Raw genomic sequence first — 115,343 nt, 5'->3', positions numbered from 1 at the left:
GCCGCCGAATCCAAGGCGATGCTTGCGGCGGACAGTCGCGGTGTGCCGTTTGTCATCATGCAAGGCCGGCTCGGCGGTAGCGCCATGGCCGCCGCCGCCGTCAACGCCCTCGCCACGGAGATCGAATGATGCAGCAACCTGGACGCTTGATCGGCCTGGGCGTCGGCCCCGGTGATCCGGAACTGATTACCGTCAAAGCCCTGCGCTTGCTGCGCGAATCGCCGGTGGTGGCGTACTTCGTTGCCAAGGGCAAAAAGGGCAATGCGTTCGGCATCATCGAAGCGCACCTTCAAGAAGCGCAAAACCTGTTGCCGCTGGTGTACCCGGTGACCACCGAAGCGCTGCCGGCGCCGCTGTCTTATGAACAAGTAATCAGCGACTTCTACGACACCGCTGCCGAGCAGCTTGCCGAGCATCTGGATGCCGGCCGCGATGTGGCGGTGATTTGCGAGGGTGACCCGTTCTTCTACGGTTCCTACATGTACCTGCACGATCGCCTGGCCGAGCGTTACATCGCCGAAGTGGTGCCGGGCGTCTGCTCGATGCTCGGCGGCGCTTCGGTGCTGGGTTCGCCGCTGGTGTATCGCAATCAGAGCCTGTCGGTGTTGTCCGGCGTGTTGCCTCATGAAGAACTGAAACGACGTCTGGCCGATGCCGATGCGGCGGTGATCATGAAGCTGGGGCGCAACTTCCCCAAGGTTCGTCAGGTGTTGGAAGAACTCGGTATGGCCGGGCGCGCGCTGTACGTCGAACGCGCAACCATGGCCAATCAGAAAATCGTCCCGCTGGATGAAGTCGAGCCGATGTCCTCGCCGTACTTCTCGCTGATCATCGTACCCGGCGAACGGTGGCAAGGTTGAAGGGCCGTCCAGCTCCGGCGATTGTCATTCTGGGCAATGGTAGCCTCGCCACGGCGCAGCGGATTCAGCAGCGCTACCCGGACGCGTTGATCCACGGTTTGGCCGAGCGGGTTGAAGGCGCTGACCGTACCTATCAAGAGTTCGGCGTGACCCTGCGCGAGCTCTATCAACAGGACACGCCGATCATCGCCCTGTGCGCGGCCGGCATTGTCATTCGCACCCTGGCGCCGTTGTTGCTGGAAAAAGGCGCCGAGCCGCCGGTGCTGGCCGTCGCCGAAGACGGCAGCGCCGTGGTGCCGCTGCTCGGTGGCCTGGGCGGAGTGAATGTGTTGGCGCGAGAGATCGCCGCAGCGCTGGACGTCGCAGCAGCCATTACCACCAGTGGTGAATTGCGTTTCGGCACTTGCCTGCTCAATCCACCGAGCGGCTATGCCCTCGGCGATCTGGAACTGGGCAAACGCTTCGTTTCGGATTTGCTCTCGGGTGAGTCGGTGCGCATCGAAGGTCTGGCCCCGTGGTTGGCCGAGGCGCAATTGCCGGAAGATCAACAGGCGCGATTGGCGATTCATGTCGGTCATGCCGAGCGTCAGCCGAGTGCCAATGAACTGCTGATTTATCCGCGCAATGTGCTGGTGGCGGTGACGGCGGGAACGGCTGATCTCGCTGGCGTCATTCGCGCGGCGTTGCATGAAGCGAACATCGCGTTGCAGTCGCTTGCTTGCCTGTTGGCGGATGAAAGCGACATGGCCAACGGCGCATTGCGCGAGGCCGCGCTTGAACTGGCCGTGCCGCTGCGTTTTGGCGCTCGGTCCGGCAGTGTGTTTGAACAGGCCCGGAGTGCCGCACCATCGCTGCTCACAACGATCGAGGTCAATGACTCGATGACCATCGCGGTCGCTGCCGAACCGCTTGATCCGCTGCTGATCGGCCGTCCTCGCGGACGGCTGGCGGTGATCGGTCTAGGCCCCGGCGCGGCTGAATTGATGGTGCCTGCGGTGAAGGCCGAACTGGCTCGAGCCAACGACGTGTTGGGTTATGAAACCTACGTGCGCATGGCCGGCCCGTTCCGCGCCGATCAGGTGATGCACTGCACCGACAACCGCGAAGAGATGCAGCGTGCCCGCCACGCTTTCGAACTCGCGGCCCAGGGGCGTTCGGTGGTGGTGGTGTCGTCCGGTGATCCGGGCGTGTTTGCCATGGCCGCTGCGGTGCTCGAAGCCCTGCACGAATCGAGCGATGCGAACTGGCACAACGTCGACCTGGAAATTCTCCCCGGCGTTTCCGCATCGCTGGCCACGGCTGCTCAGGCCGGAGCGCCGTTGGGCCATGACTTCTGCGTGATGTCGCTCTCGGACAATCTCAAGCCGTGGTCGATTATCGAGAAGCGTCTTGATCTGGCCGCCCAGGCGGATTTGGCCCTGGCCTTCTACAACCCGATCTCCCGTTCTCGGCCATGGCAATTGGGTCGCGCGCTGGAGATCGTCGCGCAGCACCGTACCGCCGAAACGCCTGTGGTGTTGGGACGTGACATTGGCCGCCCGGGTCAGACTCTGCGCGTGACCACGTTGGGGCAGTTGACCCCGGATCAGGTCGACATGCGCACGATGGTCCTGGTCGGTTCGTCAACCACTTGTGTGTTCCCTCGTGCCGAGGGAGGCGAGTGGGTGTATACGCCGCGGTGGTATGGCGACAAGCCTGTTGGTTAATTAAAAAAACGCCTCTTTTGAGGCGTTATTTATTTGTCTGTCGTTATATCTGGCATTGATTGTTCAATGCCAGATCGTCCCTGCTTGAGTTTCAAGTTGTGTAGACATTAATTGAATATCTTTGCGATTTGATAAGTTCGGTGTGAGTCGTTAGTTTGACTTCAAATAACGTCTGTTGCTGCCTGATGGGGCGGCTGTAAGTGTCGTCTTGTCGAAGCGCTGTCTGTTTGTTCGGTTTCGCTTGATTAATATGTTTCGTTAAATATGGATGTTTAACTATGAGTCAACAGGAAGTTGTCAGTGGTCATGCGTATGTCGGTATTGCCGATCTCTTAAAGCGTTCCGATCTGGAACGCCTGCTTGAACCCTACAAGAAGGCTGATCAGTACGAAGCCATTCTCCGCTATTACCAGGGTTGTATCGATGCGCAGGATGATCAGAGCCTGCTTCGCCCGCTGACATTGCTGGATGAAGCATTGGGGTCACTGGTCCCACCGGTACGCCGACGGCGAGACACGGACGAGCCGTTGTCCCCCGGCAACGGTGTGGAGGCGATATCTGAGCTCCAACAGAAGGTCAGCGACTACGGCAGTCGTGTGGCCCAGAGTGTCGAAACCCTGAAAAGCGCGCTACCGGAAGTTCCGAAGAAACTGCACTTTGTCTGGCTGGGCGGTGGCATTGGGGATATCCAGCGCGACTACATCAATGTCTGGAAGCAAGTCATGGTCAAGGACGGCCATAAACTGATGCTGTGGTATGACGCCGATGCGCTGCTGGCGCATGAGACCAACCGGATCATTGTCCAGGCGGCGAAGGCCAGCGCGATGGCGGCTGGTGGCGAAAGCCTTGCTGTCGCCATCGACCTCAACAACGTGTATGTAGAACGGTTGATACCGCTCAAAGAGCAACTTTATGCCCATATCCTCAGGGCTGGGGAGCAAGGTAAAAGTGCCGATGAGGCGCGTATCGACCTGCTGGTTCGCGGCTATGGACAAGACGAAAAAGCACTTAGGGTATTACGGGAGAAACACCTTCTCAGTATTGAAGCCTTGAAAAGTGAAGACCTGCTGTTATGCGATCTTCAACTGTTGAAAGAGCCGCTGCGCGTAGAGGATATCTATCAGCAGGAAATAAACTTGCGCGGTAACTTTGCCAGCGCTTCCGATGTCGTGCGTACAGAAGTTATGTTTATTGAGGGCGGATTGTATTCCGACGTGGACAATCTTCCACCTCTGATGGAAACATTAGGCGAGGTGGACATCAGCAAGTTTGATGAAACTAGGCGCCTGGGCGTTTTGCAGTTACTGCTGGATCACAACCTCGATTGGATGCCGGGCCGGCAAAACGTAGCGAGTCGGTATAAAAAGTATGTCGACTCCATTGCGCACGATCAACGTGCCGCTCTGGAGACGTTCGCCAGAAGCCGACCGGCGTTGAATGATGTGTTTCATGTTCCGGAAAATCGTCAAGTCCGGCTCGATGGTGTGCGCGCCGTGGCAGTGGGCGCTGCGGTCAATAACTCCTTTCTGATGGGGCATCCTGGCTCGGCAACGGTCAATGCGGTCATCAATCGCTTCCTGATCAATTACGAGGTGGTCAATACCACGGCACGCAAGGCTGTCGAGCAAAACGTCAGGTATTCCGATTTCCCGGTAATGGACAGGCTGGCACTGGAGACCGTCGTTGAACAGTTCGGGCCGCTGGACGAGCTGTCCGACATGGAGGCGTTTACCATCCAAAAATTGGCACAGGGGGCTGCCGACTACTACAGCGATGGCATCTACCCGGGTAGCGAGAACACCATTTTTTTAACCGGGCCGATTGCGATGCTCGAAGGTATAAGCGATTACGAGAAAAGTAACCTGACGCCGAGGACGGCCGAAAAGTTGCGTCAACTCGTCGGGATCAGGGGTAATGGCACGGTCAATCGGCAAACCGAAGAGGAACAGGATCATTCCTGGAAGGAGCAGACCGATTCGAAAGACCAATGGCTGATCGATGAGAAAAAACGCTGGCTGGAGGGCCGGTTCCAGGCGCGCTACCAAGGCGATATTACGCAACTGCTCGAACGCAATGCCATCGAGTTCGAAGCAGGCTGGCCGCTGATCGAAGGGCGGCATGTGTTGTCGACCGGCGTCCTCCAGCGTCTGCTGGATCACTTGGGCGAGCCATTCCTGAGGGCGATGAGTCAGGGAGGTGATACCCGCGTGACATTCGACAAACTGTTGCCGCTGAGTTTTGATGATCGTCAGGCCATCATCGCTCAGGACATCAGTGCTTTCCCGCCCGCCATGCCAGGTGATGTCACAACCCAAGGCCTTTCCATCATTGAAGTACTTGAACGCCTGGCCAGCGGTTCGCTGCTGACGGAACAGTTGAGCGCCGCGCAACGCCTGTCGCTCGGTCAATTGTTGGGGCTTGAGTCGCTGGACAACCGCAGCTTCGAAGCGGTGGCCGACGAACTCGAGAACCTGGCGAAAAGGGTTAGCGATAAAGGCGTCGCGGGGCGCTACGGAGTTATCGAGGAGCAGTTGTTCAAGTGCAAGGCCTCTGAATTCATCGCCGGACTTAAAAGCCCGGTTGAGGGCCTGCTGTCTCACTCCGAGACGGTGCTGGCCCTTAAGCAAAATGCCATGCAAACACCTATGAGCCTGCGTCAGTGGGGGCGCCAGGTGGCCACGATCCAGCTGGCGGCAAAAGCCGAATTCCGTGATCACCTTGCCGAGCGTTCCAGTGAACTGCTGGACAGTTTCACCGAGCCTTGCAAGTTGGTGCCCCAGGATCTGTTGTTCGATGGCTTCGGCGACACCATCGGCCGTCGGTGTTATCCCCTGTCACTGGCGATGGCGGCTGCGATTGCCAAGGGCGAGGCTGCGGTCACTCAACTGCGTGAGCGTTTTTTTGTGAGCGTGCTTTCACCTGATGACAGTGATTCGCGAACTTTTGTACAGGCCATCGAAACACTGCACAACGTGCAGGAGAGTGATGTCGGCACTGTCCTGGCTCGTTCCAGCCTTGAGCAAGTGGTGCAAATGCTGAAGTCCAGGACTACGACCAGCACGCTGATGCTTAACTCTGACAACCACTCCATGCTAATCGCCAAGACCGTTGTCGAGGATCGCAGTCGCTATCACTTCTACGATCCGAACCTGGGTGTTTTTCAGTTCAATCAACTCACGGAGATGCACCGCTCTCTCGAAGTTTTTTTCGAGGAGAAGGGCATGGCTACCTTTTATGGCGCCTATGTTGAGGGCAATCGAAGGACCTTCGACCTGATCGAACTGCAAGGCACGCAGATCGAGAAGGTGGAACTGTCTTCGGGCGTGCGGATTGCAGACGTACTGTTGCCTGGCGAATTGAAAGGTGCGGACATTGCCCGCGTGCGACAACGACTGGCCAGTGCCCGGGGCCAGTCTCTGGTGAACAACTCGCGACTGGGCAAAAGCCTGATGGAGCTGGACAGTCATTGGTGGAGCCAGCAAATCACCCAGGCGAGCAATGACTTGCTGAGCAAAAACAAACTGACCTCCGACTTTATTCCGTTGTTTGAAACCCTGGAAATAAATCCCCAAGGCGAATATCTGCTGAGTCTGATCAAACCTGAAAAACCCGGCATCCCCGAGCAATTGGTACGCGTCACCACCGACGATGCGCGGTTCTTGCGCATCAAGAATCATCTCACCGAACTCTTCGACAAATTGACCACGCGCCGGGTCAGCCCGCTTGATCCAACCAGCGTTGGCGCCGTACACACCCTCAACGCCGGTTTCGCGATTCAGGCCTTGATGAATGCATTGCGCAGCCGCGAGGGGGAGGACCGGAGCCTGACCCTGGCGGTGCGTCTTCACGCCTATGTGAACTACGCACAACTGGTCCATGGTCTGGTGATTGATATCGTCGGCGTTGTAAGTCTGGTACGTCAGGGGCTGGCTCAGGAACGGTTGATCGCGCAGGCCAGTTCCACGGTCGTGGGCGAAGCGCTCGGTCATGTGGCCGGCGAAGGCGTAGGCACCGTGCTGGGGATGGCCAATGTCGGTTTCGACGTCTACCAGTTGAGTCAGGCGGACAACGATGTGGACGTCGCCCGATTCAGCACCCAACTGGCCTTCGACTCGGCCAGTGTCGTGCTGGGTGCCGCGGGCATGGGCGCGGGCCTGGCCTCGGCAGCCACGGCGGCAGCGTTCCTGGGCGGAGCGTCAGTGATCGTGGGTGGGCTGGCCGTCGGTGTCGGTGCATTGGCCCAGGGTTTCGCCATGGTGGCCGAACGATCCAAGCAGGTCGGGGCGTTTTTCTATGAGCTGGATCAAGCGTATCGGGGTGCGCCCTTCAGTTGGAACACGCAGCAGAACGTTTGGCAGGCGCATCCGAAACTGGTGATCCAGAGCCTGAATTTGCGCGACGGCGTGGTGATGTATGACAGTCAGCGCCTGTTTGCGCTGCGAGATCATTTAGGCGTCCCGGATTTCGACGTGGACTACGATCGGGCGATCAATCTGCGTCAAAGCCTCGGGCTGCCTGGCTCAAGCAGGTTCCTCCCGGCGCCTGGCGAGGTGATTATCCTGCCGTGCACACCTCAAGCGTTTTACGGTTACGACTACCATTCGCTGCCCTTCGCTTCGACGCGACATGACAAGGGGTTCGATATTGCCCGCCGCCTGGAGAAGAAAAACGAGAAGGGGCAGTGGCGGTTTCTCTTCACGTTCTACTCGTTCCCGGGCGAATACATCGTCCAGGGCATTCACCCGGCTTACCGCCCCCACACCAGGACGGTCATCCGGGTAACACTCGACGACAAACCTCGTACGCTAGTCGTGCCGGAGTTGCTCGATAGCTGGCATGGCAAGATCGCCTATGAGATCGAGGCGGGCACTGAACCTTGCACGCTGGTGCTCAACCAGGGCGTAAATGTTGAGCTCAAGTCTTCGGCTCTCAAGACCTTGCAGTGGGCACTGCTGGCGACCTGGGCACAAGAGAGCGACATACAGTTCGTGCGCGGTGAAGGCCTCAAAATCGGTGAGGTCAGCATCAAGTACAGCGGCCACGCCGGTTTCGATGTCACGCTGCAGCTGGCGGGTAACAATCGCTATCGGATCGACCATCACCAACAGGTGTTGATTCTGGATGAGGTGGATGCGGTGCCGGGTACAGATGCGCAGACATTGCGCGCGCACTTCAAGGCACTGGCCCGCGAGCACCGACTGGAACAGCCCTACACGCCGGTGCACAAGTTTCTGATCCCGTTCGACAACCCCGAGGAGCAGCGCTACACCACTGCTTACTACGATTCGGCCGCTGACCGTTTCCTCTACATCCAGGACGATGACATCCCTGTGCCCGTCAATCCGCTATTGGGCGCCGTGGTCGATGGCTGCGCGTATTTCTATCATCCGCAGAGTGTTGAGGTACTCAAGACCGACGTGGCGAGCGGCCTGATCAGTCATCGCTATCGGCTGATGCTCAAGAGTGGAGAGTTCGCCGTCACGCAATGTACGGCGGTGCCCGGCGGCGGGGTCAAGGTTGTCCAGGAAGTCGTCCAGGGTAATCAGGGCTTCACCCTGGAATATTTGCTCACTGATGAGGGCGTATTTCTCAGTTCGCTGACCCGCGGCGTTGATACCTTCCTGGATGAGGTTTTGGACCAGTCGCCGATACTGGCCGACTGGAAACCGTTGCTCGGCGACTATATCGCCTGGCCCGCAGTGCCCTCGCCGGAGCGCTTCAAAACATCGACCTGGCAGCTGGCCGCTTTTGTTTCCGTTCATTGGAAACCGGAGGAAGGCCGATCTGACATGAGCTGGGTACGCAGCAGTGATGGCTTGATTATTCGACCGATACCGCAGCGACATCACGCCCGGGGCTGGAACGACTCGGACAAGGACAAGAACCAACTGAGCCTGCTGGCACCGGCGGGTCCTGAGGGGGATGTGTTTGTCGTGTACAAACGCAACAGTTCGCGTCTATACGTGCAACGACGTTCCCTCGTGGGTGAACAGGTAGAGCTGTCGGTCGAGACGAAGACGCTTAAGGGACTCAAGAGCGTTGTGGCGACGCAAGAAGGCTGCTTGGCCGTGACCGAGGAAGGGCTGTTCTATGAGGTGACGCCTCAGGGCGAGTTGCAGTTGGGCGGGCTGACCGAATTCTGGTTCAAGGACCGGCCGCAATGGTGGTCGCAGTTGCCAACCTTGGTTGCCGATGTCCCTTTCACCACGCTGGGGCTGATCGGATTGAGTAATGCTCGCGGTGACGCGCGTTTGTCTGCCTGGTACCTCGACGGTCGTCTGGTGCTGGCTGACCTGGGGCATGGCAAGGAAGTGCGGCTGCTAGGGGCGACTCCGGATAACGCGGCGGCGTGGCTGTTTGATGTAGCCACTGGCGAGATCTACCGCCAACCCTTTATCGACGGCAATCAACTGTCGAAGGCCTTTGGCGATGGTGCTCGGTTGCTGGCACCTGAAGCATTGCCAACGCCACAACCGCTATGGAACCCATGGACCTTCATCGACGTGACGCGCCGTGGCGCCGGCCTGCTGGCCACGACCGTGGAAGGCATACAGATGGAACTGAACCACCAAGAGCCTGCGTTGATCACCGGCGTCGACAGCCAATGGGTGCGGGAACACGACGATGCTCTGAGCGAACACCTGCGCGTGTTGGTGGATAACACGCAGCGTTGCGCCCCGTTACTCAACGTGGCTCACCCTTGGCGCCAACAATGGTTTGTCAGCAGCAGCGGGCGTTTGATCGACGCGGCCACTGTGCCTCGTCCTGACTCATCTGTTGCGGTGGGCACCCAACGGCACACCAACGTCTTGTTGTTCGATGCCGCCGACGGATTTCTACGCCGCTACCCGGTCACTGACAGCGTAGGCCCGTTGGCCTACGTGCGACGCAACGTCGATACGCTGACAGTCGAAAGCAACCAGCAACTCGATGACGTGTTGCCACTAATTCCCGACGACGTAAGTACCTTGATCCTGCGTCTGGGCCATACCGGCGCGACGTGCCGATTGTCACAGGCGGCCTGGCGTCGGCTGGAATCGGTGATCGTCGATTGCAGGCCGCCCCTGGGAAACCAAGTGTCTGTACCGGTCAAACTGGACTGGGCACTGGACTCGCCGGAGCAATTGATCGTCAGCCTCGTGGATGAGCACTTGGTGATGCTCGATCCAGTCACGTGTCATAGCCTGATCTTCCGTGAAGCCTATGCGAAGGATGTCACGCTGCGCGCTCGCGTGATCGTTGCCATCGGCGGTTATCGTTCTACGTCAGTATCGGATCTGGTCAGCGCTCTGATGGCTAAACCGTTGCCGGCGGGCAGTGTCCTGTTCAAGGATGTTATGCAGGATGACCCCGTCATGAGCTGATTGCGGCGAACCATGGCGGTTGCGCCACCTCAAGAACCACAAACAACAGGGCCGCGGGTTTTTCAACCCGCGGCCCTGTGCATTCCGGTGGTATCAGGGCACCAGGTAGCCCTTGACCCCGGTAAAGATGATTTGCGCCGCCAAGGCACACACGAACAAACCCATCAACCGGCTGACAATCTGCAACCCCTGATCGCCCAGAATCCGCTCGATGCGGTTGGACAGATAAAGCACCACCCCCACCGTGAAACTGGCCAGGGCAATGCTGAGGATGGCGGTGAGCTTGTCGTCCCAGTGTGGCTGGCTCACGCCCATCACCAGTAGCGCACCGATGGTGCCGGGGCCGACCGTCAGGGGGATGGTCAGCGGCACGATCGTCACGTCTTGCTGCACGTTGTCGGTCTGTACCGCGGACTTGCCTTGGGCCATGCCCAGCGCCGAGATGAACAGCACACTGCCGGCGCCAATGCGGAACGCATCCACTGTGATCCCGAACACACTGAAAATCACTCGCCCGAACAGGTACAGCAAAACGCTGGACACCAGCGTCGCGACGGCCACTTTCCAGGCCAGACGGCGTTGTTCCTTGCGCGAGTAGCCACGGGTCAGGCTGATGAAACAGGACAACACGAAGAACGGGCTGTAGAGCACCAGCATCTTCAGGTAAACGCTGAACAACACGTGGAGCATGGTCGGAGCCCGCAGCGATGGAAGTGGCTGGGAGTCTATCAGGCGCCGGGTCGTCTGTCGGCTTGGCAAGCCCGATTGGATTTCCATCATGCAACCTCGCTTGTTGATTAACGTTAACGGGTATTTCTAATGATTGGTGAGGTTGTTAGTTGTTATTTTTGGGGTTTTTATTAGTTGTTTGTTTTAAATAAAATGAAGTTACAGGTGCGAGCTTGTTAAGTGTTTGTTGGTTGGGTAGTTTGTTTCGTGAGTCCGGGATGGACTCTAATTTAAATAAGGGAATATTATGAATATCGAATCCAATGCCGTTGTAACCCTGGTTGATCGTCTTGAGCGACTGAGCGCTTATGATGTCGCTGTTGATGAGGTTTTTATTGCGCCACGTGGTCTTTCAGTTAATGCACCTCGACTGGTGGCGGAAGTGCAAGCACCTACACGTGCTTCTATTGTAGGTGATGCGATTCTGGCTTTTGTTTCGGGCATGAGTCCGCAGAATCAGGCCGATGTTCAACACGCTTATCTGTTTGCTTCGCTAGTGGCGAACAAAAAATATCCGCGTGATGAGCAGAGTAAAGAGTGGTATCAGCAGTTTCTTCAAGTGATGCAGGATTGCGGCTGGAACATCCTGAGCCGGTACTACGACAGCGTTTCGGCTTCTGGCAAGAGCCTCAAGGTAGACCAACTGGCGCTGAAAATTTTGGGTTCGGCCGTGGCCGCAGCCGCGGTTCCGGGACCTACCTCGGTGCTGATGCTCAAAGTGGCGGGCGATGCCATCGCGGCTCTGCAAACCAGTGACAAGCCGCTTCAAGTCTTTGACCGAAACACCGCCGAGTCTGGCACCGGTGGTGTGGGCGTTGCGTCTTGCCTTGAAACGCCACAGGGTGAAGTGATCATGGCGCTGGGCGTGGTGCGCTTTATCAAGCGTGCCAATCAAACCAGGGTTCTGTTTATAGATTGGGACGCCAGCAAGGTTGACCTGTATCGAGGCGAATGCCAGATGGTGATGGTTCCTTCGATTACAGCGCGCACTCGAAACATGATCCTCGATAAATTGGGTGATCGTGCGCAGAGCAAAATCGAAGAATACGAGATCTAATACCGTGTCCTGTATGGCGGCTACTGTGTAGTCGCCATTTATGAAAGTTATAGGAAAGTCATATGAGTGAAAGTTATTCGGCTTTTGTAAGCGCCGGGGCGGTTGTTTTGCTGTCGCCTGATATGACCGTGCAAGAGCGTCAGGATGTTTTAAATTCAACACTGTTTGCGCAGTTGGTGGCTGACAAAAAGTACCCCGGTTCGCGCAATGCAAATGGGTGGTATGAACGTTATCAGGAGGTCTTGAAGGATAGTTGGTTGCAGCGAACAGCGGCCTGGCACGACTGGTCGCTTAAGGCAGATTCAAACCTCACAGTGGCGGACTGGGTTAACAATCAATTGGCGCAGTCAGTTCCTCAAACCGTGTCGTCCCCGGCCGTGCAAGCCTTGAACATCATGGCAGAGCTGCCTGACGCACACCCGGCTATTGAGCTACTGCAAAAAAACGTCCTGAAAAATAGTGAAGAGCACCCTTCGAAAATAACGTTCGGCTGCCAGGTTAGCGTGCTCGTCATTCTGGCGCAGCGAGGCCCGACCCTGAATAGCGTCTACTTGGCGTTTGAAAGTGCAGCGTCAGTTGCGTCGAATCCGCTGAAGCAGGTCCTTTCCCTGGATAACGTGAAAGGCAATATTGTGCTGAAGCGCTTGCAGGCTGACTTGTCAGATGCACTCTACCGGCCCGTTCGCGAGCGGATCGTCAAAAAACTGGGCGATAAGGCGTCGCAAAATATTCTTGAGGTTTTAGAACCTGCAAAGAATGAGTCGCCTCCGAGTTCTGAGGCGCATTGATGAATCACGACAAGTTTCAAAGCAGCCAACAAGCATTCAGTGGCGGCAATATCCCGGATGCTGCCGTCGTGGGTGGGAGTGTCGTGTCATTCAGTGCCGGTATGTCTTCCCAGGATCGAGAGGACATTTATCTGAGCAACCTGTTTGCGCAAATGGCTACCCGTTCGGCTTATCGGGACGGACTGGTCGGCAATTGGTTTGATTACTACAGGAACAAACTCCGGTTCCTGGGATGGGATTCGGCGAGCCCTGTCCGCCCGGTGCCGGTGACCGCAGCGTTTATGGCTGACAACGTTTGCCAGCAGATATCGCATTCGTTCGGCGAGCGTTTTTCGAGCCCGGCCAGTCATGCCTTTGAGTCCCTCAGACGCAACCCCATTGCGCTGGATGGTTTTGAAGGGGCCAGCTTGTCACGGGACAGTGGTCTCTTTCAGATCATTCCCTGCGTCCAAAGTCGCCCTGGGAAAATCGAAATAGCCCTTTATCACAAGCAGTTCAGCACTCGCAGGAGTGGGTCACGGTTTTTGTACTGGCCGATGGACGACATCGTGAAAACCAGTGAGGAACAAATGGCGCTGGTTACTTTCAGTACGCTGCATTACGCCACGTTCAGGGAGAAAGTTGCGGCGGCCGTTCTCAGTGAGTCCATGCGCAATTTGCACGCCCTGGAGATTTGAGCCGCGTCGCCGAGTACGCAAAGGGCTAGAAAGGGCTCAGGACGTTTGCGTCGTGACACGGTTTTGCTGATCACGCTGAGCCACCCAGTGCTCGATCAACTCGCGCAACTGCGACAGCTCGACCGGTTTGGCCATGTGTCCGTCCATACCAGCCTGTCGCGCGCGCTCTTTATGCTCGGCGAGAATATGTGCGGTCAGCGCTACCACCGGCGTGCGAATCCGCTGATTGCCAACTTCCCACGCGCGCAATTGCTGGGTGGCGGAGAAACCGTCGAGAATCGGCATTTCGCAGTCCATCAACACCAGGTCGTAGCGCTGGGCCTTCATCGCCTGCAAGGCTTCTTCGCCGTTGCTGGCGGTGTCCGGTTGCAGGTTGAGCTTGCCCAGCATGCCGCGAATGACCTTGGTCGAGATGCTGTTGTCTTCGGCCACCAGGATGCGGAAATCGCTGGGCACCTTGACCGGCAGGGGCGGGCCGGAGGGCAGGTGATGCGACACGGCCAGGCCTTTGTTGCGCTGGTTCAGCTCGTCCGCCAATGTGGTCTTGAGGGTGTAGCCGGCCACCGGTTTGGCGAGGATGCGCTTGATCCCCGAGTTGCGTGCAATGATCTTGCTCGGCGCATTACTGATGCCGGTGAGCATGATCAACAGAATGTCGTGGTTGAGGCTCGGGTCTTCCTTGATCTTGGCCGCCAGTTGCATGCCGGTCATGCCGGGCATGTTCTGGTCCAGCAGGACCACGTCGAAGTAGTCACGCAAATGAGCCTTGGTGCGCAATAGCGCCAAGGCTTCCTTGCCGGAAGGCACCGCGCTGACATTCAAGCCCCAGGCGCTGCACTGTTGTACCAGCACTTTGCGGCAGGTGTCGTTGTCGTCCACCACCAGTACGCGCGCGCCTTGCAACGGGCTGTCGAGGTCGGAAGTCGGGTGTTCGAGACGGTCGGGGTCCAGCGGCAAGGTCAGCCACAGGGTGCTGCCCTGATTGGCGCCGCTTTTGATCCCGAACTCACCTTGCATCAGGCGGATCAGTTGGCGAGCGATCACCAGCCCCAGATTACCGCCCAGGCGAGTGGCCGACAGGAAGTGTTTGCTGTGCAGTTCGGCGTGCATCAGCGCATCGCGCTCTTCGGGTTCCATCGGCACGCCGCTGTCCTGCACGGCGATGCGCAGGCGTGGTTTGGCGCTGCGTTCGTCGAGGGCGACGACAATCAGGATCTCGCCTTCGTCGGTTTTTTTCAGGGCGTTTTCCAGCAGGCTCAGCAGGGTCTGACGCAAACGGGTTGGGTCACCGCTGATCACCCGTGGCACTTGCGGCTGGATAAAACTGATCAGCTCGACGTTTTGCTGTTCGGCCTTGGCGCGGAAAATACTCAGGCAATCTTCGATCAGGGCATTGAGGTCGAATTGCACGTCGTCCAGTTCAATCTGCCCGGACTCGAGCTTGGAGATGTCGAGAATCTCGTTGATCAGGGTCAGCAGTTCGTTGCCAGCGCTGTGGATGGTCTGCACGTAATCACGTTGCTTGACCGACAATGGCGTGCCCAGCAGCAGTTCGGTCATGCCCAGTACGCCATTCATCGGCGTGCGGATTTCATGGCTGATCTTCGCCAGGAATTCAGCCTTGGCGTTGATCTCGGCATTGCTGGCCGCCAGGTCGCGGCTGACGCTGAAACGGTCTTCGGTGATGCTGCGCTGGCGCTCGCCCAGAGCGATGCTCATCAACAGGCCGCTGATGCAGATGAACGCCAGCAGGGTGATGATCAGGCCTTGCGGTGCCACCAGGGTCAGCCCCAGCAGTGCCGGCAGGATGATCAGCGCGCCGATGTTGAACACCACCATGGCGGCGACGAACAGCCGGGCCGGACGATAGCCTTTTTGCCAGTGGTAACCGCTGACGAACAACATGCTCAGGCCCGCGAGTGCGACCAGGACGTAGGTGATGATGTTCAGCGGCAGGGTGTTGACGAACAACAGCAGCAGCCCGGCGACCACCGTGAACAGGATGTCGCCAAGCAGCAGCTTGTTCAGTGGGTGCGGGCCCAGCGGGGCAAAAAAGCGGTAGGCGAACATCAGGCCGCACGGTGCCGTCAGCAACAGGGCGAGGTAGGCACCGGGAGTCTGGATGGCGTGCCAGTTCGGCAGCCATGGCCCGGCCAGGTTCAGCAGCAGAACCAGACTGAGCAGCAGCAGAAACTCGCAGGCCGCCAGCCAGAGGCTGCTGCGCGAACGGGTGTAGGCGTAACGAACGACGTTGTGCAGGATCAGCATGCCGATGCAGCCGAACAGTAGGCCGTAGATCAGCGTGAGGTTCTGATTGGCCGCCGTCATCACCGCCGATTGCAGGGTGATGTAAGGCCGCAGCTGGTGCTCGGAAACCAGTCGCAAGTAAACGTCGAGGGTTTTATCGCTTTGGGGCAGCGGCAACATGAAGTCGCTGCTGGGCAGTGGCCGCTCAGCCTGAGGCTGCTGGGTGCCGGTGTTCAGTTGCTCGATCAGCTTTTCGCCGTCCAGCACATACAGATTGAGGTGCGACAGGTCGGGGGCGAACACGCGCAGCACTTGTTCGTGCTTGCCGGGGGCCAGCCTGAAGCGCAGCCATAACGCGCCGTCGGGCTCGGCGGCCGTGAGGCGGTCGAGTTCGATGGGGCTGAATTGATTGGTGAAGCGCGTGGAGCGGATATCGCTCAGTTGCAGGTCGCCCTGTTCGTCGAGCAAAACCGACCAGCCACTGCCTTGCGCGGCTTGGGCCGGGAGCATGCAGAGCAAGGTCAACAGAGTGACGGTAAGACCTATGGCAATCCTGAGCCAGCGCACGGCGAAATCCCTTCGTAGGTTGATGCCAGAATATAACTATGCGCGGCGCCGGAATAGTCCGGCAAGGGCATCACGCCCTTGCCTGGCCGAATGGAGGGCTTATTCCTGATTTTCGCCACGCTCGCGGGCAATGGCGCGGTAGCCGATGTCCTTGCGATAGAAGCAACCTTCCCAATCGATCTTGGCTGCCAGCTTGTAAGCTTGCTGCTGGGCAGCATCAACACTGGTACCCATCGCCGTAGCGCACAGCACCCGACCACCGGCCGTTACAACCTGACTGTCCTTGAGCGCAGTGCCAGCGTGGAAGACTTTGCCTTCCAGACCGGCGGCTGCGTCCAGACCGTTGATCGCCACGCCTTTGGCGTAGTCACCAGGATAGCCGCCGGCGGCCAGCACGATGCCGACGCTTGGACGTGGATCCCATTGTGCTTCGACTTTGTCCAGGGCTTGCGCCAGGGCCGCTTCGACCAGCAATACCAGGCTCGACTGCAAACGCAGCATCACCGGTTGGGTCTCAGGGTCGCCGAAACGGCAGTTGAACTCGATAACTTTTGGGTTACCGGCTTTGTCGATCATCAGGCCGGCATACAGGAAACCGGTGTAGACGTTGCCTTCGTCAGCCATGCCACGCACGGTTGGCCAGATCACCAGGTCCATGACACGTTTATGGACTTCGGCTGTTACGACCGGGGCAGGGGAATAGGCACCCATACCGCCGGTGTTCGGGCCGGTGTCGCCGTCGCCGACGCGTTTGTGGTCCTGGCTGGTGGCCATCGGCAGTACGTTCTTGCCGTCGACCATGACGATGAAGCTGGCTTCTTCGCCGTCCAGGAACTCTTCGATCACGACGCGCGAACCGGCTTCGCCGAAAGCGTTGCCCGCCAGCATGTCGCGCACGGCGTCTTCGGCTTCAGCCAAAGTCATCGCGACGATCACGCCTTTACCGGCGGCCAGGCCATCGGCCTTAATCACGATCGGTGCGCCTTTCTCACGCAAGTAAGCCAGGGCCGGCTCGATCTCGGTAAAGTTCTGGTAGTCGGCAGTCGGGATCTTGTGGCGAGCCAGGAAGTCCTTGGTGAACGCTTTCGAACCTTCCAGCTGAGCAGCGCCAGCGGTCGGACCGAAGCAATCGAGGCCGCGCGCGCGGAACAGATCGACGACGCCGGCAACCAATGGCACTTCCGGACCGACGATGGTCAGGGAAACGTTTTTCTCGGCGAAATCCGCAAGTTGCTCGAGGGCGAGCACGTCGATGGCGACGTTCTCGCACTTGGCTTCAATGGCGGTGCCGGCGTTGCCCGGAGCAACGAAAACCTTCTGCACGCGCGGATCCTGAGCCACTTTCCAGGCCAGGGCGTGTTCACGGCCACCGCTGCCAATGATCAAAACATTCATTTCAAAAACCTCGGATGACGCTAATTCTGGAGGCAGCACTGAAGCTGCTTTTCTGTGGGAGCGGGCTTGCTCGCGAAGACGACGGCACATCCAGCATCAATGTGACTGAAAGACCGCTTTCGTGAGCAAGCCCGCTCCCACAGTTGATCGAGTTAATCAGTGACGGAAGTGGCGCATGCCGGTGAATACCATGGCGATGCCGGCTTCATCAGCTGCAGCAATCACTTCGTTATCACGCATCGAGCCGCCTGGCTGGATCACCGCAGTGATGCCGACCTTGGCCGCGTTGTCCAAGCCGTCGCGGAACGGGAAGAACGCGTCGGAGGCCATTACCGAGCCTGCCACCTGCAAACCGGCGTGTTCAGCCTTGATCGCAGCGATGCGGGCGGAGTTCACGCGGCTCATCTGGCCTGCGCCGACACCGATGGTCTGACGGTTCTTGGCGTAGACGATGGCGTTGGACTTAACGTACTTGGCGACTTTCCAGGCGAAAATCAGGTCGTGGATTTCCTGTTCGGTCGGGGCACGCTTGGTCACGACTTTCAGGTCATCAGCGCTGATCATGCCGATGTCGCGGCTCTGTACCAGTAAACCGCCGTTGACGCGTTTGTAGTCCCAGGCAGCGGCGCGGTCAGTCGACCACTCGCCGCAGGTCAGCAGGCGCACGTTGGCTTTGGCTGCCACGATGGCGCGGGCTTCTGCGCTGACGGATGGGGCGATGATCACCTCGACGAACTGACGCTCGACGATGGCCTTGGCGGTTTCAGCATCCAGTTCGCGGTTGAAGGCGATGATGCCGCCGAACGCGGATTCGGTGTCAGTGGCGTAAGCCAGTTCGTAGGCCTGACGGATGCCGCCTTCGGCGTCCGGGCTTACGGCGACGCCGCATGGGTTGGCGTGCTTGACGATCACGCAGGCCGGCTTGACGAAGCTCTTCACGCATTCCAGCGCGGCGTCGGTGTCGGCCACGTTGTTGTACGACAGCTCTTTGCCTTGCAGTTGGGTTGCGGTGGCAATACCGACTTCGGCAGGTTTGGCTTCCACGTAGAACGCCGCGCTCTGGTGCGGGTTCTCGCCGTAGCGCATTTCCTGAGCCTTGACGAACTGGCTGTTGAAGGTGCGCGGGAACTCGCTGCGACCTTCGGTGCTGAGAGTCTCAGCAGCCTGGTTCACGGTGCCCATGTAGTTGGCGATCATGCCGTCGTAGGCAGCGGTGTGTTCGAAGGCCTTGAGCATCAGGTCGAAACGCTGAGCGTAGGTCAGGCCGCCGGCCTTGAGGCCGTCCAGCACGTTGGCGTAGTCGCTGGCGTTCACCACGATGGCCACGTCTTTGTGGTTTTTTGCTGCCGAGCGGACCATGGTCGGGCCGCCGATGTCGATGTTCTCGATCGCGGTCGGCAGGTCGCAGCCTGGCTTGTTGATGGTGGCTTCGAACGGGTACAGGTTGACCGCAACCAGGTCGATCGGCTTGATGCCGTGCTCGTTCATGATCGCGTCGTCGATACCGCGACGACCGAGGATCCCGCCATGGATTTTCGGGTGCAGGGTCTTGACCCGACCGTCCATCATTTCAGCGAAACCGGTGTAATCCGCGACTTCCACTGCGGCAACACCGTTGTCGCGCAGCAGCTTGAACGTCCCGCCGGTGGAGAGGATCTCGACGCCCAGGGCTTCGAGCTCCTTGGCGAATTCGAGGATCCCGGTCTTGTCAGAGACGCTGATCAAGGCGCGGCGGATCGGCAGGCGGGTAGTCTGGTCGGTCATTTCAATTTCCATCAAAAGCAAAGGAGTCAGCAAAAAAGGCGACCGGTTTTACGCGGGCGCCTTTCTGGTTTGATTGAATGCTTACAGCAAATCGTACTGCTTGAGTTTCTTGCGCAGCGTGCCCCGGTTCAGCCCGAGCAGCTCGCTGGCCTTGGTCTGGTTGCCCTTGACGTAGTTCATCACGCACTCGAGCAGGGGAGCCTCGACTTCGGAGAGCACCAGGTTGTACACATCCGTGACGGCAGCGCCCTCAAGGTGGGCGAAATAATTGTGCAGCGCCTTCTCGACACTCCCGCGAAGGGTCTGACCTTCTTCGCTCGGCGTATTGAGGTGCTGTTTCAAATTCACGTTGTCGCTCACGGGTGTTGTTCCACTCACTAAAGTCTCGGTCATCATCGTCATGCGGCCACCCCTTCTCCGTCCCCTGTCAGGCTCTTGTAACGCTCGGCGAAGAACTCCCGAACGTTGGCGCATTGTGTTTCCGTACCATCCAAACGATTGAAGTGGGCGCGGAACTCCCTGGCGCCCGGCAGGGTTGCGAGATACCAGCCCACATGCTTGCGAGCAATGCGTACGCCCATCACGTCTCCATAGAAGGCGTGCAGCGCGGCCAGATGCTCAAGCAGAATACGTTCCACCTCGATCAGCTCCGGCGCCGGCAATTTTTCGCCAGTACGCAGGAAATGGTCGATCTCACGAAAAATCCATGGCCGCCCTTGGGCTGCCCGGCCTACCAATAGGCCATCGGCACCGGTCGCGTCGAGCACGTACCGGGCCTTCTCGGGTGAATCGATATCGCCATTGGCGAAAACCGGGATCGACACCGCCTGCTTGATCGCGGCAATGGTGTCGTACTCGGCCTCGCCGGTGTACAGGTCGGCACGGGTGCGGCCATGGACCGCCAACGCCGTAATACCTGCCTGTTCGGCAATCTTCGCCACGGTCAGGCCGTTCTTGTTGTCCCGGTCCCAGCCTGTGCGGATCTTCAGGGTGACCGGCACATCAACCGCAGCCACCACGGCCTGCAGGATCTCGGTCACCAATGCTTCATCTTTCAACAGCGCCGAACCGGCGGCCTTGTTGCAGACCTTCTTCGCCGGACAGCCCATGTTGATATCAATAATCTGTGCGCCCAGTTCCACGTTGGCCCGGGCCGCATCCGCCAGCATCTGCGCATCACCGCCGGCGATCTGTACCGAGCGTGGCTCGGGATCACCTTCGTGGATCATGCGCATCCGCGATTTGCGGGTGTTCCACAAGCTCATGTCGCTGGTGACCATTTCCGAGACTACAAGCCCTGCGCCCAGTCGCTTGCACAGCTGACGAAAGGGCTGGTCGGTGACACCCGCCATGGGGGCGAGAATCAAGCCGTTGTGCAATGTATATGGACCGATGCGTACCGCCGACATAGGACTTCCCTGTTGTGGGGCCGGATCATGAGAGTTCGAAAAAGGGTTGGCATGATACCCGCTCTCGATGACTGGATAAAGGCTGAATTGAACAAAATCTGAACAGTTATTCTGTTATCGCCAGCGGTTTGGTCCGTACAGGCAAAGTCAGAAAACCGCCGTCAATCCCTGAGCACTGAAGCGTTTCACTCGGGCGAATGGAAGCTCAGGCTGTAGTTCACCGCTTTAGGGCCTGGATCGAGGATATCCAGCGCGATGTGGATCGGCGTTTGCGGGGGCATTTCCGCCAGGCCTTCGAGGTCGCCGTTGAGGTACTCGCCGGGCTTGAAGCGACGGCTGGCAATCAGGTGGCCGTTGAGGTCGGCAAAGCGCAACTCCAGCAGCGGAAAGGGCTGGGAGAAGGCCGCGCGGTTATAGATGATCGCATCCACCACCAGTGCCCCGCTGAAATCAGGATGGCTGCGCACCACCAGGTTGCTGCTTTTGATTTTGGCGATGTCAACTTTGGACGGCACCGTGCAGCCGAGTTGCGGGCACAACTCCTGGAACCACGGACGGTATTGATCCTGACGGGCCAACTCGTCGAAATGGTAAGCGACGTATTGCCCGACGAGGGCGCCGGCGCCCAGCAGGATCAGCAACAGCCAGAAAAACCGGCGGCCCCAGGGCGAGCGGCGTTTCTGCCAGTCCAGTTGCAGCGGGTCGTCAGTCAGGTCTTGCAAGGCTTCGTCACGTTCGGTCGCCTCGCTGCGTTCGTGTCGCTTGCGCAAGGGGGCAATCGGGGGCAGGTCGTCGTCAGTTGTATCGGTGGCTGACAGATGATCATGGCGTAGGGGCATGTCGAGTGGATCATTCAGGCGCAGTTGCGGCACCTGGGGCTCGTCGTCCAGATCAACCGGTTCCAGTGAGAACGAAGGTTCAGTGCGCGAGTGCTTGCCCGGGTCTGTCTGCGATTCCCGTTGGTCGGCTTCGACGGCCTGGGCGCGATCAGCCGCCGATTCGCTGAAGAGGCTGTCGGACCAGGGTTCATCCTCGTGCTCGACAGAGTCGCGGCGAGCACTGAGGCCGTTTTCACGGTGCCGGCCAAACTCCGTGGTCGGCTGTATTTCCCGATGTTCGAGCCGGGCGAGCTCCTGGTCCAGGTCAAGGCTGTCCAGATCCATCTCGGCGGCGGACCACTGCTTTTGGCTGATCGCCCGCTGTGCCGGCGGCTCGACGATGGCCGGGGCGACCGGTTTGACCGATTCCTGGCCGGCCCGTTGCTCAAGCAGTTGCTTGGCGGCGTTGAACACCTGCAAGCAGGAGCCACAGCGAACCACTCCACGGGCCACGCTCAATTGAGCGTGGCTGACGCGGAAGCTGGTTTGGCAATGCGGGCACTGGGTGACGAAGCTGTCGGTCATGCGGCGATCCGGATTATGCAGGTGCTCATTCTAGCGCCGACGGCCAGTGATGCGCACCCAGCCATCGCGATTGGCAATCGGGTCCAGATCGAAGTCTTGAGCGTAGGCCTTGGCGACGTCTTCACCTTGCTCGGCGAGGATGCCCGACAGCGCCAGACGGCCGCCCGGCTTGACCAGGCTGGACAGTTGTGGGGCCAGGGACACCAGCGGGCCGGCCAAAATGTTGGCGACCAGCACGTCGGCCTGAACCTGCGGCAGGTCTTCTGGCAGATACAGCGGGAACAGCGCTTCGGCAATGTTGTTGCGCCCGGCGTTGTCGCGGGAGGCTTCCAGCGCTTGCACGTCGATGTCGGTGCCGACGGCTTCCTTGGCGCCCAGCAGCAGGGCGGCAATTGCCAGAATCCCCGAGCCGCAGCCGAAATCCAGCACGTTGCAGTCCTTCAGGTCCTGGCCATCGAGCCATTCCAGGCACAGCGCGGTGGTCGGGTGGGTGCCGGTGCCGAACGCCAGGCCCGGGTCCAGCAGCAGGTTCACGGCGTCAGGTTCGGGCGCGGCGTGCCAGCTCGGGACAATCCACAGGCGCTCACCGAAACGCATTGGCTGGAAACCGTCCATCCAACTGCGTTCCCAGTCCTGGTCTTCGATGATTTCGCTGTGATGCTCGGGCAGTGGACCGCCGGTCAGCAATTCCATGTGGGCCAGCACGCTGGCGGCTTCGGTGCCGTCCTCGAACAGGGCCAGCAGATGGGTGTGGGACCACAGCGGCGTGGTGTTGAGTTCCGGTTCGAAGATCGGCTGATCTTCAGCGTCCATGAAAGTCACCGATACGGCGCCGACTTCAAGGAAAGCGTCTTCGTAGGTTTCGGCTTGTTCTGGGCTGATGGCGAGACGGACTTGCAGCCAAGGCATGGCGGGCACCTTTGAAAAATATTGATTGCAGCCTAGCGGGCTGCGAGAAGCGCGCAAGTTTACGCGAGCGCGCGGCAGAAGACGACCAACTCGACAGGGTTCGCAGGTGAACGAATAACCTGTGGCGAGGGAGCTTGCTCCCGCTGGAGCGCGAAGCGGTCCCGAAATGGCAGATGCGGTTCTGCCTGGCACAGCCGCGTTGAATGGTTTTGCGGTTGCTGCGCAACCGAGCGGGAGCAAGCTCCCTCGCCACAGTGGAGAGGTGTGCGGCAATCTCCAGAAACAACAAAGCCGCTTGAAAGCGGCTTTGTTGGTCTGGATCACATCTTAATGCTGACTCATCGCATTATTGCCTTTACGCCATTGCAGGCCTTTGCTGGTCAGGCGATAGCGTTGCAGGCGGCTGTTAGGTTGTCCTGGTAATGTCATTTCAAGGACTTCGGCAGCGATGGCCGGCAATATGTAAGCCTTGCGGAAGTGGTCAGCGTTTTTCAGAGTCATAGCGGTTTGTAGTTCTTGCCTGCTCATTTCACCTTCCACGACTTTCAGCAGTGCAGCGACTTCCATGGTGACTTCCATGGTGACTTCCATGGTGACTTTTCCTGTCCTTGTTTCTGTACTTCGTGTCAGTGGGTGCGCTGGCAACCGTACGACGTATGAAATCCGTTCATCGTCCGTTTCAAATAGTGGAGCGGGTGAACCATTGACGGCCATGACCTTGAGGATTTTGGGAATGCCTGTCGAGCGGCCTTCAGTCAGGTCCAGTTCTTTCAGGAACTCGCCAATTCGCCGGTTACGGTAGCGACGGCTCACGGCGCGGCCTGTTCGCAGGTCCTCCATTCGAATCGAGCGGTCTGGTCCCGGAAAGCTCAATATCACCAATTCTTCCTGACTGATGCGGACCTCGATAGGCTCGCGCTCCTCATAGGATCGATGGTAGACCGCGTTGACCAATGCCTCTTCAATCGCCGTGAAAGGGAAGTTCCAGGCTCGCGTGGCCTGCGCGCGGTCTGGGTGTTTGATCACCGTTTCATGTAGAAAATTGCGCTGGATATAGGCCAAGGCCTCGCGGGTAATGGTGGCCAAAGGGCCCTTGAAGATTTTTTCGTCAAAGCGATCTCCATCAGCACCTTCGGGAAACCACAGCACATCAATTTGTGTCCCGGGAAAGAACCGCTCAGGGGCGCTACTGAAGAACATCAAGCCTACGTTCTTGGGCCATGGCGATTCGGTCGGGCCGCCCACGATGTTCATTTGGCGGCCCAGCGCCTCAATAGGCAGGTTGTCAGCATCTTTTGCGAGGGCGCTGCCAATCTCTTGCAGAAAGCTTTGCATTAACGGTTTGGACAGATCGCTGACGCGAGCGCTCAGGTTGAAGCGATCATCGAATGGAACCTTGGCAGCAAGGCTCAAGAGTTCCTGCTCGACTTCGCCCTTGGCCTCGACTGTGCTGCTGTAGCGACGGATGTAGTAGTGCAGGCTTCTGTGTTTGGCTGTCACTGCGGTCGGGGCTTTATAGGGGCGATTTTGCCCGCCCGGTGCCCACAGTACGATTAGCTTGCGGCCTTCGACCTCTTCCACACTCAATACTGGAAAATAGGCGGGCTGAATTGATTGGCAAGCCGCCAGTAGTTCGAGTTGGATCTTGTCGAGTTGCTGATCGGCAAGGCCTCTCGGAGGAAAGATCGGCTGACCGTTGTCGTCACACTCCTGCCCAATCACCACATAACCACCGCCCAGGTTTTCAAAGTCATTGGCAAAGGCGCAGAGCGTACGAATGATCGGGTCGGGGTTCCAGCCGGTTTTGTATTCGATTCGTTCACCCTCGACTGTCCGCTGGCGCAGCAGATCATTGAGGTTGATGGGTAACTTTTGAGGCATGGGCAGGCTCTGGTTCGTCAGCGTTGCGCTGATCAGAGGGCGATTATAGTCAGCCCGGACAGGCCAGTGCCTGCCAGTTAAGCGCCATAGGGAGCAGATGAAACCTTCAGAAACAACAAAGCCGCTCGAAAGCGGCTTTGTTGGTTCGGATCACATCTTAATGCTGAGCAGCCAGCTTGTGTTCCAGGTAGTGGATGTTGACTCCGCCTTTGCAGAATTCTTCATCACGGACCAGATCGCGGTGCAGCGGGATGTTGGTCTTGATCCCGTCGACAACGATTTCGTCCAGCGCATTGCGCATGCGCGCCATGGCTTCGTCACGGGTTGCGCCGTAGGTGATCAGCTTGCCGATCAACGAATCGTAGTTCGGCGGAACAGCATAGCCACTGTACAGGTGCGAATCGACGCGAACGCCGTTGCCGCCTGGAGCGTGGAAATGCTTGACCGTGCCTGGGCTTGGCATGAAGGTTTTCGGGTCTTCGGCGTTGATCCGGCATTCCAGCGCGTGACCGCGGATGACGACGTCATCCTGGGTGAACGACAGCTTGTTGCCAGCGGCGATGCTGAGCATCTCCTTGACGATGTCGATGCCGGTAACCATTTCCGAAACCGGGTGCTCAACCTGAACGCGGGTGTTCATTTCGATGAAATAGAACGCGCCGTTCTCGTACAGGAACTCGAAAGTGCCCGCGCCACGGTAGTTGATGTCGATGCATGCCTTGACGCAGCGTGCGAGGACTTCAGCCCGTGCCTTCTCGTCGATGCCCGGTGCTGGCGCTTCTTCGAGAACCTTCTGGTGACGACGTTGCAGCGAGCAATCGCGGTCGCCCAGATGGATGGCGTGGCCCTGGCCGTCGGAAAGAACCTGGACTTCCACGTGACGTGGGTTGGTCAGGAATTTTTCCAGATAGACCATCGGGTTGCCGAACGCCGCGCCTGCTTCGGTGCGGGTCAGTTTTGCGAAAGAAATCAGGTCTTCTTCTTTATGCACAACGCGCATGCCGCGACCACCACCGCCGCCAGCGGCTTTGATGATCACCGGGTAACCGACTTCGCGACCAATGCGCAGAGCGGTTTCTTCGTCTTCCGGCAGTGGACCGTCAGAGCCCGGAACGGTTGGAACACCAGCAGCGATCATGGCGTGCTTGGCCGATACCTTGTCGCCCATCAGGCGAATGGTGTCGGCTTTCGGGCCGATGAAGGCGAAGCCGGAATTCTCGACCTGTTCGGCGAAATCGGCGTTTTCCGCGAGGAAACCGTAGCCTGGGTGAATGGCGGTAGCGCCAGTCACTTCAGCAGCGGCGATAATCGCAGGGATGTGCAGGTAAGACTTTGCAGCCGATGCCGGACCGATGCAGACGGATTCGTCCGCCAGACCCAGGTGCATCAGCTCTTTGTCAGCCGTGGAATAAACGGCGACGGTCTTGATGCCCATCTCTTTGCAGGCACGCAGGATCCGCAGGGCGATCTCACCGCGGTTGGCGATCAGAACTTTTTCCAACTTCGCAGTCATCAAAGTCTCTCCGCGGTTCAAACGATGGTGAACAGCGGTTGGTCGTACTCAACCGGCTGGCCGTCTTCGACGAGGATGGATTCGATCACACCGCTGGTTTCAGCTTCGATGTGGTTCATCATCTTCATGGCTTCGACGATACACAGGGTGTCGCCTTTCTTCACGGTCTGGCCAACTTCAACGAAGGACGGCGAGGACGGGGAAGATTTGCGATAGAAGGTGCCGACCATAGGCGAACGGGCAACGGTGCCGTTCAGAACAGGTGCGGCTGGAGCTGCAGGAGCGGCAGCAACGGGAGCTGCAGCAACTGGCGCAGGCGCCGGAGCGTGCATCGGAGCCGGAGCGTAGTACTGCTGAGCCGGGGTCTTGCTGTGACGGCTGATGCGTACGGACTCTTCGCCTTCCTTGATCTCGAGCTCGTCGATGCCGGACTCTTCCAGCAATTCGATTAGTTTCTTAACTTTACGGATATCCATGAATCATCAACTCCCAAGGGTCGGTCAGGGGCGTATAGCTTGTTGTTCAAGCTGTTCCAGGGCAGCCTCCAGGGCCAGTCGATAACCGCTGGCGCCAAGGCCGCAGATCACTCCCACCGCTACATCGGAGAAGTAAGAGTGATGGCGGAAAGGTTCGCGTTTGTGCACGTTAGACAAATGCACTTCGATGAATGGGATGCTCACCGCCAGCAGCGCGTCACGTAATGCGACACTTGTGTGCGTAAAAGCTGCTGGGTTGATCAAAATGAAGTCCACACCTTCGCCACGTGCGGCGTGGATGCGGTCGATCAATTCATACTCGGCGTTGCTTTGCAGGTGCAGCAAATGATGACCGGCTTCACGGGCACGGCGTTCCAGGTCCTGGTTGATCTGCGCCAGTGTCGTAGCGCCATAGGTGCCCGGCTCGCGGGTGCCGAGCAAGTTCAGGTTGGGTCCGTGCAGAACCAGTAGCGTCGCCATCTGCTGTTCCTTGTTATCTGTGTGCAATTGTCAGAACCCGGCGACTATGCCGCAAAGCCTTTGTGACTGTCCAGTTCTATGCAATAGCCAGCACGATGGCCGATGTTTGCGCGAAATATGTGACCGAGTGATTAAATCCGGTCATTTGCTTTCGCAACACGTTCGGCGAAGTCCGTGGCATTGATCTCGCCAATCACCCGCACATCGGCGCGTTCGACGCCGTCCGGGCCGAAAAACATCAGCGCCGGTGGACCGAAAAGCGTGTACCGGTCGAGCAGGGTGCGCTGTTCTGCATTGCTGGCGGTGATGTCGAAGCGAATCAACCGATAACCCTTGAGGCGTTCGACGACTTTCGCGTCGTTGAGCACTTCGTGTTCGATGACTTTGCAACTGATGCACCAGTCGGCGTACCAGTCCAACAGCAGCGGGGTGCCCGAGGCTTTGGCTTCGGCGAGGACGCGGTCCAGGTCGGCCGGGGTACTGACGGTTTGCCAGGCGCTGTTGCTTTGCGGCTGATTGCCGGTGGCAACGACGGCGGTTCTGCCGAGTGGATTCAGCAGGTCGCTCTGGCCGCTGAAAGCGCCGTACCAGCACGCCATGGCATAAAACAGCAGAAACAGGCCGAGCAATTGGCCAAGACGTTTTCTCGGCGGTTTATAAACAAACTCCAGCGCGCCGAGAAACAAGCCGACGCCGCCCAACAGCAAACCGACCAGCAACAACGTCACCTGGCCCGGCAACACGCGGCTCAGAAGAGCGATCGCCAATGCGAGCAGCAGCACCCCAATGGCGTTTTTTACATAAACCAGCCACGGGCCACTTTTCGGTAACCATGCCGCGCCACCAGTCGCCACCAGCAACAGTGGCGTGCCCATGCCCAGACCGAGCAAGAACAGTTTCAACCCGCCGCCAAAGGCATCGCCGCTTGCGCTGATATACAGCAATGCACCGGCCAGTGGCGCCGAAACGCAAGGTGAAACCAGCAGGCTGGAAACCACGCCGAGCACCGCTGCGCCCCACAGTGAGCCACCTTCGGTGCGACCGGCGATGTGGTGCAGTCGATGGCTGATGGCGTGGGGCAACTTGAGCTCGAACACGCCAAACATCGCCAGCGCAAACACCGCAAAAAACGTCGCGAACGGCACCAGAACCCAAGCCGATTGCAGGCGCGCCTGAAGATTGAGCTGCGCGCCGAACATTCCCATCAGTGCGCCGAGCAGGGCGAAGCAGGCCGCCATCGACAGCACGTAAGCCAGGGACAAGTTGAAACCACGCACCCCGCCAACCTGGCCGCGCAACACGACGCCGGAGAGGATCGGCAGCATCGGCAATACGCAAGGGGTAAACGTCAGGCCGATACCGGCGAGGAAGAACAGCGCCAGTTCGCGCCAGCTCCAGTTCGCTGTCGTGGTGGCGACCTTGTCGGCGACAACCTTGTCGTTGCCTTCAATGCTCAACCGCTCGGTTTCGGGCGGGTAGCACAGGCCTTTATCCGCGCAGCCTTGATAGGTCACTGCCAGGGTAAATGGGCGTTGATTGGTGCGCGGCAACTCTACATCGAGAATCCCGTGGTAAACCTCGACATCGCCGAAGTACTCATCGTGCTTTTTTTCACCGTCGGGCAGTTGCGCTGCGCCCAGGCCGACATCGGCCGGATCGGCGCGAAACTGAAAGCGGTGGCGGTAGAGGTAGTAACCCTCGGTGGCGACGAAGCGCAGCTTGATCGACTGCGGCGTGCTTTCTACCAGGCTTAATTGAAAGGCTTCGCGCACCGGCAGGAAATCGGCGCTGTTGTTGATCGAACCCAGCGTGGAGCTGGGCCGATTGTCCAGCAACCCGGTGGCAGAGGCCGGCAGGGCGAGCACTAAAAGCAGCAGGCAGAGCAAACGGCGCATGACAATCTCGCGAATCGGAAGTGGGGGCATGATAGCGGACAGTCGGAGGGAGTGCAGGCCTGGGGTTTTGTGGTGTTTGTTCTGGCGCCTTCGCGAGCAAGCCCGCTCCCACAGGAGGACGCATTCCTAATGTGGGAGCGGGCTTGCTCGCGAAGGCGATCTATCAGACGCGGAAGGCTTGAACGGCTGTGTGCAGTCGCCCACCCAACACCAACAAATTCTCCCCTTGCTCACGCCCTTCACCGATACGAAGCAAGTTATCCCCACCCAACTGGTGAATCCGCTCACTGTGATCACGGATCTCGCTGACGGCGCCGCTTTGCTGGGCCGTGACATCGGCAATGCGCACCGCCGTGTCGGCAATGGTCTGGATCGCCCCGACGATTTTATCCAGCGCTCCATCAGCGTCTTGAGCCTGATTGGCAGTGGCTTCGGCGTGCTCGACCTGGGCGCGCATGCCTTCCACCGATTGCCGTGCCGCGGTTTGCAGGCCGGCGATCAAGGTCTGGATCTCTGCCGTGGCGCCAGCGGTGCGTTGCGCCAGCGAACGCACTTCTTCGGCCACCACCGCAAAACCTCGACCCATTTCCCCGGCCCGGGCCGCTTCGATGGCGGCGTTCAGGGCCAGCAGGTTGGTCTGGTCGGCAATCGAACGGATCACTGTCAGCACGCCGCCGATGGTCGCGGACTCTTCAGCGAGGTGTTCAATCATCTGCGCGTTGCTTTGTACTTCGCCCACCAGCGCATGCAGCCCGGTGAGGCTCAGGCCGATGACTTTCTGGCCATGCTCGACCGCCAATCCTGCGTTGCGACTGGCATCTGCAGCCTGGCTGGCGTCGCCGGCCACTTGTTGAATGGTGGCTTCCAGCTCACCGAGGGAATCGCGGATCAACGCCGTGTCGCCGGCCTGATGTTCAGCGCCAGTGTGCAAGTCGTTGCTAAGCTCGGCCAATGTCCGACTGCTGCCGGCCACTTGTTCGGCATTGAGGCGAATGGTCCCCACCAAATCCACCAGATAGGCGCGCAATCGGTTGAGCGAAGCCTGGATGTCATGCAACTCGCGGTTGGTCTTGCCCAACTGAATGTCCTGGCTGAAGTCGCCCTCGGCCCAGGTCGACAGCGCCGGCGCCAGGTTGGTCAGGGTTCGGGCCAGGCGTCGTTGCAAGGTGTCGATCAACAGCGCGATCAGCAGAATCAGGCCGATCATCAGCCCTTGCATCAATCGCACTTCGCCCTGGATCTGCCCGTGCTGGGCGCGCACCACCGGTTCCAGCCCGGCGATGGCCTGCTGCACGGCGGTGATTTTCAGGTGTGTCGCGGCGCTCAGGTCGGCGCGCTTCTGGATTTGATCGCGGGTGCGCGCAAGCTCAGCCGGGTAGCGCGTGAGCAGGCTGTTGAGTTCGCGCTTGAGGCCGACCCCGGCATCTTCGGTCGCGGCTTTTTCGGTGTTTTCCAGGCCCATCATCGAGGCGAAATCGTCGGTGCTCGACTCCGTGCTGGCGGCCACGCCGAGCAGCGGCAAGGCATCCAGTTGCGTCGCTTGGGCGCGGATGCTGGCGACTTCTCGCTCGACATCGGCAGCCAGTTCGCTGCGACCGCTGCTGACCAGTTTGTCCCGGGCCAGGGACAGTTTGCCCAAGTGCTGGGAGGCGGCGAGCAGCGGCGTCAGATAGGTTGCATTGGTGCTGGCGTATTGGCTGAGCTGGTCGAGGCTGGCGCCCAACTCCCGTTCGGCCTGGAGCAACAGCGCCTGCGGATCCCCCGCGAGTTTGCCGGCGGCCAGCAGGTCGGACTTGCTGAATTCTTCAAGGCTGGACAGGCTCGGGCGCAACGTGTCGGCCAATGCCGGGGGCAGTTCGGTGAGTTCTTTTTGTAAGCCGTCGATGGCCTGGCTGGCACTGCTCAGGCGCAGGGCATCGCCGCTGGACAGATAATCCTCGACGTTACGCGCCACTTCATTTTGAAATTGCTGGGACAGTCCCAGGTAGCGCTCCATCAACAGATAGGGCCGCTCCAGGGCTTTTTGCGACCACCATAGCGTGGCACCGAGGGCGACGCACACGGCGACCAGCAGGAGGGTATTGAGGTTGGTCAGCAGCTTCAGGCGCATAACGGGTCTACCAACGGCAGAATGGTAAGCGCCTGAATTTATTGCGTTTGTATTACAGCGTTATGACCGAATCGGTGGATTCCGATGAAAAAGTGGCACTTTGCTTTGACTCCCGCGCTGCTTGCACGCGATTGCGTCCGGCGTCCTTGGCGCGGTACAGCGCCTCGTCCGCCTGGCTGGCCATCATCAGGCTGTCGGAATCTTCGCGCAGCTCGACCACGCCAGCGCTGAACGTGCACCAAAGGTCTTGCGGCTGGGCCGGATAGTGAATCTCGGCAAAGCGCTGACGGATTTCGTCGAGCACCTTGTGCGCTGATTCGACATCAGTGTCCGGCATGACAATCGCGAACTCTTCGCCGCCGTAACGGCCAATGAAATCGGTCTTGCGAAGTCGCTGCTTGAGGAACAGCGCCAGGCTCTTGATCACCCGGTCGCCCATGGGGTGGCCGTGGCTGTCGTTGACCCGTTTGAAGTGGTCGATGTCGAGCATCGCAAAGCTCAGCGGCTTGCTCTCGCGGCGGGCGCGGAACGAGCAGTCTTCGAGCAATTGCAGAATGTGGGTGTGGTTGTACAAACCGGTGAGGCTGTCGCGGACCATCCGCGCTTTCAGGTTGCGTGCCCGGGCCGCGCGGTTGCGCACGGTGGTGATCAGGTGCCGCGGCTTGATCGGTTTGGTCAGAAAGTCGTCGCCACCCTCGCTCATGGCGTCGAGTTGCTTGTCCAGGTCGTCTTCGGCCGACAGGTAAATGATCGGCACGCTGACGTAACGGTCGTTATGGCGGATCACTTTGGCCAGTTCGGTACCGGTGCAGGCCGGCATGTACATGTCGAGGATGATCAGGTCGGGCTGGAAGTCCGCCAGTTCAGCCATGGCCTGGATCGGCTCGATCAGCGTGCGCGTGACAATGCCGGCGCTGTTGAGCAGACGCTCGGTGTGCAAGGCCTGGGCGCGGGAGTCGTCGATGATCAGCACTTTATACGGTTCGTACTGGGCAACGCAGGTCAGGACTTCGATCTTCTCCAGCAGGCTCGAGGCTTCGAGGGTGCCGGTGAGGAATTCCTGGCCACCGGCGCGCACGGCGGCGAGGCGGGTAGGGGTGTCGGTTTCGTGCAGGCTGAAGAACAGCAGCGGCAACGGTTCATCGAGACCAACCTGGGCTTCGGCGGCCAGTTTCAAGCCGATGCCCGGGCCGCTGAAGTCCACGTCCATGACAATCGCCGCCGGCAGTCGCTCGACCATCGAGGAGCGAAACGCCGACACACTGTCCAGCGACTGGGCGCTGAGCCCGAAGAATTCCAGTTGCTTGGCCAAGCGTTCGGCACGATCGTGATCTTGCAGCATCACGTAGATTGGCTTGCGCAGTGGCGGCAGGAAGGTTTGGTCCAGTTGGTCGCCGTGACGCAGGCCGGTGCGGGACAGGCGCTGCATCAAACGGTTGAGGTCAGTGATCAGGCCGCTGCTCAGGCGTCCGCGATTAGCATCGACCGCCTCCAGCGACTGGCCGATGTGGCGCGCCAATTGCGAGTGTTCCGGTTGTTCAAAGCGTTCGGCAAAGCGCAGCAGGCGCAGGTTGGCCTCGCTCAGCTCGGACAAATCGGTAGTGGACCACTCGCTGCGTTGCAGGCGCTGCCATATCTCAAGAATTTGACGTGCCTGATGAATTACCCGCTGGGCAAAGTGGTGCTTGAGGCGCTCACGGCTGGGGTCTTCTGGCTCGGTCATATCCTGACTACTAGTTAGGGTGCATGCTGAGATCGACTGGTGGCTCTATGCTAGCACCTCTTTTCAGTCACATCAGTGTCGTATGTCAATAATCTGCAAAGCGACATCATTCAGTTTCTGACCGACTGGTCGCATAGGCTCGAAGGCTATGCTTCATTTATAGTGTCGCCTCGACCGATGCGATTGCATGGCTCGTTGTTTCGCGCAGATTAATGCGCGGCAAATTGAGGCACGATGGCGTAGGGTTGTGGTCGAACCGATGAACTCAAGTGATTGAAAGGATATCGCCATGCTGGACTGGAAGAACCGCGCGGGCAGCGCACCCGAACGTGCCGCTGAACCGAAATCGGCCACCCGCAGTTATTTCGGCGGCCTGCTGTTCAGCCGGGCGCTGGCCACTTTGATCGGCCTGTACCTGTTGGTGACCATCGGCCTGGGCTGGTACTGGAGTGAAGAGCCTGACTTGTTCCCGGTTCAACAAAACGCCCAGGTCGCTGCCGAGAAAGAAGGCAAGCAGATGGTCGTCGGCTACACCATGGTGGAAACCCTCAAGACCGTCGCCGGCACCTTGCTGAACAAGCCGGGCGGCTACATTTCCAACGACCGCTTCCCGCCGGGCCTGTGGATGGACAACATGCCGAGCTGGGAATATGGCGTGCTGGTCCAGGTCCGCGACATGACCCGCGCCCTGCGTAAAGACTTTGCGCGCTCGCAGTCACAATCGGCCGAAGACTCGGATCTGGCCAAGGCCGAGCCGCGTTTCAACTTCGATAACAAGAGCTGGGTCCTGCCATCCAGCGAATCGGAGTACCAAGAAGGCATCAATTCCCTGAGCCGTTACCAGGCCCGTCTGTCTGATCCGGCGCAGAAGAATGCGTTGTTCTATGCCCGCGCCGACAACCTGAACAACTGGCTGGGCGATGTCGGCACCCGTCTGGGTTCGTTGTCGCAACGCCTGTCGGCCAGCGTTGGCCGGGTCAAGCTCAACACCTCGCTGAAAACCGAAGTGGTGATGCCGGGCCAGGTGCCGCAGGTTGACGAAGAAATCGTCGAAACTCCGTGGATGCAGATCGACAACGTATTCTACGAAGCCCGCGGTCAGGCCTGGGCGTTGTCCCATCTGCTGCGCGCCGTCGAAGTCGACTTCGCCGATGTGCTGGCCAAGAAAAACGCCACCGTCAGCGTGCGCCAGATCATTCGTGAGCTGGAAGCTTCGCAAGCACCGGTCTGGAGCCCGATGATCCTCAATGGCAGCGGCTTCGGGATTTTGGCCAACCACTCGCTGGTCATGGCTAACTACATCTCCCGGGCCAACGCTGCAGTGATCGATCTGCGTCAACTGCTCAATCAGGGCTGAGTCATGGTCGATAGCGCCAAAGAGGCCGCCCACCGCGCGGCCTCGGATGCCGAACGCATCGCCTGGGTCGACGAGCAGGACAACCTGCTCGGCGCCCTGGTCCGCAGCGACCTGCGTGAGCGCGGGCTGATCGGGCGCGGCACCTACATCATGCTGTTCAACTCGGCCGGTGAGCTCTGCGTGCACCGCCGCACCCTCAGCAAAGCCATTTATCCCGGTTATTGGGACGTGGCGGCGGGGGGCATGGTGCAGGCTGATGAGAGTTACGCCGAGTCGGCCGCCCGTGAGCTGGAAGAAGAATTGGGCGTGAGTGGTGTGGAACTGAGCGCTCATGATCACTTTTTCTTCGAGGACACCGGCAACCGGCTGTGGTGTTCGGCGTTTTCGGCCGTGTGGGACGGTCCGTTGATCCTGCAGCCGGAAGAAGTGCTTGAAGCGCGCTTTATTCCGATTGATCAGGTGATGCAGGAAATCACCCAAAAGCCTTACTGCCCGGACTCTTTGGCCGCGTTGAAGCGTTATCTGAAGGCTCAGCAAACCGACGTCGCAAAGAAGGCATAAATTGGCGCCGATTGGCTCTTAGCAAGTCGGCTTTTTGCCGTTACACTGCGCGACCTTTTGTAGGAGCGAAGCTTGCTCGCGAAGGATGCATGGACGACTCGTTCTGTCTGATGCCGCGCGTTATCGTTGACGTCCTTTCGCGAGCAAGCTTCGCTCCTACAGGTCTGTACTGTTTCAGTAGCGCTGCCCCTGCCTGAGTGGGGCTTCGCGGTCGATAGCCTTGCCTAAGTGCTGCGACCAGTCTTTGTCCTCCCAAGAGGATTGCCGGTGGCCAAAAAAGCCGCATCCTTCGCCGCCCTTGGTGGCCTGGTATTTTCCACCGACGCAGGTCGTCATTGCCCGGATTGCAGCAAACCGGTGGATGCCTGTATCTGCAAACAAACCGTGATCCCTGCCGGCGACGGCATTGCTCGCGTGCGTCGCGAAAGCAAGGGCCGTGGCGGCAAGACGGTGACCACCATCACCGGCGTGCCGCTGGCCCTTGATGCGCTCGCGGCCCTGGCCACCACGTTGAAGAAACGTTGCGGCACCGGCGGGGCGTTGAAAGACGGAATCATTGAAATCCAGGGCGATCATGTCGAGCTACTCTTGGCCGAGCTGATCAAACTTGGTTTCAAGGCGAAGAAGTCCGGCGGCTAGCAGCCTCTGTGAAAACCACCCTCGGCTTGATCCAGTCCTGATTTCATTCTGGCCTGGCGTCGCCAACATGGTTTTCACAGAGCCTGTTCTGACCGGTTTCTAAACTCACTGCGGTCAGCGAGGTCTATCCCCTCGTTGACGAACCGTCATTTTCATTCTTTAGACTGCGCCGGCCTGAACCCAGGCGACGCTCTATGACTTCTTTATAGGGGACTTCAATGTCCGTAAGACGCACACGCAAAGACGATGGCAGCCAATGGACAGTTGCGGACAGCCGCAGTGTTTACGGGATTCGCCATTGGGGGGCCGGATATTTCGCGATCAATGACGCCGGTCGCGTCGAAGTTCGTCCGAACGGTCCGACCAGTTCGCCTATCGACCTGTTCGAGCAAGTCGACCAACTGCGCAAAAGCGGTTTGTCCTTGCCATTGCTGGTGCGGTTCCCCGATATCCTGCAAGACCGCGTGCGTCAGTTGACCGGCGCCTTCGATGCCAACATTGAACGCCTGGAATACCAGAGCAAGTACACCGCGCTGTACCCGATCAAGGTTAACCAGCAAGAAGCGGTGATCGAGAACATCATCGCCACCCAGGACGTGTCCATCGGCCTGGAAGCCGGCTCCAAGCCTGAGCTGCTCGCCGTTTTGGCCCTGGCACCGAAGGGCGGCACCATCGTCTGCAACGGTTACAAGGACCGCGAGTTCATCCGTCTGGCGCTGATGGGCCAGAAGCTCGGTCACAACGTGTTCATCGTGATCGAGAAAGAATCCGAAGTTGGCCTGGTGATCGAAGAGGCCGCCTCGCTGAAGGTCAAGCCTCAGGTTGGCCTGCGCGTGCGTCTGTCGTCCCTGGCCTCAAGCAAGTGGGCTGACACCGGTGGCGAAAAATCCAAGTTCGGTCTGTCGGCGGCGCAACTGCTGTCGGTGGTCGAGCGTTTCCGCGCAGCGGGCCTGGATCAAGGCATTCGCCTGTTGCACTTCCACATGGGTTCGCAGATCGCCAACCTGGCGGACTACCAGCATGGCTTCAAGGAAGCGATTCGTTACTACGGCGAACTGCGCAACCTCGGCCTGCCGGTGGATCACATCGACGTCGGCGGCGGTTTGGGCGTGGACTACGACGGTACGCACTCGCGTAACGCCAGTTCGATCAACTACGACATGGACGATTACGCCGGTGTCGTGGTCGGGATGCTCAAGGAATTCTGCGACGCGCAGAACCTGCCGCACCCGAACATCTTCTCCGAGAGCGGCCGCTCCCTGACCGCTCACCACGCGATGCTCGTGGTGCAGGTGACCGACGTCGAAAAGCATAACGACGACGTGCCGCAGATCGACAACAAGGAAGAACTGCCGGAAACCGTGCAGTGGCTGGTTGACCTGCTGGGCCCGACCGACATAGAGATGGTCACCGAGACCTACTGGCGCGCCACGCACTACATGAGCGACATCGCTAGCCAATACGCCGATGGCAAGCTGACCCTGGCAGAAAAAGCCCTGGCCGAGCAATGCTACTTCGCCGTCTGCCGTCGCCTGCACAACTCGTTGAAAGCCCGTCAGCGTTCCCACCGCCAGGTGCTCGACGAACTCAACGACAAGCTCGCCGACAAGTACATCTGCAACTTCTCGGTGTTCCAGAGCCTGCCGGACACTTGGGCCATCGGCCAGGTACTGCCGATCCTGCCGCTGCACCGTCTCGACGAAGAGCCGATGCGCCGTGCGGTGCTGCAAGACCTGACCTGCGACTCCGACGGCAAGATCAAGCAATACGTCGACGAGCAGAGCATCGAAACCAGTCTGCCGGTACACGGGTTGAATGACGGTGAAGACTACCTGCTGGGGATCTTCCTGGTCGGCGCTTACCAGGAAATTCTCGGCGACATGCACAACCTGTTCGGTGACACCGATTCGGTGAACATCTACCAGAACGCTGACGGCACCGTGTACCACGCCGGTATCGAAACCCACGACACCATCGAAGACATGCTGCGCTACGTGCACTTGTCGCCGGAAGAACTGATGACCCACTACCGCGACAAGTGCGCGAGTGCGCGCATCACTGCCGCCGAGCGTACCCAGTTCCTCGACGCGTTGCGCCTGGGTCTGACCCGTTCGTCTTACCTGTCGTCTTGAGGTAAGTCACTGCTCCCATCAGGTTGTCTGAAAATGTTCCGCACCCTCGCGGAAGTTTCAGATGACCTGGTGCGACACCTCTCTTTTTTTATCTGAAATGACTGACATCACGGCTATTAAAGTGATGTGGTCTTCTTTTCTCGTAGGTCATTTCCTAAGTTGTACTTCGGCACTCTACTCGGCCATGTCTCTCAGCGAGAATCCCCGGCCGCCCCTCCTGTAGAGAATCGCCGATGTTCGATCCAGTCAACGAGCCGTCATTTCGTCTGGACGTAGCGGGCCTGCCCGACGCCTTTGAGGTCCTGGCCTTTACCGGTAATGAAGCCATTAGCGAACCGTTTGTGTTCGAAGTGGACCTGCTGATCAATGATCCGACGCTGGACCTTGCGAGCCTGCTTTATCGTGCGGCGTTCTTGCAGTTTGAAGCTGCTGGTAACGGTATCCACGGGCAATTGCATGAACTCGTCCAACGTGAGCACGGCAGCTCATCCCGGCTTTGTCGTGTGCGTCTTGGGCCGAAACTGGCGTGCCTGGCCCAGCGCTTCAGCCAACGCATTTTCAGCGGGCAGTCGGTGCCGCGGATTCTCGGCCAGGTACTCAAGGAACACGGCATTGCCGGTAAGGACTGGCGTCTGGCGTTGAGTGGTGAATATCCACCGCGTGATTTCTGCACGCAGTACAGCGAATCGGACCTGCAATTTTTCCAGCGTCTGTGCGCCGAAGAGCGTCTTCATTACCATTTCGAGCACTCCAGTCGTGGGCACTGCTTGATCGTCGGTGACGGTCAGGGGCCATCGTGCCGCGCGCAAACGCTGGTGTTTCAGGACGACAGCGGGCCGCCAGCGTTGTGTCGGTTCGAGGTTCAGGTCAGCGCGCAGACGGCGCCAGTCGCCAGGGGCCGCACGGACCTGACGACGTTGCGCAGTGGTCAGTTGATGCCGCTGTCCGGTCATCCGGTCCGCGAGTGGAATCATCTGTGGCGGTTGATCCGGGTCGAGCACCAGGGCTGCCAGGATCCGTTGTTGCCCTATTCCAACACGATCCGCGCCGTGCCGTGGGAGGCGCCGTGGGTGGCGAGCCCAGCGGTGGTGAAACCGAAGATGCTCAGTTTGCAACGGGCCTGGGTGGTTGAAGTTGCACAGGCACAACCCGATCCGTCCCGCCCGGTTGCGGTGCAGTTCGACTGGCTCTATCAGGGCGAAGGGGCGAAGCCTGGACACTGTTGGCTACCATTGGCCCCTGAGCTGAAAGGCGCGGCCGTTTCGCAATGGCGGGCGGGGGCCGAGGTGGTGGTCAGTTTCATCGAGGGCGATCCGGATCAACCGCTGATCACCGGTCTGCTTCGGAACCAATCGGCTGTCGATGTGGTTGAAATGCCGCAACCGCATCCCACTCACGTGCCGCCGGCGATGGACGGTTTGCTGGCCTTGCTGCAATCCAGCGAGCCGTTGGTGTTGCTGTGCCTGCTGCCCGGTGGCGGAAGTTTCAGTCATTGTCGGGAGACGATTTGCACCTGCCGGGCGGCGACGCTATTGGGTCAGAGCGGTGCAGCATGAGCGACGTTCAGGCGCCTGATCCGACCTCACAATGGCTGTTGCTGGATGTGCCGGGTGCACCTAGGGCGGCGGCGACCTTGCAGCAGCGGTTTGCCGATGTTCGCCGGTTCTGGTTGTTCGAAGGGACGGAGTTGCACCCGTTGCGCGAGCAAGGCCCCGCCCTGGTCGAGTTGCAGGACTGCCCGGCGTTGATCGAACTTTGCTACAGCGAGCCGCATACCTGGCAAGGTTTACTGGTGGTCAGTGAGGCGTCGGCGCCGCCGTTGCTGGCGCATTTACGTCGCATGCTCACGGTCACGCTCGGCCTGCATCACCGGGCGCTACTGAGTTATTACAACCCGTACTGCGCCAGCTACTTTTTCGATGCCTGTGATGCCGAGGAACTGAGCCGCTGGCTCGGGCCCATCGCTCAGTTACGCTGGTTCGGCGGAACCTGGGCCGACCGGGCGATTGGCAGTCAGGGCTGGCAGCAGTTGCTCAATCCGGGGCTGGCGGTCCGCCCGTTGGCGGTCGAAGAAACCCTCAGCCCTCGTCAGCGGGAAAAACTGCAAACCTGCCTGCTGGAGCAACATGCCTGGTACTGGAGCCGATCCACCGGCACCGAATACAACCGCCTGTGGTCCCATGTGCAGGAGGGCCTGGCGCTGGGCTTCAGCGAACGCCCGGTTCTGGATGGCTGGTTATGGCTACGCTTGCAGTACCCCGGTGCTTTGCCTGCCCAACCTTTGCCGGGGCTGACCCAGCAGGAGCGGCTCGATAACCTGCGCAACCGGTGGCAGAGCGATCAACCCTGAACACGAGGTTTCACCAATATGGCGAGCACAACCCTGCGACTGTTCAAGGTGTTGATCGGCGGCTTTTTACTGGCTGTGATGACCGCGTGCTCGCCACTGAAAATGCTCAACGCGTTGACCCCCGACGGCACCTTCGACAAGACCGAAGGCATTGCTTATGGAAGTGATGCACGGCAGAAGCTCGATGTGTATGTGCCCCGGCACGCGGTGGAAAACGCTCCGGTGGTGGTGTTTTTCTATGGTGGCAGTTGGAACAGCGGTTCTCGCAGCGATTACAGCTTTGTCGGCGAAGCGCTGGCGTGCCGTGGGATTGTCGCGGTGCTGGCGGACTATCGGTTGTATCCGCAGGTGCGCTATCCGTCATTCCTTGAGGATGGCGCCAAGGCTGTGGCCTGGACCCACGAACACATTCGCCAGTTTTCCGGTGACCCTAAACGGTTGTACCTGATGGGCCACAGTTCCGGGGCCTACAACGTCGCGATGTTGGCGCTGGAGCCGCAGTTGCTGGGGGCCGTGGGGATGTCGCCACATGATCTGAGTGGCTGGATCGGTCTCGCCGGGCCGTATGACTTCCTGCCGATCAAGAATCCCGAGGTGCGCCCGGTGTTTTTCTGGCCGGACTCACCGCCACAATCCCAACCGATCAATCACGTCAGTCGCGGCGCGCCGCCAGCCTTGTTGATGGCGTCGAGGGACGATGACGTGGTCAACCCAACCCGCAACACTGGCGGTCTGGCGAGCAAACTGCGCGCCGCCGGGGTGCCGGTTCAGGACCTGTACTATTCGCGCACCAGCCACGCCACGCTGGTGGCGACGCTGTCCCGGCCCATGCGCGGATTGGCGCCTGTGCTCGATGAGGTGACGTCCTTCGTCAATGCCACGCCAACTCAGTGAGCGCGACCGGCAAACCAGCCGTCGTTCTGGCGCAAGTACCAGGCAAAGGCGCCGAGGGTCAGGCTGCGCAGTACCATAAACAACAGGAATGTTATCCACAGCCCGTGGTTGCCCAGACCTTGTAGCGCCCAGGCGAACGGCAGCAACAGCAGCACCGTCAACAACATGCCATTGCGCATTTCCCGGGCCCGGGTGGCGCCGATAAACAGCCCGTCCAGCAAGTAGCTCCAGACCGCGAGCAGCGGCAGGGCGGCGAGGTAGGGTAGGTAGATGAATGCGGTGTCACGCACGCTCTGGATGTTGGTCTGCATCTCGATGAACAAATGCCCGGCAAACAGAAACAGTGCGGCAAAGCCCAGACTTGCCAACAACGACCAACCGGTGGCTACCACCAATGAACGGCGCAGAGATTGTCGATCGCCAGCGCCGATGGCGTGGCCGCACAGGGCTTCCACCGCATGGGCGAGGCCATCGAGGGCGTGGGCGGTCAGCAGCAAACCATTGAGCAGCAGCGCATTGGCGGCGACCGTGGCATCACCCAGCCGCGCACCTTGCACGGTAATCAGGAAAAACACCGATTGCAGCGCCAGGCTACGGATGAAAATATCGCGGTTGACCGCCAGCAGCGGGCGCCAGCTCTGCCATAGCGCGAGGGCGGCCCAGGCGATGTGGCCCGGATAGGCGCGCAGGGCTTTGCGGGTCATGAACAGGCCGATCAGGGCGCCGGTCCATTCGGCGATCACCGACGCTCGGGCCGCGCCGACCACGCCCCAATCGAGCCCGAGGACGAACCACAGGTTCAGCGCGATGTTCACCAGGTTGGTGCTCAGCAGAATCGCCAGCGGTGCCCGGGCGTTCTGGGTACCGAGGAACCAGCCCACCAGCGCATAACTGGCCAGCGCCGCGGGCAGACCGAACAGTCGGGTGTGGAAAAATTCGCGGGTCAGTTGATCCAGTTCTGCCGAGGGTTGCATGAAGTGCAGCGCCACGCCGCTCAACGGAACCCCCGCCGCCCCCAGCACAATCGACAACCCCATCGCCAACAACAGCCCCTGCAACAAAATCTGCCGCAACGCCGCGCCATCCCCACGGCCGGTCGCTTGGGCGGCGAAACCGGTCGTGCCCATGCGCAGGAAACCCATGCCCCAGGCCAGAAAGGTGTACAGGCTGGCGCCCACAGCGACGGCACCCAACTGATGGGCATGGGGCAAGTGCCCGATGACGGTACTGTCGACCAGCGCCACCAGCGGTACGGAAATGTTCGAGAGGATCATGGGCGCGGCGAGTGCCCAGACCTTGCGATGGGTCGGGCGGTCGCGCCAGTCGGCGATCAGGTTGGACATGCGGGCTCCTTGGGGAGCGGGCATTGTAGCGGTACATCTGAATGTGCTGCGATCCAATATGGGAGCGGGCTTGCTCGCGAAGACGGACTGACATTCAACATTTACGTCGCCTGACACACCGCTTTCGCGAGCAAGCCCGCTCCCACAGGGTTATGGGCTGTCTTAATGAATAATCCAGCTCAACAACCAAAGCCCCAGCAGCAACCAGATAATCCCGGCGATGATCGACGCATTCATGAACGCCCGAATCGCCGACCACAACAGCATCAACCCGATGATTAGCGCGATGATGCTGATGATCGACGTGTCCATGCCCAGCGCCCGGGACAGCCCTTCGACAAAATTACCGCCCGCATGGCTCAAAATATTGAACAGGCCACTGAGGCCGTCGACGATAAAACGGATGACAGAACCGAGTGCCTGGCCGAGCCATTCGAAAAAACTTTCTACCTGCATGTGGGTGTCCTGATGAAAGAGGTGGCAGGGTTGCCGTGCCTGAGCCTTGGGCCATTGATCGCGGCGCCGAGTTCCCTACAAGCATAGAGGGTTTGCATTGCCCCGGTGGGAGTGAGCTTGTGTGGCGAGTGAGCTTGCTCCCGCTTGAGTGCGCAGCACTCACAAAAGGGGCCGCTACGCAGCCCGGCGCGAGCAAGCTCGCTCGCCACATAAGCTCGGCGCCCCCAGAAAGTGTCGTCAATCTCTGGCGCTTGCCTTCATCCGCCATCCCCCCGAAGCTATACGCCTTCAGGAGAGCCCGATGAACCTTGTTGAACTGACCGAACGCCTGCACGCCATCCGTGACCGCAATGACTGGCGGCAATTTCACAGCCCGAAAAACCTGGCCATGGCCGCGAGCGTGGAAATGTCCGAGCTGGTGGAGATCTTCCAGTGGCTGACCGAAGACCAGTCGCGGCAATTGCCGGCAGACAAACTCGCCCACGCCGGGCAGGAAGTCGGTGACATCGTGCTCTATCTATTATTGCTGTGCAGCGAGTTGGGATTGGACATGAACGAAGTAGTGCGCAGCAAACTTGCGGACAGCGAACGGCGGTTCAGCTGATGAGCGACCGTCATTTCGATCAGTTGGCGACCCGGTTTGCCGAAAAAATCTACGGCGGGGCCAAAGGCGCGATTCGTCTGGCGGTGCTGCAAGCCGACCTGGCCGAAACCCTGCCGGACCGGCCGCTGCGCGTCCTGGACATCGGTGCCGGGCTTGGCCACATGTCGTTGTGGCTGGCCCAGCGCGGCCACGACGTCACCCTCGCCGAACCGGCCGCACCGATGCTCGAAGGCGCTCGCCAACGCTTCGCTGACGCAGGTCAGACGGCGACCTTCATTCAAGCGCCATGGCAGGAATTGCTCGGTCAACTCACCGAACCCTACGACCTGGTGCTGTGTCACGCCGTGCTGGAATGGCTGGCCGAACCCCACGCGATCCTGCCGGTATTGCATCAACTCACCACCAAGGACGGCTGGTTGTCCCTGGCGTTCTATAACCGCGATGCGTTGATCTACCGCAATCTGCTCAAGGGCCACTTCCGCAAAATGCGCAAGAACGACATGGCCGGCGAGAAGCAGAGCCTGACCCCACAGCAGCCCCTTGATCCCCGGGAACTGGCGGCGCAACTTGAGGGTATGTGGCAGGTCGAAACCCAGAGTGGGGTGCGGGTTTTTCACGACTACATGCCGGTGGAGTTCCAGGCCCGCGCCGAACTGGTGGACTTGCTGGAAATGGAACTGGCCCACCGTCGTCACCCAAGCTTTGCCGGGCTTGGGCGTTACTTGCACTGGATCTGTCGGCCGGTCTGATCGGAGAACGAAATGAAAGCGCGTTCAGGATTACTGCTGATGTGCCTGGGTTTGGCGGCTTGCCAGGGCAGCAACCCTTATGTGGCGACGTCCAACCCCTTGCCGCCGGCGCCGCCACAAGCGGCGAATACCTTCGACCGCAGCGCCTACCCGGCAGCGCCTCGGGACTACGGGCGCTACCGCAGTTGGGCCTGGCTCAACGGGCAATTGCCACCGGGCTCGGCCTGGGCGGATTCGGCGCAAGTGGCCGAAGCGGTCAGCAACGCCCTCGACCAGCGCGGCTTGCGCCCGTTGCACGAAAACCGCCCGCCTGACTTGTTGGTCAGCGCCAACCTGCACCTGGAAACCCGTTTGCGTCAGGTTCAGGACGACGCCGGTTACTACGGCGGCGGTTATGGCGGTTACAACCGATATGGCGGTGGTTACGGCATGTACGAAACCGTGCCGGTGGTTCGCACTTACCAGGAACAGGTTGTGGTGGTGCGCGTCGACCTGTTCGACGCCGGCACCGGTCAACCGGTCTGGAGCGCGAGCGCCGAAACCGCTAACCAGGGCAATCAAAGTCAGCGCGCCGATGCGATACGGGAAGCTGTAGAAAAAGCGATGTCGGCGTATCCTCCTGGTTGAGAACAATTCCCATAGGTTCATCTCTTCAACCGGAGAACACTCATGTTCCGCCGCCTCGCATTACTGGCCATGGCCGTGTTGCTCAGTGCCTGCGCCGCCCACCAGGTCAATCATGACTTCGATGCCAGCCGCGACTTCGCCGCTTATCGCAGTTGGAGCTGGAAAGAACCCGCCCTGCAATACCGCCCTGATGATCCACGGATCAAGAGCGACCTGACCGAACAGCGCATTCGCCAGGCCGTTGCCGATCAGTTGGATCAGCGCGGCTTGCGTCCGGTCGCCGCGGGCAGCAAAGGTGATGTGAACGTGCAGGCCTACCTGATCATCGAAGACCGTCAGCAACAGGTGACCACCAACTACGGCGGCGGTTGGGGTAGCCCATGGAACGGCTACTGGGCCGCGCCGATGTACAACGAAACCCGCAACATCACCTACAAAGTGGCAACCATCCAGATCGACCTGCTCGATGGCAAAGACGGCAAACTGGTGTGGCGCGGCAGTGACGAGCAAATGCTCAGCAGCACGCCCAACCCGGCCGATCGCAGCAAAGCCGTGAACGAAACCGTGGGCCGGATCCTGGCCAACTACCCACCCAGATAAACACTCAGCTCTCTAACCCTGCACATCCCCTGTGGGAGCGAGCCTGCTCGCGAAGATGGCGGCACATACAAAATGGATGTGACTGACAAACCGCATTCGCGAGCAAGCCCGCTCCCTCATTGGTTTTGTGTCGTCGGAACTGGCGAGTTGCCAGCAGCCTTGTCAACCCTTGTCTACACTGCACTTCACCATTGGAGGCCGCACTCGGTAGTGCGCCGGCGAAGGAGTGCGCGATGCCGCAGTTTCGCAGTCCTGCCCGGCAACGGGGGGCTATCGGGTTGATGGCTGCCGCGACCCTCAGCCTGGCAATTGTGTTGATGTTGCTGGTGGTCGATACCGGCCGTCTCTACATGGAACAGCGCAAGTTGCAGCGCGTGGTGGACACCGCCGCCCTTGAGGCCGTCAGTCGCGGTGGCAATTGCCTGCCAGGTCTGACGGCGGCCAGTTACGCCGGCCAAAGTGCCACCCGCAATGGCTACACCGTCGATGCCACCGACACCCTTGTCACTACGTGCGGCAGCTTACTCACCGCCAACACCGGGCTGCGCACGTTCACCGTTGATGCCACGCAATCGGCTGCTATCAAAGTAGTCGCCAGCCGCACCGTCACCACCAGTTTTGCCGGCGGCGTGCAGGCGCTGTTTTCCGGGACGCCGGTCAGCCTCAACACCACGCTCAATGCCTCGGCCGTAGCGGCTCAGCCGCAACCGCCCATTGCGCAACTGAACATTCGCAGCAACCTGGTCAGCATCAGCACCTCCCAGTCGAACATCCTCAACCCGCTGTTTTCCGGACTGCTGGGCGGCAACGTCAGCGTGACGGCGCTGGGCTGGACCGGGCTGCTCAACACCAACATCAACCTGCTCAGCTACCTGAATCAGTTGGCGATCAACCTCAATGTGGCGGCGGGCAATTACACTCAGTTGCTCAATACCCAAGTCACCGCGACTCAACTGATTCAGGCTGCAGCGACGGTGGTCCAGCTCAATGGCGCGACGGCGGATGTAATGACCGCGCTGGGCAATCTGCAACTGGCGGCGAACAACAGCGTCCCGCTCACGCTGGGGCAGATTTTGCAGCTGCAAACCGGCACCACAGCGGCGGGCCTGGATGCCAATCTGCAATTGCTGCAATTGATTCAGGGCGTGGTGCAACTGGCCAATAGCAAAAGCGCAGTGGCCGCGACCTTGCCGATCAGCGTATTGGGGCTGGCCAACTTCACGGTGCGGGTCAAGGTGATTGAGCCACCGCAGTTCTCCGCCATCGGGAACCCGGCGCTGGCGGTTCTCAACCCGACGGGGCCGAACAGGATTTATGTGCGTACCGCCCAGGTGCGCACGATGTTGTCGGTGAATCTACCGGTGCTGTCCGGCGTGACGGGGCTGAGCAACGCAGTGCTGGGGCTGGTGGGCACCCTGACCCCAACCCTCAACGCGCTGTTGAGTCTGAATCTGGCGGCCACCATCAACTCGGTGGCCTGTTTGCTCGGCGCTGGTTGTCAGACGTTGGACCCCGAGCTATTGCCATCGCCTGAAATTGACATCAGCCTGGATGCTGGCGGGGCCATCAGTTATGTCACCGCGTACAGTTGCCCGGTCGGTGGCACCACCGGCACTAAAAGCCTGACGGCCCATACCATCACTTCGATAGCCGACCTAAAGCTTGGCAAGATCGATCCTACGGCAGCGTTCTCATCCACCGCCGAGCCGACGGTCACGCCGCTGCCGCTGATCGATAACGGCATCTGGATCTGCCACAAAGTTCTTGGATTGGGTAATTGCGGCCCGGCGCGTACCGCATTTGCCGCTGGCGGCATCGCGATCATGCTCAATACCAGCGTCGGGCAAAACACCCAGGACCTGGTGTTTTCCAGCACAACGCCCTTCGCAACACCGCCGAACCTTCTGCTGCCGCCGAGCATCATTTCAGCCGCCCCTACCACCAACATCGTCAACAGCCTCGCCAACACCCTGGCGGGCGTCAACCTGATCGTTTATCAACCGGTAGGCAGCAATCCGTTGGGTAGCATTATTGCGAATGTGGCCAGCGCCATCAGCGGTGTCACCACGCTACTGGTGCCGGTGATCACCAACCTGCTGAGCCCGCTGCTGGATCCGCTGCTCAACAACCTGCTGAGCGCCCTGGGCATCAACCTGATGGATGTAGACGTCGGCGCCAACATGACCTGCGGCCAGACCGGCGTGGCCTATCTGGTGATTTAGACGTCGAGCACAATCGGCAACTCGATACAGAACCGTGCGCCTTCCACCGAGTTGGAAACACTCAGGTGTCCGCCCATGTTCTCGACAATGCCGTAACTCACCGACAAGCCGAGCCCGGTGCCGACGCCCACCGGTTTGGTGGTGAAGAACGGCTCGAAAATCCGCTCCAGCAAGCGCGGGTCAATCCCGCCGCCGTTGTCCTCGACCCACAGTCGCACCGAACATTCGTCGCGTTCGGCGTATACCGAAATCCACGGTTTGAACTCACGGCCGGCGTCGCGCTTGCTCAGCAGCGCATCCCGGGCGTTGACCATCAGGTTGATCAACACTTGTTCAAGCTGATCGACATAGCCACGCACCTGGACCTCGAATCCGGTCTCGCTGACACGCAGTTCCACGCCTTTACCGCGCATGCCTTCGGCCAGCAGCGACAGCGTGCCTTCAATGGCCGTGGCTGGATTGAACGGCTGCTGCTCGACCTCTGAGCGCCGGCCGAACACCCGCATATGGTCAACCACCCGCGCCGCGCGCTGGACCTGCGTGTCGATGCGGTTGAGCTTGTCGGTCAGGTAATCAATCTGCACGTCGCCACTACTCAGGCGTTTGAGCACATTGACGATGGCCATGCGCATCACGTTCAGCGGCTGGTTGATTTCATGGGCCAGGCCGGTGGCCATTTCGCCGAGGGTGGCCATTTTTGCGCTTTGCGTGAGTTGCTGCTGCGTGCGGCGCACTTCGGTGTTGTCGCGGCCCACCGCTTGTACTTCGATCAGTTGCCCCAACTCATCGAACACCCCGCGATCCGACCAGACCCACCAGGCGTGCTCGCGCCCCGGTAATTGCAGGTTGATTTCGGCGGTGCTGACTGGCTGTTCCGGGGTCAACGAACTCAGCCGCTGCACGAACGTCTCGCGTTGTTCGTCGGACATCCATTCGCCCAGATTAATCCCCGGCAACTGCTCCGGGGCGCACTCCAGGTACATCGCCAACGGCCGATTGCCGAATGTCAGGGTCAGGTCCGGGCGATAACGGCAGATCATCGCCGGCGAGTCTTCCACCAGAATCCGGTAGCGCTCTTCGCTTTGCCTGACCTGCTCGGCGGCCAGGGTCGCCTCGGTGACATCCAGCCACAGCCCGACGGCTTCTACCGGCAGGCCGAGGTCATCGCGCAATAGTTTTGCTTCGTCGAGCAGCCAGTGGTAATCGCCCCGGCTGTCGCGCAGTCGGTAGCGGGCACGTACCGAACCCTCGCGCAGCAGCTGTCGGGTGCGTTCGAAGTACAGGTCGCGATCGTCGGGATGGACCCGCTCCACCAACGCGGTAGTGGTGCAGTCGTCCAGACTCCAGCCCAGTAAAGGTTGCAGGCTGGCACTGAAAAATGCCGGTTGCAGCGCGCCTTCGACGTAGTGCTGCACATAGATCACTGCTGGCGAACTGGCGATCAGGTTATCGAGACGGGCGTGAGCGGCAGCGGCGATTTGTTGCTGGTTCTTGATGTCACTGATATCGAGCATGAAACCCACCAGCCGCCGGTGCTCGCCGGTGCCCGTGACCTGGCCTTGAAGGCGATACCACAGGGGATGTTTCCAGTCATCAGGGCTGTGCAAACGCACACACAAGGTCAAGGCTTCGCCCTGCTGTTGCAGGGCTTGCAGGCGACTGTGCAATTCATCTCGATCAGCGCGATGAAACCGCGCCAGCCACTGTTCCCGCGTCAGTGACGCAGCGTCCAGTTGCAAGGCTGCGGCCAGGGATGGCGCCAGATGGACGTCATTGCCGACGATTTCCCACCAGCCGGTACCCAGCAGCGTTTGCAATGATTCCAGACGCTCCAGTTGCTGGTGATGCTGCTGTTCACGCAAGCGACCGAGCAACGGACCTGCCAGCGCACTGACCAACAGTAACCAGTCACGATCGGACAGGTACGGCGCGCCATTATTGATCGGGTAAAACCCGCACAGCAACCAGGCAACCACGCCCCGGTCATCGGCATAGGGCACGACGAAACCTTCGCTGTTGCCGAACGTGGCCTGCACTCGGGAGTGTTCGTCGAGGCCGTGATGAATGCCGACGTGTTGCGGCGCGGTGCCGTTCAAACTGTCGAGGGCCGTGCCAAGGTACTGGCCGTCATGCCACAGCGCCGGTGCATCGTGGGCGTGATGTTGGCGATGGATTTTCCAGCCTTGTGCCTGTTCGTCGAGCACCGCCAGGGCGAGACAGGGGATGTGCCAGCGCTGGGCGATGGTCTGTAATTGCTCGTCGACGATCACCGGCAGCCGCGCCAGGCTACAGGCGCGCAACTGTTCGCTGATCTGCCCGGCGAGCGTTTGGCAGGCCTCACGACTGCGTGATTGCTGGCGCTCGAGCAACAGGTCGGCGATGTCTATCAGTTGCATCCGCCAGCCATTGCCCAAGGGCTGAACCCAGCCCCGCAGGTGCAGTGTCTGGTCGCCGAGGCCGGGGAAGTCGAGGTCAAGGCTTTGGCCCTGCCATTCCACCGGTCGGCCCTCTATCGCCAGGGTGCTATGGGGCTGCACATAGCGGTGGAGCGGGAGAGGCTGGTCATGGGGTGGTTGTTGCGCCAGCAAATTGCGCAGTGGGCCGGCGACTTGCAAGACGCCGCCGTCGGCATCCAGGTGCAAATGCAAACCCAGGGGCGGCGAGCCAAGGTGATCGGGCAGGTCGGTGGCGGCGGTTGGCGCGCGTTTGAGCAAACGCCCGAAGAGTTTGTCCCCCGAATTCAAAATTGAAGGCTCGATGACGCCGTGAGATAGGGCGGCAAATTGGGCACCGCCCCCACCCCCGGCAACACCAGAAACGGAATCACTTGGTTGAGCTTGCTCACGGGGTATTTGACGGTGACGGTCAGCGTGCCATTGGTGCCTTTGGTGGGATCGTAAACGGCGCTGGTGTCGACACCGACCACCAGGTTCAACGGGGGGGGCACCCATGACAACTGCTGAGTCAGCGTGGCGTTCGCGGTAGTTACCAGCACGGTGGCATAGCTGGGCGTGGTGGGGTCTATCGCAACACTGCGGCGCACCGCTTCAGAGGTGGCTTCGTTGAACGACTGCATCAGCACAAACGGCAGGCTGTAACTGACCAGGCCATAAAACACGGCAAAAAAAACCACGAACACCAAGGCGAATTCAATCGCCACGGCGCCTTTCTGCGATTTAGGGAGGCCTGCTTTCATGACTGCGTCTACCCTGACTGGCACTGCGTAGTATCAGCATAGAATCATTCAGCAAAAACGGACGGTTTTTACCGGATGCAGAGTTTTGTCCTATTGATATGGCTGGCGTTGTGCGCTACGCAGGATGCACGGGAGCGGCGCATCGCCAATTCCTTGACCCTTGGGGTCGGTGCGCTGGCGCTGGTGTACCTGCTTTGGACCGGCAACACTTGGATGGGCGCCGAGGCGCGGCAGGGTGGCTGGGCCTTTTTGCTGGCGTTGGCATTCACTTTGCCGGGCTACGTCATGGGCAGGATGGGGGCCGGGGATGTGAAACTTATGACAGCTCTGGGCCTTGCGACGGACGGCATTTTCGTCCTCTACGTATTTATTGGCGCCGCCGTGGCCAGCGTGGTCTGGTTGCTACTGGCGCCAAGAGTCTGGTTGCATATGAGTCAAGGACTTAAAGAACGTCTTCGATATATGGCGCCTGGAGCGTCAAAAAAGCCGCCATTTGCGCCGTTCGTGTTCGCGGGTGCTCTGGCAGCACTGTGCTGGATCCATTAGTCGTGAAGCGCCACTAGTCCTATGTACATAGTCGGAAAGTGCGTCTACTTTCAAATGACTGGTTATACAGCCAAAGGCTGGCGGTACAGGAATGGTCAGCTTGACCTTGGCATGGAGTGGCACGTGAACAAAGTGACGTCTGCGGTAAAAGTCCTTGTGGTCGACGATCAGCCGTTGATTGTCGAAGAACTGTGTGAATTCCTTGAGAGCTGCGGTTATCGCTGTGTTCCGTGCGAATCCAGTCAGCAGGCGGTCGAGCGCTTCAGTGAAGACGCCGAGATCGGTCTGGTGCTGTGTGATTTGCACATGCCGGGCATGGACGGCATTCAACTGGTGCTGGAACTGCAGCGGCTGGCCGGCAAGGAGCGGGCGTTCGAGGCGATCATGCTGACCGGTCGGGCCGACAAGCAGGACGTGATCAAGGCGTTGCGCGCCGGGATCGCTGATTACTATCAAAAGCCGATTGATCTGAATGAGTTGCTCGAGGGTTTGCAGCGCCAGGAAGTTGTCCTGCAAGAACGGCAGAAGAGTGTGCAACTGGGGCATTTGAATCAGAAGCTGCAGTTTCTTTCCGAATCCATTGATGATCTTTACCAGGACCTGGACAAGGTGCGGCGTAGTCCTGCTGCGTCTTCTCGTGGTGTTTCGGGTGAAGAGGTCGGCGAGACGGACCGGTTGGAGATCCCGGCGATTTTCAATCAGTTGTCGCCTCGGCAGTTGGATGTGGCGCGGTTGGTGGGCAAGGGGCAGACCAATTATCAGATTGCCTGTGAGTTGGGGATTACCGAGAACACGGTGAAGCTGTATGTGTCGCAGGTTTTGCGGTTGACGCATATGCATAATCGGACGCAATTGGCTTTGGCGCTTTCTCCCAGTAGTTCTTTGGTTCGGCAGCGGGTTATTGCGCATTGAGCCTTTGGTCTTGGCGGCCTTTGGGCCGACCATGTTCTTGGTGGTTGAGTACATATCCGTTGCTGCGGTAGCGGCTACTTAGGGTTTCGCCCTTACGGCGAGGCACTTTTTTCAAACGCCAAAAAAGTACCCAAAAAGGCTCGCCCCGGCGTCCGGCCCCTCGCCTAGGCTCGGCGTGCCTTCGTTCCGGTATTCATCTGGGGGCATCGCCTACGGTCTGCTTCGCGACGACCTCCTCTCGATGTGTGCGGCTTCGCCGCACGGCGCTACGCGCCCACCCCCCAGATGAACACCTCCACTCAGCCTCCCGAAGGGGCGGGTAGAGCAAGATCAAGAGCAGGCGAGCTAACGCTCGGCCTAATGAGTGGTGAGGAGCGGTGCGGTGTATGCCGCTCTGCTTTTGATTCTGCTTTTGTAGGAGCGAGGCTTGCCCGCGAAGGCGGCCTGCCAGCCAACCCATCTCTTTCGGATGCACTCGGTCCAATTGTGGGAGCTGGCTTGCCTGCGAAGGCGGCCTGCCAGCCGACCCATATCTTTCGGATGCACTCAGTCCAATTGTGGGAGCGAGCTTGCTCGCGAAGGCGGCCTGCCAGCCAGCCAACCCATCTCTATTGGATGCACTCAGTCCAATTGTGGGAGCGAGGCTTGCCCGCGAAGGCGGCCTGCTAGCCGACCAATCTCTCCCGGATGCACTCGGTCCAATTGTGGGAGCGAGCCTGCTCGCGATGACGCCCTCACTAACGACGATGTTTAACGGTCAGTAAAATTTTCAGAACCGTCCCACAAGGTTTTCAGGTTGTCTGTCGGACGCGGTATCTCTAGTCTTTTGTCTGTCGCTGACACATTCAGTGATCGGGCTTCGCGGCCTCAATCAGATTCACTTGGTGCATAATCCGCCGGTTCAAACTGGGGTGCCTTGGCGCACGTCGTTTGATGTCATGGCGGCTGTGCGCGGGATACCTTCGGGTATGCCGAGTTGCCAAGTGTTCGGTCCGCGAACCTGCGCACGGCTGCCACCCTTAATTGCTTCGCGGCAATAGTCAGTGGCGGCTCCATTTCTCACTTGGAGTCTCACCATGTTCAAACCTACCCCCAATCCCCCTGCCTCCCGCAAACCCAGCACGATGTTCATGATCGTCCCCGAAGTGGACACAGAAAGCCTGCTAGCCCACACCTGTGAGTCCCTGGCCTCGGCGAGTGTCATGGCCAGTGATTTTGCCGCGCGCTTGCAAGGTCCCGACCGGCATACGGCGATGGCGCTTCAGCAGATTGTCATGCTGGCTGAGTTGGCGGTGAATCGGGCGCTGGATAACGTCGATCCTGCATAGACCGCGTTATCGCTGACCCCTGTAGGTGCTGCCGAAGGCTGCGCCTACAGGGGATTATCGACTTAGTTAGTTTTAATCTTGCCCCCTGTATCCGGGTCATACAGGTCCGGGATCTCATACTTGTATTTCTTTAACCAGCGCTGCATCGCCAGTTCCCGTTCCGCCGCGGTCGCTGTTTGCGGAGTAGGGGAGGCGGCTTTGTTGCTACTTTGCAGTACCAGCCAGCCTTCGGTTTCCTGTTGTTGCGGCGAGGATGGGCCGGCGTCGATGGCCTGAGCACTTAGTGGCAGGCTCAACAGGCTCAGGCAACACAATCGTTTCAAAGTGTTCATGGCGGCCTCACTTGATCGTTAACGGCAGCGGATCGGCCACTACGGCCACCTGGCTGCCGGTAGCGGGTTTGGCATGGACCGACGGGGTCTTGAGTTTTTCCGCACGCTCCTGGGCGTCGGTGAATTGTTCCGGGCTCAGGTGTGAGCGGCTGACGATTTCGGCGGCTTGTTGCCATTTGTCCTGATACAGCAGCAAGGTCACCAGGTTCAGCGAGGCCAGTTGATCGTTTTGCTTGAGTTCGATGGCGGTGAGGAATTCGAAGCGGGCATCTTCCGTGCGCAATTGGTTGAGGTAGACCACGCCCAAGTCGTTGCGGATTTTTTCGTCGGTCGGCGCCAGTCGCGCTGCCCGTTGCAGGTGCGCCTGAGCCTGGCCGTTGTCGCCACGAGCCGCGTAGAGCTGACCCAAACCGTGTTCGGCCTCAGCCGTCAGGCAACTGCCGAGCAGGCTGCGGTATAGCGGTTCGGCTTCGCTGCGGCCCAGCAGGCGATACACCTTGGCTTTGCGCAAGCGCACTTCGCCGAGGTCGTCCGGCAGGTTTTGCAGATTGGCCAGGCTGGCGTGCAGTTTGCCGTCGTTGACCAGGTCGTCTGCCAGGTTAAGGGCCAGTTCCTGTTCGGAGCTCAACTTGCTGCAACTGGTGGGACCGGTCAACGCCGCCCACGGTGTCTGGCCGTCAGTGGCGCAACCGCCCAGCATTAACAAACTTGCCGCGACAATCAGTGCTTTCATCAAACTCTCTCCGTGAGCCAACGTCAGGACGCGAATGCTCGGGATATGGCGGTAAAACCAGGGCCGGCCAGTACGATCAGTAAAGCCGGAAACAGAAACAGCATCATCACCACGGACATCTTGGCCGACATCTTTGAAATGTATTCCTGCAAGCGTGTCAGGCGCCTGTCGTCGAGCAGTTGCTTGAGCGACAGCAGCGACTTCATGGCGCCGCCGCCTTGATGAATCAGTTGCTGCAAGATGACGCAGGTGTCGGTGAATTCATCCACCGCGAGCATCGCCGCGGCCTTGTTCAGTTCCTGGCCCAGCTCAAGGCCGGAGTCGACACGGTTCAGGATCAGGCGCAGTTCGCTGGTCAGTTCCGGCAACAGCTTTTGCCCCTCGGTGCTGAGCACGCGCAACGCCTGTTCGATGGCCATGCCCGATTCGAAAAGGATGCGCAACAGCGGAATAAAGGTCGAAATCTCGATTGAAATGATTTGCTGCCGGCGAGCGGCGGCATACGCCAACAAGCGCTTGGGCAGCAGATAACCCGCGCCCGTGGCGAGCATCGGCAGCAGCCAGCCGTTGTCGGAGTGCGCAAAGAACACCTCTTGCAGGAACAGCCCCAGGCCGAGGGCCAGCAGCGGGGTGCCGATCTGGCAGGCCGCGTACAACGAGCGCTCGCTGGCGCGGCGCCAGCCCAGGCGGGCGAGCAGGATCTGGGTTTCGCTGTCGATGCTGACCGAGCGCTGGCCAAACTTACTGCCGCCCAGAACCCGCAGCCAATTGCCGAACCGGTTTCCCCGCACCAGTTGTCCCTGCAAACGTTGGGTTACCTGACGCACGCGGCGGCGTTCTTGCAGCAAGTGATTGGTCACCAGCAACAGGGCGCCGAGGAACAGCATGAGGCTTGCCAGAAGGATCATTTCAAACGCTCCTCAACATGCGCCACAGCGCCAGGCTGCCGAGGACCTGCAACACCAGCGCGACAATCAGCATGGTCTGGCCACCCGAGTCATGCCACATGCCGAGCATGTAACCGGGGTTGGTCAGCATGAAGTAACTCACCAGAATCACTGGCAGCAAACCCAGCACCCATGCCGTCATGCGGGTTTCCCCGGTCAGGGCACTCAGTTGGCGGGCGCCCTGGTCCCGCTCACGGATCAGTTTGATGAGGTTCTCCAGCAGCTCGCTGGCGTTGCCGCCGTAGCGATGGTTGACCTTCAGGCCCAGCGCAAACATGCGCAATTCGTCCTGTTCATAGAGTTCGGCGAAATCGCTTACGGCGTCCGGCAAATTAACGCCAAGCTGCACGTTACGCTGCACCCGCCCCATGGCTTTTTTCAGCGGGTCTTCACTGGCCTCGATGCCGCCGATGATGGCATCGGTCAAGGTCCGGCCGGACTTGAGGCTGCGCACGCTGTGATCGAGCAATTGCGGCAGTTGTTCGATCATGCGTTTGAGGCGGCGCCGATACAGCCAGGAAATGTACAGGCGCAGCAGCAGCGGCGGCGCCAGCACTGCGACCAGCAATCCGACCCAGTTCGCCAGCAGGTAACCGAGCAGCATTGCCACCGTCCACAGCATCAACCACAGGCCCAGACGCTCGGTCGGGCGCCCTAAGCCGGCGCGTAGAAACATGCGCTCAAGACCCACCCACGAGGTCTTGCTCGCGGCTTGTATCGGTTGACCCTTGGCCAGGCGATTGAGCACCCGTTCGTTGGCCTTCTTGTGCACGCCGTGCAGGAACAGGCGAATCGACAGCCCCAGCAAGATAAGGCAGACGAGGATAAGAATGATCGGTCCGATCATATTGAGTGTCCCATGCCGTCAGTCCAGGCTCGACTCGTGCCGCAACTTGTCGCCGGCCGGGTTGATCGCTTCGCGCAGGAAGCCGAAACCCGTCTTCCGATTGAGGCGGAACAACGTGTTGGTGACGTAGATGCCTTCACGCACGCCGACCACTTCCACCACCTCGCTGACGCAGCGGCGGCCGTCGGGCAAACGCGTCAGTTGGATGATCACGTCCAGCGCTGCGCAAATCATCTGCCGCAGGGTGCGTTCGGCCACGGTGCGACCTGTCAGGCCGACCAGGGTTTCCAGGCGTAACAACGCGTCCTGGGCATTGTTGGCGTGCACGGTGCTCATGGAACCGTCGTGGCCGGTGTTCATGGCGGTGAGTACGTCGAGCACTTCGACCCCGCGAATCTCGCCGAGGATGATCCGGTCGGGGCGCATCCGCAGGGCGTTGCGGATCAGGTCGCTGGCTTTGACTTCGCCGTGGCCCTCGGCATTGGGCGGTCGGGTTTCCAGGCGCACGACGTGGGGGTGGCCCAACTGCAATTCGGCGACGTCTTCGATGGTCACCAGTCGTTCATGGGGGTTGATCAATTGGCTGAGGATGTTCAGTAAGGTGGTTTTGCCGGTGCCGGTGCCGCCGCTGATGAGGATGTTGCAGCGCTTGCCGACCGCTTCCTGAAAAAACTCGAAGATCGACTGATCGATGGTTTGCATGGCCATCAGGTCGGTGCTTTTGAGCATGTCCTTGCGAAATTTACGAATCGACAGACACGGCCCGTCCAGTGCAATTGGCGGGATGATCGCATTGACCCGACTGCCATCAGGCATGCGCGCATCGACCATCGGCGAAGACTCATCTAGCCGTCGCCCCAGCGGTGCAAGAATGCGTTGCATGACTCGCTCAACGTGATGCGCATCGATAAAACGCAAGTCACTTTGATGCAGCACGCCGTCCCGTTCGATGAACACCCGGTGCGGGCCGTTGACCAGGATTTCGGTCACGGACGGATCGCGCAGCAACACTTCGAGCGGCCCGAAACCGGTCAGTTCATCGACGATTTCTTCGGCCAGGCGCTCCATTTCATAGCGGGAAATCGCCAGGTGCAGGCGAGCAATGTATTCGGCGACCTTGTCGGTGACGAACTGCGCCAACAACTGCCGAGAACCCTCCAGCAGGTTTTTTCCGGATTCTTCGATGGCATCGATGATGTAGCGGTGCAGCACCAGTTTCAGGCCTTCGTGGTCGGTGTTGCCGACGGGGCCGCGCTGGGGTGAGCCGAACAGTTTTTCTACGGTCATGGCGTGCCTCGCAACCGGTTGAACCAGTTGACCTTCGGCTTGGCCAGGCTTTCAGAACGTTTGGCCAGACGCTCGCCGAGGGCGCGCAGGCTTTGTGTGAGTTTTTCCCTGGGGCCCAGTTCGAATAGGCTCAGGCCCTGGTTTTTCGCGTTCAGGCGCAGTTCCGGACTGTAGGCCAGCACCGCGATCACTTCCAGATTGAAGGTTTTGCCGAGGGTGTCCGAGTCTGGCGCAACGTTGTTCAAGTAGCGGTCGACCAGCAAGCGCCCGTGTTCGAGCTTCATGCCTTTTTCCCGCCACGAGTTGAGCACCGCCAGATTGCGGCGGCAATCGAGGACGTTCTGGTCGGTGTACCACAGCAGTTTGTCGCAGTGGCTGACAAAGGTGCGCAGCGCTTCGCTGTCCGGCTGGCCGGTGAGGTTCACCACGATGTGCTGGAAGTGTTGGCGCAAGGCGCTGAGCAACATGTACAGTTCGGCGGCGCTGGTGCCTTCCAGCGGTGCATCATCGCCGGCATACGCCAGAATCCGCAGGCCTGCCTCGGCGCTGGTGAAGGCGCTGTCGATCAGCGTGGCGTCGAGGCGGCGCAAGTGGCGCAGGGCATCGCCGAAATGAAACGAACTTTCCAGCCCCAGCAACTCCAGGCTGTCACCGCGCGGCAGGCCGAGGTCCAGCAACAGGGTTTGCTGCCCGCTCTTTTGCACCACCAGCGCCATGTGATTGGCCAGCAGCGCGCCGTCGGCGTTGCTCTGCACGCCATACAGCACGGTCAGGCCGCCCAGTTGCGTGTTCGGCGCCACCGGTGGCAGGCGTTTACTCAAGCGCCGCACCAGCCCGGCGACTTCACTGGATCGCGAGCCATAGGCGACGAAATCTCGCGCTCCGGCGCGCATCGCATTCAGTACCAGTTGATTGTCCATGCCGTCGCCGAGCGCGACGATGGCAAGCATCGGCTTGGCCTCCAGTGCGCCTTCGATCAACGCGCTCTGGGCCACCACATGCTCACGGTCGAGGCCGACGAACACCAGGCTGGCGAAGGTCACGTCGACCAGCGCCAGCAATTCGTCGAGGCTGCCTCCCCCTGCGCTCACCACCTGACCCAGCGGCGTGAGGGCACCTTGCAGCCATTCCAGATCAGTGCTGTTGCGGGTGATGGCGAGAAACGTCTGGCTCAGGTTCTGGCTCATTGCGAGAGCCCGCTGCGTTTGTCGAAGTTGCCGTTTTCGAGGAAGAACATGCGGTAGAAATTCGGGTCATAGTTGCGCAGTTTTTCGCCCGGCAGCGACGGCAGTTGTGCATCCGCCGCCAGCGGTTGTACCAGGTGCGGGGTGACGATCATCAGCAGCTCACGCTCCTGGCGGTTGATTGATGAACTGCGGAAAAACGCCCCGAGGATCGGAATGTCGCCCAGCCCCGGAAACTTGTTCACTTGCGAGGTATTGGTGGTGCTGATCAAGCCACTGATGACGAAGCTTTCGCCGTCAGCCAGGGAGACGCTGGTGTCGGTGCGGCGGATGGTCAGGGCTGGCACCTGGGCGCCGGCGATGGTGATCGCGTTGCTGTAATCGAGCTCACTGACTTCCGGTGCGACCTTCAGCGCGATACGATTTTTACCGATGATGGTCGGGGTCAGGGTCAGGCGGATGCCGAATTCCTTGTACTCGATGGTCACGGTATCGCTGCCGGCGCTGGGCACGGGAATCGGGATTTCGCCACCGGCCAGGAAACTCGCGCTTTGTCCGCTCAGCGCCACCAGGCTTGGCCGCGCCAGCGTGTAGGCAAAGCCGCTGCCTTCCAGGGCGTTGATGATCGCCATGGTCTTGCCGCCAATCCATGAGAAGTTGAACTGCCCGTTATCCACCGGCAGTTTCGGCGTCGGTACGCCGCCGACGGTCGGCAGCGTGCCGGGGGAGCCGAGCAGGAAGTTGCCACGCGTACCAATCAGCGACGCCGTGGCTTCCTTGAGTTTGGTGCGGCTGACTTCGACGAAGCGGATGTCGGTCTGCACCTGTGATGGCAACAACGCGTCATCCGACGGCAGCACGCTGGCGTTGGTCAGGGCGGCGGTGGCTTTGCCCTGGACAAACACCATGCTCTGGCGCGGCTCGCTGGCGCAGGCGGTCCAGACCATCAGACTGGTGGCGCCGGGGGCCATGCCGGTGAGTAAAAAGGATGAGCTGCCATTGGCCTGCACATCGGCGATTTTCGGATCACCAATGGCCAGGCGAGTGATCGCCACCGGCGACTGCACATCCTGTTGCAGCCCTTCGCCGATTTCGATGACTGGCGGTAAGCGGCCCAGTGCAGTGCAATTGCCGGTCACCGCGAAGGCAGTGTTTATAGACAGTCCCATCAGCATCAAGGCCCCGAAAACAGGTTTGAACTTCGGCCAGGAACGACTTTGCATGCACTTGGATCCTTACTCAGTCATTGGGTTTGTTGGGTGAGTTGATTGCCGCGAATGATCTCCACTGCTGGCCGCGTCGCGCCAACGTGGCCGCCACTGGACGGAGCTTTCGGCGCGCCACCCAGGGCCAGTTGGGTGAACTGGAAAAGTTGACTGTTGGCGCTGTCGAGCTTGGCCGGTGACTCGCTTTCGCCGGCCCAGTATTTGGCCAGGCGCTGCTCTTCACTGCTGCGCACGGCCAGGCGCAACGTGCCGACCTGAGTGGCGAGCATCAGCCGGCTCAAGAGTTGTTCGGGGACAGCCAGCACCACGGTGCGTGCGGTGATGCGGCGTTGGTCCTGTTTGAGTTTGTCGTCGCTGCTCAGGGCCGGTGTGGCGGGTTGACCGTCGTTGGTCAGGCCGAACTGCTCACCCACCCCGAGCACGCGCATCGCGGGGACAACGATCTGCGTCGACTGTTGCAGGTTGCTGGCGTCCTGGCGCAGGTACAACAACACATCGACATAGTCGCCGGGGGTCAGTTGCCCGGCGGCACCGATCACTTCGTCCACGGCGACGGCGAGGGCACGTTCATCGCTGTGAATCATGCGCGCCAGGGCGCCGCCCGCAGCAAAGCTCTCATCGTTGAGCCAGGTGCCGGCGCTCAGGCGTCGCCACGGCGCGCGCCCCACGGCTTGCTCGACTTTGCTCAGGCTGCCGGCGGGGGCGCTGCGCAGTTTTTCCACGGTAAGGTCCGCGGCAGTGAGCGGGGTGAAGGGCGGGACGTCATGGACCAGCACAACCACCGGTTGACGGGTCTGGTCTTCGGCGACGGCAACGGTTTTTTCAACGGTGGCCACCGGGGCCGTGGAGGCCACCGGTGCGGTGACGGGCGCGGGTTGCCGACTGAGGACCAGGCCCCAATAACCGACAAAAATTGCCCCCAGTAAAAGGACTGCTGCAAGGCCCATGGTGACGCGACTGTTCATGACGGCTCCCTATCCTGCTGCACTACCAGCCGCACTTTCCAACAAGAGACCTCGCAATCAGGCAGCTATGAACTTCCAACTATTTCGCTATTTCCAAGCTAGCTGATCTATGACAAAACGCCATCATCGGCCCGAAAATAACTCACTAAAGTATGAGTTTTGGCCTATTAACTGTCGGAATCATGGCGTCAACATTCCGGTTAATCCTTTGTGATTAATCCGTTCTTACAGTTGTTGCCTAGGGGTTTGTTGACAATGCTCTGATGGCACGGTGGAACCTGCCGCTATACCGTCACATCGGCGCCAGAGGCGCAAAGGAGTAGAGGTATGTCTCGTATGATTTTCGATTATCTAGTGGCCAGGGCTCAGTTGTTCTTCAACAGTGAAGACGGGGCATCGGCCATCGAATACGCGATTGTGGTGGCGATGGTTGCAGTGGTGGTCGTGGCGTTTGTGACGCCGCTTGGTAACCGGGTCCTGCAGTACTTCAACGATATTCTGGTGGGCCTCGGTGGTGTGGCGCAGGTCAGAACAGCGCCGTGATCAAGACTTCAACAACGACTCGTTTGTCTTCTGAACCAGATCTGCGAAAGGTGCATTCAGGCATTGCCGGGATCATTGGATCTCTCTTTGTCTGGGTGACCCTAGACGCGTAAGGAGAACTTCGATGCTCTTTGAATACCTGATGTTGCGTGCTAGGCAGTTTCTGTCGAGTACCGAAGCGGCGTCGGCCATTGAGTACGCAATTGTTGTAGCAATGGTCGCGGTGGTGGTCGTGGTCTTCGTGACGCCCGTGGGCGCAAGGGTGCTGGTGATGTTCAACAATATGCTGGTAGCGTTGGGCGGGACTGCGGTGACGGCGCCCACGCCGTGACCTGAACACAAGTCGCGCATGGCTGATGGCAGGCTACACTCGGTCCTACCCTTCCGTTTTCAGGTATTGCCCATGAACGCTTCCTCATTTCCCCGCCAACAGTTACTGCTGGTTGACGACGAAGAGGATGCGTTGCTGGAGTTGGCGGAATTGCTGGAGGGCGAGGGCTTCAGTTGCTTTACGGCCACTTCGGTCAAACTTGCCCTGCATCATTTGACGTGCCATCCAGACATTGCCTTGGTGATTACTGATCTGCGCATGCCGGAGGAGAGCGGCATGTCGCTGATCAAGCGATTGCGTGAGCACACCTCGCGTCAGCATTTGCCAGTGATCGTGACGTCCGGGCATGCAGATATGGAAGACGTCAGTGACATGCTACGCTTGCAAGTGCTCGACCTGTTTCGCAAACCCATCTATCACGTGCGGTTGCTGGAAACGTTGAACAACCTGTTCCCGCAGGTTCATTCAAAATCACTGTGACTGACCTGCCGCTATCGCGAGCAAGCTCGCTCCCACACGTGTCTCGGTCGTACACAACATCTGTGAACGACACTGAACCCCTGTGGGAGCGGGCTTGCTCGCGAAGGCGATCTTAATGACACCAAAAGCCCCTGCCAAAACTCAGGCGACAGGCCGCCAATGCCCCACCATATGTTCCAGTTCCCCGGCACCCAACAACTGCAAATCACCACTGGACGCCGCCGCACTGGCCAGCAACGTCACCTCGCTGGGCAAGCGCACCGGTTTGCGAAACTGCACCGCAATCTCGATATTCGCCGTCGGCAAATGATCCGCCAGTGCCGCGAGGGTGCGTGCCTTGTTCCACAGCCCATGAGCAATGGCCGTAGGAAAACCGAACAACTTGGCACTGACCGCACTCAGGTGTATCGGGTTGTAGTCCCCGGACACCTTGGCGTATTGCCGGCCAATGTCCGCCGGGGCTTTCCAGCGAGCCACCTCGGTCAGCGCCAGCGTCGATGCCAGCACCTCTTCAACCGGTTCGCCTTCGAGTTTGACCCCGCGACAGAGCATCTGGCTTTCAGCCTCCCAAAGCGTGCCCAACTGATCATCCAGGGTCGTGACCAGGTCGAACGTCGCGCCCTTGGCGTGGGGTTGCAGGTTCTGCAGCTGCACGCTGACCCGCACACGATTCACCCCGCCCATGGGGCGCAGCACCCGAATGCGATTGCTCAGGTGAATCAGCCCCAACAGCGGAAATGGAAACTCCTTGGCCGTGAGCAATCGCATCTGCAGGGCAAACGCCAGGACGTGTGGATAAGTCGGCGGTAACAGACCGTTGTCGGCAAAACCACAAACCTTGCGATAGTCCGCCAGGCGTTTCGGATCGACAGTGAGCCAGCAGCGTAAACCCGAGTCGGGCAGGGTGGTGCCGGTGATTTTTCGGCGCAGGGCCGCCCGCAGGTACAACTCGGGCAGGCTCGGTTCTCGGTTGAGTGTGTGCCAGTCGATGATCATCGCTACGCCCCCAGGACACTTTGTCCGCAGACCCGCAACGCTTGCCCGGTGAACGCACCGGTGCCTGGTTGCGCGAGCCAGGCCACCGCTTCGGCGACGTCCTGCGGCAAGCCGCCCTGGCCCAGTGAACTCATGCGGCGCCCGGCCTCACGCAGGGCAAACGGAATGTGCGCGGTCATCTGGGTTTCGATAAACCCCGGCGCCACCGCGTTGATGCTGATGCCGCGCTCATGCAGCAGCGGCGCCCAGGCTTGGGCGAGGCCGATCAGCCCGGCCTTGCTCGCGGCGTAGTTGGTTTGCCCGCGATTACCGGCGATGCCGCTGATCGAGGCCAGCAAAATCACCCGGCCGTTGTCGCGCAGGGTGCCGGCGTCGAGCAGCGCTTTGGTCAGCACTTGCGGCGCATTGAGGTTGACCGCCAGCACCGCGTCCCAGAATTCCGGGGTCATGTTGGCCAGGGTTTTGTCGCGGGTGATGCCGGCGTTGTGGACCACGATGTCGATGCCGTCGGGCAAGTGTTCGATCAACTGCGCCGCGGCATCCTCGGCGCAAATATCCAGGGTGATGGCGCGCCCGCCGAGGCGTGCGGCGAGGGCTTCAAGATCGGTCTTGGCCGGTGGCACGTCGAGCAGAATCACATCTGCGCCATCACGGGCCAAGGTTTCGGCGATGGAGGCCCCGATCCCGCGAGCGGCGCCCGTCACCAGCGCTTTGCGGCCCGACAGTGGGCGAGTCCAGTCCTGCACCGGCGTGTCGCAAGCGGTCAGGCGAATCGCTTGCCCGGACACGAAAGCACTTTTGGGTGAGAGGAAAAACCGCAGCGGACCTTCCAGTTGATCCTCGGCCCCATCGCCGACGTAGATCAGTTGCAGGGTGCCGCCACTGCGCAGCTCTTTGGCGAGCGAACGGCTGAAACCTTCCAGGGCTCGCTGGGCGCTGGCGGCGAATGGGTCGGTCAAGGTTTCCGGCGCACGGCCCAAGATCACCAGGTGCGCGCTGTTATCGAGGTTTTTCATCAGCGGTTGAAAAAACTCGCGCAGCTGTTTGAGCTGATCGGTTTGCACCAGGTGACTGGCGTCGAACACCACGGCTTTGAGTTTCGGGCCATGGCCGGGAATCCATGCGGTAGCCAGGGACGGCTCGGTGCCGTAGCTGTAAATCGCGTCGGTCAGGCGGTTGGCGAAAACGCTGACATTTTCTGCCAGCGGGCCGCCGCCGATCAGCAGCGCCCCTTCGACAGGTCGCAGGCGTCCGGCCTGCCAGCGTTCCAGGCGAACCGGCGACGGCAGACCCAAAGCCCCGACCAGGCGGTGGCCGATGGACGAATTGGCGAAGTCGATATAACGGTCTGACATGGAACGCTCTCCGGCAGCTGGGGTTCAAAGTGTGGACCACGAATGGCGATCAGTCGTTCGATCCACGAGATAAGGCCTACGCTTGAACACAGAACATTGGTCTTAACTTGGGTTTAGCAGAGGTTTTAGCTTGGGCTCAGCAGAACTGGCAGGGGAATGCTGAACCTGTGGGAGCGGGCTTGCTCGCGAAAGCGGTGGGTCAGTCAACAAAGATGTTGAATGTGCCGGCCTCTTCGCGAGCAAGCCCGCTCCCACAGTGGACCGCGTTCACATTTTAATTTTTAGAAGGAGCTTTTCATGACTCAGCTGCGCCGCGTCGCGATTATCGGCGGTAACCGTATCCCCTTCGCCCGCTCCAACGGGCCGTACGCCACCGCCAGTAACCAGGCGATGCTCACCGCAGCGCTCGAAGGCCTGATCGAACGCTTCAACCTGCACGGTTTGCGCATGGGCGAAGTGGCGGCCGGCGCGGTGCTCAAGCTCTCGCGGGATTTCAACCTGACCCGCGAATGCGTGCTCGGCTCGCGGCTGTCGCCGACCACCCCGGCCTACGACATCCAACAAGCCTGCGGCACCGGTCTGGAAGCAGCGATATTGGTGGCCAACAAAATCGCCCTCGGCCAGATCGAGTGCGGCATTGCCGGTGGCGTCGATACCACCTCCGATGCGCCGATTGGCGTCAGCGAAGGTCTGCGCAAAATCCTTCTGGAAGCCAACCGCGCCAAAACCACAGGCGACAAACTGAAAACGTTCCTGCAACTGCGTCCGCACCACCTGATCCCGGAATTTCCGCGCAACGGTGAGCCGCGCACCGGCCTGTCCATGGGCCAGCACTGCGAGTTGATGGCCCAGACCTGGAACATCCCCCGTGCTGAGCAGGATCAACTGGCCCTCGAAAGCCATCAGAAACTGGCCGCGTCCTACGCCGAAGGTTGGCACAACGATCTGATGACGCCGTTCCTCGGCCTGACCCGGGACAACAATCTGCGCCCGGACCTGACCCTGGAAAAACTCGCCTCGCTCAAACCGGCCTTCGAGAAAAGCGCCAAGGGCACCATGACGGCGGGCAACTCCACGCCACTGACCGATGGCGCGTCGCTGGTGCTGTTGGGCAGTGAAGAATGGGCGAAAGAGCGCGGCTTGCCGATCCTCGCGTACTTGCGCGACGGCGAAGCGGCGGCGGTGGATTTCGTCAACGGCGCCGAAGGGCTGCTGATGGCGCCGGTGTACGCCGTACCGCGTTTGCTGGCGCGCAATGGCCTGACCTTGCAGGATTTCGACTATTACGAAATCCACGAAGCCTTCGCCGCGCAGGTGCTCTGCACGTTGAAGGCCTGGGAAGATCCCGAATACTGCAAAACCCGCCTCGGCCTCGACGCGCCGCTGGGCTCCATCGACCGCAACCGGCTCAACGTCAAGGGCAGTTCACTGGCGGCGGGGCATCCGTTTGCGGCTACGGGTGGGCGCATCGTCGCCAACCTGGCGAAGTTGCTGGACGCGGCGGGCAAGGGCCGCGGGTTGATCTCGATCTGTGCCGCCGGTGGCCAAGGCGTAACAGCCATCATCGAACGCTGAAATTGACCACAACCTGATGTGGGAGCGGGCTTGCTCGCGAATGCGGTGTGTCATTCAACATTGATGTCGGCTGATCCACCGCATTCGCGAGCAAGCCCGCTCCCACATGGGGAATGTGTTTGTCAGGAAGGGAGAGTTGGCCTAACGTCGCGTTATCTGCCGTCCTGCGACATAAGGCCCATCAATGACGTCCAACGGACAAATCTCCCTCGAACGGTCTATTCCCGCAATTACGGCATTACCGCGCCCGTTGTTCGCCCGCGCCGAAAGCCTCAACGCCGGGTCATGGACACCGCCCCATCGCCACGACTGGGTGCAGTTTTCCTACGCCATCAGCGGCGTTCTCGGTGTGCATACCGCCGAAGGCAGTTTCTTCGCACCGCCGCAGTGGGGCATCTGGATTCCGGCGGATCTTGAGCATCAAGTGGTGACCTCGATGCGTGCCGAAATGCGCAGCCTGTATGTGCGTCGCGAGGAGAGTGCCTGGGCGGACGGGCGTTGCCGGGTGCTGGAAGTCACGCCGCTGGCCCGGGAGCTGATCAAGAGTTTTTGCCTGCTGCCGGTGGAGTATCCACAGGGCGACAGCCAGGAGACGCGGCTGGTGAACGTGTTGCTGGATCAGTTGGCGAGTTTGCCGGAGGTGGAATTCTCTCTACCGTTGCCCCGTCATGAGCGGTTGCTCGGGTTGTGCAATGAACTGATCGAAAACCCGGAGCAGGTCGTGACCTTGCAACAATGGGCGCAGCGATTGGGCACTTCGGAAAAAACCCTGATGCGGCTGTTTCAACGCGAGACCGGGTTGAGCTTTCGCGGCTGGCGGCAGCGCATGCGGCTGCTGTCGTCATTAAGTTTGCTGGAGGAGGGCGACAGCGTGACCAATGCCGCGCTGGCGTGCGGGTATGACTCGACGTCGGCGTTTATTGCGGCGTTCAAGGGGTTGTTCGGGTTTACCCCGGGTGAATTGTTCCGGCAGTAACACACCGAACCAATGTGGGAGCGGGCTTGCTCGCGAAGGGGCCATTACATTCAACATCTCTGTTGGCTGTTACACCGCTTTCGCGAGCAAGCCCGCTCCCACACTGGATTTGTGGTATTGCCGGGGATCAGGTCCTGAACCGTCGAACCAACCCATCCAGCTCATTCGACAAGCCGGCCAGGCTCTGGGAATCCAGCCGCGCCGAGTTCGCCAGTTCCGCCACCAGTTGCGCATCGCCATGAATCTGGCTGATGTGCCGATTGATGTCCTCAGCCACCTGATGCTGTTCTTCCGCCGCCGTCGCAATCTGCGTGTTCATATCGCGAATCACGTCCACCGACTCACGAATCTGCCCGAAGCTGCTGCGCGCTTCACCAATGCGGGTGACCGACTGCTGCGACACTTCCAGGCTCGCATGCATCTGCTGTGTCACCTGGCTGGTGCGCTTGGCGAGGTTGCCGAGCAACCCGTCAATTTCCGCTGTCGAGTCGGCCGTGCGTTTAGCCAGGGCGCGAACTTCATCCGCCACCACCGCAAACCCACGACCCTGCTCACCGGCCCGTGCCGCTTCAATCGCAGCGTTCAGCGCCAGCAGGTTGGTCTGTTCGGCAATCGAACGGATGGTCCCGAGAATCGACTGAATGTCGTTGCTGTCGCGTTCCAGCTGCTGCATCGACTGGGCTGACTGTTCGATTTCCTGGCTCAAGCGATCAACGCTGGTCACTGCGGCATCGATCTGCTGCTGACCTTCCCGGGCCTGACGCTGGCCACTGTCGGCCGACTCGGCGGCCTGGCTGCACGAACGGGCGACTTCGTTGGCGGTAGCGACCATTTCGTGGAACGCCGTGGACACCATGTCCACCGCTTCACGCTGGCGCCCGGCGGCTTCGGCCATGTCGCTGGACACTCGGGTCGAGCTCTGGGACGTGGCGAGGATTTTGTTCGCCGCACCGCCGATGTTTTGGATCAGGTTGCGGATCGCCGCCAGGAACTGGTTGAACCAGTTGGCCAGTTGCGCGGTTTCGTCGTTGCCACGGATTTCGAGGTTCTTGGTCAGGTCGCCTTCACCTTGGGCGATGCCTTCCAGACCGCTGGCCACACTGCGGATCGGCCGCACGATGACACTGGCAAAACTGGCGCCGACGATGGCAAAGAACACCGCCAGCACTGCGGCGATGATGGCGATCAACCAGGTCAACTGGGTGGCCGAGCTCATCACGTCGGTTTGCTTGATCAGGCCGATAAAGGTCCAGCCCAGTTGCTCCGATGGCCAGACGTTGGCCATGTAGCGCTCGCCGTTCAGTTCGACTTCCACTAGGCCTTTGCCGGCCTTGGCCAGTTGCGCGTAGCCGTCGCCGAGGCTGCTCAGGGATTTGAAGTTGTGCTCAGGCTGCTTCGGATCGACCAGCACGGTGCCGCTGTTTTCCAGCAGCATCAGGTAGCCGGTTTCGCCGAGTTTGATCTGTTTGACGATTTCGGTGAGCTGCTTGAGCGTCACGTCAATGCTGACCACGCCGCCGTTGCTGCCCAACTTGTTGTCGATGGTGCGCACGGTGCTGACGTAGGACGCGTCGTCCTGAGCCCAGTAATAAGCCTCGGTGCGGAACGGCTTGCCCGGTTTGGCCTGTGCAGCCTTGTACCAGGGACGCTGGCGCGGGTCGTAGTTGTTCAGCTTCGCGTCGTCCGGCCAGGACACGTAGCCGCCGGCGGCGGTGCCGACGATCGCGTAGGCGTAGGACGGATGGCTGTTGCCCAGGTCCTGAAGGAGCGCGAAGACTTTTTTGTCCATCTCGCCCTGAGGAATGCTCTCGGCGTTGGCGGCCATGTAGGTCTTGAGGCTGTCGTCGGTGTTCTTGATCAGCGGCTGGGACGCCAGATAATCAACGTTTTGGCTGATACCGTCGAAAAACAGTTGCATGGCATTGCTGACCTGGCGGATCTCGCGGCCACTGCTGTCGACGAAACCTTCTTTGGCATCACTGCGCAGGTTCAGCACGACCAGCGTGGCGACCAGTACCACAGGCAAGCAGGCGATGATTGCAAACGCCCAGGTCAACTTCTGTTTGATGTTCATCCGCGCTCCAGATTTTTTTTGTAGGCCCACGCAGTGCAGATGACTCGCGGATTATTGGCAGCCGAAAACGGTGTTGATTGACTCGGTTCCTTGAGGGCGGCATCGTCTTTTTTGTCGAGACGATTGTCGGACAAATCCTTTTCTCTCTGATGACTTCGGCTGAAAAAATGGGAAATTGAGGCCTTCTAAGAAAAAACCTACAAATAGGGGGAATCCGGATGTCAGCTTCTGTCGCAAATGCCCTCGCATCCCTTCGCCAACAAGCGTTGGCGTCTCGGCTATGATCTCCGTGAGTCATTGATTGGTGCGGGATTTAACGGATAAATTCGGCACATTGTGTGCATCTGCAATGTTCATAGGTCGGCAACCCCTCCCCGACGCGCAAGGATTGCCGTATAACGAATGACTTTCGCGTGTTTGGTAATAAAGGACCCACAATAAAAGCTGATGAAGACTCCAAAACGCATTGAACCCCTGATCGAGGACGGTCTGGTCGACGAGGTGCTGCGCCCACTCATGAGTGGTAAAGAAGCAGCTGTTTATGTGGTGCGCTGCGGTAATGAGCTACGTTGCGCGAAGGTCTACAAGGAGGCGAATAAACGCAGTTTCCGTCAGGCGGCCGAGTACCAGGAAGGCCGCAAGGTGCGCAACAGCCGACAGGCTCGGGCGATGGCCAAGGGCTCCAAGTTCGGCAAGAAAGAAACCGAGGACGCTTGGCAGAACGCCGAAGTCGCGGCCCTGTTTCGTCTGGCCGGCGCCGGTGTGCGGGTGCCCAAGCCGTATGACTTCCTCGAAGGCGTACTGCTCATGGAGCTGGTGGCCGATGAATACGGCGATGCCGCGCCACGTCTGAACGACGTGGTGCTGGAACCGGATCAGGCCCGTGAATATCACGCGTTCCTGATTTCCCAAATCGTGCTGATGTTGTGTACCGGTCTGGTGCACGGTGACCTTTCGGAGTTCAACGTACTGTTGACCCCGACCGGCCCGGTCATCATTGACTTGCCGCAAGCTGTGGATGCGGCGGGCAACAACCACGCGTTCAACATGCTGGAGCGGGACGTGGGCAACATGGCGTCCTACTTCGGGCGTTTTGCGCCGGAGTTGAAAAAGACCAAGTACGCCAAGGAAATGTGGGCGCTCTACGAAGCCGGCACCTTGCACCCGGCCAGCGTGTTGACCGGCGAGTTCGACGAGCCGGAAGAGCTGGCGGACGTTGGCGGCGTCATACGCGAAATCGAGGCGGCACGCCTGGATGAAGAGCGTAAACAAGCGGTGCGCGCGGCTGATGATGCGCCACCGGGCAAAACCGAAGAACCGCCTCCACCTTGGATGCAGTGATCGGTTAACGAAAAACCCGGCGCAGGCCGGGTTTTTTGTGTCTGCCCGGCACCGCCCCAACATCCACTGACGACCCAACGTGGGAGCGGGCTTGCTCGCGAAAACGATGTAACAGCAAAAATGCTGTCGACTGACACGACGCCTTCGCGAGCAAGCCCGCTCCCACAGGGGATGTGTGGTGCTCATACTCATTTGTGCCCACCGCCAATCAATGTGGGAGCGAGCCTGCTCGCGATGGTGCGGCAGATTCAACATGGAAGTCGACGGACACACCGCTTTCGTGCGCAAGCCAGCTCCCACATACTGCGGCACTCGAAACACCCACACTCAAGGATTGATTGTGAACATCCCTTCCACGCGCAATGCCCAGCTCATCATCACCGCTCGTCTGATCTCCGACTTCGGTGCATTCCTCAACATGGTCGCCCTGGCCACTTACGTCTACGTGCTCAGCAACAGCGCCATGAGCGTCGCGATCTTCCTCGCCAGCCGCGTAGCCGGAGGGATTTTTGCCAGTCTGATCGGCACCACGTTCTATCGGCGCTGGTCTGGCCGTGTGCCGCTGATTGCCTTCGACCTGTTGCGTGCAGGGGTTCTAGGTTTGTTATTGATTCTGCCGGTGACCCAGCAAGCATTGCTGCTGCCGGTAATTGCGTTTGGTCTGGGGTTTGGCAATTCGATGTTCGCCATCGGCCTCAACAGCCAATTGCCGAACCTGATCGACCGCGAACACTTGCTCAAGACCAACGCCTGGATCACTTCGGCAGCGTCCATTGCGATGGTCGGTGGCAGTCTGGTGGCGGGGTTGGTGGTCGCGGCGTTTGGCTTTGAAGCGGTGTTCGCACTGAATGTGGTCACCTATCTGCTGGCGGCGTTGTTGATTGTGCCGTTGCGATTTCGCGCAATCGTTCCTGCTGCAGAATCGAATTCCGAACGCGGGGAATGGTCGGCGCTGCTTCAGGGGTTACGGTCCGCTCCGGTGCTGGCGGCGATGCTTGCAGTCGCCATGGCCGACACCCTCGGCAGCGCGGCGCACAACGTCGGGTTCCCGATCATCTCCCGACTGTTGACGCCGGAATCGGCCAGTACCACGTTGGGTCTGATGCTGGCGGTCTGGGCCAGCGGCAAACTCATCGGCGCGCGGATTGCCAGCCGTCTCAAAGGCTCGGACAACATCAATTTGGAGCGGCGGTTTTTCTTCGGCGTGCTGCTGATGTCCTGCGGCTTCATCCTGATGTTCCAGCAACAGACCCTTTACGGTTTGCTGCTGTTCTCGTTGCCGGCCGGGCTGGGCGACGGTTTTTCCGAAGTCGGTCTGATGTCGCGCCTGCAACGTGAGCCGGACCACCTGCGTCTGCCGATCTTCAGCTTCCTTACGCTGTTGCAAATGACCGGCTTCGGTATCGGCATGCTGATCGCCGCGCCGTTCTATGCCTGGTGGACGCCCGGCGCGGTGGTGATGTTGTTCCACGGTATTCCCCTCACCACGTTGCTGGTGGTGAAGGGCTTGTCGCTCAGGCGCGAGCAGGCTCGGCGCAGCAACCCGACGCCAGCTCCTTGAGGATCGGGCAGTCGGGGCGGTGGTCGCCCTGACAGTGCTCGACCAAATCCTGCAAGGTGTCGCGCAGTTGGCCGAGTTCGCGGATCTTCTGGTTCAGCTCGTCGATGTGTTGACGGGCCAGTGCCTTCACATCAGCGCTGGCCCGCTGGCGGTCCTGCCAAAGGGTCAGCAGTTTACCGACCTCTTCCAGTGAGAATCCCAAGTCCCGGGAACGCTTGATGAAGGCCAGTGTGTGCAGGTCATCATCGCCATAGACCCGGTAGCCGCTGTCGGTGCGATGGGCAGCCTTGAGCAAGCCTGTGGATTCGTAATAACGGATCATCTTCGCGCTCAGGCCACTGTGGCGGGCCGCTTGGCCGATGTTCATCGGTTGTCCTCCAGATCCTTGGGTTTCCAGGTTTTCAACAGTAACGCATTGCTCACCACGCTGACGCTCGACAGCGCCATGGCCGCGCCGGCCAGTACCGGGTTGAGGAAGCCGAACGCCGCCAGCGGAATGCCGATCAGGTTATAGACGAAGGCCCAGAACAGATTTTGCCGGATCTTCGCGTAGGTCTTGCGGCTGATCTCCAGCGCCGCCGGCACCAGCCGTGGATCACCGCGCATCAGGGTGATCCCGGCGGCGTGCATCGCCACGTCAGTGCCGCCACCCATGGCGATGCCGATATCCGCGGCGGCCAGCGCAGGGGCGTCGTTGATGCCGTCGCCGACCATCGCCACCACGCCGGTTTTCTTCAATTCGGCGACGGTGGCGGCTTTGTCCGCCGGGAGGACTTCAGCGTGAACATCTTTAATCCCCAAAGCGTCGGCCACTACTTTGGCGCTGCCACGGTTGTCGCCGGTCAGCAGGTGGCTGCTGATATTGCGTGCGTTGAGTTGCTGCACCGCTTGCAAGGCACCGGGCTTGAGGGTGTCGCCAAAGGCAAACAGGCCGAGCACGCGCGGTTCGGGGCTTTGCTCGATCAGCCAGGACAGAGTCCGGCCTTCGGTTTCCCAGGCTTTTGCGGAATCAGCCAAGGAGCCCGCGCTCAAAGCGCTTTCCTCCAGCAGACGACGATTGCCCAGCGCCAACCGACGCCCGTCGAGGGTGCCGGCAATCCCGCGTCCGGTCAGCGACTGGCTGTCGCTGACATCGGCCACGATCAACCCACGCTCGGCGCAAGCATCCAGAACAGCTTTGGCCAGCGGGTGTTCGCTGCCCCGTTGCAGCGCGCCGGCCATTTGCAGCAGCGGCGCTTCATTACCGTCAACCGCGCTCAAATGAGCGATGCGCGGGGTACCGGAGGTCAGGGTGCCGGTCTTGTCGAAGACCACCGCGCTGACTTCATGGGCACGCTCCAGCGCTTCGCCGTCCTTGATCAAAATCCCGTAGCGCGCCGCCACGCCAGTGCCGGCCATGATCGCGGTCGGCGTGGCCAGGCCCAAGGCGCAAGGGCAGGCGATCACCAGCACCGCGACGGCGTTGATCAATGCCGTTTCGATCGGTGCGCCGTATAGCCACCAACCGATCAACGTCGCCAGGGCCAGGACCAATACCGTCGGCACGAACACCTGGCTGACTTTATCCACCAGTTTCTGGATCGGCGCTTTCGCGGCTTGAGCATCCTCGACCAGACGAATGATCCGCGCCAATACGGTTTCGGCGCCGAGCGCCAAGGTGCGAACCAGCAACCGACCTTCGCCGTTGATCGCACCACCGGTGACTTTATCGCCGGGTTGTTTTGGCACTGGCAGGCTTTCGCCGCTGATCAACGCTTCGTCGGCGTGGCTCTGGCCTTCCACCACTTCGCCGTCCACGGGGAAGCGTTCGCCGGGTTTGACCATGACCAGATAATTCAGGCGCAAGGCGCTGATGGCGACATCTTGTTCACGGCCGTCGATGACTTGAATCGCCCGCTCCGGACGCAAGGCTTCCAGTGCGCGAATGGCGCTGGCGGTCTGGCGTTTAGCGCGACTTTCCAGGTATTTGCCCAGCAGCACCAGGGCGATTACCACCGCTGACGCTTCGAAATACAGATGCGGCATACGCCCGGCGGCGGTGGCCCATTCGTAGAGGCTCAAGCCATAACCGGCGCTGGTGCCCAGGGCGACGAGCAGGTCCATATTGCCGGCCCCGGCGCGCACGGCTTTCCAGGCAGCGACGTAAAACCTTGCGCCGAAGATGAATTGCACCGGCGTGGCCAAGGCGAATTGTGCCCAGGCCGGGAGCATCCAGTGCACGCCTAAGGGCTGCAGCAGCATCGGCAGCACCAGTGGCAGGGCGAGGGCGATGGCCGCGAGCAAGATCCAGCGCTCACGATGAAGGCGGGCCTGTTGATTGTCGGTGGGGTGTTCGACTTCCCAGACGCTGGCGTTGTAGCCCGCCTTGGTGACAGCGGCGATCAGGATTTGCGGATCGATGTGGCCGAGCAGTTCGAGGTGCGCACGTTCGTTGGCCAGGTTGACGCTGACGCTTTTCACCCCTGGCACCTTGGTCAGCGCCCGTTCGACCCGGCCGACGCAGGACGCGCAGGTCATGCCGTCGATGCTCAACTCCAGACTTTGCTGCGGCACGCTGTAGCCGGCCTGCTGCACCGCGTCCATCAATGCAGGCAAGCTGTCGCTGGGCGCTTGGATACGCGCCTGCTCGGTGGCCAGGTTGACACTGACGGCTGTGGCGCCGATGACTTTGCTCAAGGCGCGCTCGACACGCCCGGCGCAACTGGCGCAGGTCATGCCGACAATCGGCAGGTCGAAAGTGGTGGATTCGGACATCGGTCACGCTCCCTGTAGAAAGTGTCTACAGGATCAACCTTGCCATGCTGGCAAGGTCAAGCGCCATGTTCCAGATCAATAGATCAAAAGATCGCAGCCTTCGGCAGCTCCTACATTGATGGTGTGGTAACCCAATCCCGTAGGAGCTGCCGAAGGCTGCGATCTTTTACAGGCGACTCAATACTCGAGAGCGGCCGGCCGCAGGTACATCCCTCTCGCCGTCGTCGCAATCCGGTACTTCACGACATCGCCGGCCTTGAGCGTGATTTCCTGCGCGGGCGGTGCCAGCATGCCAGGGCTGCAGCCCGGGACTTGACCGGGTTCCAGCTTCAGACGTACGGAAATCGTGCCGTGAGGCAGGTTGAACGAGATGGTCTGCTCCTGCAGCAATCGCCCCACAGGCTGGTCCTGTATGTACACGCCAATCTCGCAGGAGGTCGCCACTTCCAGGCGCTCACGCGAGATGATCAGAACCGCGTAATCCTCGCCGGCGGCGTTGGCCGAAGGCAGGGCGGCGAAAAGGCTGAGGAAGCCAAACAGGCTGAGAGTTGACCAGCGCATGGCTGAATCTCCAGAGGTCGAGTCATTGATGGACGCAGCTTGGCCGAGCGCGCGGCCGATTGCCAGCCCGGCAGTCTATTTCAGAACTTGACCTTGCCATGGTGGCAAGCTCGAGACTGCCGGCAGATCATCCAAAAGCCTCATTACAGGAGTCATCCCATGCAAGTGTTCAACGTTCAAGGCATGTCCTGCGGTCACTGCGTCAAGGCCATCACCCAAGCCCTGCAAGCCAGGGACCCGGCCGCCAGCGTGCGCGTGGATCTGGGGGCGAAGGAAGTCGGCGTCGAAAGCGCACTGACCACCGAGCAGGTGATCGCCGCGATCACTGAAGAAGGCTACGAAGCCAAAGTCGCCTGAAACATTTGCTTTTGTAGGAGCAAAGCTTGCTCGCGAAGAGGCCGGCACATTCAACATCGATGTCGACTGACACTCCGCGATCGCGAGCAAGCCCGCTCCCACATTGATTTGAGTTCATCCAGCAGTTTTTAATAGTTAGCGACCTATCGGAATGTTCAAGGCGTCCCCGCGCGGCTAGACTGTCGAGCTGTCGAACCACGCCCAACTGGATGCCCGATGAACTTGCGTACCATTTTGATTCTTGGCGCCCTGACCGCTTTCGGTCCGCTGGCGATCGATTTCTATCTGCCGGCGTTCCCGGCCATCGCGCAAGCGTTCGGCACCGACGAAAAACACGTTCAAATGACGCTCGCCGCGTATTTTCTTGGCTTGTCCATTGGTCAGTTGCTCTACGGCCCGGTGGCGGATCGTTTCGGGCGGCGTATTCCGTTGCTGACTGGCGTTGGCTTGTTCACCGCTGCTTCCCTGGCCTGCGCATTTGCGCCGAATCTGGAATGGCTGATGGGTGCGCGATTCATCCAGGCGCTGGGCGGTTGCGCGGGAATGGTGATCTCCCGGGCGGTGGTCAGTGATAAATGTGATGCGGTGGGCTCGGCGAAGGTCTTTTCCCAACTGATGCTGGTGATGGGCCTGGCGCCGATTCTTGCACCGATGCTCGGCGGATTGTTGGTCAACACCACGGGCTGGCAGTCGATCTTCCTGGTGTTGACCTGCTTCAGCGCCTTGGCCGCCCTGGCCGTGGCCCTCGGGTTGCCGGAAAGCCTGCCGGACTATGTGCCGCGCCAACCGTTGAAAGGGGCATTGCGGCAGTACGGTCGCTTATTAGCCGACCCGGTTTACCTCGGCCACGCCCTGACCGGCGGTCTCGCCGTCGCCGGGATGTTTGCCTACATCTCTGGTTCGCCGTTTGTCTTCATCAAGCTTTATGGCGTGCCGGCCGAGCATTTCGGCTGGCTGTTCGGCACCAACGCGGCGGGCTTCATTCTGGTGGCGCAGGTCAACGCGCGACTGTTGGCCAAGCGTGGCCCGGCGTTCCTGCTGGCGCGCACAGTCTGGATTTATCTGGGCGCGGGCCTGACATTGCTCGCTGTCAGCTCACTGCACACCGAACAGCTTTGGCCGCTGCTGATTCCATTGTTTGTCTGCATCGCCAGCCTCGGTTGCATCCTCCCCAACGCTTCAGCCTGCGCCATGAACGGGCAGGGCGCCCGCGCCGGCAGTGCATCGGCGCTGCTCGGCTGCCTGCAATTCAGCATCGCCGCCGGGGCGTCGGCACTGGTGGGCGTTTTACACGATGGCAGCGCCATGCCGATGGCTACGGTCATCAGCCTGTGCGGGATTCTGGTGGTGAGCGTCGCGATGCTCACCCGGCGTTTGCAAAATGCCCGGGCGCTGGCCCAAGCAGAGGCGTGATGAGGACTCAGCCAGCGGCACGCTGCTGGCGGTCTGGGATTTTATGAGGGGCGAGAAGCCGCGCTTCAAGGGTGCGGGTGAAAGCGAGCGCTTCAGCTTCGCTGCGGAACGTGACGGCGTGTTGGTCCAGGCGGACCTGCCATTGGGATGTTGCCACTTCTTTTATCAGGATCTTCATTGCTGACCTCCTTCAGTAAAAGACGGTGTCGCAGAGGTTTCGATTGTAGACCTGAATACGATCGCAATTGTGACAAGGGTCAACCTTCGGACTGACGGTTTGCAAGATCAAAAGATCGCAGCCTTTTGTCGAGCCGGGCTTACCCGCGATGGCGATCTCAAGGACGCTTTCGCGGGCAAGCCTCGCTCCTGCGGGAGCGGTTAGAACCCTTCCAGCACAATCTTGCCCTTGGACTTGCCGCTTTCCAGCAGTTCATGGGCGCGGCGCAGGTTGGTTGCGTTGATGGTGCCGAAGTGTTCGCCCACTGTGGTTTTCAGCGTGCCGGCATCGATCAGCCCGGCCACGCGGTTGAGCAGGTTGTGCTGCTCGATCATGTCGGCCGTTTCAAACAGCGAACGGGTGTACATAAATTCCCAGTGCAGCGAAATGCTCTTGCGCTTGAGCTTGGTCACGTCCAGCGCCTTTGGATCATCGATCAGCGCCAGTTTGCCCTGAGGCGCCAAGGCTTCGATCAGTTGATCCAGGTGTTCATCGGTTTGGGTCAGGCTGGCGACGTGGGTCACCTGCCCAACGCCGGCACGCTTGAGTTCTTCGCTCAACGGCTGGCTGTGATCGATCACCAGATCGGCGCCCAGCTCACGCACCCAACTCTGGGTTTGTGGGCGAGATGCGGTGCCGATGACCTTCAGCCCGGTGAGTTGCCTGGCGAGTTGGGTCAGGATCGAGCCGACACCGCCGGCAGCCCCGACGATCAGCAGACTCTGGCCTTCATCGGTTTTGCCTTCGCGCACTTGCAGGCGCTCGAACAACAATTCCCACGCGGTGATCGCGGTTAACGGCAGGGCGGCGGCTTCAGCGAAACCGAGGGTTTTCGGCATATGGCCGACAATCCGCTGGTCCACCACATGCAGTTCGCTATTGCCGCCAGCCCGGGCGATGGAGCCGGCGTAAAACACTTTGTCGCCGGTCTTGAACAGCGTCACTTCACTGCCTACAGCTTTGACCACGCCCGCCACGTCCCAACCCAGCACTTTTGCCGCGCCGCCTTCAGGCTGGACGTTCTGCCGAACCTTGGCGTCCACCGGGTTGACCGAGATGGCTTTGACTTCCACCAGCAGGTCGCGGGGACCGGGGACCGGTTCTGGCAGTTCGATGTCTTGCAGGGATTTTGCGTCGCTGATCGGCAGGGCGGCGTAATAGGCAATGGCTTTCATGGAGGGCTCCGGAACAGTAATAGAGGAAGGGATCAGGCCAGGGTGCGCAGGCGCTTGAGGTCGAAGTGTTCGAGAAAGTCACCGGCCTTGGCGCGGAAGTTCTGGATGTGGGCGCTGGCGTCATGGGCTTGCAGGGCTTGGTCGCTGCTCCATTGTTCGATCATGTAGAACGCCAGTGGGTTGGCCAGATCCTGATGCAAGTCGTATTGACCGCAACCGGCCTCGGCGCGGGTCGGTTCCAGTAGCGCTCGCAAGTGCTGTTCGAGGGCGTCCTGCTGGCCAGCTTTGGCGATGAGGGTGGCGATGGCGGTAAAAGGCTGGGACATGTTCGACTCCTGACGCTGAGTGATTTCGATGGGACAGATGATTGGCTATTTCTCTGCAAGATAAAACCCGCTAAAAGAGCACTCTCTTTCAATATTTTTTTGATAATCGAGGCTGAAGATGCTGCGTTTCGATGACTTGCAGTTGTTTGTCCGGGCGGCGGACCTGGGCAGCCTGTCGGCGGCGGCGCGGGTGATGGACATGTCGGCGGCAGTGGCCAGCGCGGCGCTGAAGCGCATCGAACAGCAACTCGGCGCGCGGTTGCTAGCCCGTTCCACCCGCAGTCTGCGCCTGACGGCCGAAGGTGAAGGCTTTCTGGAATATGCCCGGGCGGCCCTGAGCAATCTGGATGAGGGCCGCCGTCTGCTGGCCAGCGGACAGGATCAGGTCAGCGGTGTGCTGCAACTGTCGGCGCCGTCGGATTTCGGACGCAACCTGTTGCTGCCATGGCTGGATGAATTTCAGCGTGAACATCCGAAACTCACTGTGCGTTTACTGTTGGGGGATCGCATCGCCGACCTGTTCCGCCAACCGGTGGACATTGCCCTGCGTTACGGCGAGCCGGAAGATTCGAGCCTGGTGGCGCTGCCCATCGCCCCGCAAAACCGCCGGGTCCTCTGCGCCTCGCCCGGTTATCTGGCCCGGCACGGCGAGCCGCGCCAACTGGAGCAACTGGCGCAACACAATTGCCTGTTGTTCATGCTCGGCAGCCGGGTTCACGATCACTGGAGTTTCCACGATGGCAAGCGCGAAGTCGGGTTGACGGTCAGTGGTGACCGTTTCAGCGATGACGCTGACGTGGTGCGCCTGTGGGCCGTTGCGGGGGCGGGGATTGCCTATAAGTCCTGGCTCGATGTGGCTGCCGATGTGTTGGCCGGTCGCTTGAAAGTGCTGATGCCGGAGTTGCTCTGTGAGCGCGCACCACTGAATTTACTGTGTGCTCATCGCGCGCAATTGAGTAAGCCGGTGAACCTTTTGCGGGAAATGCTTGCCAGCCGATGTGCGCATTTGGGGCGTCAATTTCCAGCCCTACCGGGTGTAGATCAATAGTCGCAGGCAAATAGCGAAATTTCTGTCAGGAACTATCAGCACCGGAAGCGTCCCAAGGGCAGGAACCAGCGGTTAACCCGCTTATACTAGCGCCCGCTTCATGCCTGCACGGTCGAACCGGCCCTGACGCGTTCACAATCCTGTCGTCCTTGCCCGGGAGTCGGCCCGGGTTGTTCGACAGAACACATTGCGAGGGTGGTTTGCCTGACCCGGTTCATGGCGGTTTACGCGTCTTGGCCGACGACATATTACTGGTCAAGATGTCTGTGAGCAGTAGACGAAATGATTCAACAGGGAGTGAATACATGGAACATGCACCTTGCATTAGCCAGATCGCCACGTTGCTGGCTGACCCCAAGCGCAGCGCAATGATGTGGGCCTTGATGGATGGCTCGGCGCGGCATACCGAAGAGCTGGCCTTGCTAGCCGGGCTGTCGCCGTCTTCGGCCAGTGCACACCTGGGGCGTTTGTCCGCCGGAGGTCTGTTGAAAGTCGAAGAGCGCGGGCGAAAAAGGTTCTTCCGCCTGGCGGCCCCCGAAGTCGGCGCGGCGGTCGAAGCGCTGGCCAGCGCTTCCCTGGCCAGCATGCCTCGGGATATTGCGCAGACGATCAAACGTGGCAGCCTCATGGCCAAGCGCCAGGCGGCGCCGTCGTCGCTGTTGCAGGCCCGGCTCTGCGATGACCATTTGGGTGGCACGCTGGCGGCCGATCTATTCCAGCGTCTGCTGGATGCTGGCTGGATCGAGCAGTTCGATCAGCGGGTCGTTGTCACCCACAAGGGCGCCACGCAACTGGCCAGCCGGGGGGTGTTCATCCAGGCCCTGGCCCACCGCAACGCGCAAATCGCCTGCGCCTGCCCTGACTGGAGTGAACGCCGCCCGCACCTGGGAGGCTCGCTGGGCGCGGCGTTGTTGCAGTTGTTCATGCAGTCTGGCTGGTTGAGCCTGCCCAATGACTCACGAGCCTTGCAGATCACTGTTGTCGGGCAGCGTGAAGTTCATCGCTTTGCCAAGGAGGCCGAGCTGGAAATGGCGTTTTAGACACGTCGAGACCGACGTCTGAGGTCTCGGGCGTCGTTCAGGGATGCGAGCAGGTCGCATCCAGCAATAACCCCCAGCCGCTATCGCGCACACTCGTTCCGGGGACTTTCGGACGGGGGGATGTGGCATGGAAACACGAGGCTTCAGCGCGGCAGAACGATTGGAACGGCTGCCCATCAGCGGCTATCACCGCATCATTTTCATCATCATTGCCTTGGCGTTTTTCTTTGACTCCATGGACCTGGCGATGATGACCTTCCTGCTCGGCTCGATCAAAACCGAGTTCGGCCTGAGCAGCGCCCAGGCCGGGTTGCTGGCCAGTTCGAGCTTTTTTGGCATGGTGCTGGGGGCGTCGTTGTCCGGCATGTTGGCCGATCGCTTCGGACGCAAACCGGTGTTCCAGTGGAGCATCGTGTTGTGGGGCATCGCCAGTTACTTGTGCTCGACGGCGCAAAACGTGGAAACACTGACCTTGTTCCGAGTCCTGCTGGGGATCGGCATGGGCATGGAGTTTCCCATCGCCCAGTCGATGCTCTCGGAACTGATTCCGGCCAAGAAACGTGGGCGTTATATCGCGTTGATGGACGGGTTCTGGCCGCTGGGTTTTGTCGCAGCCGGGGTGCTGTCGTACTTTTTGCTGCCGGTGATCGGCTGGCGCGACATCTTCCTGGTGTTGGCGGTGCCGGCGGTGTTTGTCCTGGCGATTCGCTTCTTCATTCCCGAATCCCCGCGCTGGCTGGAACAGGCTGGGCGGCATGAGGCGGCGGACAAGGTTTTGTTGCGCATTGAAGATCGAGTCCGGGCGTCGCTGGGGCGTGCTGATTTGCCGGAGCCGATACGCCTGCCGCGCGTGGAAAGTACGCCGGGCCACTTCTTTTCCGCGCTGCGGCAGATCTGGTCGCCGCTGTACCGCCAGCGCACGATGATGATCTGGAGCGTCTGGTTCTTCGCCTTGCTCGGTTTCTATGGATTGACGTCGTGGCTCAGCGCCTTGCTGCAACAGTCAGGTTTTGCCGTGACCCAGTCGGTGTATTACACGGTGCTGATTTCCCTCGGCGGGATTCCCGGGTTCCTCATGGCCGCATGGCTGGTGGAGCGCTGGGGACGTAAACCGGTGTGCGTGGTGACGCTGCTGGGCGGCGGGGTGATGGCGTTTCTCTATGGCCAGAGTGCGGTATTTGGCGGCAACGTCAGCCTGTTGATTACCTCGGGGCTGTTGATGCAATTCTTCCTGTTCGGCATGTGGGCGGTGCTCTACACCTACACGCCGGAGTTGTACCCGACCTCGGCGCGGGCCACGGGCTCAGGATTTGCCTCGGCGATTGGACGCATCGGTTCGTTGCTTGGGCCGTTGGTGACCGGGCTGGTGTTCCCGATAACCGGGCAGGGCGGGGTGTTCGCCTTGGGGGCGATGTGCTTTGCGATTGCGGCGGCGGTGGTTTGGGTGTTCGGGATGGAGACGCGGGGCAAGACGCTTGAAGAGTTGACTGAAGCGACACCGATCTAAAAATGTGGGAGCGGGCTTGCTCGCGAAAGCAGTGTGTCAGTCGACATTGATATTGACTGACACGGCCCCTTCGCGAGCAAGCCCGCTCCCACAATGGTTATGCGGTGATGCTTATGGCTTTACCAGTCGAGCATCCAGGCTGTTCTGCGCCAAACGCTTGGCCTGATCCTGGGTCATGCCCAAGTCGGTATACAGCGCGTGGAAGTTCTCGGTGACATAACCGCCGAAGTACGCCGGGTCGTCGGAGTTCACGGTCACTTTCACACCACGTTCGAGCATGTCGAGAATGTTGTGCTGGGACATGTGATCGAACACGCAGAGCTTGGTGTTGGACAACGGGCACACGGTCAGCGGGATCTGTTCGTCGATGATCCGCTGCATCAGACGCTCGTCTTCGATGGCGCGCACGCCATGGTCGATGCGCTGGATTTTCAGCAGGTCGATGGCTTCCCAGATGTATTCCGGCGGGCCTTCTTCACCGGCGTGGGCGACGGTCAGGAAGCCTTCGTGACGGGCACGATCAAACACACGCTGGAACTTGCTCGGCGGGTGACCCATCTCCGAACTGTCCAGGCCGACAGCCACGAACGCATCGCGGAACGGCAGCGCCTGGTCGAGGGTTTTCTGCGCTTCGTCTTCGCTCAAGTGGCGCAGGAAGCTCAGGATCAAACCGCTGGTGATGCCCAGTTGCTGCTCGCCATCTTTAAGTGCGGCAGCGATGCCGTTGAGCACCACTTCGAATGGCACACCACGGTCGGTGTGGGTCTGCGGATCGAAGAACGGCTCGGTGTGAATCACGTTCTGCGCCTTGCAACGCAACAGGTAAGCCCAGGTCAGGTCGTAGAAATCCTGAGAGGTGCGCAACACGTCGGCGCCCTGGTAGTACAGGTCGAGAAACTCTTGCAGGTTGTTAAAGGCGTAGGCCTTGCGCAGGGTTTCGACGTCGTTCCACGGCAGGGCGATCTTGTTGCGTTCGGCCAGGGCGAACAGCAACTCAGGCTCCAGCGAGCCTTCCAGGTGCAAGTGCAGTTCTGCCTTGGGCAGGGCGTTCAGCCAGTCGTACATGTTCGAATTCTCATCAGGTGCAATGACGGCATTCTACAGATGCGCGCCGCAACAATTGGTAAAACCTGACCAACCGGTTCATCACACCGCTTCCTGTTCCCGTCGATAGGCGTAGGTATCGGCGAAGCGCGAGAGCAGAAATTCGGCGCAGGTGGTGGCCGGATATTTCGCCGGGTGCAGTTCGTCCTGGCAACCGGGCAGGCATTCGATGGCGGTGTCCGGGTGTGGCTCGGCGAAGAACGGCATCGAGTAACGGTCCACCCCCAGCGGGCTGATAACCCGGTGCGGCGTCGACAGGTAACGGTCGTTGCTCCAGCGCGCCATCATGTCGCCGAGGTTGACCACGAAGGTGCCTTCGATGGGCGGCGCATCGATCCACTCACCTTTGACGTTGCGTACTTGCAGGCCGCCGGCGGCGTCCTGATAGAGCAGGGTGATGCAGCCGTAATCGGTGTGGGCGCCGGCGCCTTGCTGGTCTTCAGAACTGGCGGTGTGGCGTGGCGGGTAGTGGATCATCCGCAGCACGCTGACGGGCTCATTGAAGCGGGTATCGAAGAAGTCGCGTTCGATGTTCAGCGCCATCGTCATCGCCCGCAGCAGGGTTTGGGCGAGGGCTTGCATGTCGACGTAATGCTGCTCCATCAGCGCTTCCCAACCCGGCATCGATGGATGGCGGTTGGGGCCGCGCAGCGGTTTTTCCGCCAGTACTTCCGGGTGATCGGCCGGAAAGTGCAGGCCCATGTCGAAGGTTTCTTTCAGGTCACTGGGTTTGCTCGGGTCCAGCTGCTCGGTGGCGATGGCGCCGTAGCCGCGATGGTGTTGGGTCTGGGTGATGTCGATCTTGAGCTTTTCGGCGGCGGGCAGGGCGAAGAAACGGTGGGCGTGGTCGAGCACGGCATCGATGCGCGCGGCGCTGATCGGGTGACCTTTGATGTAGAAAAAGCCCCAGTCGCGGCAGGCGCGGTCGATTTGCGTGGCGACGGATTGCCAGGTATGGGCGTCGTCGCTGTAGAGCGGAGCGATGTCGATGATCGGGAGTTGATTCATGCGCAGTCCTTATAAACGCCGGAATTCCAATGTGGGAGCGGGCTTGCTCGCGAAGAGGGAGTGTCAGTCGGCATTTTCGTAACTGACACACCGCTTTCGCGAGCAAGCCCGCTCCCACAGGGGGGGTGTGTTGAGGCTGAAGGATGAAGGATTACTTCGGAATCTCAGCCTTCATGCCTTCAACGTAGTAGTTCATCGACGCCAGTTCCGCATTGCTCGCTGTCGCCCCCGCCGCGATTTTCTCGACACCGGCCTGATCCTTGATCGGCCCGGTAAACGGGTGCAGCGCACCGCTCTTGATGTCGGCAATGATTTGCTCGGCTTCGGCTTTCACCGGCGCCGGCACCAGGTCGCTGATCGGCAGTTCAACCGTGCCTTCCTTCAAGCCGCCCCAGTAATCCTGGGATTTCCAGTTGTGGTCGAGCACGCTCTGGGTCGCCTGAATGTAGTGCGGGCCCCAGTCGTTGACGATGGAGGTCAGCACCGCCTTCGGCCCGAAGTGCGCCATATCCGAAGCGTAGCCCACGGCATACACGCCGCGACGTTCGGCCGCCTGGATCGGCGCCGGGCTGTCGGTGTGCTGGAACACCACGTCCACGCCCTGGTCGATCAGCGCGTTGGCGGCATCGGCCTCTTTGCCCGGATCGAACCACGAGTTGACCCACACCACCTTGATCTCGGTGCCCGGGTTGTACTTGTTCAGAGCCAGTTGAATGGCGTTGATGTCGCGGATCACTTCCGGGATCGGGAACGAGGCGACGTAGCCGATCTTCTTGGTCTTGGTCATCTTCGCCGCGAGGAAACCGCCGACGTAGCGACCTTCATACGTGCGCGCCAGGTAGGTGCCGAGGTTCTTGTCCTGTTTGTAGCCGGTGGCGTGCTCGAAGGTCACCTTGGGGAATTGCTTGGCGACTTTCAGGGTCGGGTTCATGTAGCCGAAAGAGGTCGTGAAGATCAGGTCGTAGTTGTCCTTGGCCATGTTGCGGATCACCCGCTCGGCGTCGGCGCCTTCGGCGACGTTTTCCACGTAGTTGGTGGTGATCTGCGCGCCGAATTTATCGGCGAGTGCCTTGCGCCCCTGTTCATGCTGATACGTCCAGCCGTGGTCACCGATCGGGCCGATATAGACGAAGCCGACTTTCAGCGGGTCGGTGGCATTGGCGGTCAGGCTGGCGCTCAGACCGATAGCCGCCGCAACGGCGCACAACAGCTTCTTCAACGGACGTTTATGCATGAACTCGAACTCCATTTTGTTTTGAGGTTGGCGAGGTCAATGCAAATTGCTGACCAACAGGACAACAATCAAGCCGAAACCGTGTCGCGGCCATCGCGAGCAAGCTCGCTCCCACATTGGGTTGCGTTCCCCTGTGGGAGCGAGCCTGCTCGCGATGGGGGCCTTGAGGCCAATAAAAGTGCATGGCCGAGCACAGCTGCCATCCACTGGTGCGCTAAGGTGTAACGAAACGTTAGCGCCGCCCCGCAGTCAGTAGCTCATCACCCTGTTTTCGCGCCACTGTGCAAAAGGCCCGCAATGCTCACACTCCTCAAGCAAGAAAAATTTCTGTTGCTGGCCGTTCTCGCCGCCGTCGTTGCGTACCCGCTAGAGCCGTGGATGTTGCACAGCGGCCAACCCGTCGCGCTCGCCGCCGGGCTGGTGCTGATCGCGTTCATCGTCGTCGCCTCGATGCGCGTGGCTCATCACGCCGAATTGCTCGCCGAAAAAGTCGGCGATCCTTACGGCACGATGATCCTGACCCTCGCCGCCGTGCTGGTCGAAGTGGTGATCCTGGCGATCATGATGAGCAACGAAGCCTCGCCGACCCTGGTGCGTGACACGATTTACTCGGCGGTGATGCTCGACATCAACGGCATTCTCGGTCTCGCCGCTTTGATGGGCGGGATCAAGCATGGCGAACAGTCCTACAACGACGACTCGGCGCGCAGCTACAGCGTGATGATCCTCACTGCCATGGGGGTTTCAATGGTGGTGCCGGAGTTCATTCCTGAAGCGAATTGGAAGGTTTATTCGGCGTTCACCATCGGCGCGATGATCGTGCTCTACACCTTGTTTTTGCGCATGCAGGTCGGGCCGCACAGTTATTTTTTCAGCTACAGCTATCCGGAAAAACGCCGCAAGAAAGTCCCGGAAGACAAACCTGAGCCGGTCAACGTGGCGCTTAGCGTCAGTACGCTGGTATTTGGCGTTGTGGTGATTGGCGCCTTGGCCGAGGTGATGTCCAAGACCCTCGACCTGGGGCTGGAAGGAACGGGAGCACCGCCGGTGATCACGGCGATCCTGGTAGCGGCGATTTCCGCTGCGCCGGAGATTTTGACCGCATTGCGCGCGGCATTGGCCAACCGCATGCAGTCGGTGGTCAACATCGCCATGGGCGCTTCGCTGTCGACGGTAATCTTGACGGTGCCGGTGATGGAAGCGATGGCGCTCTACACCGGCCAGCCATTTCATATGGCGATGACCCCGGTGCAGACGGTGATGGTTTTTCTGACCCTGCTCGTCAGTGCTATCAACCTCAACGACGGCGAAACCAATGCCATTGAAGGCATGACTCACTTCGTGTTGTTTGCGACGTTTATCATGTTGTCGTTGCTTGGCCTCTAAGCACACCACAAAACCACGGTGGAAACCGGATCAATGTGGGAGCGAGCAAGCCCGCTCCCACATTTTTGATTGTGTTGTGTCAGGTCCCGGCAATCAACTGCCGAGCCGCCTGGCTGTGATCGGCAATCAAGCCTTTGAGATCCAGCCCTTCAACCTGCCCATCAATCACCCGCCACTTGCCGCCAACCATCACCCGATCCGCCCGATCCGCACCACACAGCAGCAACGCCGACACCGGATCATGGCTGCCGGAAAACCGCAGCTCATCGAGTTTGAACAGCGCCAGATCCGCCTGCTTGCCCACCGCCAACTCACCGATATCGGTACGCCCCAGCAAACTCGCCGAACCCTTGGTCGCCCAGCCCAGGACCCGTTCCGGGGTGATCTTCTCGGCGCCATAACGCAGCCGCTGGATGTACAGCGCCTGACGGGTTTCGAGCATCATGTTCGACGCATCGTTAGACGCCGAGCCGTCCACTCCCAGGCCCAGCAACGCACCCGCGGCGGTCAGGTCCAGCGTCGGACAGATGCCGGACGCCAGGCGCATATTCGAACTCGGGCAATGGCAGATACCGGTGCCGGCCGCGCCGAGGCGGGCGATTTCGTCCGGGTTGAAATGGATGCCGTGGGCCAGCCAGGTGCGCGGGCCGAGCCAGCCGACGCTGTCCAGGTAATCCACGGTGCGCAGGCCAAAGCGTTGCAGGCAGAAGTCCTCTTCGTCGAGGGTTTCAGCCAGGTGTGTGTGCAGGCGCACATCGAGTTTGTTCGCCAGTTCGGCGCTGGCGGACATGATTTCCGGCGTCACCGAGAACGGCGAGCAGGGCGCCAGGGCGATCTGGATTTGTGCACCGTCGCCACGCTCGTGGTACTCGGTAATCAAGCGCTGACTGTCGGCGAGAATCACTTCGCCTTCCTGCACGGTTTGCTGCGGTGGCAGGCCACCGTCCTTTTCGCCGAGGCTCATGGAACCGCGCGTCAGCATGGCGCGCATGCCCAGTTCGCGAACGCTTTCGACTTGCACGTCGATCGCGTTTTCCAGGCCTTCCGGGAACAGATAGTGGTGATCGGCGGCGGTGGTGCAGCCGGACAGCAGCAACTCGGCCAACGCGACTTTGGTGGCCAGGGCGAGTTTTTCAGGCGTGAGGCGCGCCCAGACCGGGTACAGGGTTTTCAGCCACGGGAACAACGGCTGATTGACCACCGGCGCCCAGGCGCGGGTCAGGGTTTGATAGAAATGGTGATGGGTGTTGATCAGGCCGGGCAGAATCACATGCTCGCGGGCATCGAAGACTTGTCCACAAGGTGAGGACGGTTGCTGGCCAGCGGCGAGCACTTCGACGATCAAACCGTCTTGCAGCACCAGGCCGCCACGGGCATCGAGGCCATTGGCAGTGAAGATCGCGAGGGGATTTTTTAACCAGGTACGGGTCGCAGGCATGTTGGCCGGCTCCTCTGAAAGTTGGGTTCAGGTTAGCCAGCTCAGTGATTACCCTGTCTGCTGATCCAGGGTCGCGGTGAGGCGAGGTGCGAAGTTTCAAACAAAACGGCGTCGCGGGCAAGCCCGGCCCGACCAGACGACCCAAAACCCCTGTAGGAGTAGCCTGCGGCAGCTCCTACGGGGGAGGGCGGTGTTACCAGGGAATGGTCTCACCTTTGTAGTTCACAAAATAATGGCCGCCCTTACCGGTATACGCATTCACCTGATCAACCAACCCGCGGGTGCTGGTTTCCACATCCAGGTCTGCGCCTTCGCCGCCCATGTCTGTCTTCACCCAGCCCGGATGCAGTGACAACACGGTGAGTTTCTGTTCGCCCAATTGCGTCACGAAGGTGTTGGTCATCGAGTTCAACGCGGCCTTACTGGCCTTGTACAGCGCCAGCTCCGGTGCGTCCGCCACGGTTACGCTACCCAGCCCGGAACTCATGAACGCCAACACACCGCTGCCGTCACGAATCTGCCCGACGAAACGCTGGGCCAGGTTGATCGGTGCCACTGCGTTGGTGAAAAACAGTTGCCCGACTTCGGCCAGCGTCGCGCCGCCACCAGGCGTCTGAACTTCCGGGCCCTTGACGCCGGCATTCACAAACAACAGGTCAAACACTTCACCCTTGAGCTGTTGGCTCAGGGCGATGACGGCTTGCTGATCATCCATGTCGAGTTTTTCAATCCGCACCTTGCCCAGCGCTTGCAACGCATCGGCCTTCTGCGGGTTGCGCACGGTAGCGGTGACTTGCCAGCCGTCGGCCAGCAAGGTTTTCACCAACCCGAGGCCCAAGCCCCGAGAAGCGCCGATGATGAGTGCGGTTTTTGCCGTGGACATGAGTGGTTTCCTTGATAAATGAGGATCACGGATTCAGTGGACAACGCTGGCCGAGCCGTTGCTGCAACTCACTGCGCAACGCGCCGAGTTCGGCCATCCGGGTTTCGATCAACTTGAGCTTGTCTTGCAGCAGTTGCGTGACGGCGCTGTCCGGGTCGGGCGACTGCCATAACGCGGCGACGCTGTTGCCGATCTCGCCGAGGGTAAACCCCAGCCGTTGAGCGGTTTTGATGTACAGCACCAGTTGCACCATGTCCGCCGGGTAGTCGCGATAACCGTTGGCGCTGCGTTGCGCGGCGATCAACCCGCGCTGCTCGTAGAAGCGCAGCGTGTCGCGGCTGACGGCGCTGGCCTGGGCTAATTCACCGATGCGCATCTTGACGTCTCAAAGGGGCTTGACCCTGGAGCATACTCCAGGCTTTAGCCTTGTTGCTCCCTGAATTTATGGAGCAACGCCGATGTGGACTTCAACGCAATATCGCCGACTGGTGCGCGGCAGTGCCTGGTATGACTTGATCGTGACGGCGGCGTTTGCCACGCCTTGGAGTTTTGCCGCGTTGCATGGGGTGTTGTCGAGTGTGAGCCAGGCGTTGAATCTGCCGGGTGAGTTGCCGGCGTTTGAGCCGATGCACATGCTTATGGCGAATTTGTTAGGGTCGATTGTGTGTGTTTGGGCGGTGTTGCGGATTCGTGATCCGCAGCAGGTTTATGGGCGGTATGACGCGGTGGGGCGGTTTTTGTTTGCGGCTTGGCAGGCTTATGCCCTGGCCCATGGCGCCAGTTCGCTGTTGGTAATTTTCTTGTTCTTTGAAGTGGTGTGGGGCGTGGTTCAGGTGTTGCCGGTTCGGGCGCTTTCGCGAGCAAGCCCGCTCCCACAGGGAACTGTGTAAACCCGATCCAATGTGGGAGCGGGCTTGCTCGCGAAGAGGCCCGCCCGGCCGCCTCCTAATGCCCACCCTGCCACGGCTGCCCCAACGACACCGGCGCATACAACCGCGTGCGCACTGCATCCCGTGACAACAGCACCAGCACTACAATGGTCGCGACATACGGCAGCATCGCCAGCAGACTCGACGGAATCGCCAGCCCCAACCCCTGCGCCACCAGATGCAGGATGCTGGCGAGTCCGAACAGATACGCTCCGAGCAACAACCGCCACACCCGCCAACTGGCAAACACCACCAGCGCCAAGGCAATCCAGCCGCGTCCGGCGCTCATGTTCTCGGCCCACATCGGCGTATAGGCCAACGACAAATAAGCCCCGGCCAACCCGGCCATCGCTCCGCCAAACAACACCGCCAACGTACGCACAGCCAATACCGGCAAACCCATCGCACTGGCCGCGTCCGGGTTTTCCCCAACCGCTTGAATGATCAGCCCGACGCGACTTTTAAGAATCGCCCACGCCACCAGCGCAAACAGCGCGAACGACAGATACACCAGCAAATCCTGGGCAAACAGCATCCGGCCGATCAGCGGAATCTCGCTCAAATACGGAATCGCCACCGGCTCAAAACCCGCCAGCGGTTTACCGACCCACGCTGCGCCGACAAACGTCGACAGACCCACACCGAAGATCGTCAGCGCCAACCCGGTGGCCACCTGATTGGCGTTGAACACCAGCGCCACCAAGGCAAACAGCGACGACAGCAGCATCCCGGCGAGCATCGCCAGCAACACGCCAAGCCACAGGTTGCCGCTGTTCAGCGCGACGATAAAACCGATCACCGCGCCAAACAGCATCATGCCTTCCTGGCCCAGATTGAGGACGCCGCTCTTCTCGCAGATCAGTTCCCCCAGCGCCACCAACAGCAACGGCGTACCGCAGCGGACCATGGCGTAGAAAATATTGCTCAGCAGATCGATATCCATCACAGCGCTCCTGCGGTTACGGCGGTGGCGGGTGCGCGGCGTGCCCAGCGCAGGTTCAAACGCGGCCGATAGAGAATCAGCACGTCACTGGCCAGCAGGAAAAACAGCATCATCCCCTGGAACAGTTGGGTGATCGCTTGTGGCAGGTTCATGCTCATCTGCGCGCTCTCGCCACCGATGTACAGCAACGCCATCAACAGGCTGGAAAACAGAATGCCGATCGGATTCAACCGGCCGAGAAACGCCACGGTAATCGCTGCATAGCCGTACCCTGGCGAGACTTGCGGGACTAATTGGCCGATCGGTCCGGTGACTTCACAGACGCCGGCCAATCCGGCCAGGCCGCCGCTAATCAACAGCGCCAACCAGATCAACCGCTTCTCGCGAAAGCCGACAAACCCCGCCGCGCGCTTATCCAGCCCGAGCACTTTGATCTGGAAACCGACAAAGCTTTTCTGTAACAGCACCCACACAGCGACCAGCGCGAGCAGGGCGAAATAAACACCCGCGTGAACCCGACCGTCCTCCATCAACAACGGTAAACGGCTGGCATCACCAAACATCGCCGACTCCGGAAAGTTGAACCCGGCCGGGTCTTTCAACGGCCCGTGCACGCAGAACAGCAGCAGGTTCAGGGCGATGTAATTGAGCATGATGCTGGTGAGGATTTCGTTGGCGTTGAAGCGCGTGCGCAACCACGCCGTCAGCCCGGCCCACGCTGCGCCGGCCATCGTGCCGACGAGCAGGACGAAGACCAGCGCCCAACGACTTTGCATGTCGATGATGTTCACCGCCAGTGCACTGCCGGCCAGGGCGCCAAGCAGCAACTGGCCTTCGGCGCCGATGTTCCAGATCCGTGCTTGATACGCCACCGCCAGGCCCAACGCGCAAAGCAGAATCGGCAAGGCTTTGACCAGCAGTTCGGAAACGCCATACAAGTCGCTGATCGGCGCGATCAGCAAGGTGTGCAAGGTCAGCAACGGGTCGTGACCCAACGCGATAAACAACAATGAGCCGCAGCCCAAAGTCAGCGCCGCCGCCAGCAACGGCGAGCACCACAACATCAGGCGCGATTGCTGGCCACGGGGTTCGAGAGAAAGCAGCATGTGGAACTCCGTTAAAGCGTTGCGGGTGCAGGTGAATGAGGGACGTCGAACTGGCCGGCCATCCAGCCACCGACATCGGTCAGGCGAGTGTCGACGGTGGCCTTGAGCGGCGACAATCGTCCGCTGCACAAGGCGCCGAGGCGATCGCAAATCTGGAACAGTTCATCGAGGTCTTCGGAGATCACCAGGATCGCCGCGCCGGCATCGCGCAAGGCAATCAGCGCGCGGTGAATGGTTGCTGCCGCGCCGACGTCCACGCCCCAGGTCGGGTGCGCGGCCACCAGCAGTTTTGGCTGCTGAAGGATTTCCCGGCCAAGGATGAATTTCTGCAGGTTGCCGCCGGACAGGCTGCGGGCCGCCGTTTGGGTATTGGGCGTCTTCACCCCGAAACGGCGGACGATCTCTTCGGCCAGCGCCTCGACTTTGCCACGCTGGATCAGGCCATTGCTCACCAGCCCTTGCTGAAAAGCCGTGAGCAGGGCGTTGTCGGCCAGGCTCAGTTCCGGAACCGCGCCATGGCCCAGACGTTCGGCGGGGACAAAGGCCAGACCGAGTTTGCGCCGGGCATCGGGGCGCAAATGGGCGACCGCTTGCCCGGCGAAACGGACAGTTGCACCGTCGTTGCGGTTCAGCCGTTCCTCACCGCTGAGCAACGCCAGCAACTCATCCTGACCGTTGCCCGCTACCCCGGCGATGCCGACAATTTCACCGCTGCGTACTTCAAGGTTGATGTCCTTCAGCGAGCAGCCGAACGGGTCCGGGTTATGCCAGGACAATCCACTGACATTCAAAAATGCCTCACCACCGACCACCTTCGGATAGTCAGTAATCAGCTCGGCCGCTTCACCGACCATCAACCGCGCCAGTTGCTGATCCGAGCACTCGGCCGGCACGCAATGCCCGGCCACCCGACCGCCGCGCAGCACCGTGGCGCTGTGGCATAACGCGCGGACTTCGCCGAGCTTGTGGCTGATAAACAGAATGCTGCAGCCCTCGACCGCCAGTCGACGCAAGGTGACGAACAATTCGTGCGCTTCTTGTGGCGTCAGCACCGAGGTGGGCTCATCGAGAATCAGCAGACGAATGTCCTGCATCAGGCAGCGAATGATTTCGACCCGTTGGCGTTCGCCGATGGACAGGCTGTGGACAAGTCGTTCCGGTTCCAGCGCCATGCCGTAGCGTTGGGAAACCTCACGAATCTTCGGCTCCAATTGTTTTGGTGTCCCGGCCGCCGCGCCCATGGCCAGCGCAATGTTTTGCGCCACGCTCAGGGTTTCGAACAGCGAGAAGTGCTGGAACACCATGCCAATCCCAAGCCCGCGTGCCTGGGCAGGATTGCGCATGGCAACGCGTTGTCCTTGCCAGATCACTTCCCCGGAATCGGCGTGGGTGACGCCGTAGATGATCTTCATCAGCGTACTTTTGCCCGCGCCGTTTTCACCGAGCAGGGCATGGATTTCACCGGGAGCGATGCTCAGGTCGATGGCATCGTTGGCCAGGCAACCGGGGTAGCGTTTGCTGATTTTACGTAGCTGCAGGCGCGAGGCTTGATTGGGGATCGGATCGGGGATCGGCACGGGGTTGGGCATGACAGGCTCGGGTCGATTGAAGTTATGCCTGTGGATAAAGCAATTTTCTGGCCATAGAGTCAGGAATTTTCGTAAAGCCTTGCTGATCAGGGCTTTGCGGAGACGTCTGGAACTGTTTCGCTGATGAATCAGGCACCACTTGAGGGCAAGGTATTTGATCAGGCTCCGCTTTTGCCCGCGTCTATTTGATCAAAAAATGAGCAGTCGGCTGCAAGCTATGCCGGACACGGGGCTGAGCCAGCCATGAACGGGTTATCCACAGGTTGCTCCACAGTATTTGTGTGCAAGCGCAACGCTAGGGCATAAGCACTGTGCGGCTATCTTCTAAAGGCGATAAACCGAGCTAACTGTTTGTTTTTTCGTTGATTTCGAATTTTGGACAGGACTTTGGACGAAAAGTGAACAAAGCCCGCAAAGCCGCATGACAGAAGGGTTACAGCGGTATGTGCTCAGGTTATCCACAGCCGGGTGCACAGTAGATGTGGGCAACTGTTGAATACAGTGAAATTGGGGAATGCCCCAAAAGATCGCAGCCTTCGGCAGCTCCTACAGGGGATCGCGATTTCAACGTAGGAGCTGCCGAAGGCTGCGATCTTTTGATCTTCTAGCGTTGCAGCAAAATCCGGCCGCGGCTCAAATCCGCGAGGTGTGATTGCAAGGTGTCGATCATTTGTTCAGCGATGGCCAGTTTCAGCTCCACGCCATTAGCGGTGAAGGATTCCTCCACCACCAAGCCGCCGAGTTCCGCCACCCGCAACTTCACCAACGCCAACTCGCCAAACCCACATGCGCAACTCAACGGCACCCGGCTGATCAACTCAACCTTCGGCGCCGCTTGCAGGCACTTGTTCGCACCGCCGCCGTAAGCGCGGGCAAGTCCACCGGTGCCGAGTTGAATGCCGCCATACCAACGAATCACCAGCACCGCGACCTGATCGCAATCCTGCGCTTCAATCGCCGCCAGAATTGGCCGGCCAGCCGTCCCGCCGGGTTCGCCATCGTCGTTGCTGCGGTACTGGTCGCCGAGCTTCCAGGCCCAGCAATTGTGCGAGGCGTTCAAGTCACTGTGTTGTTCGATGAACGCCTGGGCATCCGCCGGGCTGCTGATCGGCCCGGCGAACGTGATGAAGCGGCTTTTGCGAATCTCTTCGCGGTATTCGCAAAAACCGCTGAGGGTAAAAGGCATAAAGGACTTAGATAGCCGGTGTCAGGCCGCAGCCCTTGAGGATGATGCGGATCAGGTTGGTGCCGGCGTCTTCCATGTCTTGCTTGGTCAGCTTGGTGCGCCCGCTGACACGGCAAATCTGGGTGGCGAAGTCGGCGTAATGCTGAGTGCTGCCCCACAACAGGAAGATCAGGTTTACCGGGTCGACCGGGTCCATCTTGCCGGCGTCGATCCACGCCTGGAACACTGCGGCCCGGCCCTGGAACCAGGCGCGATAGTCCTGGTTGAAATACTCGGTCAGGCACTCGCCGCCGCTGATCACTTCCATGGCGAAAATCCGCGAGGCCTGTGGCTGGCGTCGGGAGAACTCCATCTTCGCGCGGATGTAACGGGTCAGCGCCTCGGCCGGATCGTCTTCGGCGGTCAGGGTGTTGAACGTGCTGTCCCACAACTCGATGATGTTGCTCAGTACCGCCACGTACAGCCCAAGCTTGTTGGTGAAGTAGTAATGCAGGTTCGCTTTGGGCAACCCGGCATTCTGGGCGATGGTGTTCATGCTGGTGCCTTTGAACCCGTGGCGGGCGAATTCATCTTCGGCGGCTTTGAGGATCGTCTCTTCGTTCTTTTGACGAATGCGGCTGGCAGGTTTGCCGCCGTGGGCGGGGACTTCAAAGGTCATAGGCACTTCCGAAATAGTCTGTGGGTGCAACCAGTGCGTTGATAGCGCACCCACAGGTTTCAGACAAGTCCTGAGGCAATAAAACCCTTATAGCTGCTCGATTGGGTCGCTTTTTAACGGGGTATTGGCGTCAAGCATTTGGGTTTTCGATTCGGGCAGCAACAGGCACATCAGGATCGCTGTGATACCGCCGCTGGTGATCGCCGAGTCGAACAGGTTCTGCACCAGTTTTGGCAGCAGGTGCAAAAGGCTCGGCTGCGCGGCGATGCCCAGGCCAACACCAAAGGAAGTCGCAATGATCAACATGCTGCGACGATCCAGCGGCGCCTGGGCGAGGATGCGCACGCCGGCCGCCGCGACACTGCCGAACATCACCAGGGTTGCGCCGCCGAGCACCGGTTTGGGGATCTGCTGCAACACCGCGCCAATCAATGGAAACAGCCCGAGGCAAAACAGTACGGCGCCGATGTACAGGCCGACGTAACGGCTGGCGACGCCGGTCAACTGGATCACGCCGTTGTTCTGCGCAAACGTGGTGTTGGGGAACGCGCTGAAGGTCGCGGCGATCAGGCAACTGAAACCGTCACCGAGCACACCGCCCTTGAGTCGGCTTATATAAGAAGGACCGCTGATGGGCTGGCGGGCGAGCATGCAGTTGGCGGTGAGGTCGCCGACGGTCTCGATGGTGCTGATCAGATAAATCAGCGCCACGGGCAGGAAAGCCGTCCAGTCGAAGCTGAAACCGAATCGGAAAGGAATCGGAAGACTTACGAAGGGCACGTCAGGTAACGGTTGCGGCACCAGTTTTCCACTGAAGTACGCCGCGATGCTGCCCAGCACCAAGCCAATGATGATGGCCGAAAGGCGAATCCACGGCGTATTCGAGCGATTGAGCAGGACGATCGTCAACAGCACGAACACGCCCAGCGCCAGATTGCCCGGTGCGCCGAAATCCGCTGCGTTGAAACCACCGCCGAGGTCAGTGATGCCAACCTTGATCAGGCTGATGCCAATCAAGGTAATGACAATCCCGGTCACCAGCGGCGTGATCACCCGGCGCAGTTGGCCGATGAAACGGCTCAAAACGATCTGCACCACGGCGCCGAAAAAGCACACGCCGAAGATCATCGCCAGAATGTCTTCCGGGCTACCGCCCCGTTGCTTGACCAGGAAACCCGCTGACAGCACTGCGCCCAAAAACGCAAAACTGGTGCCTTGCAGGCAGATCATCCCGGCACCGATGCCGAATGGCCTACGGGCCTGGATGAACGTTCCTACGCCGGAGACCATCAGCGCCATGCTGATCAAGTATGGCAAATAGGCAGTCAGCCCCAGCGCCGAGCCGATCACCAGCGGCGGGGTGATGATCCCGACGAAGCTGGCGAGCACGTGTTGCAGGGCGGCGAGGATCGCGGCGAGGGGTTTTGGACGATCGTTGAGGCCGTAGATCAGATCGCTGGGGGTTGAGGATTCTGGCTGCATGGGCGTAGGAACTCATTGCTGACGGATCAAGGTGCTGATGCGTTGCAAAAAGCTGTCCAAGTGCTCAGGTTATTGATCGATTTGTGCTGCGTCGCCCAGCGTGGCTGGGCTGTACAGGATTCTTAGCGAGTCGCCGCCAGGCTCTCCAAAAAGCTTTCCAGCACCAAATGGGGGCGACGGCCCTTGCGTGTGACCGATGCGAGGCTCAGGTCATAAAAACGCGCGGTTGGCTTCAATGCACGCAATCGGCCCTGCTGGACCCAGAGGCTGGCGTAGTGATCCGGCAGGTAACCGATGTAGCGTCCGGTCAAAATCAGGAACGCCATGCCTTCGCGGTCCGAGGCGCTGGCGGTGCAATTGAGGGCTTGGTAATGCGCCTGGATCTCGGCGGGCAGGCGGAAGGTAGGGGCGATGGCGTCCTGGCTATTGAGGCGTTCATCGTCCAGTTGCTTGTCGTCGACATAAAACAACGGATGGCCGACCGCGCAATACAGCAGCGAGCGTTCACTGTAGAGCGGTTGATATTCCAGCCCCGACAAGGCGCTGGCCTGCGGCACTACGCCGACGTGAAGGCGCCCGTCGAGCACCCCTTGTTCAACTTCGTTGGGAGCGATCATGCGGATCTGAATTTGTACGTCCGGCCCGCGCTCCTTCAATTGCGCCAATGCGTGGGTAATACGCATATGGGGGAGGGTGACCAGGTTGTCGGTCAGGCCGATGGTCAACTCGCCGCGCAAATGTTGATGCAGGCCGTTGACCTCGGTGCGGAAACTTTCCAGCGCACCTAATAGTTGCAACGCCGAGTGGTAGACCTCGCGACCTTCTTCGGTCAGGGAAAACCCGGCGCGGCCACGTTGGCACAGGCGCAGGCCGAGGCGTTGTTCCAGGTCGCTCATTTGCTGGCTGATGGCCGAGCGGCCGATGCCCAGCACTGACTCCGCCGCAGAGAATCCGCCGCACTCCACCACGCTGCGAAAAATCCTCAGCAGGCGAATATCAAAGTCGCTGACTTGTGCCAGCGGATCGGGGCGGCGAGTGCTCATGCTTTCGTACTCAAAGTTTAGTGGCTGGCAGACTGAACGTTAGAAGAGTTGGATTTCACCGACTTTATCCCCGTGGCAATTTAGCTGCAAGAACGCTTTTGATCTCTATGCCGCTTATTGCCCTGCGAGGTTTTGCTCATGAACTTGCCCGAAAACGCCCAGTCTTCCCTGGCCAGCCAGCTCAAACTGGATGCGCACTGGATGCCCTACACCGCTAACCGCAATTTCCAGCGCGATCCGCGACTGATCGTTGCGGCCGAAGGCAGTTGGCTGACAGACGATAAGGGCCGCAAGGTCTACGATTCGCTCTCGGGTCTGTGGACCTGTGGCGCCGGGCACACTCGCAAGGAAATCCAGGAAGCGGTTGCCAAGCAGTTGGGTACCCTCGATTACTCGCCGGGCTTCCAGTACGGCCATCCGTTGTCGTTCCAACTGGCCGAGAAAATCACTGACCTGACGCCGGGCAATCTGAATCACGTGTTCTTCACTGACTCGGGTTCCGAGTGTGCTGACACGGCGGTGAAGATGGTGCGTGCCTACTGGCGCCTGAAAGGCCAGGCGACCAAAACCAAAATGATCGGCCGTGCCCGTGGTTACCACGGCGTGAACATCGCCGGCACCAGTCTCGGCGGCGTGAACGGCAACCGCAAAATGTTTGGTCAGGCAATGATGGACGTCGATCATCTGCCGCACACCTTGCTGGCCAGCAATGCTTACTCCCGTGGCATGCCGAAAGAAGGCGGTATCGCTCTGGCCGATGAGCTGCTGAAACTGATCGAGCTGCACGACGCCTCGAATATCGCGGCGGTGTTCGTCGAGCCAATGGCCGGTTCCGCTGGCGTGCTGGTTCCGCCTGAGGGTTACCTCAAGCGTCTGCGTGACATCTGCGATCAGCACAACATCCTGCTGGTGTTCGACGAAGTGATCACCGGTTTCGGCCGTACCGGTTCGATGTTCGGCGCCGACAGCTTTGGCGTGACCCCGGACCTGATGTGCATCGCCAAGCAAGTCACCAACGGCGCGATCCCAATGGGCGCGGTGATTGCCAGCTCCGAGATCTATCACACCTTCATGAACCAGGCGACGCCGGAGTACGCGGTGGAATTCCCGCACGGCTACACCTATTCCGCGCACCCGGTGGCCTGTGCTGCTGGCCTGGCGGCACTTGATCTGCTGCAAAAGGAAAACCTGGTGCAGAGCGTGGCCGAAATCGCTCCGCATTTCGAAAATGCGTTGCACGGTCTGAAAGGTTCGAAAAACGTCATCGATATTCGTAACTACGGCTTGGCTGGCGCGATCCAGATTGCCGGGCGTGACGGCGATGCGATTGTGCGTCCATTCGAAGCCGGGATGGCGCTGTGGAAAGCCGGGTTCTACGTACGCTTTGGCGGCGACACCCTGCAGTTCGGCCCAACCTTCAACAGCAAGCCGCAGGACCTGGATCGTCTGTTCGATGCGGTTGGCGAAGTGCTGAACAAGATCGACTGATTTCTCCCTCTATATATGTACAAACACCAGGCGCCCCTCGACGGGCGCCGGTGGACAAAAATTTCAGGAGTACCGCATGAGCCTCATCCCGCATTTGATCAATGGCGAACTGGTGACCGAAGAAGGTCGCACGGCTGACGTGTTCAACCCGTCGACCGGCAAGGCCATCCACAAGCTGCCATTGGCCAGCCGCGAAACCATTCAAAAAGCCATCGACGCGGCCAAAGCTGCATTCCCGGCCTGGCGCAACACGCCGCCGGCCAAACGTGCCCAGGTGATGTTCCGCTTCAAGCAACTGCTGGAGCAGAACGAAGCGCGCATCGCGCAATTAATCAGCGAAGAGCACGGCAAGACGCTGGAAGATGCGGCCGGTGAACTGAAGCGTGGGATTGAGAACGTCGAGTTTGCTTGTGCGGCGCCGGAGATCCTCAAGGGCGAGTACAGCCGTAACGTCGGCCCAAACATCGATGCATGGTCGGATTTCCAGCCGTTGGGCGTGGTTGCGGGCATCACTCCGTTCAACTTCCCGGCCATGGTGCCGCTGTGGATGTACCCACTGGCGATCGTCTGCGGTAACTGCTTCATCCTTAAACCGTCCGAGCGTGATCCGAGCTCCACGCTGCTGATCGCTCAGTTGTTGGTCGAAGCGGGTCTGCCTAAAGGTGTGCTGAGCGTTGTGCATGGCGACAAGACCGCCGTGGATGCGTTGATCGAAGCGCCGGAAGTCAAAGCGCTGAGCTTCGTTGGCTCGACGCCGATTGCCGAGTACATCTATGCCGAAGGTACCAAGCGCGGCAAACGTGTCCAGGCACTGGGCGGGGCGAAGAACCATGCGGTGCTGATGCCGGATGCGGATCTGGATAACGCCGTCAGCGCACTGATGGGCGCGGCTTATGGTTCCTGCGGTGAGCGTTGCATGGCGATCTCGGTGGCCGTGTGCGTCGGTGACCAGGTGGCGGATGCGTTGGTGGCCAAGTTGGTACCGCAAATCAAGGCGCTGAAGATTGGTGCCGGTACGTCGTGTGGTCTGGACATGGGGCCGCTGGTTTCCGGTCAGGCTCGCGATAAAGTCAGTGGCTATATAGAAGACGGCGTTTCTTCGGGTGCGACCCTGGTGGTGGATGGCCGTGGTCTGAGCGTGGCCGGCCATGAGGAAGGGTTCTTCCTGGGTGGCTGCCTGTTCGATAACGTCACGCCGGAGATGCGCATCTATAAAGAAGAGATCTTCGGGCCGGTGTTGTGCGTCGTTCGGGTCAACAGCCTGGAAGAGGCGATGCAACTGATCAACGATCACGAGTATGGCAACGGTACCTGCATCTTTACCCGTGACGGGGAAGCGGCGCGGTTGTTCTGCGATGAGATTGAAGTCGGCATGGTCGGGGTCAACGTGCCGTTGCCGGTGCCAGTGGCGTATCACAGCTTTGGTGGCTGGAAGCGCTCGCTGTTCGGCGATTTGCACGCTTATGGCCCGGATGGCGTGCGTTTCTATACCCGTCGTAAGGCCATCACCCAGCGCTGGCCACAACGGGCGAGCCATGAAGCTTCGCAATTCGCGTTCCCTAGCTTGTAAGTAGAAGGGAAGAAGGCCGGCTCCTTGGGGCCGGCCTTCGCGTTTCTGGGCTTTTCTGACTTATATGACAGAATTGTGAAAATAGGTGTTGACGGCAGATTCTGGAAGTCTATAATTCGCCCCACTTCCGGCGCAGTCGAAACGGAAAACTCCTTAGTAAACAAAGAGTTATGCGGTTTTCGACAGCGAGTTGCTTCAGGTCATCGAAGCCCAGAAGGAGTTGGTAGAGCGGTGTTGTAGGGCTCTATTAACGGTTCGATCTTCTCGGTCGAAAGTAGCGGAAAAGAGGTGTTGACAGCAGCGAGTAACGCTGTAGAATTCGCCTCCCGCTAACGAGAGATCGGAAGCGCAAGTGGTTGAAGTTGCAAAGGAAACTTTGAAAACTTCTGAAAATAACCGCTTGACAGTGACAGAGGCTGCTGTAGAATGCGCGCCTCGGTTGAGACGAAAGATCTTAACCAACCGCTCTTTAACAACTGAATCAAGCAATTCGTGTGGGTGCTTGTGGGGTCAGACTGATAGTCAACAAGATTATCAGCATCACAAGTTACTCCGCGAGAAATCAAAGATGTAACCAACGATTGCTGAGCCAAGTTTAGGGTTTCTTAAAAACCCAAAGATGTTTGAACTGAAGAGTTTGATCATGGCTCAGATTGAACGCTGGCGGCAGGCCTAACACATGCAAGTCGAGCGGCAGCACGGGTACTTGTACCTGGTGGCGAGCGGCGGACGGGTGAGTAATGCCTAGGAATCTGCCTGGTAGTGGGGGATAACGCTCGGAAACGGACGCTAATACCGCATACGTCCTACGGGAGAAAGCAGGGGACCTTCGGGCCTTGCGCTATCAGATGAGCCTAGGTCGGATTAGCTAGTTGGTGAGGTAATGGCTCACCAAGGCGACGATCCGTAACTGGTCTGAGAGGATGATCAGTCACACTGGAACTGAGACACGGTCCAGACTCCTACGGGAGGCAGCAGTGGGGAATATTGGACAATGGGCGAAAGCCTGATCCAGCCATGCCGCGTGTGTGAAGAAGGTCTTCGGATTGTAAAGCACTTTAAGTTGGGAGGAAGGGCATTTACCTAATACGTAAGTGTTTTGACGTTACCGACAGAATAAGCACCGGCTAACTCTGTGCCAGCAGCCGCGGTAATACAGAGGGTGCAAGCGTTAATCGGAATTACTGGGCGTAAAGCGCGCGTAGGTGGTTCGTTAAGTTGGATGTGAAATCCCCGGGCTCAACCTGGGAACTGCATTCAAAACTGTCGAGCTAGAGTATGGTAGAGGGTGGTGGAATTTCCTGTGTAGCGGTGAAATGCGTAGATATAGGAAGGAACACCAGTGGCGAAGGCGACCACCTGGACTGATACTGACACTGAGGTGCGAAAGCGTGGGGAGCAAACAGGATTAGATACCCTGGTAGTCCACGCCGTAAACGATGTCAACTAGCCGTTGGGAGCCTTGAGCTCTTAGTGGCGCAGCTAACGCATTAAGTTGACCGCCTGGGGAGTACGGCCGCAAGGTTAAAACTCAAATGAATTGACGGGGGCCCGCACAAGCGGTGGAGCATGTGGTTTAATTCGAAGCAACGCGAAGAACCTTACCAGGCCTTGACATCCAATGAACTTTCTAGAGATAGATTGGTGCCTTCGGGAACATTGAGACAGGTGCTGCATGGCTGTCGTCAGCTCGTGTCGTGAGATGTTGGGTTAAGTCCCGTAACGAGCGCAACCCTTGTCCTTAGTTACCAGCACGTAATGGTGGGCACTCTAAGGAGACTGCCGGTGACAAACCGGAGGAAGGTGGGGATGACGTCAAGTCATCATGGCCCTTACGGCCTGGGCTACACACGTGCTACAATGGTCGGTACAGAGGGTTGCCAAGCCGCGAGGTGGAGCTAATCCCAGAAAACCGATCGTAGTCCGGATCGCAGTCTGCAACTCGACTGCGTGAAGTCGGAATCGCTAGTAATCGCGAATCAGAATGTCGCGGTGAATACGTTCCCGGGCCTTGTACACACCGCCCGTCACACCATGGGAGTGGGTTGCACCAGAAGTAGCTAGTCTAACCTTCGGGAGGACGGTTACCACGGTGTGATTCATGACTGGGGTGAAGTCGTAACAAGGTAGCCGTAGGGGAACCTGCGGCTGGATCACCTCCTTAATCGACGACATCAGCTGCTCCATAAGTTCCCACACGAATTGCTTGATTCATTGAAGAAGACGATAAAGAAGCAGCCCGAAATTGGGTCTGTAGCTCAGTTGGTTAGAGCGCACCCCTGATAAGGGTGAGGTCGGCAGTTCGAATCTGCCCAGACCCACCAATTTTGCTTGTGTGGGACACCTGTAGAAATATGGGGCCATAGCTCAGCTGGGAGAGCGCCTGCCTTGCACGCAGGAGGTCAACGGTTCGATCCCGTTTGGCTCCACCACTACTGCTTCTGTTTGTTGAAAGCTTAGAAATGAGCATTCCATCCTGGTGATGGTGAATGTTGATTTCTAGTCTTTGATTAGATCGTTCTTTAAAAATTTGGGTATGTGATAGAAAGATAGACTGGACGTTACTTTCACTGGTAACGGATCAGGCTAAGGTAAAGTTTGTGAGTAATTGCGAATTTTCGGCGAATGTCGTCTTCACAGTATAACCAGATTGCTTGGGGTTATATGGTCAAGTGAAGAAGCGCATACGGTGGATGCCTTGGCAGTCAGAGGCGATGAAAGACGTGGTAGCCTGCGAAAAGCTTCGGGGAGTCGGCAAACAGACTTTGATCCGGAGATGTCTGAATGGGGGAACCCACCTAACATAAGTTAGGTATCTTAAGCTGAATACATAGGCTTAAGAAGCGAACCAGGGGAACTGAAACATCTAAGTACCCTGAGGAAAAGAAATCAACCGAGATTCCCTTAGTAGTGGCGAGCGAACGGGGACTAGCCCTTAAGTGGCTTTGAGATTAGCGGAACGTTCTGGAAAGTACGGCCATAGTGGGTGATAGCCCTGTACGCGAAAATCTCTTAGTCATGAAATCGAGTAGGACGGAGCACGAGAAACTTTGTCTGAATATGGGGGGACCATCCTCCAAGGCTAAATACTACTGACTGACCGATAGTGAACTAGTACCGTGAGGGAAAGGCGAAAAGAACCCCGGAGAGGGGAGTGAAATAGATCCTGAAACCGTATGCGTACAAGCAGTGGGAGCCCACTTTGTTGGGTGACTGCGTACCTTTTGTATAATGGGTCAGCGACTTATTTTCAGTGGCGAGCTTAACCGAATAGGGGAGGCGTAGCGAAAGCGAGTCTTAATAGGGCGTCTAGTCGCTGGGAATAGACCCGAAACCGGGCGATCTATCCATGGGCAGGTTGAAGGTTGGGTAACACTAACTGGAGGACCGAACCGACTACCGTTGAAAAGTTAGCGGATGACCTGTGGATCGGAGTGAAAGGCTAATCAAGCTCGGAGATAGCTGGTTCTCCTCGAAAGCTATTTAGGTAGCGCCTCATGTATCACTGTAGGGGGTAGAGCACTGTTTCGGCTAGGGGGTCATCCCGACTTACCAAACCGATGCAAACTCCGAATACCTACAAGTGCCGAGCATGGGAGACACACGGCGGGTGCTAACGTCCGTCGTGAAAAGGGAAACAACCCAGACCGTCAGCTAAGGTCCCAAAGTTATGGTTAAGTGGGAAACGATGTGGGAAGGCTTAGACAGCTAGGAGGTTGGCTTAGAAGCAGCCACCCTTTAAAGAAAGCGTAATAGCTCACTAGTCGAGTCGGCCTGCGCGGAAGATGTAACGGGGCTCAAACCATACACCGAAGCTACGGGTATCACTTAGGTGATGCGGTAGAGGAGCGTTCTGTAAGCCTGTGAAGGTGAGTTGAGAAGCTTGCTGGAGGTATCAGAAGTGCGAATGCTGACATGAGTAACGACAATGGGTGTGAAAAACACCCACGCCGAAAGACCAAGGTTTCCTGCGCAACGTTAATCGACGCAGGGTTAGTCGGTCCCTAAGGCGAGGCTGAAAAGCGTAGTCGATGGAAAACAGGTTAATATTCCTGTACTTCTGGTTATTGCGATGGAGGGACGGAGAAGGCTAGGCCAGCTTGGCGTTGGTTGTCCAAGTTTAAGGTGGTAGGCTGGAATCTTAGGTAAATCCGGGATTCTAAGGCCGAGAGCTGATGACGAGTGTTCTTTTAGAACACGAAGTGGTTGATGCCATGCTTCCAAGAAAAGCTTCTAAGCTTCAGGTAACCAGGAACCGTACCCCAAACCGACACAGGTGGTTGGGTAGAGAATACCAAGGCGCTTGAGAGAACTCGGGTGAAGGAACTAGGCAAAATGGCACCGTAACTTCGGGAGAAGGTGCGCCGGTGAGGGTGAAGCATTTACTGCGTAAGCCCATGCCGGTCGAAGATACCAGGCCGCTGCGACTGTTTATTAAAAACACAGCACTCTGCAAACACGAAAGTGGACGTATAGGGTGTGACGCCTGCCCGGTGCCGGAAGGTTAATTGATGGGGTTAGCTAACGCGAAGCTCTTGATCGAAGCCCCGGTAAACGGCGGCCGTAACTATAACGGTCCTAAGGTAGCGAAATTCCTTGTCGGGTAAGTTCCGACCTGCACGAATGGCGTAACGATGGCGGCGCTGTCTCCACCCGAGACTCAGTGAAATTGAAATCGCTGTGAAGATGCAGTGTATCCGCGGCTAGACGGAAAGACCCCGTGAACCTTTACTATAGCTTTGCACTGGACTTTGAATTTGCTTGTGTAGGATAGGTGGGAGGCTTTGAAGCGTGGACGCCAGTTCGCGTGGAGCCAACCTTGAAATACCACCCTGGCAACTTTGAGGTTCTAACTCAGGTCCGTTATCCGGATCGAGGACAGTGTATGGTGGGTAGTTTGACTGGGGCGGTCTCCTCCTAAAGAGTAACGGAGGAGTACGAAGGTGCGCTCAGACCGGTCGGAAATCGGTCGTAGAGTATAAAGGCAAAAGCGCGCTTGACTGCGAGACAGACACGTCGAGCAGGTACGAAAGTAGGTCTTAGTGATCCGGTGGTTCTGTATGGAAGGGCCATCGCTCAACGGATAAAAGGTACTCCGGGGATAACAGGCTGATACCGCCCAAGAGTTCATATCGACGGCGGTGTTTGGCACCTCGATGTCGGCTCATCACATCCTGGGGCTGAAGCCGGTCCCAAGGGTATGGCTGTTCGCCATTTAAAGTGGTACGCGAGCTGGGTTTAGAACGTCGTGAGACAGTTCGGTCCCTATCTGCCGTGGACGTTTGAGATTTGAGAGGGGCTGCTCCTAGTACGAGAGGACCGGAGTGGACGAACCTCTGGTGTTCCGGTTGTCACGCCAGTGGCATTGCCGGGTAGCTATGTTCGGAATAGATAACCGCTGAAAGCATCTAAGCGGGAAACTAGCCTCAAGATGAGATCTCACTGGGACCTTGAGTCCCCTGAAGGGCCGTCGAAGACTACGACGTTGATAGGTTGGGTGTGTAAGCGCTGTGAGGCGTTGAGCTAACCAATACTAATTGCCCGTGAGGCTTGACCATATAACACCCAAGCAATTTGCTTGCTTCGAGCTGAAAAGCGAAAGAGCACCAGATTGCGGTGTGTGAAGACGAAACGAACCGAAAGTTCGAGGCACTCACAAAACACCACGATCTATCACATACCCATTCGCTGGAGCGTACTCCGCAAGGAGAACGACCTGGCTACCGAATTTCTTGACGACCATAGAGCATTGGAACCACCTGATCCCATCCCGAACTCAGCAGTGAAACGATGCATCGCCGATGGTAGTGTGGGGTTTCCCCATGTGAGAGTAGGTCATCGTCAAGATTAAATTCCGAAACCCCTATCTGCGTATGCAGGTAGGGGTTTTGTTTTGCCCGCAGGAAAGTTCATACAGCATCTTCAGACGGCTCCCGGCTGTCACAGTCTCCCGACAGTGCTAAGGTTCGGCCCTAGCTTTTGTATTTTCCCAAGGAAGCCTTATGCCGGACGCCGCGTCCCTCAATGCTGGTTTTATGGTGGTTCAAAGCAACAGTTTGGATGAACTGCGTAGCCTTGTGATCAGCGTAATGCGGCACTACCCGTTGGCTCCCCTGGAAAATGAAATCGCCTTGGTGCAGAGCAACGGTATCGCTCAATGGCTGAAGCTCGCACTGGCCGAAGACCCTGAAGACGACGATATGGGCGGTTGTGGCATCGCGGCGGCAATCGATGTGCAATTGCCGGGTAGCTTCATGTGGCAGCTCTATCGCATGGTCCTGGGTCGTGACGAAATCCCGGTGAAATCCCTGCTCGATAAAGCGCCGCTGACCTGGCGTCTGATGCGCCTGCTACCGCAGCTAATCGACCAACCTTATTTCGAACCCCTGCAACGCTTCCTCACTCATGACACCGATTTGCGTAAACGCTATCAGTTGTCCGAGCGTCTGGCGGATCTGTTCGATCAATACCAGGTGTACCGTGCCGACTGGCTGGAGGATTGGGCAGAAGGTCGACATCAACTACGTAATGGCAGAGGGGAAGCCAAGGCGCTAACCCCGGCCAACTGCTGGCAGGCAGAGCTGTGGCGTGCGCTACTGTTGGATGTAGGGGAACAAGGCATGGCCCAAAGCCGTGCCGGCGTTCACCAACGGTTTATCGAACGCATCAACCGTCTCGACTCCGCGCCAGATGGATTACCGTCCCGGGTGATCGTTTTCGGGATCTCTTCGCTGCCCGCTCAAGCACTGGAAGCACTCGCCGGACTGGCTCGATTCAGCCAGGTCTTGCTGTGCGTTCACAACCCATGTCGTCACCATTGGGCAGACATCGTCGCCGATAAAGACCTGTTGCGGCATCAATACAAGCGTCAGGCGCGCAAAAGCGGCATGCCGGTTGTACTCGACCCGCAAACCCTTCACCAACACGCTCACCCCCTATTGGCCGCGTGGGGCAAGCAGGGACGGGACTACATCAATCTGCTCGACAGCTATGACGATCCCGGCAGCTATCGCGCGGCATTTCGTGATGGTCGCATCGACCTGTTCAGCGATAGCCAACCACAAAATATGCTCAATCAGTTGCAGGACGACATCCTGGAACTGCGTCCTTTAAACGAAACCCGCGAGCATTGGCTGGCCGTCGATCCACACATCGATAAATCGATCCGTTTTCACATCGCCCATAGCGCCCAGCGAGAAGTGGAAATCCTTCACGATCAACTGCTCGAGCGTTTCAGTGCTAATCCGGATTTAAGACCTCGCGACGTGATCGTGATGGTTCCGGACATTGACAGCTACGCTCCGCACATCCGCGCGGTGTTTGGTCAGCTAGAGCGCAACGATCAGCGTTTCATTCCCTTCACTTTGGCGGATCAGGGGCAACGCGGCCGTGATCCGTTACTGATTGCTGTCGAACACCTGCTCAAGCTGCCGGACAGTCGTTTCCCGGTTAGCGAGATTCTCGATCTGCTGGACGTACCCGCACTCCGTGCTCGGTTCGGCGTCGAAGAGCGTGACCTGCCAACGCTGCACCGCTGGATCGAAGGTGCCGGCATCCGCTGGGGAATGAATGCTGAGCAACGCGCGGGCCTTGGTCTACCCGAGGAGTTGGAGCAAAACAGTTGGCGTTTCGGTCTTCGGCGAATGCTGCTGGGTTACGCGGTCGGCGGCGCCAGTGCCTGCGAAGGTATAGAACCCTATGACGAAATTGGTGGGCTGGATGCTGCGCTCATCGGTCCGTTGGTGGCTCTGCTCGACGCGCTGGAGATTGCGCATCAAGAACTTACGCAGCCGGCTGCTCCAAAAGAGTGGGGCGTGCGTTTGCAAGGGCTGGTTCAGCTGTTTTTCAAGGCCAGTAACGAGCACGACGACTACTTGCTGGCTCAACTCGAAGAGCTGCGTGAAACCTGGCTCGATACCTGTGAATCAGTGGGATTGCAGGACAAGTTACCGTTAACCGTAGTCCGTGAAGCCTGGTTGGCCGGTCTTGACCAAGGCCGCTTGTCCCAGCGCTTTCTAGCCGGTGCAGTCAACTTTTGCACGCTCATGCCGATGCGGGCGATCCCGTTCAAACTGGTTTGTCTGCTCGGCATGAATGATGGAGATTACCCTCGAGCGCAACCGCCGCTGGACTTTGACCTGATGGGCAGTGATTACCGCCCCGGCGATCGCTCCCGGCGTGAAGATGACCGCTACCTCCTGTTGGAGGCTCTGTTGTCCGCCCGCAATCAGCTCTATATCAGCTGGGTAGGCCGCAGCATTCGCGATAACAGCGAGCGGCCGGCATCGGTACTGATTGGCCAATTGCGCGATCATCTCGCCAGCGGTTGGCGGCTGGAGGGCGACGCCGATGATTTGCTTGAGGCAATGACACAGGAACATCCCCTGCAACCGTTCAGCGCCCGCTACTTTCACGAAGGCGATGCGCTGTTCAGCTACGCCAGCGAGTGGCAAGTGCTTCATCAAGCCAGTGAGCAAGCAACTGATGTCGAGGTCCTCGAACCCTACATTCAGGAGGAGCCGCTGGGCTTGGGGCAATTGCAGGATTTCCTGCGCAATCCCGTACGACACTTCTTCAGCCAGCGGCTCAAGGTGTTCTTTGAAGCGGCCGAAGTCCCTTTGGCCGATGAAGAACCCTTCGTTCTCGACGCGCTGCAACGCTACAGCCTCAGCGACAGTTTGCTCGAAGCAGCACTGAGTCAGCTGGATCACTCCGATCAAGCGTTGGAAGCACAGGCCATACGCCTGCAAAACAGCGGCCTGCTGCCCATGGCCGGTTTCGGCGAATGTCTTCAACGAGAGTTGATCGAGCCACTGCCGGATCTGCTGCAACGTTATCAACAACTCCTGACGTTATGGCCGACACTGCTCGCCAGTGCCTTGCCGGTGAGTCTGGAATTGCACGGCTTGCGTCTTGAAGGCTGGCTCAGTGGCCTGCATCAACGCGCAGACGGTGGCTTGCTGTCGGTCACCACGATTCCCAACAGTATCGGCTCGATCAAGACTCGCAAATGGCATCGCTTGACGCGGCCATGGGTCAATCACTTGGTCGCCTGCGCCAGCGGCATATCGATGACCACCGCGCTGGTCGCCAGCGACGACAGCTTGCTGCTGGAACCTTTGGAAAAGGATGCCGCATTTCAGATCCTCGGTAACCTGCTGCTGGCCTGGCAAACAGGTATGCGTCAACCGTTGCCCATCGCGGTGAAAACTGCCTTCGCCTGGCTCAGTCAAACCGACCCGGTCAAAGCCGAAGCCGCCGCGCGAAAAGCCTACGAAGGCGATGGTCAGACTACCGATGGTGAGCGCCGCGAAAGCCCGGCACTCACCCGGCAATTCGCCGACTACGACAGCCTGACTGCCGACGAGACCTTCACCGATTGGTGCGACGCTTTGTACCGGCCACTGCTCGAAGCCCCTTGGCGCTCACTGACCAGCGAGGGCGCGCGCTCATGACGACGAAGACACCGTTGGCCCTGGCCTTTCCTCTGCGCGGCAGCCAACTGATCGAGGCCAGCGCCGGGACCGGCAAGACCTTCACCATCTCCGCGCTATATCTGCGTCTGGTCCTTGGCCATGGCGGCGAGTCGAGTGGTTTCGGGCGTGAGCTGTTACCGCCGCAAATCCTCGTCGTGACCTTCACCGACGCCGCCACCAAAGAACTGCGCGAGCGTATTCGCACCCGCCTGGCCGAAGCCGCACGGTTTTTCCGGGAAGAGACCCCCGCGCCGGACAGCCTTATTGCAGAGTTGAGGGAGCAGTTCCTTCCCGAGCAATGGTCCGGTTGCGCAAACCGTCTGGACATCGCTGCTCAATGGATGGACGAAGCGGCTGTGTCGACCATTCACAGTTGGTGCCAGCGCATGCTGCGCGAGCATGCCTTCGACAGCGGCAGTCTATTCACTCAGACCCTGGAAACTGATCACAGCGATCTGCTGGGCGAAGTCCTGCGCGATTACTGGCGACTGTTCTGTTACCCGATGCAGGGCGATGCGCTGAACTGGGTTCGCGGCAATTGGGGTGGTCCTGCGGCATTGCTGCCGCGGGTGCGAGGGCTGTTCGCCAGCGAACGCGAGAGCGTTGAAGGAAAAGAACCTGCCGAGCTCATTGCCGAGTGCCTGCTCGAACGTCGCACGGCGCTGCTCGAACTGAAGATGCCGTGGCGCCAATGGGCGGACGAATTGCTGGCGATCTGTCACCAAGGCGTGGCGAGTAAAAGCGTCGACGGGCGCAAAATGCAGGCGCGCTACTTCGAACCCTGGTTCGAAAAGCTCAAGGCCTGGGCCGACGACGAGGCCCTCGAACAACTGGACATCGGCACCGGCTTCACTCGCCTGACCAACGATGGCATGGCCGAAGCCTGGAAAGGCGAAGCACCTCATCATCCCGGGCTAGACGCTATGCCTGGCCTCAAGGTCAGTCTCGACAGTTTGCCGACGCCTGACGCTGCGGTTCTGCAACACGCTGCTCAGTGGGTAGGTGCCCGGTTCGAAGAGGAAAAACGTCGCCGTGCGGAAATGGGTTTCGATGACATGTTGCTGCGCCTCGACGCAGCGTTGCAGTCCGACGGTGGTGAGCGCCTCTCCACCCTGATTCGCGAACAGTTTCCGGTGGCGTTGATCGACGAATTCCAGGACACCGACCCGGTGCAGTACCGCATCTTCGAAAGCATCTATCGCATCGAAGAAAACAATCCCGAGTGTGGTCTGTTCCTGATCGGCGACCCGAAGCAGGCGATCTACGCCTTCCGCGGCGCCGACATCTACACCTATCTGCGTGCTCGTCAGGCCACCACCGGCCGTCTGCATACATTGGGCACCAACTTCCGTTCAAGCCATGGCATGGTCGATGCCGTAAACCATGTTTTCGAACGCGCGGAGTCTCGTGAGACCGGGCGCGGTGCATTCCTTTTTCGCGAGAAAAGCGGCGAAAACCCGGTACCTTTCCTGCCTGTCGAATCCCAGGGTCGCAAAGAAGTTCTGCACGTTGATGGTCAGAGCGTGCCGGCGCTGAATATCTGGCATCTGTCCGCAGATCAGCCGCTGTCCGGCGTGGTGTACCGACAACAACTGGCTGGCGCTTGCGCCAGTGAAATCAGCGCTCTGCTCAATGGCGGGCAACAAGGTCGTGCCGGCTTCATACAGGACGGCAAGGACTTCAGAGGCCTGCTACCCGCGGATATCGCGATTCTGGTACGCGACGGTAAAGAGGCCCAGGCCGTGCGTGGCGAACTCTCTGCCCGCGGTGTGCGCAGCGTGTATCTGTCGGACAAGGACTCGGTGTTCGCCGCCCAGGAAGCGCACGACCTGCTGACCTGGCTCAAGGCCTGCGCCGAACCGGATGTCGAGCGTCCACTGCGGGCCGCATTGGCCTGTATCACGCTGAACCTCTCGCTGGCCGAACTTGAGCGGTTGAATCAGGACGAACTGGCCTGGGAAGCACGGGTCATGCAGTTCCGCCGTTATCGCGAGATCTGGCGCAAGCAGGGCGTGCTGCCGATGCTGCGTCGTTTACTGCATGACTTCAAACTGCCCCAGGCATTGATCACCCGCAGTGACGGCGAGCGCGTGCTGACCAACCTGCTGCACCTGTCTGAATTACTGCAACAAGCCGCCGCCGAACTCGATGGCGAACAAGCCCTGATCCGCCATTTGTCCGAGCACTTGGCACTGTCCGGTCAGGCGGGTGAGGAGCAAATCCTGCGCCTGGAAAGCGACGAACAACTGGTCAAGGTCGTAACTATTCACAAGTCGAAGGGGCTTGAGTACCCCTTGGTATTTTTGCCTTTCATCTGTTCGGCGAAACCGGTGGATGGCAGTCGTTTGCCACTGCATTACCACGACGCCACGGGCAAAGCCCAGGTGACCCTGAGGCCGACAGCCGAGTTGATCGCCCAGGCCGATGACGAGCGACTGGCCGAGGATTTGCGCTTGCTCTATGTGGCGCTGACCCGCGCGCAGCATGCCTGCTGGCTTGGTGTGACTGACCTCAAGCGTGGCAATAACAACAGCTCGGTGCTGCACTTGTCAGCATTGGGTTATCTGTTGGGCGGTGGTGCGGCGCTGGCCGAACCTGCGGGCCTGAAGCGCTGGCTGGAAGACTTGCAAGAGGATTGCCCGGCGCTCCGTTATAGCGAGATGCCCGAAGCGACAGGCGAGCATTACCATCCGCCGCGTAATGAAGCGACTTTACTCGCGCCGTTGATTCCCAAACGCAAGGCCAGTGAAAACTGGTGGATCGCCTCCTACAGCGCCTTGCGCATTGGCGACATCTTGAGTGTGGGCACTGACGAAGCACCGGAAAGCCCGCAAGCGCAAAAACTCTTTGACGACGAACGTCTCGACCCCGAAGCACCACGGGACGTGGTCACTGGCGGCGCTGACATTCACCGCTTCCCCCGTGGTCCGAACCCCGGCACCTTTCTCCATGGTTTGTTGGAATGGGCTGGTGATGAAGGCTTCAGCGCAACGCCAAAAGCGGTGGAAGACGCCGTTGGCCGTCGCTGTAATCGCCGCGGCTGGGAAGGCTGGATCGTCACGTTGAGTGACTGGCTGCAGCACCTGCTCAGATCGCCGTTGCACATCGGCGGCGGGCAGCCTCCAGTGGTCTTTGAGCAACTCAACCAATACCGGGTCGAGATGGAATTCTGGTTCGCCAGTCATAAAGTCGATGTGCTCAAACTCGATGAACTGGTGCGCCAATACACCCACAACGGCGTGGCCCGAGTGGCCGCTGAGCCGGTGATGCTCAATGGCATGTTCAAAGGCTTTATCGACCTGACGTTCGAGCATGAAGGTCGTTACTACGTCGCCGACTACAAATCCAACTGGCTCGGCGTCGATGATTCGGCTTATACCGAGCAAGCCATGGAACAATCGATCCTCGATAACCGCTACGACCTGCAATACGTGTTGTACCTGTTGGCCCTGCACCGTCAGCTCAAGGCGCGGCTGCCCGATTATGACTACGACCGACATGTCGGTGGCGCGTTGTACCTGTTCCTGCGCGGAACGCGAGCGGCCAGCCAGGGCGTTTATTTCGCCCGTCCGCCTCGGGAATTGATCGAGCGTCTGGATCGTCTGTTCCAGGGCAAGCAGGAACTCAAGGCCGAGCCCGCCTGGGAACAGGGAGTACTGCTATGAGCCGCACCTTCGCCGATTTGTTGCCCACGCCATTGGCGGCCGAAAGTCTGGCAGACCTGGCGCCGTTGACTCGCGCGGACGACCTTTTGCTGCTGCTCACCCGTTGGGTCGAACGCGGTTGGCTGCGTGCCCTGGACAAGGCCTTCGTCGCCTTCCTTCATGAACTCGCCCCCAATGATGATCCGCTGGTGTTGCTGGCGGCAGCGTTGACCAGTCACCAGCTCGGTCACGGTCATGTCTGCCTGGACTTGTTCGAGACGCTCAAGGCGCCGGATTTCGCCCTGTCGCTGCCACCCGAAGGCGATCTGCAAAGTGGCGCGATGTTGCTGCCATCACAATTGCTTGAAGCGCTGGACGGCGCTCACTGGTGCAAGGTACTGGCCGCCAGCAGTCTGGTGGCACTGGTGGTAGACGGTTGTGAAGAAGCCCGGCATCGGCCCCTGGTGTTGTCGGGCAAGCGTCTGTACCTGCGCCGCTACTGGGCTTATGAACGGCGCATCGACAATTCCCTGCGTCAACGCCTGGCGGAACATGA

General features: G+C 59.5%; 89 protein-coding genes, 2 tRNA genes, 3 rRNA genes and 2 pseudogenes (2 of these 96 only partly in view). 46 read left to right on the top strand and 50 right to left on the bottom strand.

What is annotated here, in order from left to right; translation table 11 throughout:
* The 4 genes from AC1MEW_RS34105 to AC1MEW_RS34090 form a co-directional block, all read left to right on the top strand.
* On the top strand, window positions 1-129 hold the end of the coding sequence (locus tag AC1MEW_RS34105; protein ID WP_201255641.1) for a precorrin-8X methylmutase. The gene continues 498 nt to the left of window position 1, outside the view; the window shows 129 of its 627 coding nt (coding positions 499-627); its start codon lies off the left edge, out of view; the stop codon is at window positions 127-129.
* Window positions 129-860, top strand: a complete 732-nt coding sequence (locus AC1MEW_RS34100; protein ID WP_201205118.1) for a precorrin-2 C(20)-methyltransferase — start codon at window positions 129-131, stop codon at window positions 858-860. Before AC1MEW_RS34105 ends, AC1MEW_RS34100 begins: the two co-directional genes overlap by 1 nt.
* Window positions 857-2,566 carry a precorrin-3B C(17)-methyltransferase gene (cobJ, locus tag AC1MEW_RS34095; protein ID WP_322270429.1) on the top strand — a complete coding sequence of 570 codons (1,710 nt, stop codon included), beginning with the start codon at window positions 857-859 and terminating at the stop codon, window positions 2,564-2,566. The genes AC1MEW_RS34100 and cobJ overlap by 4 nt, the downstream gene beginning before the upstream one ends.
* A gap of 278 nt (window positions 2,567-2,844) precedes the next feature.
* Window positions 2,845-9,930, top strand: a complete 7,086-nt coding sequence (locus tag AC1MEW_RS34090; RefSeq protein ID WP_480425071.1) for a TcdA/TcdB pore-forming domain-containing protein — start codon at window positions 2,845-2,847, stop codon at window positions 9,928-9,930.
* Between the two features lie 93 nt (window positions 9,931-10,023).
* Here AC1MEW_RS34090 and AC1MEW_RS34085 read toward each other — a convergent pair whose 3' ends face one another.
* On the bottom strand, window positions 10,024-10,620 hold the full coding sequence (locus AC1MEW_RS34085) for a MarC family protein (RefSeq protein ID WP_054044032.1): 597 nt from the start codon (window positions 10,618-10,620) through the stop codon (window positions 10,024-10,026).
* 286 nt (window positions 10,621-10,906) lie between these two features.
* Between AC1MEW_RS34085 and AC1MEW_RS34080 the strand changes: the two genes are divergently transcribed.
* The 3 genes from AC1MEW_RS34080 to AC1MEW_RS34070 all read left to right on the top strand — a co-directional run bounded on the left by AC1MEW_RS34080 (window position 10,907) and on the right by AC1MEW_RS34070 (window position 13,181).
* Complete coding sequence (locus AC1MEW_RS34080; RefSeq protein WP_480425069.1) at window positions 10,907-11,716, top strand: hypothetical protein; 810 nt, start codon at window positions 10,907-10,909, stop codon at window positions 11,714-11,716.
* 62 nt (window positions 11,717-11,778) lie between these two features.
* Complete coding sequence (locus AC1MEW_RS34075) at window positions 11,779-12,504, top strand: hypothetical protein (RefSeq protein ID WP_480425067.1); 726 nt, start codon at window positions 11,779-11,781, stop codon at window positions 12,502-12,504.
* Entirely contained in the window at window positions 12,504-13,181 is a 678-nt protein-coding gene (locus AC1MEW_RS34070) for a hypothetical protein (protein ID WP_322270434.1), read from the top strand. Before AC1MEW_RS34075 ends, AC1MEW_RS34070 begins: the two co-directional genes overlap by 1 nt.
* Before the next feature lie 36 nt (window positions 13,182-13,217).
* Here AC1MEW_RS34070 and AC1MEW_RS34065 read toward each other — a convergent pair whose 3' ends face one another.
* From AC1MEW_RS34065 to gcbA, 14 genes are all read right to left on the bottom strand, one after another.
* The gene (locus tag AC1MEW_RS34065; protein WP_201255459.1) at window positions 13,218-15,995 is read right to left on the bottom strand and encodes a response regulator; all 2,778 of its coding nucleotides are present in this window, start codon (window positions 15,993-15,995) and stop codon (window positions 13,218-13,220) included.
* Between the two features lie 99 nt (window positions 15,996-16,094).
* Window positions 16,095-17,390, bottom strand: a complete 1,296-nt coding sequence (gene purD, locus AC1MEW_RS34060; protein ID WP_480425066.1) for a phosphoribosylamine--glycine ligase — start codon at window positions 17,388-17,390, stop codon at window positions 16,095-16,097.
* 156 nt (window positions 17,391-17,546) lie between these two features.
* Window positions 17,547-19,154, bottom strand: coding sequence for a bifunctional phosphoribosylaminoimidazolecarboxamide formyltransferase/IMP cyclohydrolase (gene purH, locus AC1MEW_RS34055; RefSeq protein WP_201200240.1), 1,608 nt, complete (start codon window positions 19,152-19,154; stop codon window positions 17,547-17,549).
* A gap of 81 nt (window positions 19,155-19,235) precedes the next feature.
* Complete coding sequence (gene fis / locus AC1MEW_RS34050; protein ID WP_007907419.1) at window positions 19,236-19,556, bottom strand: DNA-binding transcriptional regulator Fis; 321 nt, start codon at window positions 19,554-19,556, stop codon at window positions 19,236-19,238.
* Window positions 19,553-20,563, bottom strand: coding sequence for a tRNA dihydrouridine synthase DusB (gene dusB, locus AC1MEW_RS34045; RefSeq protein ID WP_123510800.1), 1,011 nt, complete (start codon window positions 20,561-20,563; stop codon window positions 19,553-19,555). The genes fis and dusB overlap by 4 nt, the downstream gene beginning before the upstream one ends.
* A 185-nt stretch (window positions 20,564-20,748) precedes the next feature.
* Window positions 20,749-21,966 (bottom strand): DUF3426 domain-containing protein, encoded by a 1,218-nt coding sequence (locus tag AC1MEW_RS34040; RefSeq protein ID WP_201255460.1) that lies wholly within the window; start codon window positions 21,964-21,966, stop codon window positions 20,749-20,751.
* A gap of 30 nt (window positions 21,967-21,996) precedes the next feature.
* The gene (prmA, locus tag AC1MEW_RS34035) at window positions 21,997-22,875 is read right to left on the bottom strand and encodes a 50S ribosomal protein L11 methyltransferase (RefSeq protein ID WP_201200246.1); all 879 of its coding nucleotides are present in this window, start codon (window positions 22,873-22,875) and stop codon (window positions 21,997-21,999) included.
* Between the two features lie 327 nt (window positions 22,876-23,202).
* On the bottom strand, window positions 23,203-24,756 hold the full coding sequence (locus tag AC1MEW_RS34030) for a Fic family protein (protein WP_480425062.1): 1,554 nt from the start codon (window positions 24,754-24,756) through the stop codon (window positions 23,203-23,205).
* A 157-nt stretch (window positions 24,757-24,913) separates the two neighbouring features.
* Entirely contained in the window at window positions 24,914-26,269 is a 1,356-nt protein-coding gene (gene accC, locus AC1MEW_RS34025; protein WP_201200248.1) for an acetyl-CoA carboxylase biotin carboxylase subunit, read from the bottom strand.
* Between the two features lie 17 nt (window positions 26,270-26,286).
* Window positions 26,287-26,745, bottom strand: coding sequence for an acetyl-CoA carboxylase biotin carboxyl carrier protein (gene accB / locus AC1MEW_RS34020; protein ID WP_140669630.1), 459 nt, complete (start codon window positions 26,743-26,745; stop codon window positions 26,287-26,289).
* 24 nt (window positions 26,746-26,769) lie between these two features.
* Window positions 26,770-27,225 carry a type II 3-dehydroquinate dehydratase gene (aroQ, locus tag AC1MEW_RS34015; protein WP_007947649.1) on the bottom strand — a complete coding sequence of 152 codons (456 nt, stop codon included), beginning with the start codon at window positions 27,223-27,225 and terminating at the stop codon, window positions 26,770-26,772.
* A 131-nt stretch (window positions 27,226-27,356) separates the two neighbouring features.
* Complete coding sequence (locus AC1MEW_RS34010; RefSeq protein WP_480425059.1) at window positions 27,357-29,120, bottom strand: protein-disulfide reductase DsbD; 1,764 nt, start codon at window positions 29,118-29,120, stop codon at window positions 27,357-27,359.
* A gap of 163 nt (window positions 29,121-29,283) precedes the next feature.
* On the bottom strand, window positions 29,284-30,327 hold the full coding sequence (locus AC1MEW_RS34005; protein WP_480427390.1) for a methyl-accepting chemotaxis protein: 1,044 nt from the start codon (window positions 30,325-30,327) through the stop codon (window positions 29,284-29,286).
* 955 nt (window positions 30,328-31,282) lie between these two features.
* Entirely contained in the window at window positions 31,283-32,953 is a 1,671-nt protein-coding gene (gene gcbA / locus AC1MEW_RS34000) for a diguanylate cyclase GcbA (RefSeq protein WP_201200250.1), read from the bottom strand.
* Window positions 32,954-33,242: 289 nt separating this feature from the next.
* Here gcbA and AC1MEW_RS33995 point away from each other — a divergent pair, with 289 nt between their 5' ends.
* The 7 genes from AC1MEW_RS33995 to AC1MEW_RS33965 all read left to right on the top strand — a co-directional run bounded on the left by AC1MEW_RS33995 (window position 33,243) and on the right by AC1MEW_RS33965 (window position 40,886).
* Window positions 33,243-34,310 (top strand): DUF2333 family protein, encoded by a 1,068-nt coding sequence (locus AC1MEW_RS33995; RefSeq protein WP_201200251.1) that lies wholly within the window; start codon window positions 33,243-33,245, stop codon window positions 34,308-34,310.
* A 3-nt stretch (window positions 34,311-34,313) separates the two neighbouring features.
* Window positions 34,314-34,871, top strand: coding sequence for an NUDIX hydrolase (locus AC1MEW_RS33990; protein WP_201200252.1), 558 nt, complete (start codon window positions 34,314-34,316; stop codon window positions 34,869-34,871).
* Between the two features lie 267 nt (window positions 34,872-35,138).
* Entirely contained in the window at window positions 35,139-35,510 is a 372-nt protein-coding gene (locus tag AC1MEW_RS33985; protein ID WP_480425057.1) for a translation initiation factor Sui1, read from the top strand.
* A gap of 218 nt (window positions 35,511-35,728) precedes the next feature.
* Entirely contained in the window at window positions 35,729-37,642 is a 1,914-nt protein-coding gene (gene speA / locus AC1MEW_RS33980) for an arginine decarboxylase (RefSeq protein ID WP_201200253.1), read from the top strand.
* A gap of 233 nt (window positions 37,643-37,875) precedes the next feature.
* Window positions 37,876-39,198: a contractile injection system protein, VgrG/Pvc8 family gene (locus tag AC1MEW_RS33975; RefSeq protein ID WP_480425056.1), complete on the top strand. Its 1,323-nt coding sequence runs from the start codon at window positions 37,876-37,878 to the stop codon at window positions 39,196-39,198.
* A complete protein-coding gene (locus tag AC1MEW_RS33970) occupies window positions 39,195-39,992 on the top strand; it encodes a DUF4123 domain-containing protein (protein ID WP_480425054.1) in 798 nt (265 codons plus the stop codon). The genes AC1MEW_RS33975 and AC1MEW_RS33970 overlap by 4 nt, the downstream gene beginning before the upstream one ends.
* 18 nt (window positions 39,993-40,010) lie before the next feature.
* Window positions 40,011-40,886, top strand: a complete 876-nt coding sequence (locus tag AC1MEW_RS33965) for an alpha/beta hydrolase (RefSeq protein WP_480425052.1) — start codon at window positions 40,011-40,013, stop codon at window positions 40,884-40,886.
* Here AC1MEW_RS33965 and AC1MEW_RS33960 read toward each other — a convergent pair.
* Window positions 40,880-42,229, bottom strand: a complete 1,350-nt coding sequence (locus tag AC1MEW_RS33960; protein WP_201255467.1) for an MATE family efflux transporter — start codon at window positions 42,227-42,229, stop codon at window positions 40,880-40,882. The two genes, AC1MEW_RS33965 and AC1MEW_RS33960, sit on opposite strands and share 7 nt — an antisense overlap.
* A 162-nt stretch (window positions 42,230-42,391) precedes the next feature.
* Window positions 42,392-42,685: a hypothetical protein gene (locus AC1MEW_RS33955; RefSeq protein WP_201200261.1), complete on the bottom strand. Its 294-nt coding sequence runs from the start codon at window positions 42,683-42,685 to the stop codon at window positions 42,392-42,394.
* A 301-nt stretch (window positions 42,686-42,986) separates the two neighbouring features.
* Between AC1MEW_RS33955 and AC1MEW_RS33950 the strand changes: the two genes are divergently transcribed.
* The 5 genes from AC1MEW_RS33950 (at window position 42,987) to AC1MEW_RS33930 (ending at window position 47,487) form a co-directional block, all read left to right on the top strand.
* Complete coding sequence (locus AC1MEW_RS33950; RefSeq protein WP_007951009.1) at window positions 42,987-43,289, top strand: MazG-like family protein; 303 nt, start codon at window positions 42,987-42,989, stop codon at window positions 43,287-43,289.
* A complete protein-coding gene (locus tag AC1MEW_RS33945) occupies window positions 43,289-44,038 on the top strand; it encodes a methyltransferase domain-containing protein (protein WP_201200263.1) in 750 nt (249 codons plus the stop codon). The genes AC1MEW_RS33950 and AC1MEW_RS33945 overlap by 1 nt, the downstream gene beginning before the upstream one ends.
* A gap of 12 nt (window positions 44,039-44,050) precedes the next feature.
* Window positions 44,051-44,665, top strand: coding sequence for a DUF4136 domain-containing protein (locus AC1MEW_RS33940; RefSeq protein WP_322270444.1), 615 nt, complete (start codon window positions 44,051-44,053; stop codon window positions 44,663-44,665).
* A 42-nt stretch (window positions 44,666-44,707) separates the two neighbouring features.
* Window positions 44,708-45,265: a DUF4136 domain-containing protein gene (locus AC1MEW_RS33935; RefSeq protein WP_201255468.1), complete on the top strand. Its 558-nt coding sequence runs from the start codon at window positions 44,708-44,710 to the stop codon at window positions 45,263-45,265.
* A gap of 233 nt (window positions 45,266-45,498) precedes the next feature.
* Window positions 45,499-47,487, top strand: coding sequence for a pilus assembly protein TadG-related protein (locus tag AC1MEW_RS33930; RefSeq protein WP_480425049.1), 1,989 nt, complete (start codon window positions 45,499-45,501; stop codon window positions 47,485-47,487).
* Here AC1MEW_RS33930 and AC1MEW_RS33925 read toward each other — a convergent pair.
* Both AC1MEW_RS33925 and AC1MEW_RS33920 read right to left on the bottom strand, forming a co-directional pair.
* Window positions 47,484-50,231 (bottom strand): PAS domain-containing sensor histidine kinase, encoded by a 2,748-nt coding sequence (locus AC1MEW_RS33925; RefSeq protein ID WP_480425048.1) that lies wholly within the window; start codon window positions 50,229-50,231, stop codon window positions 47,484-47,486. The two genes, AC1MEW_RS33930 and AC1MEW_RS33925, sit on opposite strands and share 4 nt — an antisense overlap.
* Window positions 50,228-50,683, bottom strand: a complete 456-nt coding sequence (locus tag AC1MEW_RS33920) for a TadE/TadG family type IV pilus assembly protein (protein WP_323570596.1) — start codon at window positions 50,681-50,683, stop codon at window positions 50,228-50,230. The genes AC1MEW_RS33925 and AC1MEW_RS33920 overlap by 4 nt, the downstream gene beginning before the upstream one ends.
* Window positions 50,684-50,758: 75 nt before the next feature.
* On the opposite strand from AC1MEW_RS33920, the gene AC1MEW_RS33915 reads away from it, so the two are divergent.
* The 3 genes and pseudogenes from AC1MEW_RS33915 to AC1MEW_RS33905 form a co-directional block, all read left to right on the top strand.
* The gene (locus AC1MEW_RS33915) at window positions 50,759-51,229 is read left to right on the top strand and encodes an A24 family peptidase (protein WP_201200272.1); all 471 of its coding nucleotides are present in this window, start codon (window positions 50,759-50,761) and stop codon (window positions 51,227-51,229) included.
* A 123-nt stretch (window positions 51,230-51,352) separates the two neighbouring features.
* Window positions 51,353-52,141 (top strand): response regulator transcription factor, encoded by a 789-nt coding sequence (locus AC1MEW_RS33910; protein ID WP_480425046.1) that lies wholly within the window; start codon window positions 51,353-51,355, stop codon window positions 52,139-52,141.
* 1,100 nt (window positions 52,142-53,241) lie between these two features.
* Window positions 53,242-53,469 (top strand): annotated as a pseudogene (locus tag AC1MEW_RS33905) (DUF6124 family protein); the annotation flags it as partial.
* A 62-nt stretch (window positions 53,470-53,531) separates the two neighbouring features.
* On the opposite strand, the gene AC1MEW_RS33900 reads toward AC1MEW_RS33905, so the two are convergent.
* From AC1MEW_RS33900 to cpaB, 8 genes are read right to left on the bottom strand one after another with little or no spacing between them, the layout of a single operon-like run.
* The gene (locus tag AC1MEW_RS33900; protein WP_201256318.1) at window positions 53,532-53,801 is read right to left on the bottom strand and encodes a DUF3613 domain-containing protein; all 270 of its coding nucleotides are present in this window, start codon (window positions 53,799-53,801) and stop codon (window positions 53,532-53,534) included.
* 7 nt (window positions 53,802-53,808) lie between these two features.
* Window positions 53,809-54,534, bottom strand: a complete 726-nt coding sequence (locus AC1MEW_RS33895) for a tetratricopeptide repeat protein (RefSeq protein ID WP_201256319.1) — start codon at window positions 54,532-54,534, stop codon at window positions 53,809-53,811.
* Window positions 54,535-54,557: 23 nt separating this feature from the next.
* On the bottom strand, window positions 54,558-55,442 hold the full coding sequence (locus tag AC1MEW_RS33890) for a type II secretion system F family protein (protein ID WP_322270448.1): 885 nt from the start codon (window positions 55,440-55,442) through the stop codon (window positions 54,558-54,560).
* Window position 55,443: 1 nt separating this feature from the next.
* On the bottom strand, window positions 55,444-56,328 hold the full coding sequence (locus AC1MEW_RS33885; RefSeq protein ID WP_322270449.1) for a type II secretion system F family protein: 885 nt from the start codon (window positions 56,326-56,328) through the stop codon (window positions 55,444-55,446).
* 18 nt (window positions 56,329-56,346) lie between these two features.
* Complete coding sequence (locus tag AC1MEW_RS33880) at window positions 56,347-57,615, bottom strand: TadA family conjugal transfer-associated ATPase (RefSeq protein ID WP_201256322.1); 1,269 nt, start codon at window positions 57,613-57,615, stop codon at window positions 56,347-56,349.
* A complete protein-coding gene (locus AC1MEW_RS33875) occupies window positions 57,612-58,802 on the bottom strand; it encodes a CpaE/TadZ family protein (RefSeq protein WP_201200287.1) in 1,191 nt (396 codons plus the stop codon). Before AC1MEW_RS33875 ends, AC1MEW_RS33880 begins: the two co-directional genes overlap by 4 nt.
* Window positions 58,799-60,022: a type II and III secretion system protein family protein gene (locus AC1MEW_RS33870; protein ID WP_201256323.1), complete on the bottom strand. Its 1,224-nt coding sequence runs from the start codon at window positions 60,020-60,022 to the stop codon at window positions 58,799-58,801. The genes AC1MEW_RS33875 and AC1MEW_RS33870 overlap by 4 nt, the downstream gene beginning before the upstream one ends.
* Before the next feature lie 20 nt (window positions 60,023-60,042).
* Window positions 60,043-60,990, bottom strand: a complete 948-nt coding sequence (gene cpaB, locus AC1MEW_RS33865) for a Flp pilus assembly protein CpaB (RefSeq protein WP_480425044.1) — start codon at window positions 60,988-60,990, stop codon at window positions 60,043-60,045.
* A 327-nt stretch (window positions 60,991-61,317) separates the two neighbouring features.
* On the opposite strand from cpaB, the gene AC1MEW_RS33860 reads away from it, so the two are divergent.
* The 3 genes from AC1MEW_RS33860 to AC1MEW_RS33850 all read left to right on the top strand — a co-directional run bounded on the left by AC1MEW_RS33860 (window position 61,318) and on the right by AC1MEW_RS33850 (window position 62,344).
* A complete protein-coding gene (locus AC1MEW_RS33860) occupies window positions 61,318-61,533 on the top strand; it encodes a Flp family type IVb pilin (protein WP_416350752.1) in 216 nt (71 codons plus the stop codon).
* Between the two features lie 124 nt (window positions 61,534-61,657).
* Window positions 61,658-61,864 (top strand): Flp family type IVb pilin, encoded by a 207-nt coding sequence (locus AC1MEW_RS33855; RefSeq protein WP_322270450.1) that lies wholly within the window; start codon window positions 61,658-61,660, stop codon window positions 61,862-61,864.
* A 72-nt stretch (window positions 61,865-61,936) separates the two neighbouring features.
* Window positions 61,937-62,344 (top strand): response regulator, encoded by a 408-nt coding sequence (locus AC1MEW_RS33850; RefSeq protein ID WP_322270451.1) that lies wholly within the window; start codon window positions 61,937-61,939, stop codon window positions 62,342-62,344.
* A gap of 141 nt (window positions 62,345-62,485) precedes the next feature.
* On the opposite strand, the gene AC1MEW_RS33845 is transcribed toward AC1MEW_RS33850, so the two are convergent.
* Window positions 62,486-63,340: a MaoC family dehydratase gene (locus AC1MEW_RS33845; RefSeq protein WP_322270452.1), complete on the bottom strand. Its 855-nt coding sequence runs from the start codon at window positions 63,338-63,340 to the stop codon at window positions 62,486-62,488.
* A 2-nt stretch (window positions 63,341-63,342) separates the two neighbouring features.
* Complete coding sequence (locus AC1MEW_RS33840) at window positions 63,343-64,695, bottom strand: 3-oxoacyl-ACP reductase (protein WP_201200303.1); 1,353 nt, start codon at window positions 64,693-64,695, stop codon at window positions 63,343-63,345.
* A 297-nt stretch (window positions 64,696-64,992) separates the two neighbouring features.
* On the opposite strand from AC1MEW_RS33840, the gene AC1MEW_RS33835 reads away from it, so the two are divergent.
* Together AC1MEW_RS33835 and AC1MEW_RS33830 are read left to right on the top strand one after the other, a co-directional pair.
* Complete coding sequence (locus AC1MEW_RS33835) at window positions 64,993-66,270, top strand: acetyl-CoA C-acetyltransferase (protein WP_201256328.1); 1,278 nt, start codon at window positions 64,993-64,995, stop codon at window positions 66,268-66,270.
* 184 nt (window positions 66,271-66,454) lie between these two features.
* The gene (locus AC1MEW_RS33830; RefSeq protein ID WP_201256329.1) at window positions 66,455-67,246 is read left to right on the top strand and encodes an AraC family transcriptional regulator; all 792 of its coding nucleotides are present in this window, start codon (window positions 66,455-66,457) and stop codon (window positions 67,244-67,246) included.
* Between the two features lie 127 nt (window positions 67,247-67,373).
* On the opposite strand, the gene AC1MEW_RS33825 is transcribed toward AC1MEW_RS33830, so the two are convergent.
* Both AC1MEW_RS33825 and AC1MEW_RS33820 read right to left on the bottom strand, forming a co-directional pair.
* On the bottom strand, window positions 67,374-68,078 hold the full coding sequence (locus AC1MEW_RS33825; RefSeq protein ID WP_480427388.1) for a methyl-accepting chemotaxis protein: 705 nt from the start codon (window positions 68,076-68,078) through the stop codon (window positions 67,374-67,376).
* Between the two features lie 201 nt (window positions 68,079-68,279).
* Window positions 68,280-69,164 (bottom strand): annotated as a pseudogene (locus AC1MEW_RS33820) (cache domain-containing protein); the annotation flags it as partial.
* Between the two features lie 603 nt (window positions 69,165-69,767).
* On the opposite strand from AC1MEW_RS33820, the gene AC1MEW_RS33815 reads away from it, so the two are divergent.
* Window positions 69,768-70,661, top strand: a complete 894-nt coding sequence (locus AC1MEW_RS33815) for a PA4780 family RIO1-like protein kinase (protein WP_201189303.1) — start codon at window positions 69,768-69,770, stop codon at window positions 70,659-70,661.
* A gap of 346 nt (window positions 70,662-71,007) precedes the next feature.
* A complete protein-coding gene (locus AC1MEW_RS33810) occupies window positions 71,008-72,222 on the top strand; it encodes an MFS transporter (protein ID WP_201256334.1) in 1,215 nt (404 codons plus the stop codon).
* Here the strand turns inward: AC1MEW_RS33810 and cueR are convergent.
* The 3 genes from cueR to AC1MEW_RS33795 form a co-directional block, all read right to left on the bottom strand.
* Entirely contained in the window at window positions 72,176-72,589 is a 414-nt protein-coding gene (gene cueR, locus AC1MEW_RS33805) for a Cu(I)-responsive transcriptional regulator (RefSeq protein ID WP_123598926.1), read from the bottom strand. The two genes, AC1MEW_RS33810 and cueR, sit on opposite strands and share 47 nt — an antisense overlap.
* Window positions 72,586-74,976, bottom strand: coding sequence for a heavy metal translocating P-type ATPase (locus AC1MEW_RS33800; protein WP_480425041.1), 2,391 nt, complete (start codon window positions 74,974-74,976; stop codon window positions 72,586-72,588). The genes cueR and AC1MEW_RS33800 overlap by 4 nt, the downstream gene beginning before the upstream one ends.
* Window positions 74,977-75,153: 177 nt before the next feature.
* Complete coding sequence (locus AC1MEW_RS33795) at window positions 75,154-75,537, bottom strand: hypothetical protein (protein ID WP_201200309.1); 384 nt, start codon at window positions 75,535-75,537, stop codon at window positions 75,154-75,156.
* A 159-nt stretch (window positions 75,538-75,696) separates the two neighbouring features.
* On the opposite strand from AC1MEW_RS33795, the gene AC1MEW_RS33790 reads away from it, so the two are divergent.
* Together AC1MEW_RS33790 and AC1MEW_RS33785 are read left to right on the top strand one after the other, a co-directional pair.
* Window positions 75,697-75,894, top strand: coding sequence for a heavy-metal-associated domain-containing protein (locus AC1MEW_RS33790; protein WP_201200311.1), 198 nt, complete (start codon window positions 75,697-75,699; stop codon window positions 75,892-75,894).
* Between the two features lie 216 nt (window positions 75,895-76,110).
* A complete protein-coding gene (locus AC1MEW_RS33785) occupies window positions 76,111-77,307 on the top strand; it encodes a multidrug effflux MFS transporter (protein ID WP_201200313.1) in 1,197 nt (398 codons plus the stop codon).
* Between the two features lie 7 nt (window positions 77,308-77,314).
* On the opposite strand, the gene AC1MEW_RS33780 is transcribed toward AC1MEW_RS33785, so the two are convergent.
* The 3 genes from AC1MEW_RS33780 to AC1MEW_RS33770 all read right to left on the bottom strand — a co-directional run bounded on the left by AC1MEW_RS33780 (window position 77,315) and on the right by AC1MEW_RS33770 (window position 79,025).
* Window positions 77,315-77,485, bottom strand: coding sequence for a hypothetical protein (locus AC1MEW_RS33780; protein ID WP_201200314.1), 171 nt, complete (start codon window positions 77,483-77,485; stop codon window positions 77,315-77,317).
* 200 nt (window positions 77,486-77,685) lie between these two features.
* On the bottom strand, window positions 77,686-78,699 hold the full coding sequence (locus tag AC1MEW_RS33775) for a zinc-binding alcohol dehydrogenase family protein (RefSeq protein ID WP_480425039.1): 1,014 nt from the start codon (window positions 78,697-78,699) through the stop codon (window positions 77,686-77,688).
* A gap of 32 nt (window positions 78,700-78,731) precedes the next feature.
* A complete protein-coding gene (locus AC1MEW_RS33770; RefSeq protein WP_201256331.1) occupies window positions 78,732-79,025 on the bottom strand; it encodes a putative quinol monooxygenase in 294 nt (97 codons plus the stop codon).
* Window positions 79,026-79,143: 118 nt separating this feature from the next.
* Here AC1MEW_RS33770 and AC1MEW_RS33765 point away from each other — a divergent pair, with 118 nt between their 5' ends.
* The 3 genes from AC1MEW_RS33765 to AC1MEW_RS33755 all read left to right on the top strand — a co-directional run bounded on the left by AC1MEW_RS33765 (window position 79,144) and on the right by AC1MEW_RS33755 (window position 82,620).
* On the top strand, window positions 79,144-80,073 hold the full coding sequence (locus AC1MEW_RS33765; protein WP_201200318.1) for a LysR family transcriptional regulator: 930 nt from the start codon (window positions 79,144-79,146) through the stop codon (window positions 80,071-80,073).
* A 305-nt stretch (window positions 80,074-80,378) separates the two neighbouring features.
* Window positions 80,379-81,113, top strand: a complete 735-nt coding sequence (locus tag AC1MEW_RS33760; RefSeq protein ID WP_480425037.1) for an ArsR/SmtB family transcription factor — start codon at window positions 80,379-80,381, stop codon at window positions 81,111-81,113.
* 127 nt (window positions 81,114-81,240) lie between these two features.
* The gene (locus AC1MEW_RS33755) at window positions 81,241-82,620 is read left to right on the top strand and encodes an MFS transporter (RefSeq protein ID WP_201200322.1); all 1,380 of its coding nucleotides are present in this window, start codon (window positions 81,241-81,243) and stop codon (window positions 82,618-82,620) included.
* A gap of 111 nt (window positions 82,621-82,731) precedes the next feature.
* Here AC1MEW_RS33755 and AC1MEW_RS33750 read toward each other — a convergent pair whose 3' ends face one another.
* The 3 genes from AC1MEW_RS33750 to AC1MEW_RS33740 form a co-directional block, all read right to left on the bottom strand.
* Window positions 82,732-83,685 carry an adenosine deaminase gene (locus tag AC1MEW_RS33750; protein WP_322270480.1) on the bottom strand — a complete coding sequence of 318 codons (954 nt, stop codon included), beginning with the start codon at window positions 83,683-83,685 and terminating at the stop codon, window positions 82,732-82,734.
* An 81-nt stretch (window positions 83,686-83,766) separates the two neighbouring features.
* Window positions 83,767-84,732 carry a 2-oxoglutarate and iron-dependent oxygenase domain-containing protein gene (locus tag AC1MEW_RS33745; RefSeq protein WP_480425036.1) on the bottom strand — a complete coding sequence of 322 codons (966 nt, stop codon included), beginning with the start codon at window positions 84,730-84,732 and terminating at the stop codon, window positions 83,767-83,769.
* 151 nt (window positions 84,733-84,883) lie between these two features.
* Window positions 84,884-85,966, bottom strand: coding sequence for a BMP family ABC transporter substrate-binding protein (locus AC1MEW_RS33740; RefSeq protein WP_480425034.1), 1,083 nt, complete (start codon window positions 85,964-85,966; stop codon window positions 84,884-84,886).
* A gap of 297 nt (window positions 85,967-86,263) precedes the next feature.
* On the opposite strand from AC1MEW_RS33740, the gene AC1MEW_RS33735 reads away from it, so the two are divergent.
* Window positions 86,264-87,352 carry a calcium:cation antiporter gene (locus AC1MEW_RS33735; RefSeq protein ID WP_480425032.1) on the top strand — a complete coding sequence of 363 codons (1,089 nt, stop codon included), beginning with the start codon at window positions 86,264-86,266 and terminating at the stop codon, window positions 87,350-87,352.
* Between the two features lie 79 nt (window positions 87,353-87,431).
* On the opposite strand, the gene AC1MEW_RS33730 is transcribed toward AC1MEW_RS33735, so the two are convergent.
* The 3 genes from AC1MEW_RS33730 to AC1MEW_RS33720 form a co-directional block, all read right to left on the bottom strand.
* Window positions 87,432-88,790: an 8-oxoguanine deaminase gene (locus AC1MEW_RS33730; protein WP_480425030.1), complete on the bottom strand. Its 1,359-nt coding sequence runs from the start codon at window positions 88,788-88,790 to the stop codon at window positions 87,432-87,434.
* Window positions 88,791-88,983: 193 nt separating this feature from the next.
* Window positions 88,984-89,673 carry an SDR family oxidoreductase gene (locus AC1MEW_RS33725; RefSeq protein WP_322270482.1) on the bottom strand — a complete coding sequence of 230 codons (690 nt, stop codon included), beginning with the start codon at window positions 89,671-89,673 and terminating at the stop codon, window positions 88,984-88,986.
* 25 nt (window positions 89,674-89,698) lie between these two features.
* Window positions 89,699-90,049, bottom strand: a complete 351-nt coding sequence (locus tag AC1MEW_RS33720) for a MerR family transcriptional regulator (RefSeq protein ID WP_201200331.1) — start codon at window positions 90,047-90,049, stop codon at window positions 89,699-89,701.
* Between the two features lie 82 nt (window positions 90,050-90,131).
* Between AC1MEW_RS33720 and AC1MEW_RS33715 the strand changes: the two genes are divergently transcribed.
* Complete coding sequence (locus AC1MEW_RS33715) at window positions 90,132-90,563, top strand: hypothetical protein (protein WP_201200333.1); 432 nt, start codon at window positions 90,132-90,134, stop codon at window positions 90,561-90,563.
* Between the two features lie 55 nt (window positions 90,564-90,618).
* Here AC1MEW_RS33715 and AC1MEW_RS33710 read toward each other — a convergent pair whose 3' ends face one another.
* From AC1MEW_RS33710 to AC1MEW_RS33680, 7 genes are all read right to left on the bottom strand, one after another.
* A complete protein-coding gene (locus AC1MEW_RS33710) occupies window positions 90,619-91,545 on the bottom strand; it encodes an ABC transporter permease (RefSeq protein WP_201200335.1) in 927 nt (308 codons plus the stop codon).
* Window positions 91,545-92,651, bottom strand: a complete 1,107-nt coding sequence (locus AC1MEW_RS33705; RefSeq protein ID WP_201200337.1) for an ABC transporter permease — start codon at window positions 92,649-92,651, stop codon at window positions 91,545-91,547. Before AC1MEW_RS33705 ends, AC1MEW_RS33710 begins: the two co-directional genes overlap by 1 nt.
* An 11-nt stretch (window positions 92,652-92,662) precedes the next feature.
* The gene (locus tag AC1MEW_RS33700; protein ID WP_201200339.1) at window positions 92,663-94,240 is read right to left on the bottom strand and encodes an ABC transporter ATP-binding protein; all 1,578 of its coding nucleotides are present in this window, start codon (window positions 94,238-94,240) and stop codon (window positions 92,663-92,665) included.
* A gap of 604 nt (window positions 94,241-94,844) precedes the next feature.
* Window positions 94,845-95,426 (bottom strand): IMPACT family protein, encoded by a 582-nt coding sequence (locus tag AC1MEW_RS33695; RefSeq protein WP_201200341.1) that lies wholly within the window; start codon window positions 95,424-95,426, stop codon window positions 94,845-94,847.
* Between the two features lie 7 nt (window positions 95,427-95,433).
* Window positions 95,434-96,084 (bottom strand): TetR/AcrR family transcriptional regulator, encoded by a 651-nt coding sequence (locus AC1MEW_RS33690; RefSeq protein ID WP_201200343.1) that lies wholly within the window; start codon window positions 96,082-96,084, stop codon window positions 95,434-95,436.
* Window positions 96,085-96,171: 87 nt separating this feature from the next.
* Complete coding sequence (locus tag AC1MEW_RS33685; protein ID WP_322270484.1) at window positions 96,172-97,566, bottom strand: uracil-xanthine permease family protein; 1,395 nt, start codon at window positions 97,564-97,566, stop codon at window positions 96,172-96,174.
* Window positions 97,567-97,688: 122 nt separating this feature from the next.
* Entirely contained in the window at window positions 97,689-98,609 is a 921-nt protein-coding gene (locus AC1MEW_RS33680) for a LysR family transcriptional regulator (protein WP_201200347.1), read from the bottom strand.
* A 138-nt stretch (window positions 98,610-98,747) separates the two neighbouring features.
* Here AC1MEW_RS33680 and aptA point away from each other — a divergent pair, with 138 nt between their 5' ends.
* The 10 genes from aptA to recD all read left to right on the top strand — a co-directional run.
* The gene (aptA, locus tag AC1MEW_RS33675) at window positions 98,748-100,097 is read left to right on the top strand and encodes an omega-aminotransferase AptA (RefSeq protein WP_322270485.1); all 1,350 of its coding nucleotides are present in this window, start codon (window positions 98,748-98,750) and stop codon (window positions 100,095-100,097) included.
* A gap of 76 nt (window positions 100,098-100,173) precedes the next feature.
* Window positions 100,174-101,667, top strand: a complete 1,494-nt coding sequence (locus tag AC1MEW_RS33670) for a CoA-acylating methylmalonate-semialdehyde dehydrogenase (protein WP_323570564.1) — start codon at window positions 100,174-100,176, stop codon at window positions 101,665-101,667.
* Window positions 101,668-102,292: 625 nt separating this feature from the next.
* A 16S ribosomal RNA gene (locus tag AC1MEW_RS33665) occupies window positions 102,293-103,831 on the top strand.
* Window positions 103,832-103,914: 83 nt separating this feature from the next.
* A tRNA-Ile gene (locus tag AC1MEW_RS33660) sits at window positions 103,915-103,991 on the top strand.
* Between the two features lie 32 nt (window positions 103,992-104,023).
* Window positions 104,024-104,099 (top strand) — tRNA-Ala (locus AC1MEW_RS33655).
* 234 nt (window positions 104,100-104,333) lie between these two features.
* A 23S ribosomal RNA gene (locus tag AC1MEW_RS33650) occupies window positions 104,334-107,225 on the top strand.
* A gap of 173 nt (window positions 107,226-107,398) precedes the next feature.
* Window positions 107,399-107,514 (top strand): 5S ribosomal RNA (gene rrf / locus AC1MEW_RS33645).
* Together the 16S, 23S and 5S rRNA genes with 2 tRNA genes alongside form the textbook arrangement of a ribosomal RNA operon.
* 155 nt (window positions 107,515-107,669) lie before the next feature.
* A complete protein-coding gene (gene recC, locus AC1MEW_RS33640; RefSeq protein WP_480425027.1) occupies window positions 107,670-111,122 on the top strand; it encodes an exodeoxyribonuclease V subunit gamma in 3,453 nt (1,150 codons plus the stop codon).
* A complete protein-coding gene (gene recB, locus AC1MEW_RS33635) occupies window positions 111,119-114,808 on the top strand; it encodes an exodeoxyribonuclease V subunit beta (RefSeq protein WP_201200354.1) in 3,690 nt (1,229 codons plus the stop codon). Before recC ends, recB begins: the two co-directional genes overlap by 4 nt.
* On the top strand, window positions 114,805-115,343 hold the beginning of the coding sequence (recD, locus tag AC1MEW_RS33630; RefSeq protein WP_480425026.1) for an exodeoxyribonuclease V subunit alpha. Its footprint extends 1,570 nt past the window's final position; 539 of the gene's 2,109 nt are visible here — the first part of the coding sequence; its start codon is at window positions 114,805-114,807; its stop codon lies off the right edge, out of view. The genes recB and recD overlap by 4 nt, the downstream gene beginning before the upstream one ends.

It is taken from the genome of Pseudomonas sp. ASL4, from assembly GCF_056680395.1.
Note: the sequence above shows the minus strand (reverse complement) of the source record. Positions and strands in the feature narration are given on the sequence as shown.

Coding starts and splice junctions, on each gene's coding strand:
- AC1MEW_RS33845 (WP_322270452.1), bottom strand. CDS start 63,340: ATGATCATCGACTGGCACACACTCAACCGAGAACCGAGCCTGCCCGAG.
- AC1MEW_RS33745 (WP_480425036.1), bottom strand. CDS start 84,732: ATGAATCAACTCCCGATCATCGACATCGCTCCGCTCTACAGCGACGAC.
- AC1MEW_RS34005 (WP_480427390.1), bottom strand. CDS start 30,327: ATGATCGGCCTGATTCTGCTGATCGCGCTGTTGATCGACACCTTGCAA.
- AC1MEW_RS33930 (WP_480425049.1), top strand. CDS start 45,499: ATGCCGCAGTTTCGCAGTCCTGCCCGGCAACGGGGGGCTATCGGGTTG.
- AC1MEW_RS33890 (WP_322270448.1), bottom strand. CDS start 55,442: ATGATCCTTCTGGCAAGCCTCATGCTGTTCCTCGGCGCCCTGTTGCTG.
- AC1MEW_RS33800 (WP_480425041.1), bottom strand. CDS start 74,976: ATGTCCGAATCCACCACTTTCGACCTGCCGATTGTCGGCATGACCTGC.
- AC1MEW_RS33950 (WP_007951009.1), top strand. CDS start 42,987: ATGAACCTTGTTGAACTGACCGAACGCCTGCACGCCATCCGTGACCGC.
- AC1MEW_RS33990 (WP_201200252.1), top strand. CDS start 34,314: ATGGTCGATAGCGCCAAAGAGGCCGCCCACCGCGCGGCCTCGGATGCC.
- prmA (WP_201200246.1), bottom strand. CDS start 22,875: ATGCCTTGGCTGCAAGTCCGTCTCGCCATCAGCCCAGAACAAGCCGAA.
- AC1MEW_RS33770 (WP_201256331.1), bottom strand. CDS start 79,025: ATGTCCCAGCCTTTTACCGCCATCGCCACCCTCATCGCCAAAGCTGGC.
- AC1MEW_RS33765 (WP_201200318.1), top strand. CDS start 79,144: ATGCTGCGTTTCGATGACTTGCAGTTGTTTGTCCGGGCGGCGGACCTG.
- AC1MEW_RS33730 (WP_480425030.1), bottom strand. CDS start 88,790: ATGCCTGCGACCCGTACCTGGTTAAAAAATCCCCTCGCGATCTTCACT.
- AC1MEW_RS33995 (WP_201200251.1), top strand. CDS start 33,243: ATGCTGGACTGGAAGAACCGCGCGGGCAGCGCACCCGAACGTGCCGCT.
- AC1MEW_RS34040 (WP_201255460.1), bottom strand. CDS start 21,966: ATGACCGACAGCTTCGTCACCCAGTGCCCGCATTGCCAAACCAGCTTC.
- AC1MEW_RS33855 (WP_322270450.1), top strand. CDS start 61,658: ATGCTCTTTGAATACCTGATGTTGCGTGCTAGGCAGTTTCTGTCGAGT.
- AC1MEW_RS33695 (WP_201200341.1), bottom strand. CDS start 95,426: ATGCCTTTTACCCTCAGCGGTTTTTGCGAATACCGCGAAGAGATTCGC.
- AC1MEW_RS33710 (WP_201200335.1), bottom strand. CDS start 91,545: ATGGATATCGATCTGCTGAGCAATATTTTCTACGCCATGGTCCGCTGC.
- cpaB (WP_480425044.1), bottom strand. CDS start 60,990: ATGAACAGTCGCGTCACCATGGGCCTTGCAGCAGTCCTTTTACTGGGG.
- AC1MEW_RS33940 (WP_322270444.1), top strand. CDS start 44,051: ATGAAAGCGCGTTCAGGATTACTGCTGATGTGCCTGGGTTTGGCGGCT.
- AC1MEW_RS33895 (WP_201256319.1), bottom strand. CDS start 54,534: ATGAAAGCACTGATTGTCGCGGCAAGTTTGTTAATGCTGGGCGGTTGC.
- AC1MEW_RS33830 (WP_201256329.1), top strand. CDS start 66,455: ATGACGTCCAACGGACAAATCTCCCTCGAACGGTCTATTCCCGCAATT.
- AC1MEW_RS33700 (WP_201200339.1), bottom strand. CDS start 94,240: ATGCCCAACCCCGTGCCGATCCCCGATCCGATCCCCAATCAAGCCTCG.
- AC1MEW_RS34085 (WP_054044032.1), bottom strand. CDS start 10,620: ATGCTCCACGTGTTGTTCAGCGTTTACCTGAAGATGCTGGTGCTCTAC.
- AC1MEW_RS33780 (WP_201200314.1), bottom strand. CDS start 77,485: ATGAAGATCCTGATAAAAGAAGTGGCAACATCCCAATGGCAGGTCCGC.
- AC1MEW_RS33740 (WP_480425034.1), bottom strand. CDS start 85,966: ATGCATAAACGTCCGTTGAAGAAGCTGTTGTGCGCCGTTGCGGCGGCT.
- AC1MEW_RS33795 (WP_201200309.1), bottom strand. CDS start 75,537: ATGCGCTGGTCAACTCTCAGCCTGTTTGGCTTCCTCAGCCTTTTCGCC.
- AC1MEW_RS33725 (WP_322270482.1), bottom strand. CDS start 89,673: ATGTCCACGGCAAAAACCGCACTCATCATCGGCGCTTCTCGGGGCTTG.
- AC1MEW_RS34080 (WP_480425069.1), top strand. CDS start 10,907: ATGAATATCGAATCCAATGCCGTTGTAACCCTGGTTGATCGTCTTGAG.
- fis (WP_007907419.1), bottom strand. CDS start 19,556: ATGACGATGATGACCGAGACTTTAGTGAGTGGAACAACACCCGTGAGC.
- AC1MEW_RS33870 (WP_201256323.1), bottom strand. CDS start 60,022: ATGCAAAGTCGTTCCTGGCCGAAGTTCAAACCTGTTTTCGGGGCCTTG.
- accB (WP_140669630.1), bottom strand. CDS start 26,745: ATGGATATCCGTAAAGTTAAGAAACTAATCGAATTGCTGGAAGAGTCC.
- AC1MEW_RS33875 (WP_201200287.1), bottom strand. CDS start 58,802: ATGAGCCAGAACCTGAGCCAGACGTTTCTCGCCATCACCCGCAACAGC.
- gcbA (WP_201200250.1), bottom strand. CDS start 32,953: ATGACCGAGCCAGAAGACCCCAGCCGTGAGCGCCTCAAGCACCACTTT.
- AC1MEW_RS33970 (WP_480425054.1), top strand. CDS start 39,195: ATGAGCGACGTTCAGGCGCCTGATCCGACCTCACAATGGCTGTTGCTG.
- AC1MEW_RS34010 (WP_480425059.1), bottom strand. CDS start 29,120: ATGCGCCGTTTGCTCTGCCTGCTGCTTTTAGTGCTCGCCCTGCCGGCC.
- AC1MEW_RS33885 (WP_322270449.1), bottom strand. CDS start 56,328: ATGATCGGACCGATCATTCTTATCCTCGTCTGCCTTATCTTGCTGGGG.
- AC1MEW_RS33705 (WP_201200337.1), bottom strand. CDS start 92,651: ATGCTGCTTTCTCTCGAACCCCGTGGCCAGCAATCGCGCCTGATGTTG.
- dusB (WP_123510800.1), bottom strand. CDS start 20,563: ATGTCGGCGGTACGCATCGGTCCATATACATTGCACAACGGCTTGATT.
- AC1MEW_RS34100 (WP_201205118.1), top strand. CDS start 129: ATGCAGCAACCTGGACGCTTGATCGGCCTGGGCGTCGGCCCCGGTGAT.
- AC1MEW_RS33735 (WP_480425032.1), top strand. CDS start 86,264: ATGCTCACACTCCTCAAGCAAGAAAAATTTCTGTTGCTGGCCGTTCTC.
- AC1MEW_RS33915 (WP_201200272.1), top strand. CDS start 50,759: ATGCAGAGTTTTGTCCTATTGATATGGCTGGCGTTGTGCGCTACGCAG.
- cueR (WP_123598926.1), bottom strand. CDS start 72,589: ATGAACATCGGCCAAGCGGCCCGCCACAGTGGCCTGAGCGCGAAGATG.
- AC1MEW_RS33785 (WP_201200313.1), top strand. CDS start 76,111: ATGAACTTGCGTACCATTTTGATTCTTGGCGCCCTGACCGCTTTCGGT.
- AC1MEW_RS33775 (WP_480425039.1), bottom strand. CDS start 78,699: ATGAAAGCCATTGCCTATTACGCCGCCCTGCCGATCAGCGACGCAAAA.
- AC1MEW_RS33825 (WP_480427388.1), bottom strand. CDS start 68,078: ATGGTCGCTACCGCCAACGAAGTCGCCCGTTCGTGCAGCCAGGCCGCC.
- AC1MEW_RS33955 (WP_201200261.1), bottom strand. CDS start 42,685: ATGCAGGTAGAAAGTTTTTTCGAATGGCTCGGCCAGGCACTCGGTTCT.
- AC1MEW_RS34030 (WP_480425062.1), bottom strand. CDS start 24,756: ATGCCTCAAAAGTTACCCATCAACCTCAATGATCTGCTGCGCCAGCGG.
- purH (WP_201200240.1), bottom strand. CDS start 19,154: ATGACCGACCAGACTACCCGCCTGCCGATCCGCCGCGCCTTGATCAGC.
- AC1MEW_RS33840 (WP_201200303.1), bottom strand. CDS start 64,695: ATGTCAGACCGTTATATCGACTTCGCCAATTCGTCCATCGGCCACCGC.
- AC1MEW_RS34070 (WP_322270434.1), top strand. CDS start 12,504: ATGAATCACGACAAGTTTCAAAGCAGCCAACAAGCATTCAGTGGCGGC.
- AC1MEW_RS33680 (WP_201200347.1), bottom strand. CDS start 98,609: ATGAGCACTCGCCGCCCCGATCCGCTGGCACAAGTCAGCGACTTTGAT.
- AC1MEW_RS33715 (WP_201200333.1), top strand. CDS start 90,132: ATGTGGACTTCAACGCAATATCGCCGACTGGTGCGCGGCAGTGCCTGG.
- AC1MEW_RS33960 (WP_201255467.1), bottom strand. CDS start 42,229: ATGTCCAACCTGATCGCCGACTGGCGCGACCGCCCGACCCATCGCAAG.
- AC1MEW_RS33790 (WP_201200311.1), top strand. CDS start 75,697: ATGCAAGTGTTCAACGTTCAAGGCATGTCCTGCGGTCACTGCGTCAAG.
- AC1MEW_RS33815 (WP_201189303.1), top strand. CDS start 69,768: ATGAAGACTCCAAAACGCATTGAACCCCTGATCGAGGACGGTCTGGTC.
- AC1MEW_RS33850 (WP_322270451.1), top strand. CDS start 61,937: ATGAACGCTTCCTCATTTCCCCGCCAACAGTTACTGCTGGTTGACGAC.
- aptA (WP_322270485.1), top strand. CDS start 98,748: ATGAACTTGCCCGAAAACGCCCAGTCTTCCCTGGCCAGCCAGCTCAAA.
- AC1MEW_RS33755 (WP_201200322.1), top strand. CDS start 81,241: ATGGAAACACGAGGCTTCAGCGCGGCAGAACGATTGGAACGGCTGCCC.
- AC1MEW_RS33945 (WP_201200263.1), top strand. CDS start 43,289: ATGAGCGACCGTCATTTCGATCAGTTGGCGACCCGGTTTGCCGAAAAA.
- AC1MEW_RS33720 (WP_201200331.1), bottom strand. CDS start 90,049: ATGCGCATCGGTGAATTAGCCCAGGCCAGCGCCGTCAGCCGCGACACG.
- AC1MEW_RS34090 (WP_480425071.1), top strand. CDS start 2,845: ATGAGTCAACAGGAAGTTGTCAGTGGTCATGCGTATGTCGGTATTGCC.
- AC1MEW_RS33690 (WP_201200343.1), bottom strand. CDS start 96,084: ATGACCTTTGAAGTCCCCGCCCACGGCGGCAAACCTGCCAGCCGCATT.
- AC1MEW_RS34075 (WP_480425067.1), top strand. CDS start 11,779: ATGAGTGAAAGTTATTCGGCTTTTGTAAGCGCCGGGGCGGTTGTTTTG.
- AC1MEW_RS33900 (WP_201256318.1), bottom strand. CDS start 53,801: ATGAACACTTTGAAACGATTGTGTTGCCTGAGCCTGTTGAGCCTGCCA.
- recC (WP_480425027.1), top strand. CDS start 107,670: ATGCCGGACGCCGCGTCCCTCAATGCTGGTTTTATGGTGGTTCAAAGC.
- AC1MEW_RS33935 (WP_201255468.1), top strand. CDS start 44,708: ATGTTCCGCCGCCTCGCATTACTGGCCATGGCCGTGTTGCTCAGTGCC.
- AC1MEW_RS33760 (WP_480425037.1), top strand. CDS start 80,379: ATGGAACATGCACCTTGCATTAGCCAGATCGCCACGTTGCTGGCTGAC.
- AC1MEW_RS33835 (WP_201256328.1), top strand. CDS start 64,993: ATGACTCAGCTGCGCCGCGTCGCGATTATCGGCGGTAACCGTATCCCC.
- AC1MEW_RS33975 (WP_480425056.1), top strand. CDS start 37,876: ATGTTCGATCCAGTCAACGAGCCGTCATTTCGTCTGGACGTAGCGGGC.
- accC (WP_201200248.1), bottom strand. CDS start 26,269: ATGACTGCGAAGTTGGAAAAAGTTCTGATCGCCAACCGCGGTGAGATC.
- speA (WP_201200253.1), top strand. CDS start 35,729: ATGTCCGTAAGACGCACACGCAAAGACGATGGCAGCCAATGGACAGTT.
- AC1MEW_RS33670 (WP_323570564.1), top strand. CDS start 100,174: ATGAGCCTCATCCCGCATTTGATCAATGGCGAACTGGTGACCGAAGAA.
- AC1MEW_RS33685 (WP_322270484.1), bottom strand. CDS start 97,566: ATGCAGCCAGAATCCTCAACCCCCAGCGATCTGATCTACGGCCTCAAC.
- AC1MEW_RS33750 (WP_322270480.1), bottom strand. CDS start 83,685: ATGTACGACTGGCTGAACGCCCTGCCCAAGGCAGAACTGCACTTGCAC.
- recB (WP_201200354.1), top strand. CDS start 111,119: ATGACGACGAAGACACCGTTGGCCCTGGCCTTTCCTCTGCGCGGCAGC.
- aroQ (WP_007947649.1), bottom strand. CDS start 27,225: ATGGCGACGCTACTGGTTCTGCACGGACCCAACCTGAACTTGCTCGGC.
- AC1MEW_RS33965 (WP_480425052.1), top strand. CDS start 40,011: ATGGCGAGCACAACCCTGCGACTGTTCAAGGTGTTGATCGGCGGCTTT.
- AC1MEW_RS33880 (WP_201256322.1), bottom strand. CDS start 57,615: ATGACCGTAGAAAAACTGTTCGGCTCACCCCAGCGCGGCCCCGTCGGC.
- AC1MEW_RS33860 (WP_416350752.1), top strand. CDS start 61,318: ATGTCTCGTATGATTTTCGATTATCTAGTGGCCAGGGCTCAGTTGTTC.
- purD (WP_480425066.1), bottom strand. CDS start 17,390: ATGAATGTTTTGATCATTGGCAGCGGTGGCCGTGAACACGCCCTGGCC.
- AC1MEW_RS33920 (WP_323570596.1), bottom strand. CDS start 50,683: ATGAAAGCAGGCCTCCCTAAATCGCAGAAAGGCGCCGTGGCGATTGAA.